This is a genomic window from Wolbachia endosymbiont (group B) of Lycaena phlaeas (genome assembly GCF_947251875.1).
Classification (GTDB): domain Bacteria; phylum Pseudomonadota; class Alphaproteobacteria; order Rickettsiales; family Anaplasmataceae; genus Wolbachia.
In genome coordinates this window covers 173,015-288,357 of sequence record NZ_OX366392.1, presented here as the reverse complement: position 1 = coordinate 288,357, position 115,343 = coordinate 173,015, and the positions used below count along the sequence as shown (strand labels likewise).

Here is a 115,343-nt window from a genome sequence, read left to right as displayed (position 1 = left end):
CTTCTACTTTGTTTATTTTATGAGCTTTACCCATAGTTGAATTTAAAAAAACGCTTTTAAAGTAAACTCCTTTCACAGAAGCAGGTTTATTGTCTCTAATTACTTTAAGAAAGGCTTTTAAATTTTCCAGCAAATCATCAATATCAAATTTAATACTTCCTAATTTACCATGAATAACCCCATTTTTATCCGTCCTGAATTTTATTTGACCAGACTTAATGGTTTTAGTAGCTTCCGCAATGTTAGAAGTCACAGTACCAAATTTAGGGTTAGGCATCAGCCCTTTAGCACCCAATACTTTTGCAATAGGAGTGATTTTTGCCATGAAATCAGGAGTAGTGATGCACCAATCAACATTCAACTTTCTACCTTTTTTTATCTCTTCAATTAAATCTTCTCCTCCTGTAATATCAGCACCAGCTTTTTCAGCTTCTAATAAATGTTTATCTTGAGCAAAAACAGCTACTTTAATATTCTTCCCGATACCTTTAGGCAAAACTACTGTACCACGCACCTGCTCTTCAGATTTACGTGAATCTACACCTAAATTGACTGCGATATCAACTGATTCATTAAATTTTGCTGAAGCAGACTCAACAACCTTCTCCAAACATTGCTTAGAATTATCATTATATGTACTCATTTACCTAACCTTCCACAACTTCTATACCCATAGATTTTGCAGTGCCTATAACCATCTTCACTGCTGAATCTTCATTATCCACTTTCATATCAACCATCTTACACTTTGCCACTTTAATGATAGCAGACATAGATAATTTAGCCACTAATTCTTTACCAGAATTACCAGAAGCTTTACTTAATTTAGCTTCCTGCTTAAGCAAATAAGCCACAGGCGGACCGCTGACAGTAAAATCATGAGAGCGATCATCCTTTATGGAAATTCTCACTGTTACTAAATCACCTACTTTATAACTAGCGTTAGCAGCGCTAGTAGCTTTATTAAAAGCTTCACAAAATTTAGGAACAGGTATACCACGCGGGCCAAGTACTGAAGCAATTTTCGGTCCTGGAACTGCTTTTCCAGCTTCCATAAGCAAGTTAATCTTAGCAACTACATTACTCATAATTAATCCTCTATTTTCTCTACTTGAGCCAAATCAAGCTCTATTATTGTTGGCTTACCTAAGATTGATACTTCAATATTAATAATTTTTTTCTCATCATTTACCATATCTACCTTACCAGTAAAATTTTGAAAAAGACCATCATTAATTTTTACTTTTTCACCTTTCTCATAACCATAACTCAACTTTTTCGTTTCTTGAGCATTGTAAAGCGCACTACACATTGAACGAATCTCATTATCCTCAATCACCTTTGGAACATTACCATTTTTCAAAAATCCATAAACCTTAAGAGATTTTGGTATATTATTAATAAAATTTAATACCTCATCGCATAAATTCATGTATAAAAAGACATAACCAGGAAAGGACTTCCTTCGTTTAGCATTTTTTTTAGATTTTAAATCCATCTCACTTAATTCTTCACAAGGAATAAAAACCCTATTAAAATAATTATTAATATTCAATCTCATAGAATTTTCTAATATATATTGGCGCACTTTCTCTTCATAATTAGAGGCAACTCTTAAAATGTACCACTTATATCTATTAAATTCCTTACGTTTTAAAATTACCTCATCATCTGAAATCATCTCAAAATGACCAGACTCATCACCACAAAACCCAGTCATTTGATTCAAAATATTTTTGCTTTCATCACACAGATGCATACATATATATACTTCACATAACTCTTTTATATCAGATTTTACATCACATACTGTCTGATAAGGAATAAACACCTCCTTAAAGTAAACAGTATTGGTTGCCAACTCGCATATATCCTTCTCATACCCGTAATCGACTTTAATGATATACCATTTATACTTATATTCCATAAATAATTCCAAATAAAGTCTTAATTACGTAAAGAGACATAAAATCTACGAAGCAAAAGAAAATCGAAAAGCATAATATAACAGTTATTACAATAAACAAAGATGACAATACCTGCTGTTTTTTTATCCAAGCAATTCTCCTTATTTCTTGCTTTATATCGCAAAAAAAAACATACAGGTTTTTTAACATTTCTACCATAATATTAATGCAGGAGCGATAGGAATTGAACCTACAACCTCTGGTTTTGGAGACCAGCGCTCTACCAATTGAGCTACACTCCTATAATTCAAAGTTTACTCTAAAATTTCCGAAACAACGCCAGAACCAACAGTTCTACCACCTTCTCTTATCGCAAAACGTAATCCTTTATCCATTGCTATTGGTACTTGCAACTCCACTTCTATACTTACATTGTCCCCTGGCATTACCATCTCCTTTCCATCTAGCAATTTTATGCTCCCAGTTACATCCGTTGTCCTTAAATAAAACTGTGGCTGATAATTTCCAAAAAATGGTGTATGCCTTCCTCCTTCTTCTTTCTTCAATATATACACCTCCGCATTAAATTTCTTATGCGGGGTTATTGTCCCTGGTTTTGCCAATACTTGCCCTCTCTCCACTTCTTCTCTCTTTGTTCCTCTTAGTAGTATTCCTACATTGAGTCCTGCACTTCCCTTATCTAGCAACTTCTTAAACATCTCAACACCAGTACATATCGTCTTTTGCGTCGCTTTCAGACCTATTATCTCTATCTCATCCCCTGTCTTTATCTCCCCCTTCTCTATTCTTCCTGTTACTACCGTCCCTCGGCCCGATATTGAAAATACATCTTCTATTGGCAACAAAAACGGCAAATCTATAGGCCTTGGAGGTACTGCCACATACTCATCTAACTTCTCCATCAATTTATCTATTGATTTCTTTCCATACTCACTACTATCATCCTCTAATGCTTTTAACGCAGACCCAACTATCATAGGCACTTCATCACCTGGAAATCCATACTTACTCAGCAACTCTCTCACTTCCATCTCTACCAAATCTATCATATCAGCATCAGCAACATCAGCTTTATTTATATATACCACGATATATCCAACACCCACCTGTTTTGCCAGCAATATATGCTCTCTCGTTTGTGGCATCGGCCCATCAACCCCTGACACTACCAATATCGCTGCATCCATCTGTGCTGCACCTACTATCATATTCTTTACATAATCAGCATGTCCAGGGCAATCAACGTGTGCATAGTGTCTCTTTTCTGTTTGATATTCAACATGCGCTGTTGCTATTGTTATCCCTCTCTTTCTTTCTTCTGGCGCTTTATCTATTTGATCATATGCTACAAAATTACCATAATGCTTTGTTATCGCCGCTGTTAACGTTGTCTTCCCATGATCCACATGTCCTATCGTTCCCACGTTTACATGCGGCTTTCCAAATGCTTCTACTATCGCTGTCATAATTACTAACCTTTAATTATACTTTAACTTTAACTCATCAACCACATATTGTGGCACTTGTTCATAACAAGAAAAATGCATACTATACTGAGCTCTTCCCTGAGATATAGAACGCAAAACATTTATATAACCAAACATATTTGCAAGAGGAACCGAAGCAGTAATTATTTTGCTATTATTACCTAAATCCAGCATATCAACAACACTGCCTCTTCTACTATTTATATCACCCATAACATCACCCATATATTCTTCAGGAGTAATGATTTCCACTTTCATTATAGGTTCTAGCATTTTTGGACCAGCTTTATTTGCCATTTCCTTAAAAGCACCCTTAGCAGCAAGTTCAAAAGCCAAAGGACTAGAATCAACATCATGAAAAGCACCATCAAGAAGAGTAGCCTTAAAATCAATCAATGGAAAGCCGGAAATTATACCACCTTCTTTTATCAACTCTAAGCCATTTTGCACTCCAGGTATATACTCTTTTGGAATAGCACCGCCTACAATTTTACTTTCAAACTGAAAGCCAAAACCAGGCTCAAGAGGTTCGAATTTTATTTTAACTTTAGCAAACTGACCAGCACCACCTGATTGTTTTTTATGAGTGTAATCAATTTCAACAGATTTAGTGATAGTTTCACGATATGCAACTTGAGGCGCACCAACGTTAGCTTCAACATTAAACTCGCGCTTCATTCTATCAATAATAATCTCAAGATGCAGCTCACCCATACCTTTCAATATAGTCTGCCCACTCTCTGCATTTACTGACATCCTTAAAGAAGGATCTTCTGCAACCAATCTATTCAAAGCAACACCTAATTTTTCCTGATCTGAGGTGGTTTTCGGTTCTATAGCAATTTCAATAACAGGATCAGGAAATTCCATACGCTCTAATAGTATAGGAAAATCAGATGAACATAAAGTATCACCAGTAATTGTTTTCTTTAATCCAACTAAGGCAACTATATCACCAACTTTAGCTTCGTTTATATCTTCTCTGTTATTTGCATGCATAAGCAACATTCTACCAATTCCTTCAGTCTCATTCTTTCCAGCATTTAACACAGCAGATTTAGATTTTAACTTACCGGAATAAATACGAATAAACGTCAAGCTACCTACAAATTTATCCGTCATCACTTTAAACGCAAGAGCAACGAATTTCTCTTTTTCTGAAGGTTTGATCTCAATTTTCTTTTCTGAATCTTTAGGATCAGTTCCAATAATTACATCAACATCAATAGGAGAGGGTAAAAAATCAACCACACCATCTAAAAGTGATTGCACGCCTTTGTTTTTAAAAGCTGACCCACATAATACAGGGACAAATTTTCCTTTAATGGTCCCGCTTCTCACACACTTTTTCAACAAATCAATTGGCAGATCGTTAGATTCAAAGTAAGTATTTATCGCCTCATCATCCATTTCAGCTGCAGCATCTAATAAAAGATTTCGATACTCTTGAGCCTTATCAAGCAAATCAGAAGGAATATCTTCATAAGAAAATTTAGCGCCCAATGTTTCTTCTTGCCATATAATAGCTTTCATAGAAATAAGATCGATTATGCCTTTAAAATCTTTCTCACTTCCTATTGGCAACTGAATAACTAAAGGTGATGCGCCAAGCTTCGTTTTTATCATATCGATACATCGATAAAAATTTGCCCCTATTCTATCCATTTTATTAACAAAGCAGATACGAGGAACGGTATATTTATCAGCTTGACGCCAAACCGTTTCAGACTGAGGCTCAACTCCAGCAACTCCATCAAATACAGCAACTGCACCATCCAAAACCCTCAAAGATCTCTCAACCTCAATAGTGAAATCAACATGACCAGGAGTATCTATTATATTAATCCTATGATCATTCCAAAAACATGTTGTTGCAGCAGAGGTAATTGTAATGCCACGCTCCTTCTCTTGCTCCATCCAATCCATAGAAGCCGCACCATCGTGCACTTCACCAATCCTATTTTGTTTACCAGTATAAAATAAAATACGCTCTGTTGTGGTGGTCTTGCCAGCATCTATATGAGCCATTATTCCTATATTTCTATACCTAGATATTAAAACTTCCATACCACAATCAATCAGCTAATATTAAAAACGAAGATGAGAAAATGCCTTATTAGCTTCAGCCATTTTATACTTTTCTTCACACATCTTAAATGCACCACCACATTTATTATAAGCATCTAATATTTCAGACTGCAAACAATAAACAGTAGTTCTACCACTCTTTTTGCGAGCAGCAGAAGTTGCTCTAGCAATCCACCTTAATGCCAAAGAAATTGCTCTATCTTGACGAATTTCAACAGGGACTTGATAAGTTGCACCACCAATACGCCGAGAGCGTACTTCTATAGAAGGGGTAACATTTTCTACTGCTGTTTCAAAAATTGATAAGGCATCTTTGCCTATTTTCTTTTCAGCTAAGGACAAAGCACTATAAGCAATCTTTTCTGCAATAGACTTTTTACCACATTTCATAATTATATTAATAAAACGCATAAGCAAGACACTACCATAACGAGAGTCAGGGCTTGTTCTTTTTTTTGCTTTATTACGACGTGCCATAAATTTTAACCAGATTTCTTTACACCATATTTCGAACGGGCTTTCTTTCGATTTTGCACACCACGTAGATCAAGAGCACCTCTTATTATGTGATAACGTACACCCGGCAAATCCTTAACTCGCCCACCACGTATTAAAACAACGGAATGCTCTTGTAAATTATGACCTTCGCCAGGTATATAAGCCGTCACTTCACCGTATCCACTAATCTTTACTCTAGCTACCTTACGTAGTGCTGAGTTAGGCTTTCTAGGAGTTGTAGTATATACCTTAGTGCAAACACCCCTTCTTTGAGGATTGCATTTTCCCAAAGCTGGCACCTTCTTCTTGCGAGTTAACCCTGATCTACCCTTACATATTAATTGATTTATCGTAGGCATATACTGTAAATTTAAAACTCTGAAAATAACTAAGTCTTAGTTATAAAATAATAAACCTCAATAGTCAATATAAAAATAAACATTACTACTCTAATAATCTCAGCCCAATTGCTTTGAAAGCTACTGATAATTATATGCTAAAGCGCATATTGGTTTTAATATTAAGAAATTATCACTTGCTGTGGTCGAATTAATATAGATATGGAACAAGTAATATACTGTGATGGCTATCAAAGAATATGCAGAAAATAATCCTTATAATAGAGCCAAGAGTTTCTAACATTAATGCAAAAATACTAACCGAATTACCAGTAAAGCCAGATGATTTTTACAATCCTACTCTTGACACTTAGATTTAATGCAGCTACCCTAAGTTCAAAATTCTATACTCAATTTTGCTGTTCTTGCATACAAGGAACACGTTTTTAGAATAATGAAAACAATCAGCGCTTTAATTAAAGAAGGGTCAAAGCTACTATCATCACATAGAATTGAATCACCACATTTGGATTGTGAAATCATCATGCAGTACGTACTTGGAGTAGAAAGATCATTCACAATCATGAATCACACCAATCAGGTACCAAGAAACAAAGAGCTTCTATTCTGGAAATTAACAAAAAAAAGAGCAGAAAGATATCCAATATCGCAAATAATAGGTAATCGTGAATTCTGGAGTAAAAATTTTATAGTTAACCAACATGTTCTAGATCCAAGACCAGATAGTGAGACAGTAATTTCAACAGTGTTAAAATATTACCAAAATAAGAAGCAAAAAATAAAAATTGCAGATTTTGGCACAGGCACAGGCTGTTTGTTGATCTCCATACTTAGTGAGTATGAATATGCTATTGGAGTTGGTTTTGAAAAAAGCCTGGAAGCATACAAAATTACCTGCCAGAACACAAAGAAACATAATCTTCTCAACAGAGCTAAAATATTTCCAAATTCGTGGACAGAATGTAGAGATTTATTTGATCTTATAATAAGCAATCCTCCATATATTAAAAGAAGTAAGTTAAAAAATCTGCAAGCTGAAGTGCAAAAAGAGCCAAGAATTGCTCTTGATGGTGGTATCGATGGATTGAGCTGTTACCTGAGTATTTTTCCAATATTGAAAAAGTGCCTTAAAAAAGATGGGTTTGCGATACTGGAAATAGGCGAAGATCAGAGCAATATTGACAAAATAATACCCTTATATGGACTGGCTTTTCAGGAATACGTATACGACTTGGCTGGAATGAAAAGATGCATTGTTGTAAAGCAAGATAAAGAACATGACTAGTAGAACGCTAGCTTTCTAAGAACCTGTTCATAATCTCAAGAAAGGCATAAAGTAAGAAATAGAGTGTATAAATTAGGATATATGAGGAGTGTATACCCAAGTGACATAAGTCGAGAGAAGTTTGAGATTATTTCACCAGATCTGGAGTCTTGTGGAAAAAACAAAACCAAGAAAACTTGATTTGTATGAATATATTTTGCGGAGTGTTGTACGCCCTAAAAAGTGGTTATCAGTGGAGGATGCTACCAAAAGAGTTTCCCAAAACGGCGCAATTGTTATGATTATTTCAAAAATGGAGTGAAAAAGTAAAAGGAAATAAAAAAAAGTATTTTGGAGTGCATGTTAAAAAAAATAGTTAGTGTGGTCCGACAAAACAATGTTTGGAAAGAAAAAATCAGCTTTTGCATAATTGACACTCAGAGTGTAAAGAACGCAGACACTGATGAAGAAAAAGGCTATGACGCTGGTAAAAAAATCTCAGGAATAAAACGCCATATCGCACGAGATATAGATGTTTGCTATTTATTCTTAAGCTTGGGAGTGTTAAATAGCATTTTACTTTTTTTAGTATGTAGAGATTTTCTAGGAATTATTCTATTGAATTCTATGATATTATTTTCTGTAGCATTGTTATACATACCATAAGAGTGAACTGACGAAATTTGTAAAGGAGTTTTATGGCTTAGCTACATGGTACTAACACTCAAGTAAATTTTCATCAATGACGCAATTTGCTATGTCTATATCTCACATAGCTTACAACTTGCTTTACTCCTTTTACTTTTCTTGCAATTGCTATTACAGCTTTTAATTCCGCCTTATTTTGAGCTATACCCATCAAATAAACGACTCTATCAACTGTATTAACGCTATAATTAATTGATTTAATATTTCTTTTTCCCAGAAGCCTCGTGCTTATCTCTGCTGTTATCATACCATCTACAGTAACATCTAGCATAGAAGTCATTTTAATTGGTGTGACTCTTATTTCATTTATCACTTCTTTAATCTCTTTTTGCTGCCAAGCTATTTTCTCTGCTGTGAGTTGCTTTTCATGATTATCAACATTTCCAATGAGTAATACTCTTCCTTCACTCACTTTAACTTTTATAGATGAGAACAGTCCGTGTTTTAAGAGTCCCTTATTGATTCTTATTACTATAGTTGTATCATCAATAATGTTTCCCAAGGATTTATCTTGCATTGTTATTGCTGTAGCCGCTGCAGTTGCTGTTACCACTATACCACTTACAAGAGTCGTACAGCCACTCTGTGTAATCAGAAAAATTGCGAGTAAGAAGCTTGCTATTAATCTCATTATTAATTTCCAGAGTTTAGAGCCTTAATTAAAGAATATTAATAAGCTTTTTTTATTGTGTAAATACTATAAATTGAATAAGCCTTGAATATTTCTAAGACAGTACTTATCTTAATAGTGTTAGTTAAAGTAATTTAGGCTTAGACTCATAGTGGAGTTAACCAGTATTATAAGTTCAGTCTGTGGTACTAAAATCTAATCTTTAAATTGCATAAGATGACAGAAGTGGTTATCTATAAGTTAATGAAGGGCTCTTGCGGATATGGCGAAATTGGTAGACGTGCCAGGTTTAGGTCCTGGTGAGCTTGCTCGTGGGGGTTCAAGTCCCTCTATCCGCACTTAAAGTCATGTAACTCAGGTTTTAAGAGAAAATTTATAATCACTAAGTACACTTTTGTTTGTATAAGAACCTGTTCTTAAGGATTGTATTTAACTTAAATTCTGGTAAAATGGCTTTATTAAAACATAAATAAAATATTGATAACAGGTTGTAATGTCTAGTAATATACCTCAAAATGCAGTCGAAGCAGATACATTAAGTAATATATATACCTATAAGGAACTTAGTGTAGATAAACTAAAGTATGAGTATGAAATCACAGTTAGTAGTGATTATATAGAACAAAAGATAAACTCTAGATTACAAGAAATAGCGAAGAATGCAAAATTTCCTGGATTTAGATCAGGAAAGATGCCTTACGATCTTGTTATTACAAATTATAAAAACGAAGCTTTGGAATATGTGATAAACGATACGATTGACTATTGCTCAAGTGATTTAATGAAAAAAATCGAAGTTAAGTCTCACATCCATCCTAAGGTTGATATTATGTCATTACCAAACCTTGATAAAAAGGATAAAAAAGGTGACTTTCTGTACAAATTATCTTTTGAATCGATGCCAAAAGTGCCAGTAATAGATCTTGATAAAATAAATTTGAAGAAAGTTAAGGCAAAAATCAAAGAGGGAGACATAAAAGAATTTATTGATTCTATAAAAACAAAATTTCCTAACTTTGTCTCTGTTGATGATGCTTCTTATCAAGCAAAAAACGAGGATAAACTGATAATTGACTTTGAAGGGCGAATTAGAAATAAGCTCTTTCAAGGTGGAAGTGGCAAAAATTTTACTGTTAATTTAGGATCTGGAACATTTATAAATGGTTTTGAAGATCAATTAATTGGCATGAAAAAAGGGGAAACAAAAAGCTTTAAGTTGAGATTTCCTGAAGATTACCAGGTAATTTCCCTTGCGGGACAGGAGGCTGCTTTTTCTGTTCGAGTTAATGACATTCAGATTGCCAAAGATTTGCAAAGTGATAATGAAATAGCTAGGAGAATTGGTTTTGAAGATCATTCTTCGCTAATAGATCATGTAAAAGAAGTAATTGATAATCAGTGTAAAGAAATGGAAGATCTCTTAATTAAGAAAGAGCTATTTGATTGTTTGGATGCTAGTTATAGTTTTGATTTGCCTATAGAAGTAGTAAAACAGGAACAGCAGAGAGTGGAAAGAGAGTTGAATGCTAAAGATGATTCGTGTAAAGAAGCTGAAAGACGCGTAAAGCTTGCAATGCTATTCATGGAGTTCAGTAAAGAACATGAAATATCATTAACTCAAAGTGATATTATGAATGTTATTGTAAATCAATATGTCAGTAAAGATGTATCATTTGACAGGGTATTTAAACATTTTAAATCAGATGGACAATTTCAGGAATTAGTTAGAGGGCAAGCGCTTGAGTATAAAGTGACGGATTATATGATAGAAAAAGCTAGTAAAGAAGAACAGATTGTTTCTGTGAAAGAATTAAAGGAATTATTTGATAATATTTGATAGGAAAAGGTATGACTCTTATACCAATTGTAGTTGAACAAACTAGTCGCGGTGAGCGGGCTTATGACATATATTCAAGGCTAGTAAAAGAAAGAATAATTTTCGTAACTGGCCCTATTGAAGACAACATGGCCAGCGTAATAGTAGCACAGCTTTTATTTTTAGAATCGGAAAATCCCGATAAAGACATTTGTATGTATATTAACTCACCAGGTGGTGTTGTAACTGCTGGTTTGTCGATCTACGATACAATGCAGTATATAAATCCAGACGTTTCAACTTTGTGTATAGGTCAAGCTGCATCTATGGGTTCTTTGTTGCTTACAGCTGGTGCGGAGGGTAAACGTTACTCGCTACCTCATTCAAGAATTATGATACATCAGCCATCTGGTGGTTATCATGGGCAAGCAACTGATATAGAAATACATGCTAATGAAATTTTGCGAGTTAAGAAAAAATTAAATCAAATTTATGAAAAACATACTGGAAATTCACTAAAAAAAATTGAAGAAATGATGGAAAGAGATAAATTCATGGATCCTGAAGAAGCAATGAAAACTGGCTTAATTGACAGAGTAATAGCTGAGCGTAAAGATATGAAGATTGAAAATATTAAAGTTAAACAAAAGGTAGTTTAATGGATAACAATAATGATTTACACTACTGTTCTTTTTGTAACAAGGCACAAAACGAAGTAGATAAATTGATTACTAACTCTTCAGATGGTTTAAAGGTGTTCATTTGTAATGAATGCATAGAGTTATCCCATAAAGCAATAAGTCAAAAGAAAGAGAGAGCTTTTAATTCAGATCATATATCTGATATGAAGCTATTACTAAAGAAACCTGAAGATATAAAAATTTTTCTTAGTAAGCATGTTGTAGGTCAGGAACATGCGCAACACGTTTTATCTGTGGCTATGTATAACCATTGTCAATCCATGGTGCAACTTCATTCTATAAGTGATATTGAAATTGAGAAGTCAAATATAATGCTTATTGGCCCTACTGGTTCTGGTAAGACTTTGCTAGCAAAAACACTTGCTAAAGTTTCAGATGTGCCATTTGCTATGGCCGATGCGACAACTTTGACTGAGGCAGGTTATGTAGGTGATGATGTAGAAAGCGTGTTGTCACGTCTATTACAAGCTGCAAATTATGATGTTGCAAAGGCACAGCATGGTATAGTGTTTATCGATGAAATAGACAAGATTACAAGAAAATCTGAAAGCACTTCAATAACCCGTGACGTTTCAGGTGAAGGGGTCCAGCAAGCTCTGCTTAAGATTATGGAGGGTACAGTTGCTTATGTTCCGCCACAAGGAGGGCGAAAACACCCGCAACAAGAGTTTATACAAGTAGATACTAGTAATATACTATTTATTTGTGGAGGAGCTTTTGAAGGCCTAAATAAAATTATTGAGGCAAGAAAAAAGGGAACATCAGTTGGCTTTGGAGCAGATATAAGTCAGTCTAAAGCACAAAAGAAAAAAAATGCTTTACGCGATGCTCAACCTGAGGACTTAATCAAATTCGGTTTGATACCCGAATTTGTAGGACGAGTTCCAATAACTGCTGTTCTAGATGAGCTGGATCACGAAGATTTAATACATGTGTTGACAGAGCCAAGAAATGCGCTAGTAAAACAATATAAAGCATTGCTTGCATTTAGTAAAGTAAACCTTGAGTTTTCAGATGAAGCAATATCAGCTATTGCTAAAAAAGCTATAAGCTATAAAACAGGTGCAAGGATGTTACGTGCTATCTTAGAGTCACTTTTGCTTGATGTTATGTATATATCCGGCAACGGAGGTTTTGAAGGTAGCACTATAACGGTTACTAAGAAAATGGTAGAATTAGGCAAAGTGACGATTAATCATAATAATAAGGGTAGTGTTATAACGGTTAATGATTAATTTGAGGCATATATTATGAGTATTGGACGTGCTGTAAACTTTAATTCTACTGTATTACCAGTATTACCTCTAAGAGATGTAGTAATTTTTCCAAATATAATGTTGCCTTTATTCGTAGGTAGAGAAAAATCTGTTCATGCACTAGAGTATGCAATAAGTAGCAGTAGTCACCAAAACGAGATTTTTCTCATAGCACAAAAAGATGGTTCTATTGATAATCCAGAGCCAGAGAATCTTTATGAAGTAGGTGTGTTAGCAAACATTATACAACCATTAATAAAACTGCCTGACAATGCAGTAAAAGTCATGATTCATGGGGTAAGAAGGGGAAGAGTTATAGAATATATTAGCTCTCACACTTTGTTAGAGGCCAGAGTAGCGTTAGATGGTCATTATGAGTATGGAGAAAATGAAGATAATATTGATTTAGAAGCTTTAAGGCGTTCTGTTATAGATGCATTTGACAATTGGTGTAAACTAAGCAAGAAAAGTCGGCCCGAGATTATTATTGACCCCATTGATCAAGTTAAAGAGGTTAATCAAATTGTAGATATGATAGCTTCGTACTTAAATATAAAGGTATCAGACAAGCAAAACATACTTGAAGTTTATAACCCAAAAGAGCGTTTAAAAAAAGTTTTTGCTCTTATTGAGAGAGAAATAAGTATTTTGAGTGCACAAAACCGCTTGTATAAGACAATTAAATCACAGGTTGAAAGTACTCAAAAAGTTTACTACCTTAATGAGCAATTAAAAGCTATACAGAAAGAATTAGGTGAGTTTGAAAATGGAGATGAAGGGAATATACTCAATGAATTTGAAAAAAAGATAAATGAAACAAAGCTTTCTGAGGAAGCAAAAGAGAAAGCCATAACTGACTTAAAGAGATATAAGAAAATGAATCCCATTTCTCCTGAAGCAACAGTTATATCTAGTTACTTGCATTGGTTGCTTGATTTGCCATGGGGAAAGTACAAAGATGCAAAAATTAACTTAAATGCGGCTAAAAAAATCTTAGATGAAAATCATTATGGCATAGAGAAAGTAAAAGATAGAATAATAGAATTTTTAGCAGTATTAAAGAGAGTAAAAGAGATAAAGGGTCCTATACTTTGCTTAGTTGGACCACCTGGTGTTGGTAAAACTTCTTTAGCTAAGTCTATGGCAAAAGCAGTAGGAAGAGATTTTGTTCGCATATCTCTTGGTGGTATACGTGATGAGTCTGAAATACGAGGACACAGGAAAACTTATATTGGCTCAATGCCTGGTAAAATCATTCAACACATGAAAAAAGCTAATTCATGCAACCCGCTTTTCCTGCTTGATGAAATAGATAAGATGGGTTCTGATTCGCGTGGTGATCCTGCATCTGCATTACTTGAGGTTTTGGATACTGAGCACAATAAACATTTTACAGATCATTACTTGGAAGTTGAGTTTGATCTTTCAAGTGTAATGTTTGTAGCCACAGCAAATAGCTTAAATTTACCGCATCCTTTGCGTGATAGGATGGAAATTATACAATTATCTGGGTATACCGAAGACGAGAAGATCAGTATTGCTACACATCACCTTATTCCAAAATTAAAAAAAGAGCATGGTTTGCATCAGAAGGAGTGGGAAATAACCAATGAAGCATTATACGAGTTGATACGTTTATATACACGTGAAAGCGGCGTGCGAAGCATGGAAAGGGAACTTGCAAAACTCATGAGAAAGGCAGTTAAAGCAATATTAACTGATAAAAATAAGAAAATATCCGTAGAGACTGGTAATTTACAAGATTATCTAGGGGTACGTAAGTATACCTTTGGCATTGCAGAAAATGAGAGTTTGGTAGGGATAGTAACTGGTCTTGCCTATACTGAAACAGGTGGTGATATTTTAATGATAGAGTCAGTCCTAATTCCGGGCAAGGGGGAAATAAAATACACAGGAAAGCTTGGAGAGGTTATGCAAGAGTCTATAAAAGCTGCGTATAGTTATGTGCGATCAAATTGTTTATTTTTCGGTATAAAACCCGAAAAATTTCAAAATAATGATATACATTTGCATGTACCTGAGGGTGCTGTGCCAAAAGATGGTCCCTCTGCTGGCAGTGCAGTATGTACATCTATTGTTTCTCTTATGACAAATATACCAGTTAACAAAAGTGTTGCTATGACAGGTGAAGTAACATTGCGTGGTAGAGTGTTGGCTATTGGGGGTTTGAGAGAAAAATTGCTTGCTGCGCTAAGAGGATCAATCAAAACTGTGATTATACCAAGTGAAAATGAGAAAGATATGCAAGAGATTCCTGCAAATATAAAAGAAGAAATCAATGTAATTTTTGCTGAGAATATTGATGAAGTTATAAAAGTTGCTTTGATGCACCCTATTACTTCAATTGATGATAATAACGAAATTAGTGTGTCTACCTCCATAGAAAATAAGGATAATACCTTCCCTTCATCAGAAACATTAAAGCACTAAATTGAAAAGGTTTATGCAATTTTCGTTTCTTTTTTTTAACCTCAAAGCTCTGATTTGAATATATAAATTACAAGTAACATATATGGCAATTTCATAAGTTCATTTTTCAAGCATATATTGCAATATCTCACTAGCAATTGCAACATCTTGGCGTGGAGTTTTACCATGTTCTATAAACACTGAGATTGCATAGCGCGGATCATGGTAGGGGCCATAAGCGATAAACAATTTATGACTTTCACCTTTAGAGTTTATCTCTGGTGTTCCGGTTTTGCCAGCAATTTGTATACTGCCTAGTCCTTTTCTATAGTTAGAATTCACCACGTCAAACATAGCTTTTCGAACCACACTAAGATGCTCATGATTCACATCAATATCAAGAAAGTCTTGCCCTGATTTACTCATCTCAATGTGGGGAATTACCTCCTTTCCTGTTGCAACCCTCGCTGCAAGAACTGCAAGCTGTAATGGCGTTGTAAGTAAATACCCTTGTCCTATAACTAAGTTAATGGTATCACCTAAATACCACTCTGAATATAGCTTGCGTGCACGCCAATCCACATCAGGCAACAATCCCGGAGCTTCTTCCTTAAACATTCCAATTAATGGTCCACTTCCTATACCAAATTTGCTAGCCATTTCTAGTAGAGAATCTACATTTATTTTTTTTCCTATATTATAAAAGTAAGTGTTGCATGAGAAGGCCATTGCCTCGTTTAAAGATACATATCCATGGACTTTGCTTTTTAGGCAACGAAATTTTCGTTCACCTATTTTCATATAGCCCCTACACGAGAACTTTTCTTCTGGTGTTATTATTCCATCTTTTAAACCCGCAAGCGCATCTATTATTTTAAATATTGAACCAGGTGGAATTTGATATGATAATGCACGGTTTACAAGCGGTAATGAAGGATTGTTTAAATTTTTCCAAGTTTCATTTGATAATCTGCTAGTGAAAAGATTATTATCGTAAGAAGGTGAATTATATAATGCTAAAATTTCTCCGTTATTTACATCAATTACCACTGTGGAACCTTGGTGATCTTTAAATATCTCTGCAATTTTCTTCTGTAAATCAACATCAATTGTCAGCTGTATATCTTGTCCATCTTGCTGCGGTATGCTAGATAACTCTCTCATGATACGCTTCTTAGAATTTATTTCCTGCTCAGATTTTCCGGTCTTGCCTTTTAATACATGATCATATGTATATTCAATTCCACTAACCCCTGCTTCATTTATGTCTTGCTGTTTTTTTGTATATCCGATTATATGAGAACATATCGAACCAAACGGGTAATAACGTTTATAAAGAGCAGTTATTTTTGTATCTGATGATTTTGTTGTATCAGGTTTAATTTCTGATAACATCTGCAAATCAACTTCCCTAGTAAAGGTTTTTTGCCCATCAAATAAAACAATATACGAAATTTTGTTTACTGCGAGTTCAACGCTATTCCTATCCAAAATCCTGCCTCGTTTAGGCACAATAGTAACAACTTTTATCCTATTATTATTGGATAGCACTTCATATTTTTGTCTATCTCGTACTTGTAAAGTATACAACCTATAACTAAAAATAGCAGAAATAGTAAGCTGAATACCACCTAATATGAATGCCCTGCGGTTGAAGACCTTGTTTTTTGTCCACATAGAATTCCTTTAGAACGCACTCATTCTCCTTTTATTGACACATTTCTAGCTTTCACTACATCACAAACCCTTTCTTCCCACTCACTTAAGGTAACAAGTTTGTAACCCGATTTTTTTAGTATTTCAATAATCTGAGATAAAGCTTCAACTGTATTTGATTTGTTATCGTGATCATGGAACAATATAATCGCTCCATTATGTACATTGCTTAAAACTCTTTCAACCAGAATTTCTGATTTATCGCCTTGCCAGTCCAGAGAATCAACTGTCCATAATATGGAATACATATTTAATCGATTAGTATTTTTGATCAAATTATCGTTATGACATCCATATGGTGGACGAAACCATTTTACATTCTGTTCTGTTGCATTTTTAATTGCCACATTTGTCTTTTCCAGTTCTTGCAATTGCTCCTCACTTGAAAGTGATGTCAACTTCCTATGCGACCAAGAATGATTACCTAATTCATGACCTGCTTTATGGATTTTGTTTACTATTTCAGATGTTTTTTTATTTATACGCTCACCAAGCACAAAAAATGTCGCTTTTGTTTCATTGCTCTCCAGAATATTAATAATATCTCCTGCTCTATTATAAGACGGTCCATCATCAAACGTAAGTGCAACGAACTTATCTTTGTTATTCAATAATTTCTTTATATTACTTAAATTTCTATATGATAGATCCAAATCACAACTGAGCCCACGATATGGTAAGTTAAAGTTACAATCACTACAGAAAACTGCGCTTGAATATAGCAAAAGAAAAGCGATTATTCTTATAAACATATATAATCAGCAAAGTGATAGAGTACTACACTTTTTTGCTAAATTAAACCACTTTTAGCAGCTACTGTTTACTTCGTTACTTTGTCAATATATTATATTAATAACTTTATATAATATAGTATGATTGCAAATATAAATACCGTTGCTCTTCAGGGAACCAGCACAGTAAATATTAATGCACAAATTCACATGGCAAATGGTATTCCAGCTTTTAATATTGTTGGACTGCCGGATAAAACTGTTGCAGAATCCAGAGAGCGTATCAGAGCAGCGTTAAATTCAATCAATCTTCTGTTACCTCCAAAAAGGATTACGGTTAATCTTTCCCCTGCGGATTTGCTTAAAGAAGGTAGTCATTATGACTTAGCTATTGCTGTTGGATTACTTGTTGTAATGAATGTGATACCAGTTGAAAAAGTTCAGTCTTATATAATCATGGGCGAGCTTGCACTAGACAGCAGAGTCATACCAATCTCAGGAGTACTTCCAACAGCAATCAATGCAAAACAGGTAAATAAAGGAGTAATTTGCCCAAGGGGAAATGGAGTAGAAGCTTCATGGGTAAAGAATGTTTCTATTCTGGCTATAGAGAAATTAACCGATATTATCAGACATTTTAAGGGTGAGCAGTTAATTCAGCCGGTAACTTTTAACTATAGCGCTGCGCCCAAAGAAAAAAATTCAGTTCCAGATATAAAGGATATTAAAGGTCAAGTTGTTGCAAAAAGAGCAGCTGAAATTGCAGCAGCAGGTGGACACAATATGCTTCTTGTTGGACCTCCTGGTACTGGAAAGTCAATGCTTGCTAAGCGATTTATAGGGCTATTACCCGATTTGACTGAACAAGAGATGATTGATGTTAATATTATCTCTAGCATAACAAAAGCCAGTAACGAAACATTTAAAGTAACTCGTCCCTTTCGTGAACCTCATCACTCATGTTCCATGCCAGCGATGATAGGAGGAGGAAAAAATGCAAAGCCTGGGGAAATTACCATGGCTCACAATGGTGTGTTATTTCTTGACGAGCTACCTGAATTTCCAAGGCTTGTGCTTGATTCTCTACGCCAACCACTTGAAGATAGAAAAGTCACTATCGCAAGGGCAAATGCTCACATTACTTATCCAGCTAATTTTCAACTTATAGCTGCAATGAATCCCTGCAGGTGCGGTTACTTAGGTGATGCAAGTAGATCGTGCAACAAAGCTCCAAAATGCGGCACAGATTATAGAAATAAAATATCAGGACCTTTGCTTGATAGAATAGACATATGCATTGAAATGCCAAACGTTAGTATACTCTCTCCTGAAATTTCTTCAGAAGGAGAAAGCACTGAAAATATTAGAAAAAGAGTGATAGCAGCGAGGAAAATTCAAGCTGAGCGTTATAGTAAATTGAATATTTATTGTAATGCAGAAGTAAGTGGTGAAGCATTAACTAAGCCAGACGAGGAAGGATTAGAATTACTAAAATACGTACTGAAAGAAAATTACATTTCCAATCGAGGCTACATACGCATATTAAGAGTTGCAAGAACCATTGCAGATCTTGCAAAAAGTGAGGAAATAAAAAGAGCACATATTGCAGAAGCACTAAATTACAGAATAAGAATGTATAAATAAGTTAATTTACTTGACAGGAAACTTTTTTTGCCATATACTACCCTTAGTGAAATTTTAATATTTTTGGAGTATAGTTATGGGAAAACTTGAAGCAATAAAAAATAAATATAGAGACGAAGGACTTTGGTCAGCAGCTAAAGAAGTGCCTGTGCAAGGTTGGGATCTCGTAAAAGAACATAAAGGCAAGACAATTGGTATTTCTTTAGCAGTTATAGCAGTAGCTTCACTTACAGCTGCTTATTTTTTAAGTCCAGCTTATGCAACTTTTGTTGGTACAGTTGGAACAAAGGCTGCAACACTTGTTAGTCCTGCTATTACTGCAATGTCTGCATTTGCAGTTGCTCATCCGCTCATTGCTAGTTTGGTAATTGTTGCTGCAGTAGCAGCTTTAATAACTGCACCTGTGCTTGCATATAAAAACAGTGGTAAATCAGAGAAAATTAAAGCCCTCAATGGCGACATCGACAAAATAGCAGCAAAAGTAAACGAAGAGAATAAAGAACCAGGTACTAAGATTAATGAACTTAAAGAAATGCTTTGCTTGGGGAAGGGCCTCTCTGTATAAATTATGCTTTCAACAAAAAGGACAGGCTTCTGTCCTTTTTTACTTACAAGTACTTTCTGTTTTTTTGCATCTTAAATAGTGTTGTTTGAAGGTCTGCAATTATTATACCTACTGATTAACAATGTTAAGAATAAGTAAATCTTGTTTACTGTTTGCGTATGTCAAAATGAAAAATGTTTGCATATTGTTAAAAAAGCAGTAACTTGTTATCAAGTGAATTCACTAATATTTGAGTAAAATTTAAATGTCAATCGACCTTAGTTTACCAGAGCTACCTGTATTACACCCAAGGATTACCGTTGTGGGAGTGGGTGGTGCTGGCGGAAATGCTGTAAACAACATGATCCAATCCAATTTACAAGGGGTAAATTTTGTCGTAGCAAATACCGATGCTCAAGCGTTAGAGAAGTCATTATGTGATAAAAAAATTCAGCTTGGTATTAACTTAACTAAGGGCCTTGGTGCTGGTGCTTTGCCTGATGTTGGTAAAGGTGCAGCAGAAGAATCAATTGATGAAATTATGGAGCATATAAAAGATAGTCATATGCTCTTTATCACAGCAGGGATGGGTGGTGGTACTGGAACAGGTGCTGCACCGGTAATTGCAAAGGCAGCCAGAGAAGCAAGAGCGGTAGTTAAAGATAAGGGAGCAAAAGAAAAAAAGATACTGACTGTTGGAGTTGTAACTAAGCCGTTCGGTTTTGAAGGTGTGCGACGTATGCGCATTGCAGAGCTTGGACTTGAAGAGTTGCAAAAATACGTAGATACACTTATTGTCATTCCCAATCAAAATTTATTTAGAATTGCTAACGAGAAAACTACATTTGCTGACGCATTTCAACTCGCCGATAATGTTCTGCATATTGGCATAAGAGGAGTAACTGATTTGATGATCATGCCAGGACTGATTAATCTTGATTTTGCTGATATAGAAACAGTAATGAGTGAGATGGGTAAAGCAATGATTGGTACTGGAGAGGCAGAAGGAGAAGATAGGGCAATTAGTGCTGCAGAGGCTGCGATATCTAATCCATTGCTTGACAATGTATCAATGAAAGGTGCGCAAGGAATATTGATTAATATTACTGGTGGTGGAGACATGACTCTATTTGAAGTTGATTCTGCAGCCAATAGAGTGCGTGAAGAAGTGGATGAAAATGCAAATATAATATTTGGTGCCACTTTTGATCAGGCGATGGAGGGAAGAGTTAGAGTTTCTGTTCTTGCAACTGGCATTGATAGCTGTAACGACAATTCATCTGTTAATCAAAACAAGATCCCAGCAGAGGAAAAAAATTTTAAATGGCCTTATAATCAAATTCCAATATTAGAAACAAAAGAATATGCTTCAACTGAGCAAACAAATGAAAGAGTTAAGTGGGGCAGCAATGTTTATGATATACCAGCTTATTTAAGAAGAAAAAAATAATGCAATTTTGGCTACTAAAGTCAGAACCAAGCGAATACTCCTGGCAAAAAATGGAAAAGGAGCAGGTGACGCAGTGGAATGGTGTATGCAATTATCAAGCTCAAAATTACATGAGAGCTATGAAATTAGGCGATCTTGCATTTTTTTATCATACAGGTAAAGAGAGAGTTATACTTGGAATAGTTGAAGTATTAAAGGAGTATTATCATGTTTATAATTCCAAATTTGGACTAGTGAATGTAAAATTTTTGAAACCTTTAAGTAACCAAGTGACGTTAAACAGTATAAAACAAAACCCACTTTTGAAAAATATGGTTATATTAAAACAATCACGTTTATCAGTTTCTCCAGTTTTAGAGACTGAGTGGAATGAAATAATAAGGATGAGTGATGTGTAATACCTGTTGCCAAACAATATTACCTCAGCACACAACATACAGCTGTATGAGTGTTTGTTTCGAAGTAGCCGATTTTTCATCAAACACAAAGCAGTGCTTGACACTGGAATCCAGCTGTAATGCAACCACATTAAAAATGTTGTGTTTTAATATAGCTTTTATATTCACTCACCTAATGTCTAATCAGAATTCCTGGATCCCAGACTGGGATGACATACTTCTAGTGTACAATATTCGTATAGTTGTGTGTATGATACGATGGTCTATAATTCTTCTTTTTTTGGTTCCAATGTCAAGTGATGGGATAATGTCCTTTCTGGTGCTTTATTCATGTTAGAAGTAAATATTCTTGATAAGAGGTGGCATAGTATTACGAAGGACCCACAGAGTTTTGTATTAAATATTATTAATGCTTCTCTAAAAGAATTAAAAATAGATCATTATAAACCAAATATATCAATAGCTCTCGCTGATGATAACTTGCTACATCAACTTAATCTTAAGTTTAGAGAAATAGATAAGCCAACTAATGTACTATCATTTCCATGCGAACAGTTATCTAGTGAATGTGATCTAGGAGACATAGCAATTGCAGTAGATACAATAGAAAGAGAGTCTCATGAGTACTGTATATCTATCCTCACTCACACTGCACACATGTTAGTTCATGGATTGCTGCATTTACTTGGCTATGATCATCAAAAAGAAGATGAAGAAATTATAATGAAAAGTTTAGAGAGCAAGATTTTAGCTTTGCTTGAATTTGAAAAGGAAAAGTATGGTAGATAATACCAAAATATGTTATTTACAAAAAAGGGGTTTTAGCTGTAAAAGGTAAGCAATATGGTTCAGTTTTCTTTACCAAAAAATTCTAAAGTTAATAAAAAGGGCAAGGTTTATCCTACTCCTACTGGAGCAAAAAATATTAGAAGATTTCAAATTTATCGTTGGTCTGCTGATGATGATAAAAATCCAAGAATAGACACATTTTTTATCGATATGGATAATTGTGGCCCTATGGTACTTGATGCATTAATAAAAATAAAGGATGAAATAGATTCAACCTTAACTTTTAGACGCTCTTGCAGAGAAGGAATATGCGGATCTTGTGCAATGAATATTGATGGTACCAACACTCTCGCATGCACTAAATCTATACATGATATAAAAGGTGAAGTAAAAATATATCCACTACCTCATATGTATATAGTAAAGGATCTAGTTCCAGATCTAAGCCAATTTTATGAGCAATACAAATCGATTAAACCTTGGTTACAAACAGATAAATCTGCCTTACAAAATAAAGAATACTTTCAATCTCCTGAAGATAGAAAAAAATTGGATGGTCTGTCTGATTGTATACTATGTGCTTGCTGTTCGACTGGTTGCCCAAGCTATTGGTGGAATGGTGATAAATTTTTAGGGCCAGCGGTATTACTGCAAGCTTATAGATGGATTGCTGACAGTCGTGATAATAAGAAAGAAGAAAGACTTGCTTCTTTAAACGACCCATTTAAGTTGTATCGTTGTCATACAATAATGAATTGTACAAAAACCTGCCCGAAAGGTCTTAACCCAGCAAAAGCGATAGCGAAAGTAAAACAGCTTATGGTAGAGAGAGGAGGAATTTGAGTGTTATTTCTGGCACTCTTCGTAAGAAAATAGTAGACCCTCTGAAGCATAGGGTATTGTTAATACTCTAAACGTTCTTCCGTTCATGAAATGTATTGTTTCACCATATGATTCCAGTAATCTTTTGAACAACTCATGTCTTTGATTATTAATAGTTTGAAAATCATTTTTTCCTAAAAGCTTTTTAGATTCAAATAGGTGAAGCATAATCTCGTGATAAGTTGGATAAGACTCCAAAAATTTTGGATCAAACTGAAAAGTTTTTATAAAAGCATTATTATAAAATTTTAGCTTTTGATTCTTACTATATATCGCTACAGCAATCGATAGCTTCTCAAGCAAACTTTCTTGTGCAGCTAAACAATTGCTTAGCTCAGTATGTAATTTTTTTTCATCACTAATATCTTTTCCATACATTACTATGCTATTAGAATTTTGCACTGGAACTTCAACAAAATTAAAAACCTTAGGTTCGTTCTTGTAAGTTATTACACACTCTCCTGGTTTTACGTTATAGGAGCCACTCGCAACAGTAAATTTTTTAGAGCTGCCTATATATTTATCATAAAATAAGTTATAAAACCTTACTTTTTTATTCTTATTGTGCTTCAGTATTGGAAATGGTAAAGAGTCAAAAATTTTTTTATAGTTCTCCAATTCTCGCATAAGCTTACTATTTTCTAACTCAAGTTCATTAGCTTTTATCTTATAATCGGAGATATTTCTTATCCACAACAACACACCAATCACATTATTAGAATAATCTATTATGCTTTTACCATAACATGTGCAATAAACCTCACTGTCTTTTGACTTTAAATCTAGAGTAAAAGATTTATTTATTTCCTTTGCCTCAGCAAAACTTTTAATTAAGCTTTCTGATTGCTCAAAAAAATTTACAAACTCATTAAATGAATAAAAAACAGTATTAAGCAAAATTAGTAAATTGGGAGAAAATTTTTCTATACGTTTTTTTGCGTCCCAAATATAAAATCCATCATTTACAGTATCTATTAAATTATTTATGATAACATTTTGATGTTGTAAGTCCTTAATTTTATTACTAATTTTTAATTTAGAATATGAGAAAAAGAAGAATACTAGAATTAGTAGTAAAACTATTTCATACAAAAAAAACATAGTATTCTAAAACAAATATAAAAATTTATAACCTCTCAGCAAAGAGATTGTACTGAAGAGGTATATAAGTGAAGATTGCCCAATACCCTAAAGCCTAATCTCTTATAAAGGTTTACAGAAGGTTTCATGCAATGTGCTACTATGTATTTGCATTCAAATTGCCTAGCTATCTTTATTCTTTCTAGAACCATTTGAGTTCCTATTCCACGACCCCTGTAAATTGGTAAAACTCCATCGCTATAAAAACCAGCTATGCTGTCTTGAATATAAAGACCGCATGTTCCAACAATTTCGTTATTTAGCATTACAAGAAAAAATCTTAACCTTGAGCTCTTATCATCATAATTCGATAATTGGCGAAAAAATGTGCTAACAATACTAATTCTGTGATAAAAAATTTTAGAAGTGTGTAAATCTAATTGCTCTAAGAGCTCACTACTATTTACAACATTGAACTTCAAATTTGGAACAGCATCATCAGGCAAAAAATAATCTTTTATATTGAGTAAAACTTTTTTTGGTGCGTTAACGTGTTTTATTTCGCATTTTTCTAAAATACCCCCTATTTTTATACGTGGACTTATTATCCATGTTGCTTCTATATTTCGTGCTTTGAGATAATCTAGAGTTCTGCATATGGAAAGCTCAGTACATTGATCTTCACAAAACACAAAATTAAATAACGATTCTCTGGTACCATTTACTGTAAATATAACATTATCAAATTCGTCATGTATTTCCCACTTGGACAAATTCGTTGCATAAAGTATATAATCCTTTAGGTTCTGAATAATTAAGCTTGAATAACAAATTTTTTTATTCTGCATAAATCAACAATAAACAATAAAAGGCTCCTATAAAAACAAAGGCTAAAATTGCAGCTACAACATCATCTAGCATAATACCTAAAGGACCTTTTGTATTTTTATCAATCAAATTTATAGGCCACACTTTTATTATATCAAAAAACCTAAAGGAGAAAAAGCACACCAACAATACAGAGCTATTCATTTCTTGTTCTAATAATATTGAAACTAGAAGTACTGTCAGCAACTGACCAACTACTTCATCAATTACTACCTCTTTTGGATCATGCGGAGCTTTGTAATGTTGTATATAATTGCCTGTAGACCATAATCCAACTAAGAATAAAAAAAAAATAATTGCTGTACCTAAAATTCTGTCATTGAGTAATATAGGAACAATTGGGTAAGCAGCCAAGCTGCCTATAGTACCTGGCATGTGTTTTACCGTGCCAGATAGCCACCATGTTGATATTAATTTATATAAAAATTTCACAATATACCGAAATATAAAACTAATTTACAAGAACAGAAATAGTATCTTCTATAGAAGTATTTTCATATAGCAATCTATAGATCGCTTCACATATGGGCATTTTTATCTTTAGCTTTTCTGCTAAATCAAATGCAGACTTAGCAGTGTTAAAACCTTCAATTACCGACTTACCTTCTAATAAAATCTGCTGAGCACTAGAACCATTACTATTAGCTACTTTAGATCCAAAAGATAGATTTCTTGAATTTAATGATGTGCATGTCACAACCAAATCGCCTAAGCATGCTGGTCCAAGTAGTGTATTTATATCTACATTGCCGTCACCAACTTTTGCTGAGTATAAAGCCTTAATTTCACTCATACTTTTCGTAATTAATGCTGCATGAGCATTAAACCCAAACCTACCTAGAACAACCCCACATGCTATAGCAAAAACATTCTTTAACGCTGCACAAACCTGTATTCCTATAACATCGCTACTAAGGTACAATTTAATATTTTCTTGCTGTAGCTCTGATACTAATTTTAAACCTAATACTTCATTTTGACATGCAAGAACCATCGAATATGGTAATTTTCTTGCAACTTCTATAGCAAAGCTAGGACCAGAAAAAACAGCAAGAGGATTATTAGGTAAAACTTCATTGACTACTTCACTAGGTAATTTTAATGTAGATTTTTCTATTCCCTTACAAGCCAAAATTATTGCTACATTTTTTTTTAGGTTACAATCATTCAATTGATGACATATCTCCCTTAGAGACTGAGTGGGAACAGCTAGAATTATTACTGAAGCATTCACTGCATCTTCAATAGCTAATTTTACTGATACATTATCAGAAATTGGACAATCAGGTAGCTTGTCACTTTCTCTTTTCTCTTTAATTGATTCAAATATGGCCTTATTGCGAGTCCACAAAATTACATTTTTCTTACCACTTAATGAAATCGCAATTGCTGTACCCCATGCGCCAGCACCTAAAACTGATATTACCACTCAATATTCCCGAAAGTATTACTTATAATTTAAAACTGTAGAATAAGTAAATTAAAAATATAACATAAAAGTATAAAATAGTTTAAATATCTATTAACCTAAGTATTCTTTTAATAAAAATAGCTTCTATTCAATATTTACTAAAAATAGTATTATTATAGTATATCTATTGTATTTTAGATCTATTTGTATAATTTTGGAACGACACATTAACTATTAATTAATAAGTGTAATTTCTATTATTCATTAATAAAAATTTGATTTGTTACTTTCCTTGGTTATATATATTACTAAAATTATAAATTATTTATGGGGTGTAAAATATGCGTATATTATTAATTGAAGATGATCAAGTAAGTGCAAGGACTGTAGTTAATGCCTTAACTTCTGATGGACATTTTTGCGACGTTGTTACTTCTGCACAAGATTATAACAATAATATGGTTTCCTCGGGTGGAGACTGTTACGATCTAGTTATTCTAGATATACACCTGCCTGGTGATATTGATGGATATGATATACTGTTAAGATTAAGAAGTGCAAAAATCAAAGTTCCTGTTTTAATACTTTCGTGTATCTCCGCTGCCAACCATAAAGCTAAAGGACTTGGGTATGGTGCCGACGATTACTTAACCAAGCCATTTCACAAGAGCGAATTATTAGCTCGAATTAAGGCCATAGTCCGACGTACTAAAGGCCATCCCGAATCAGTGATAAAGATTGGTAATATGAATATCAATTTTGATCACAGGATTGTTGAGGTAAAAGGCAAAACAGTTCACCTTACTAACAAAGAGTATTCCATGATAGAATTGCTGGCATTGCGTAAAGGAGCAGTGTTGACAAAAGAAATGTTTTTAAACCATCTTTACAATGGCTTGGACGAACCTTCAGACAACAAAATAGTTGATGTTTTTATGTGTAAATTACGTAAAAAACTTGAAAGTGCAAATGACGGAATAAGCCACATAGAAACCGTTTGGGGTAGAGGATATGTTCTAAAAGAGTATGTTGACGATGAAGAATACTCTAGTGTTAATATAAGCGAAAGCAGTAGTGACTATCAAGCAGAACAAGTCAAGGACAGCGCATGAAATGCTTTATTTACTTGTTGATTGAAGAAGCGAAAAGGTAGATTTAGTAAGATAAAAACTAATCCTAAAAGTGAGGTAACGTGGTCAGTCTTTTAGAACTTTACAAAGATTTGCAACAAAAGATAGAAAAGTTGGAAGCGGAGCTAAAAAGTTATAGGTAAGAAAGTAAGGCTTTAGAGATAGAGAATGACTAGTTAAAGGAAAAGCTCGGTTAAAATTCAAGCTTTGTTAAGTTCAAAAGGAATTCAACCACTATGGATTAAAATCCAAAGATTGAGAGAGAGCATAGAATGCTAACTTTCGACTTGAAAGTCACCAAATTTATCTTCTTTTTTAGAGTGATTTTCAATATAATTTTTTATCATTTCGTCAGTTACATTTCCGCTAGTCCTGACAAACTAGCCTACTGCCCACAACCCAATATCTCTTTTTTAGCTCTGGAAAGTTTTGCTGGATTTTTCTGGAACTTTTTCCTTTTATTAACTGCACTAACTTACTAATACTTAAGTATGGGGGTACAGAAACGTATACGTGTACATGACTTGACGCAACTCTACCTCTGATAATTTCTACTTGATTATTTGCACATACTTCTTGTACAACTTCTTTAGCTTTCTGTCCAATATCTCCAACTAGTACTGGATATCGATATTTTGTTATCCACACTATGTGATATATATACAGAGTGACTGCTTTTTCTATAATATTCCACATTCTTTCAGATTTTTCACCTTAAAATTATATTCTTAAAAGGATGGACTTCAAGTCCAGGGTTTTTCTCCCAAATTTGGGACAATAAAATAAAGAGATAAGCCAAGAAGTAAAAGGAATATAGGTGGTCAAATTGAGCGTACAGGGTATGTGAAATGTTTGATACATTTACATAGTATGGCTGACATTCATGCATTGCCTAGGTGAAATATAAGCCGAGTTCTGTTTATGTAGCTATTTATCTGGAGTAAATGTTACCATTTACTTCGTGCGATTTACCCGAGTAGATATGAGAAAAACATAAAATCTACTTCTATTTAATCTTGCTCCTAGTGTTGGTTACTTGACTACCAATGTTGCCATTGTTATGGTGTGCTCTTACCACACCTTTTCACCCTTACCTAATAATATTTAGGCGGTAATTTTCTGTAGCCCTATAACTGGAGTTACCTCCGGCGGGCGTTACCCGTCACTACCTTTTCTTGGAGCTCGGACTTTCCTCTGCTGTGTTTATCACACAACAGCAGCTACTTATTGCACCTAGGAATTATACTTTAACATAAAATCATAAAAGCAAAAGAAAATTTCCTAACAGTCTACATACTAAAAACATTCAGACAAATAGCTAAAGGTGATATTCCGGTACATCATCGCTATCCCAAGATAAGCTTTTTTCACTTTTAGACTCTAGCTCAGTCAGTCAAGATCCTGGTCCACCGCTTGAAGACGATGAGCTACTTCTTGACCGACTACTACTCTCCACCGATATACTGTTTAGCACTGTTTCAGATTGATCCATAGTTCGCATAGATATATGTCTCATTCTGTTATTAGCGATAAAAATTTCTTCATCGCTATTGCCACTTGAAGATGATCGCCTTCTATCATTGAAATTAGTTAGTTCTAACACAGGGGCAGAATTACGACCCTTAACATATTTGTATGTTATGAATCCTATAATTCCAGCAATACTTATTATCGCTCCAACCAAAGACCCACCTATCATTCCTGCCCTATTAGACTCTATAGCAAGCTGAGCGGGCTGTGGTGAAGGAGTAGTTTGAGGAAGTAAAGTTGTAGTGAACAAAGGAGTTGTTACCTTTGTTCCAGTATTTGATATAGCGGACACTGTTTGTATAGTTGCCTCTGAGTTTGTTGTTGGCACATTAGTTGGCATTGTAGTAATCATAGTCGCTTGTGAGGTCGCAATAGTTTCAGCTACTGTTGTTGATTCTGATGCCGTACATACTGTAATTGCTATTGAATGATGGAGAGACATACTCCATTATTTTAGCACGAAGTAACAAATTCAATGAATTAGTTCTTCAAGAATAATTTAAACTTTTACAGTAGGAGTAGTCTCATGAAACATTATAGCGGGTTAGATGTCTCACTCAAAGAAACTTTTATTAGTATCATTGATGAGAAAGGAAAAATTGTTAAAGAAGGGGTTGTTGCAAGTGAAAGCAGTGCAATAGCTGAGTTTCTGCTTGGTCAAAACAAAAAATACGAGTCCATAGGAATAGAAAGCGGGCAATTATCAATATCGATGTGCAAAGAGTTGAGGAATCTTGGATTACCAGTAACTTGTGTAGATGCAAGGCATATGGCAGCAGCATTATCTGCGAGAATCAATAAGAATGATAAAAATGATGCAAGAGGCATAGCACAAATGATGAGAGTTGGGCTATTTAAGGAGGTATTAGTAAAATCAGACGAAGCTTGTCAGGTTAAAATAATACTTGGAAGCAGAAGACAATTAATACGTTGCAGAGAGCAAATTGCGGGAACAATAAGGGGATTACTGAAAATATACGGGATAAAAGTTAATCAACGTCTTAGTTCTGCAAACTTTGCTTTAAAAGTGCAAGAAATGGTTAATAATCTAGATGAAATTAGCCAAACCTCAATTGAATCATTAGTACATAGTTTAGAAATAATAGAAGAATCAATAAGAAAACTTGATAAAATGCTCTCAGAACAAAGCAAAAAAGATGAGGATTGTAAATTATTAACTACTGTTCCAGGAGTTGGTATTATAGTAGCAATGACATATAAAGCTGCAATAGATGATCTGCATAGGTTTGAAACATCTTATACAGTTGGAGCCTATATGGGATTAAGTCCAAGACAGTACGCTTCTGGTGAGATTGATCGACACGGAAGTATATCAAAAATGGGACCAGTGGACTGTAGGAATATGTTATATGAAGCCGCGCAGGTCTTACTGGTAAAATGTAAAAGGACATTTAAATTAAGAAGCTGGGGATTGAAGCTTAAAAAGAAAAAGGGCATGAAAAAAGCAATTGTTGCAGTAGCAAGAAAATTAGCCGTGATTATGCATAAGATGCTAATCGATAGAAAAGAGTTTTGCTATCAATAAACACTAAAGAAGTATAAAACAATAATTTTACTGAAAGTAAAGATAGCAATGCCGATGGAAGGGATAAGCAAGAGGATAAGTTGAAGCATAGACTTCGTGGCGTACATGTTGCCGTCCACTTCCGCCTAACAAGTATAGTGCGGCTTGGCTACAATATGAATTAGCCATATTAGACCGCGGAGAGAACAATGGAAGCATGCTACTTTTAACTTATGTAAAATCATTAAGACTATAGAGGAAAAGAATGATACCTTAGTTTTTATAAGCTTAATGAATATGTGGATAAATACTTTAAGTTTGTGTGGACGTATTTATCCACATATTCATTGGCTACATAGTTTAAAAGAGATTAATTGGAAATTAGTGTTGATGTTTTTATTGCCAATAAAACCTCTTTTGATTGAATAAGATAATACAATAATAAATAAAAGGTTGTATTAGAGCTGAATTTTACATCAAAAAATATTTTTCATGATACAAAAAATTATTGTTGACTTTTATGCAATTAGAGAACTCATCTTAGTTGTTAATTCTGTTAAAGGCCTACTCATCGTAGTACTGCTTGCTGTAAAAGTTGACTCAACAGTCGCTGCTGTAGATTTTACAGTACTTGTCTCAGTTTCCGAAGGCACACTAGTTGACGTTGTAGCAACTGTGGTCGCTTGTGGAGTAGTAGTTGTTTTTGCTACTGTTGTTGGCCCCACTGTTACTGTACTTGTTTGAATTGTTGACTCTGTTGAAGGCCTACTCGTTGTAGAAGTAGGTGCAGTGGTAGTTGATGCTACTGTTGTTGACTCCACTGTTACTGTACTTGCCTGAGTTGTTGACTCTGTTGAAGATTTACTCATTGTGGAAGTTGGTACAATGATAGTTGATGCTTCTGTTGTTAATTTGGTAGTCTTTACAGTGTCGGTTTCTGTTGTGCTAGTAATTGCAGCAGTCGTCGTTTTCTTAGAAGTCACAACCGTCTCTGTAACAGTTATAGGAGCCACAGTACTGCTGGAAATAATACTAGGCATCAATTGGCCGTTAATGATATTAACAAAATCACTGAGAGCTTTGATACTGCTTGTCGGTATTATCGTTGCTTCAGAAGATTTTCCAGAGCTCTCTCTATTAAAAGTTATAATACTCTCTCCACTTACCGCAGTGACGATAAAACCTCCTTGACCATTGTCTTTAACATACAATTGTTCTATAGGATCTTCACATTCACAAACAGTAAAATTTGATTTTGGTCCTCTCTTAGCAAGCCTTGCTAAATGCAATTCTTGCGTATTAGAAGATTGTTTTTTCGCAAGAAAAGCAACTAAATCATCACCTTCAGTTCGTCTTACATACTGTAAAAAGTTTATTTTTCCTGGATTATAGATAGTAGATGATGCTTTATCTATTTGACAATTTTTCTTAAGCAAACATTCATCTTCTTTTCTATCTTTCAGCTTCTGAGCCACGTCAATCAAGTCGAATTTAAAGATATTTGTTCTTACTTCTGGCTTCCCAATAATCTCTTTGCTCATCTGTGCATAAAGCATCGTATTTTCATCTAGTACTAATTGCCCTGGATTATCAAATTTGAATAATTTTCTTTCTGTAAGACCGTTTTTTTCACGCAGAATCTTAAATTTTCCATTCGTGTCTGATTGTAAATACCAAGAAACTAAAGCTTGATCCTTTAAGTTATGAGCAATTACAACAATATTACCATGATCAACTTTTACTGCTTTTGGTTGAAAGTAACTATTGTCTTCATTTGCAAGATTATTTATATCAATGTTCTTGTATAATTTTACTTTTCCTACGTATTCAACTAAGGGAGCATTAGTTGAATGCTTGATTTCGTAAGTGTTGAATGTTAAGCCTTTGATGCACTTTCTTTCTTTGTTAGTTTCTTCTGTAGGAAAAATAACTCCAACTTTATCTACTTCAGCTGAATTTTCTATTAGTGTGGGAGATAATTGGCCCTTGAATTCATTTGCTACGTTGACACATGTATCACACTCGTATGTTTTCGATTGATATAATGGACTAATAAGTAACTTTACTCTACTGCTTCCATTGCCGTTATCTTGATAGCTGAGTCCATAAGTAACTCCATTTCCTTCAATCAACCCTACGTTTACTGGGTTAAAACCTATCGCTTCTTTAACTTTCAGTGTAGTTGTATTAACTCTAAATAATCTACTTAATATAGACATAATTATATTTAAAATTTTAATAAAACGCTATTATGATTATTTCTATATGTAACGTCAATAAAATTTTAACTAAAATTAAGAAATTAATACCTTTATAATCTGCAAAGCGAAATATGGAAAATGAGTAGCAGTAAAGAATTCACAAATTGAATGCGCCCACTCTACAGATATAATATTGTAGAGCTCAAAAAACCAACAATTGCAATTGTTAACTCTTCAAGTATAATTTGTTGAGATTTACACGAACTTTATTAGATGAAAGAGAAAGAAGAGCAGTTTAGTTTTACATCAGACAACCTCAGAAAAGCGAAAAAGTCTATAGAGATGTATCCTAAAGGTAGAGAAGGTAGTGCCGTCATGCCTTTACTATACCTGGTTCAAGAACAATGCGGATGGGTTCCTGAATCTGCCATGCGCTACGTTGCTGACATGCTTCATATTCCACATATTCGCGTGTATGAAGTGGCAAATTTTTATACCATGTATAATTTAAAACCAGTAGGTAAATATCTCATACAAATTTGTAGAACAACTCCTTGCTGGTTGTGCAATAGCGAAGAAGTGTTAAATACCTTTAAAAAGAAACTAGGAATCAATATCGGTGAAACTACTAAAGATAATCTATTTACTTTAAAGGAAGTTGAATGTCTTGGTGCATGCGTTAATGCCCCTGTGGTGCAGATCAATAATGACTTTTATGAAAACCTCACTCCTGAAAAAGTGGAAAATATCATAGCAGAACTTTCAAGTAAATAGATGGAAAAGTTCTCGTTTAGGATAACTAAGCAATCAGGTTCTGCAAGAGTTGGAACGATCAAAACTCCAAATGGAAGTATAGAAACACCAGCATTTATATTTTGTGCAACCAAAGCTGCTATTAAAGCTGCAGATATCGAGAGAATCAGAGAAGCAGGTACTCAGATAATACTTTCCAACACCTATCACCTAATGCTCCAACCGGGAGAGGATACTGTGGCAAAGCTTGGTGGCTTGCACAAGATGATGGGATGGAGTGGGCCAATGCTCACTGATTCTGGTGGATACCAGATATTTAGTTTAGGGCACGGGTCAGTTTCGGAAGAAATAAAGGGAATAAGACAGAAGCAAAAAACTCTGATCAAAATTAACGAGGATGGGGCAATTTTTCGTTCTTACATAAATGGTAAAACTTATTGTCTAACTCCTGAAAAGTCGATACAAATTCAACAAAAATTAGGTGCAGATTTAATCCTAGTTTTAGATGAATGTACTCCATTCCATGTCAGTAAAGAATACACAAGAAAATCAATGCTCATGAGCCATAGATGGGCTGAACGTTCTTTAAATAAGTTTGAAAAAAATAATGATGGCAAACAGGCGCTTTATGGAATTAGTCAAGGCGGAGTGTATCAAGATTTGCGTAGAGAAAGTTGTGATTTTATCAACGATTTGCCATTTTTTGGTCAAGCAATAGGTGGATCACTTGGTCAAAGTAAAGAGCAGATGTATGATGTAGTTTCCTTTACTATGGAACATTTAAAAAAAGATAGGCCTACTCATTTGCTTGGTATTGGTGGAATTGTAGACATTTTTCGTGGAGTAGAGCTTGGAGTTGATACATTTGATTGCGTGCATCCAACTCGCCTCGCAAGACATGGTGGCGCGCTTGTTAAAGTAAAAAACAGAGATTCTATTTCTTCAAAGCGTAAAGAGCATATTAATTTGCGAAATCAACGATTCGAACTAGATGATAACCCAATTGAAAATGACTGTTTGTGCTTTACTTGCAGAAAACATTCAAGAGCCTATATACACCATCTACTGAAAGCTAAAGAGTTGCTGGCTTATACACTCGTTACCATTCACAATGTTTTCTTCATGAATAAGTTGATGGAATCAATAAGACAAGCAATATTGAATGATAGGCTAGATCAGGAAAAAAATAATTGGATTAGTGAAATACCGCTGCATTGTGAACTATATACCTAGTTCATATTTTGTACATGTGCGTTGCATTTTTTAATCTTCTTTAAAAACTTGACAGTACCGTATATATACGGGTATACTAAAAATATAATTTTGTGAGGCATTTATAGTTAAAAATAAAGAAAAACATCAAATAGCGTTTTGCGTTTCAGCCTTTACACTCTTAGCTGGTTTATCATTAATCGCAACTGGAATTGCAGTGGGTACTGTACCTGCTATAGCTTCTTGTTTAGTGATAGGAGGAGTTTTAACTGCCTTGTCTATTGTGCAATCAGTAGAAAGCTATTTATTTTTACAAAACAGCGAAAAAACTTTCAATAAAATGATTAGTGGTATACGCGATGAACCAGAAAGCAAACTTTTTATAGAAAGGATTTTGCAACCATTCATTGAACTTTTTAGTGAGCATAAGCAACATAACTAAAGTACACTAAGCATAGAAACCACTTTATCGTAACTTGGCAGTGAATTAATTTCTCCAATCGCAGCTAAAGTAATTTTTTCATGCTGAGATAGCAATTCTTCTGCTGCTTTTTTTATATCGTAAATAGTAACAGCACTAATTTTTTCTATTAATTCGTTTTTACTGATGTATTTATTATAGTTACCGTAGTAGTGTCCTAATGTTTCAGCACGTGAGCTAACACTTTCGCGTGACATTAAAATTTGAGATTTTACTCGTTCTTTTACTCTATTTACTTCTTCTTCCTTTAAATCATCTGTAGACAATTTCTTTAGCTCTGTCGTTATGGATTTTAAAAGCTTATCTAGATTACTACTATCTGTACCAGCAAAAATCGAAAGCATTCCCGTATCAGCATAGCTAGAGTTGAATGAGTAAATGGAGTAAGCAAGACCCTGCTTTTCTCTTACTTCCTGAAACAGGCGTGATGACATGCCACTTCCCAGTATAGAATCAAGCACTTTAAATGTGTGATATTTATTATCATCACGAGAAACACTAGGTAGCCCAATTAACAAGTGCACCTGATCTAATTTACGATGCTCTCGATACTCACCACTGGTATAACCTGCATTCTCGCTTTTTTTCAGCTCTTTTGAATGAATCTTTGAGAGAAAGTCTTTGATTAATTGAACAACTTCCTCATGCTCAACATTTCCTGCAGCAGCAAATATCATATTTCCGCCAAAGTAATGCTCCTTTATGTAGTTATTCAGATCTTCTCGAGTAAAAGATTTGACAGTATCTTGCGTGCCCAGGATTGATCTACCAAATGGTTGATCTTTATAAGCTGCTTCAAAATACTTATCAAAAATGATATCGCTCGGTGAATCATTAGTTTGAAAAATCTCTTGTATTACAACACCCTTTTCGCGTTCCAATTCATCCTCTGGAAATGTAGAATTCATTAATATATCTATTAATATATCAATGCCAGTTTTTATATCTTTTTTAAGAACCTTTGCATAATAACTGGTGCTTTCTCTACCGGTGCAGGCATTGAAGGCTCCACCTATATCGTCAAAAGCTTTTGCAATTTCAAAAGCAGTTCTTGTCTTTGTTCCTTTGAAAGCCATGTGCTCTAGGAAATGAGATATTCCATTTTGACTTGCACTTTCAGCTCTACTGCCAACACCAACTCGTATATTTAAAGCTACGGAATCAACTTCATGCACTCTCTCAGTTATTATGCGCAGACCATTATCTAGTTTTGTTACTTGTGGTATATTCATCTTATATATTCTTCTTTAAATTCTCTTCTACAAAATCCCAATTGATCAAATGATCAAGAAAAACTTTTATGTAGTCAATTCTGCGATTTTGGCAATCCAAATAGTATGCATGCTCCCATACATCCATAGTAAGTAGTGGCACCTGGCCATAAATTAGCGGTAGATCCGCATTTGGAGTTTTAGTGATTTTGAGTTTTCCTTTTTCAAGCACTAACCACACCCATCCACTGCCAAATTGGCTTACTCCATAATTTGAAAATTCTTCACAAAATTTGTCAAAGCCACCAATATCATCTTGAATTTTTTTTGCTAGAAGACCATCATCTTTAGGCTCACCACCACCATTTTTTTTCATTGAATTCCAATAAAAAGTGTGATTCCAAACTTGTGCTGCATTATTAAAAATAGGAACTGTATTATTATTTCCATGAACTTTCGTTACTAATTCCTCAATTTCCATATGTTGATAATCTGTGTTTTCAACCAGTTCGTTGAGTTTATTTAAATATCCCTTATGGTGCTTATCATAATGAAAATCTAATGTCTTTACAGATATATAAGGCTCTAAAGCTGCTTTATCATATGGCAACTCAGGTAAAGTAAAACTCATGCTGACCTCTTTATTTTCGATGGTATGTTAATATGTGCTTTTGCGCAACACATAATTTGTAAGATGTTTATTGCAGTTATTCTAAAATGAACTATACTGACAAGGTAATTATTTTTTATTTTTAGAGGGGTAATATGTCAAGTTCATATAGTAATTTTAAGAAATATGTTAAATTCGGAGATGTTCCTACCAAAAGCGTTCGAGGTAACGAAGTTCCACAAAATAGTTTCTATAAGTCCGTTTATTATATTAATAGTGTTATTGAGCCAGTGAAAAATGTAGCTTTTGGTAGTTTGAGGTGTCATTCTCTGACTTATCTTACTACTTATACATTAGCTAATATAGCCCTACAACCTTTATATCTAGCATTGGCGTATCTATCATATTGGCCGGCAAAAGGGTTAGCGAAAGTAACAGATGGTTGTGATCTTAAGTACAGTACAAAATCGTTGATAGATTATTCATCCATGTTGTCAGGTAAGGCACGTGTCCATAGTAGTGCATTAGCTCAGTTTGTTAACACAGTTTTGAGTTATGTTGTTAGTGCTGTTATTTGGGCTGCTGCGCTCGTTGTTACGCCACTCGTTTGGACTATTGATAAAGTAGCAAGTAAGTTTAGTGATGCAAACGCTGAAGGTGTTGGTAGTCCTTCTTTGTCAAAATAGATAGCCTACCAAGTGCATGTGAAACCATTGTATCTGTGTGGCAAAATAAAGTAGACGAGATAAAGACACCTATAGAAGCAAGAGGATGTCATGCAAGTAGCTGACACTGGCATCCCGATACAATGTTGAACACTTTTTTTTGCCTTTCGAGAGTAAGTTCTTTCAATCGAAACACTATATGTACGTTATCATCGTCAATTTCAATGCGTTGAACTAACTTTCTTATTATATCAAGTTTAGTTTCATAGTCTGCTTGATTAAGCTCTCTCAGAGGAAAAACTTTCTACACTGTTTGTGATAAAATCTAATTCTCTCTGTAGACTCTTTTCATCGATAGCTTCTTCCCTTTGATCTCTGATTCCTTTAACTCCTTTTCCATGCTCTCAACTTCTAAGTCATACTTTTCCTTCGTTATATGACCCCTTGCATATACATAAGCTAATTTTTCTATACCTTGTTCTATTTTACTTGCACGCTTTTCAAGTTAATCCTTTGCTTGCGTACTTTCATGTTTTACGAGTCTGAGCTGATATTCCTTAGTCATTGCCTCTGGTTCTTTGAGTACCATCTTCATTTCTTTCCATACTGCTTCTTCTAGTATATCAACTCGTATTGATTTGCTGTTACACACCCTATTCCCACCAAAACGAATTGATTTTTTCTTTCAGTCCTCGGAAAAATCTTACTTAGCTTAGCTATAGATGTTTACAAAAGAAATTCAAGTGAGTGAAGAAAGAAAAATTATTTTTGCAATACCGTAGGTACGCTCCACAATTATATTGAAGTTTTTATTGCACTCAAAACCTTCATTTTTCCTCATTTCTAGAATTATTAACGCATCATCATTTAACCAGCCTGAGTGAGCTAACTCGTCTAAAGTTGAGTTAACCAGATTGATATTATAAGGTGGGTCCATAAAAACTATATCGCACTTTGAAATAGGTCTTGGTAATCCGTTAGCATTGCAACAAATTAACGTGATATCGTTCGTAATTCCAAAATCTTCTGCTGTTTTTTTAGGCAGTTGCAAATTGTAATAATCTGAATCTACCATGAATGCATGTTTAGCACCTCGAGAAAGTGCTTCAAATGAAAAAGAGCCACTTCCGCAGAATAAATCAAGTACATTTAGGTTATAAATAGGTTTTCTTGAAGAAAGTATACTAAATATTGCTTCTCGGACACTACTCATAGTGGGCCGTGCAGCTAAATTCTTGCCTGTAGTTATTTTTCTTCCACGATATTTACCCGCAATAACACGTAACATATAAAACAAGTTCGAAGTTAACTAATTATTTATAATACACATTTAATGTCAACATAGCTTCAGCAGTCTAATAGAAAGAAGGTTGCTTGTGGAGGAACGCAAGATCAATCGCTTTTCTTTGATTTATTCTCTATACTGATTGCACGACCAATCTCGTCTTGTAAATCATCATGGTTGTTTTTTTCATCATGACCCATCCCTTCAATTCTACTTTCTAACTCTAACTTAATTAAAGTATTGATTTTCTCTATACTATCGAGGAAATTGTGATACTCTTCATCACTATATTCCTCACCAGATGCTTTTTTTTCTATAAATAGATTTTTGAACCCTATTAGATCAGAACTCTGATCGGCATTCAACACAATATTTCTCTCTATAAAACTAAGATCTGATAGTAACAAACTAACCTCTAATAGATCTTCACTTTCAATGTTTGCAAGATTATCAAGATCGTCTAAAATAGAGAACATCTTAAGCTCCTTCTGTGCAATTTCTTTGTCTTCTTTGTCAAATTCTGACGATAGCCCTTTATCATCTATAAGTCTCTCATTCAGAGCTTTATTTAGCTTTGAAAGACTAACATCACCTTGCTTAGTGCTATCTAGTAACAAATCTACCCTCGCTCTGCGCGCATTTAAAACATCATTGTAATCGTTTAACTTGATATTACCATCTTCGTCTTGCTGAAGACCATAATAACTTAGCCCTTTGAAATTACGATTCTTCATCATTCTCTATGTTCTCATTCCTTTCATTATCTTGACGCTCTCTATCTTCTCCGGCACGTATAGCTTCTGTAGTGTTTTTTAGGGTTTCTGGTTCCGTACCTAATTTTCGATTTGATTGATTAGGCTTATTTTCTTTTGATGATTCATCTTCTTCTGGTTCTCTCTTGCGGCCAATAGTGTAGTCATGAAGCTTCTCAAGAAATTCCCGTCTATATGTTTTTGCTCTATAGAGTAGATTATGCTGGTAACCATCCTTTTCTCCTGTAGCAGGGTTAATTCCTATAGAGTCGAGACCATGTTCCCAAGTAAACTTCATAGCATCTTCTATTGTATAGCCCAAATGTGATCCTACATATCCTTTATAATATTCTAAATATTTATCAATTCTTCTATGTGCAATATCTTCTTTATCAATTCCAAACGCCCTGTAGATTTTTTCCTCAAGCTTATCAACATCATTTTTAGGTGATGTTGCAAATTTTGTTGCTTCAATAGTAGCACCTACAAGCTTACGTGGCACATTAATAGCATATTTCAGCACACCCCCAACTCCTGGTATTCTACCTAGCAAATTAGCTGTACCTCCAGCTAATCTGTCCGGTACATGAGTAGCCCAATTACCTAAAGACTCTAGCCCTCCACCAATTTTATCTTGCATCTGTTGTTTTAATCCCTGCATTAAACCAGTCACAGGTGATGCTTGATACATACTAGATATATTGTAAACACCAAACCCACCACCGGCAATGCTTGAGCCCATCTGTTGTACAAACTCCTTCAAAGAAAACATCAAAAACGAAAGCAAGAACAATACAAAGATCTCTCCTGCGTTGATTAAATAACCTCTCTGTATGTCTTGCACCCTTTGGTAATCACTATTTTCTTTATAATTTTTGCAATCCTCACAATCTTTACATTTCTGACAGTATTCACTGTTGGGATCCTTATATAAATCATGAAGTTTCAGTATTCTACAACCTTGTTTTTTTATCGCACTCCGCACTAAAGATCTTATTTCATTAATTATTTCCCTATAACTATTGCATTTATTTATATCTTGACAGTAGCGTTTTATTATTTCACTAACATCACCTATCCTTTTCTCTATATTGTTGATCAGTAATATAATGTCAGCCCTCTCTGATGCATGAGATAAACTATTTGTTAAGCGTACTAGATCTTTTGCACTACAGCCATTACTAACTATCATATCACTTTCCGCAATATAGTGGTCTGCTGGATTATCTTTAGTTCCAGGAATTGGATTAAAGAAAGGATAATCTATATAACGAAAACCTTTATTAATGTAATCTGGTGGAAGAGGGATATATCCAGCGCCACCAGTAAACTTTACTGTACCACCTATTCTGCTTAGTTTTTCTATACCTTCTATATTCTTATCTACGTTCAATGTAGAAGCCTCTCCAATAGCATAAGGTACAAAAATTTGCCCTGGAGTCCAGCTAAAGTATTCTTTATCAATTATACAAAAACCACCAAATACCCATTTTGGAGCACATAACTTTATTTCAAGCCATTTATTATAGCACACAGTAAAGCCTAACTGTTTATAAAAGGTATTCATTATCATCGCAGCAAGTAATGACAGCAGGGTAAATATCATAATTGATTGCAAACAGAAACTAATACAGAATTTTATCCAACCCTCAAATAGACTTTTCAGTGGTGAAAATAAAATAGAGATTAGGAATAGCGGCATTATAGCTACAAGAAAAGCTATACCCATAAAACCAGAAAGGAATATTATGTAAGCATACATACACAGCAGGAAATATAAGACAATCCCTATAAAAATTGCCGGTATCATAAGGAGACTTGCCCACATTTGATAATGTAAAAATGCTGCAAACTTTTTCCAAACAGAGTAAGCAAAAAACTTATTAAACATATCCTCCATGAAGCTAAACAATTTAGCTTCATTTCCTTGAGCAACGTTTGAATTACCTCCGGTGTTCATGTTGGGAGCAAAATTAGTAATTATGCTTATCAATTGTTCAAGACCTTTAACAAATAAAACAAGAAAATGATCATAGAAAAATCTAAAACTTCCAGGAGATATAAGCACTATTACTAGAGTGATTTTCATCATTCTGATGAGCATATCATGCTTAGTTTCTCTTATCATTCCAAAAAGATAAAGAAGCGATGAAATCACTATAAATAGAACAAGCAAGGAAAGAACAAAATTGTGAAAGCTCGTACTTTTTTCAGCTATATTTTCGAACATCGCCTGTGCAGCTGCAGGATCATTGCTATCAAAATGCTTTTTACAATTTTCGTTAATCAATAATACACATTTTAGATAGTTATAAATGTAATCAAAAAATCCAAAGTTACTTGGTTTCTGCACTCCGCTCAAAAATTCAAAAGAGTAGCCACCTGCATTATCTAGATAATATCTATCTAATATCTTTACATATATTTTCCATCCTTTTTCTAACCTCACCGTATTACAACTCCTGTCCTGTAATGTGGTGTTATCTCTGTCTAAAGTAAAAAGCCCACTTCCATCTTCCGCTACGGAATTGTAACCTAGATGTACAGTAGGAGACTCAGGGTTACGCATGGATTTTAAATTTTCGTTAGGACTAGAATCGCTAGGCCTTTTAAATAAAAGATAAGCACCATGGCCGTTAGTAAACCAACATGGAGCACCACGTGATACTGTATTTGCGCTATCATCTTCATTAATGCACTTGCACTTTACAGTGCAACTTTCTTTAGGCTTACTTGAAAATTTTTGTATGCTAGGTTTATAATCATTACAAACTAAGTGAAAGTCAGGCAGACTGTTGTCACCTTTCCCTCTTTCAAATTTGGTTGCATATTTTAACTGCTCCAAACTTTCCAAACTATAACTACTTTGAGATTTCTTCTTATTACTATTGCTCCAAGATGTCCATGCACCATTTACTCGTACTACTAAACTATCTCCATTGGTTTCAAGGCCGGTATCCTTCCACTTCACTACTTGATTAGGGTGAAAACCATAATTGATTTCTCCGGTTTCAGGATCAATAGGTTCTCCACTTTCACCTTCTGGAAAAAACGCATCATGACCGATTGGAAAATGAGCACCAATTGCAATGGGTTCAGGACCAAAATAATCAGCAGATATACATCTTGGAAAAGGCATATCATTCTTACTACAACCTGTAACCAGAACACAGATTACCAAAATTAATAACCTAAACCAACATTTGCCTAAGCGTGATTGCATACCTAAACTTTTTCCAATACAGAATAAATTTCTAAAACCTTACTTCAAATATCTTTTTAATTAGTTACTCCATATATCTCATCAATCTTCCTTGACTTGTCCTTTTGTTTTATCAGAATCCTTTTGCTTATCTGGCTGGCTTAGTGTTTCAGATTTGCTCATTTCTTTGCCAGAACTCCCTTTTTCATCTGCTTGCTTTGGTGTATCAGGCAATTTAGCTTCAATTTTGCTACGATCTTTACTCATTCCCTGCTTGATGTTATGTATCATATTTTGGGTTCTATCATCAAGGCCAACAGTTGACAGCATAGCTTGTGATGCGCTCCTAGAAATATGACTAACACTTTGAGCAACTCCATAACCAGAGCTGAACAACGCCTGCGCCATAGTTTCTGATATAGAAACAAAAGCTTCCATTGCACTAGCAATGATGAGATATATAAATGCCTGGATTAGATCTATAGGTAATGCTGCAAAGTGCCCACCAGCCCTTTCTCCAGTACTGAGCGCAACATCAACACTAGTACCAGGACTATACCCAAGAGGTAATATTGATTTCATAAGACACAGATCATACGATAAAAAATTTACACTAATTAAGCATTGATAGCATGCAGAAAAATTTGTGAGGTTGTATAGAACTGAATACATTAACTGGTTTAAAAGAGACAAGGATGAAAATAAAATGACTGGTTGCAATGAAACATGAGCCAGCGTTTTTATCCAATTATCAAATAATGTTTTAGTTTGTTGAAATAGAATAAATACGATAAATAAAGGTGCCAATGACAATAAAAATGCCACTAAAACAGTAGATATTACATACTTAAACGTAGCACTAATAATGCATCTTAAAAACACAAAAGTAGCATAAAGTATTGCCAAAAATGCAATAAAGCCAAAAGGTCCTGATAGCATTAAAGATAAAAATTTCAGCCATGTTTCTCCTGTAAATAATACTCCGGCTGTTAAATCTAAGAATGCAAATTTTTTACCTCCTTCTCCTATATAGCCAGAAAAACTATCAACTAAATAAATGCTACCCTCAACAAAAAGCCCAGACAAAGTTGTACCAAAGAATTCCCAACTTCTATCACTAAAAGCAAAAGCTATAAATGCTATTTTGAATATTCTTATAATAAAATCGAATTTACTTAATTGTATTGTTCCAAGCATATAGCCAACAACAGTAAATATAACGTATAGAATAAGCAAAGCTCTTATTCCTTGTAGAAGCCCCTTTCTATATCCTTCATATGGAATTTTAATTCCGTCTTCACTCCCGTCTGTTATGAAATCAAAAATCTTGTTTACAGTTGATGAAATAAAATCGTTTATTTTTCTTTTTAAAAATAAATTTACTGTGTATTTGTTATCTTCATAATATTTGCTATCTTTGTCCGTAATATCATCTTTCTCTACGTTTTCTACATTAATACCAAAATATATTTTCTTAGACTCTTCATTTACCAAATGACTTCCATCTATTATGTAATAGTCTACATTATCCTCTGTTATTTTATCCAACCTCTTTACTTTTTTGAAATCATTAGTCTTTCGAGCAGATGGATCCCTTGGCGGATTATCACCTAAGTACACATACAATTTTTTACCACCATCAAAGTTACATGATCTAGTTACTTCAACATGATATCCACCTCTATGAAGTTGGTAGTTGCCATTACTTGCTATAGCAAGCATCACACTACTACCAGGTGTTATACCTTTTATTTTATAATCATGATTTAATCTCAGAGAGTAATCTTCAAATTTATAATTAATCTGTGAACATACATTATCTCCTTTCGCACCTTTCTCATTTGGAAAACATTGAATACCTTTAGCAGTATCCTGATCATCAAAATCGCCAATTTTTGCAACAAGAGCTTCGGCCCAAGAAATATCTCCTCTGTCCTCTTTGAAGTTTAATTTAGAATTTGATATTAAATTAATGTCAATCTGCTTAGAATCCCTCTTATTTTCTTCAATCTTTTTTAGTTCATCCTCAATACGTTTAAGGTGAGAATACATGTCACATGTATTTCCTTTATCATACTTCTCATACCTTATAGAAGAGACGCAATTCTCCCCTATACCTTTTGCGTTGTAACATATATTCTGATAGTAACAATTAAGTTCATAAGAACTGTATTTGTTCAGCTCATTAAAATCACACCTTTTCCCATTACATAATTCATTCAGTCCTATTTTAGTTCGTCGTAGATCTAACAACGCACCATTTATCCATGAATTTTGAATATAATCCTTATTAAAATGTACCTTATTATCATATGGAGTGTAGCCATTGCCAACTAGCACTCTTCTTTTATTCATTTCTTCTTTATTCAGCGGCGGAAATTCTACTACAGTTCTTTTACCACTTTCTCCACAAAAGAACTTTCCTCCGTTTAGCATGTCTCTTATTGTAGCTCTATCTTTTTCATCCCCTTTTTCAGTTCTATAGCAATTATCATCAAAACTGATACCTTTTCCTTGTGGATTGTCATAATCAATCGTTATCTCTCTGGGAACTAAGCTAAAGCTTAACTTATCACCAGGATTTGCTTTAATTCCAGTATCTACATAACGTCTATTGCTATAGAATTCATTATTTCCAAAGCCTATATCCCCACATATTTCTCGTTCATCAAGACTAGCATTATCAGTTAACTTATTACTGTAATTTGGTATTAAATCATTAGCACAAAATACAGCGGGCACAAGTACTCTCTTTGGATTTTTCCCTTCTTTAAGAGGACAAAAATTTACTGACCCACCAAGAGTAAATTTGATTTTCTCATCCTTGCTAATTACTTGACCAGAATCAACCCAATGAATTTTAACTCCTTCGCCAGCTTCACGAACTGGAACATCTATACTGACACTAGTATTTCTGCTCTGCAGCCCAGGTTCAACACAATCCATTGTGCAGCCAGTAATTACAAGACATAGTATCAATAATAATGATTTTCTGCTCATCATTGATTTCCTGTGTTTGTCGGTATTTTAGGTGCTGATCTTTGAGCTGATTGTGGTATTTGAGGTCTTCGACTTGGTGTACCAGATTGCTGACCTGCTCTTCTTTGGATACTTTGTTCATCTAAACCTACTGTTCCCATTAAGCTTTGCTGATATTGCCTTCCTGGTTCGCTTGCCACATAAACACCAAACAACGAATCAGATATTGTTGAAGATGCCTCAACTAAAGCTTTCATAGCATGTCCCAAAATCACAAAAGCCATCATAGCGGTGATATTAGGTGCATGTTTGGAAGCATAACCATAAATAATACAAGGATTAAAAATCTTTAAGTTAAGATTAAGTATACATGTAGGACAGACCTCAAAATTAAAGACCGAATACACAATATAATCCATAACCTGGCTTATTAATGATATAAAAATTAAAAGCACTACCGGATGAATTGCAAATCTTGCTAAATTTTTGACCCAATTGTGAAACATCTGTCTAGTATATCCAAATAGAAGGCAAATAATAAAAAGAGGCGCCAAGGAAAGCAATAATGCAACTATTGCTATAGATGTGATAAAAGAAAATAAGGCGTTAAACATCGATAAGCTCACTGTTATCAAACCCCAAATCACCAAGCAAAACGATACAATACCCAAAGGACCGGAGAATATAAGAGATACTATTAGTAACACTGAGTGTGCTGATAAAAACCTATTGAGCGGTAAATCAAGAAATTCAAAAACATTTGATGTTGTACCTCTGAAATTTGCTATTTCTATTAACTGTTTTGGAGCATTAACAAAAATAGAAAATGCATTGTTATAAAAAAAACTCCAACTGTTATCGTTCAGCAATTGGGTAATAACTCCTATCTTTACACATATAATTAAAAATTCATATATAGAAGCATGAGACAATCCAAAAAAGTAATAAAGGGTGTATAAAACTATATATAATACTAATAACGACACTATTGTAGATCTGATGGTATTTGTTCTATTTGATGCTACAAAACTTTGATAAAGAGACTTCACAGGGCTAGTATCAGAGTGAATCGCGTTAGTGTCTTTGTAGCTAGAACCGAAAAATGCAGTTTTTACTTTTTCATCAAAAAAATTATATATCGCACTAAAAGTTCTTACAGGTGGCTCTTTAGTTGTAAGATTAATACTAAACTGACCCTCATTTTTCTTATAATCACAGCCATGATCTCTTATTCCGTAATATATAGTGCCACTCTTGTCTTTTAGCTTTTCTTTTAATCTTTCCATATACTCAGTATTATGAACTTCACTGATATCCACAGGTATATCCCCCAGAATTTCACCAGGATTGTGCTCAGGAAACTTATCAGAAACATGTATATATAAGTTGTTTTTTAGACTATGGTTCTTCGTTACTCTTATATTGAAACCACCCTTGCCCTTACCATCACCTAAACTAAAAGTTAACTCTGGTTTTGGATGGTTACGATCTATCTTATGATCACAGTTAATACATATACCGCCTCCTGGAATGTGTTCAAATTCCTCATTATCCATGTGAACACGTAATAGTGTAATGTCAGTTTTTACCCGTTTTTCCTTTAATACGTTATCAATAATTTCAGCAATAACAGATTCACCTCTAGAATTTAAAGTATTGAATATCTCACCTTCTATACTATTGTATTCAATATATACGCAACCTTTTTCTCCGCTGCCGAAAGAAAATTTACATATACGTCCACAGAGTAAATTTAAAATGCGCGTATCTATCTTACTTGCACTGCTCTCTGAAAGCTTGCTACAGTCTACATTTTCCCCTTGCTGTTTTATAGAGTCGATGACATTTCTAATTTCCTCTCTTTCACTTTGATCTAATTCTGAAGACCAGTACTCTTTTCCATTTAACCATTGTGCATTGCCTATTTCATATTTATTAGGACATATTTCACCTTGACACTTCTCTTGATTTAAAACATGTGAAAAATACTCCTTTTCCCCTTCACTGCAATTTTCGTCAATTTTTTTGCAGGTGACCATGCCATTATTGTTTTTACACATTTTACTTCCAACAACACTAAAGCTTATCGCATCGCCAGCTTTAAGCGCAAACGGTAATGTAACGTTTCTTACTCCAGGTTCAATTGCAAAATCTTTATATTGCGAACAAAAATTAACCTTATTAGGTACTATATTAATCTCTGTTACTTTTATTTTATCCGAAATATAGACTCCAGAATCAACCCATTTCTGCTCTGTTGACACTATATCCAATTTCTCACGCAAGCCTGATGAATCTTCTGGCTTAATACACCCGCACCCAGATAATAAAAAGAGTATCACAAAACTTATGCATAGCTTAACCAAATTTTGGTTGCTCAAATGTTCAAACATCTGTTACTCACCTGCGCTCACTCTCCACCTGATTTTATAGATTCACTAGAGGAAGATCCCGATCCCTTATTATCATCTCCACCTCCTCCAATAGCCCCTCTTGCCTTATTTACAGCCGCAGCAGCAACTTGACCAGCACCTCCAGCAGCAGCTTTGGCAGCAGATAAAGCTTTATTCACCATTTGTGCAGGAGTGCTACCTGAACCAAGTGCTGCTCTGTGATTACCAGCAAGCTCAGCAGCCATGCCGGGAAGAACGTTTAAAAAGTGGTAAAAGAGGAATAATACTAAACACAATTTTAATAATTCTCCGATTAGAGAGCTGCCAAACTCCATGTATCTAAAGTCGAATAGACCAAGTATGCTGCTCTTTTTAAAGCTATAATTTTGCATCATACATGCGAGAGTAGTTTCATTTTTATCACATTCCCCATCTTTCAATTTAAACCACTGTTTTTTCTTACTATATGAGATTTCTGCTTGTTTCTTTTCATATGACTTGTCTGGTTGTTCATTTTTATATGACTCGTCCAGTTTAAAATTTAAATTTTTAAAATAGATTTTATCACATGCTATGAACATAAAAGATAGAAATGCAAAGAGGATAACTGGGTATAAACTGTAGGTAATTAACTCTTTTAGCCAACCATCAAAATATCCTTTAGTATGTTGAAACAAAACCATAGGAATGAATAAAGGCGATAAGATGATAATTACACTAAGCGCAACTAAAGATAAGATAAATACATAGCACATCCATAAAATAACCATCATCATCAAAATGGCCATAAATATACAGACAAGAGCTACTAAAATTTGTCCACCAGCGAAAATAATACCAATCACCGAACCTGCAACTAACAAGACAGGAGCAGCGCCAAGCAAGACCGCTAACGTTGCAACACCTCCAGTACCAATTTTGCCACCAATTCCATCTAAAGGGGCACCTAAATAAAATAAAATTCTGCAATCAAGCCTATCCCAAGGTGCAAGATAACTGTAGGATACCTTCTGCCCTGCACGATCGTATTCATAATCTTTACCTGCCTCATAATTACATATATTTTTACTCTCAGATGAAGCTTTAAGCACTATTTCTGATAAGCCGTTCGAAAGTTTTGTTAATTCCCCGTAATAATGAGACATAGTGCTACCTGTCGTAAAGTAAATCACTAAAGCGAATTTAATGATCAACATGTACATTTCTTGCGGACTACGCACTCCACCAGACATAACTTTTATAGAGAACAATATCAAAGCTAAAATTAAGATAGCAGTAACAGTGTTCTTCAGTCTTTTTTGTGCTACAGACAAAAAACTACCCTTAGCATGTCCATTTTTGTCTGTAAGTAAGTTACCACTTGAATCAATACCTGCCACTAAATTATCTAACGACTCCTTAATACATTGCACTATCATAGAAGTTATAGGAATAGGAGATAATGACTTACTTCCCGCTTGATTGTAGCAAGCTTCAGAGACATACTGGCTAAAACAACTGGCATTATTATAACCTACAAAAATTTTTCCCTCTCCTTTCTTTTCCCTTATAATAGTTTTGTAATCTTTGTCCTTATTTTTAGAATCATTAAGATCTTCCTCATATTTACCTGTACCATCTTTATTTTTGAATATCATCACAGATTTTTCACACATAGGAGCAAGTGGGTCAGGTGGCAATTCTGTGCATCCCATATCAACCCCTTGCGGCCAAGGAGTCATTTTGATACCAAGCATTCTCACACTTGCCAGCTCCACACACAATCTGTCCATTTTTTTTACTGCCTTGAATGTTGACCCATGTATGGTTTCGCTTTGTCCTGCTTTAAGAACTTTACATTCCAGATCACCATCAACTTTTGGAGACCATGACCCACCTTCATATCCAGTGTCCTTCTCTCTAACATCAAAGTCTGCTTTTATTGATGTATCTAACCAAAACAATCTGCTAAATGTTAAAGGATTTCTATGGCATACTTCTATATATTCACTGTATTGCACACCGTTTTTTGGCCAGTAATAACCACCAGTATTTTGGTCAGGTATGGAGTTTAAAATGCCCTTCTCTATTTTTCTACCTACTTCTATTGATCCATTTGCCCCATCAAAACATTTAAAATATTCATCTTCCTTTTGATAATTCTTATTTGTGCAATCTGAATATTTTGAGTATTCTGATTTTGAGAATTCGAAATCTTTATACTTTCCATCATGATCACGTGCAACTGGGTGTTTAACAAAACTATGCTCACAAACAACAAGTCCTCCTATCGCCTTCCAAACCCCAACAATTGCAGCTATCATTCCAACGATAACAAGAGCAGTAAATAAACCAGCAGAAGAGACAATCAAAACAATACCAGTAAATATTGCACCAATAGCAATTGCTATCCCAGCAACTGCTGCAGCTGTTTCAAACGCCTTACAGTCAGGATTAGAAGCACGACTAAAGCTGCCAGTAGAATTAAATCTGCTAACAAATTCCGTTTTGTCAGTACCACTTACTGTATCTGCAAACACTGGATACGAGAGCAAAAAATCTATATTTAACAAAAATATCGCAACTAACAGTAATGACAGTTTAGTTTTAAACATTTTTCACCTTTTGATAAAACACAGGCAACCACATCTTTGGATCATCTCCGACTTCTTTCAGTATATCATATAACAATAGAACACTTTCCGCACGTCCAGATAACACGTTGACCACATCATCCAAATCTTTCAGATCTATTCTAGCTACTACAGCATTAACTCCCTGCTTTACTAAAAAGAATCTAGTACTTGGATCTGTGTGTTTGATCAGTATGTACTCACGTTCAGTTAACATAAAAACATCTCGATAGACACTAGTAGCTTTCAGATTTGGCAAAAAAATTTGTGTTGCTGTCTGCTGTACAAGCGTATCACTAATAGCACTTTTACTTGCATCTTCAACACTCTGAGTAGCAAAAACCACAAAAGCATTTAACTTTCTCAGCACTTTCAACCAGTCTTTTATCTTAGGTGCAAAAACTGGATTATCTATTAACGCCCATGCTTCATCAAGAACAATAATGGATGGAGTGCCATCAAGCGATATACTAATCCTATGAAACAAATAAATCAAGACCGGCCCAAGAGCAACAGGATCTTTTAGCAAGCTAGCCATTTCAAAGCCAAACACTCTTGCTTTTGAAAAATCTAGCAAATCTTCTTTATTGTCAAATATTGCAGAATGAGAGCCATCATCATGCCACATAGATATTGCTCCAGCTAGAGTATCAGGGCCCGCAAGTCCTAAAAATGGTACAAGATTTCTCAAAAATCTGTCTTCTTTTTTTAATTTAAAATTTCCCTCAATTGCATCATTAATTCTAGCAATATCTTCTGAAGTGAATTTATCGTTGTACACTAAAATTAAAGATTTTATCCATTCCATCAAAAATGTTTTATTATCAGGAGTATCGTCAAGTTGCAGAGGATTAAAATTTGTCTTAGTTCTTGGTTCTATTATAGTATAGATACCACCAAGTGCTCTTAAAAAAATTTCTGCACCGCGATCTTTATCAAAAAAGAATATTCTTGGAGAAAATTTCATTGCTTGAGCACATAAAAAATTCATTAAAACAGTTTTGCCAGCACCTGTTGGCCCAATTATCATAGTATGTCCAACATCCCTTATATGAAAGTTGAAGAAAAATGGAGTGCCAGATGTTGTATCAAAAACTGTAACAGCATCTCCCCAGTGGTTATTGAATTTTTTACCAGTAGGATAATTATGTTGAGATGCAAAACCGGCCAAATTAAGACTACTTATTGTACCTTTTCTTACTATATAATCAAAATTACCAGGAATTTGCGCCCAAAATGCTGGTTCTAAATTAACCCTCTCACGAACAGGATAAACACCACAATTAGAAAGCTCCGATTCAACCAATGATAAAGCATTGTCCAATGATTTAGGGCTTTTTTCTATACATAAGATAGTTAAATGGTGTTCACCAAACGCAATTTTACCACTCATTGCATCATCAAGCGCATGAGAAATTTCTGCTATTTGAGAAATAGCTTTATCTGCAGATTGTATCATACGATTTTGCTGTATCTGCATTTTCGCAATTGCCATTTGCCTATTTGTAAATTGAAAAGACTGCGTGATAATAAATTCATAAGGAAGTTGTAAAAAAGAATCAAGCATTCCTGCGGAAGTATTATTTCCATATTCTTTGATACTAACTATTCCAGCATATTTACTTTCATTATGAGTCACAACCTGTATCATCTTATGGCCAAAAAATAACCTATGAACTGGTAAGTATCTTGATATTTCAGTTTTTAGTGGAAAAAGCGTATTTGTAACAAAGCCACAATTTACAACTCTAGACAGAAACTCCATTATTTCACAAAACAGTCCGTTTGGAGTTTCTTTTACTCCAAGGACTTTAGGCGAATAATTCCTAAGGCTTGTTACTATACGATTTGTCGTTTCCTCTAAATCTTCATAGGTATCACGCATATCACTTTCCCAAGCATGTTTTGAAGTTACATGCCCAAATTTTTTCAGTAGATGTGATAAAAATTCTACTCCCTTTGTATCTGCCCTACGAATAATCGTAATGTATAAATCATTAATAAAAGATTGCCTAGTTGCGTGTTTTTCTCTCCATTTTAGATTTACATGGTTAGCAAAAAAATTTGGTAAACTCTGATTTGCAAATTCATCAGAAAAAATATTTTTCTTACGTCTGATGGTATGAAAGTACAAACTAAATGCTGGAGATGAAATGCTTCTTAGCATCTGATTTCTGATATTATTTTGTATCACCAAGTCTTCATCATCGGCCGTTTCAAACGCAAAGCCATTTAATTTTATAAATTTAACTAACCAATTCTGCTTTGTTATCAAGGTTGTACTATTCCAATAGCAAGAATAAGGTATAAATTCGGCAGCGTGAACCTCTCTACTTAGAATAGATTTATTCTTTGATTGAATAGCTCTAAATCTCAACATTGCATAACATCAAGTAATGTCATAAGAATTGGCTCCATGATAAAACCGATTTAAACATTTGGAACATTTTCCCAACTTTACCATAAATAACTCAATAAACAACGGTTCCTTTGCAGAAGCTATATAGCCAAGTCCATGTATACCTGGTAACATCAGGAGAATTACTCTAAGATCATTTGTATTAATGAAAATTAGCATGCAAATTAGAACGTTTAATATTGCAAACATATAACTCACACCAAAGAGCATTGCAGGTCTTGTAAGACCTTTAAATAATTGATTCGTTTGTATGCTGCCAGTAGACATATCTTTAACCTTCTAATAAGAGCTCTAACACTAATACTACATCATTAATTAAAAATCTATTGAAATGAATAGCACTTTAGGTAAGATAATTAATTTAAATTCAATGATTATAAGCTGGCCATTTCAAGAAGCAGAAAAAATACTACAAGAGTTCCCTAATAAAAAAGAGATAATATTTGAGACTGGTTATGGTCCCTCGGGTTTACCACATATTGGTACTTTTGGGGAAGTTTTTCGTACCACAGTTATTGCAAACGCTCTAAAAAAAATAGCTCCTAGTATAAAAACCAAAATCATTGCAGTTTCCGACGATATGGATGGTTTGCGAAAAATACCAGATAATGTACCAAATCAGGAAATGCTAAGAGAGAATCTGAACAAGCCATTAACCATGATACCTGACCCATTTGGCACTCATGAGAGTTATGGTCATCACATGAATTCGTTGTTGTGTAAATTTCTTGATTTGTTTGGATTTGAATACGAATTTAGGAGTGCAACAGAGTGTTATAAATCTGGCGTTTACGATGAAAAACTTTTACTCCTGCTGAAAAATTATGATAAAGTGATGGACGTAATGCTTCCATCATTTCGGGAAGAAAGGCAGCAGACTTACAGTCCATTCTTGCCGATATGCCCAAAAACTTCCCAAGTTTTACAAGTTCCAGTAATTGAAACAAATACAGATAAAGGAACAATCACGTATGAAGACCGAAACGGGGGAAAAATAGAAGTTCCAGTGACAAAAGGAAAATGTAAACTGCAATGGAAACCTGATTGGGGGATGAGGTGGGCTGCATTTGGAGTCAATTATGAAGCTCATGGAAAAGATTTAACACCATCTGCTGTGCTTTCAAGTCAAATATGTAAAATACTTGGAGAAAAGCCACCGCTTCTGTTTTGCTATGAGTTCTTTCTTGATAAAGAAGGAAAGAAGATATCAAAATCAAAAGGAAATGGTATTTCAATTGAGGAGTGGCTAACTTACGCGCCAACAGAGAGTTTAGCGCTATACATCTTTCAGAGTCCTAAAAAAGCTAAACGTTTATATTTTGATGTGATACCAAAATCAACTGATGAATATTTAGAGTTTGCTAAACGTTATAATGAAAGTAAAGAAAAGGATGTAAATAGCCCTGTATGGCACATCCACCAGGGTAAAGTTCCAAACGTAGAAACTTCAGGCATAAATTTTTCTTTACTTTTAAACCTGGCAGCAGCTTGTAATGCTGAAAATAAAGAGATTCTTTGGGGTTTTATATCAACTTATGCACCAAACGTTACACCAGAAAGCAACAAAATGCTAGATAGGCTTTCAGATTTTGCAGTTAGGTATTATTATGACTTTATCAAGCCAATAAAAGCATATAAAACCTCAAACGAAAAAGAGAAAGAAGCGTTGCTAGATTTAAAGAATAACCTACATTCCTTGCCTATTACCGCCACTGCTGAAGAGATTCAATCTCAGGTCTTTTCCATTGGAAAAAAGCACAATTACAGCAACTTACGTGATTGGTTTCAGTTGCTGTATGAAACGCTGCTTGGCCAAAAAACTGGTCCAAGAATGGGATCTTTTATAAAGCTTTATGGGATAGATAATACAATCTCTCTTATAGAAAGTGCTACTGAACGTACACTTTAGAGTTTACCTTCTTTCATTTGAGCCCTCTAGTTTTATTACTTGACAAACCTTCCCACTTTCCTTATTATACTAATAAAGGTATTTATCCTTGTTTTTGGGCTCAACGACAAAATTCAGGTGTTTATTGGCAAATTACATAAAATTATAGCAGCTTTTTTTATTTTTTCTACATTCAGCCAAATCGCGCTTGTTAGCACATTATCAATTTACATTATTAAAACTCGCTATACGGGGATTCTTTTGTCTTTTTTTATTTAGTAAATTTCTTAATATTTGTAGCTAAAGTAATTTTAGAGAGCCAGCGCGTGACCAACCTGGTCAGTTTTCTGAATCCCAGTACTGGAATAACAAGAAAGAGGGCGCTGGGATGACACCATTTGCTGTCTTCAAAATGAATGTTAATACACCTAGGATGTTTAAACCTTAATTCTGTTTTGGTGTTAAGCAAGGTATCTAGATACCTTGCTAAATAAAAAATTGGAAAAAAAGGAAGAAGAGACTTCTTCCTTAAATAGCGCAAAAACTTTTTACATTATTTATAACACCTTTTATTGGTGTCAGTAAGCGTGTCCAGGATTACAATCAGGCTTACTATCGTCCACTGCACTATTCTGACTAAGCTTTGATATTTCTTTTGCAATAGCGTCCTTTAACTCATCACAAGGCTTATACACTTCATACGTAATACCACCAGCAACAAGTCCTGTGAGTACAGCAGCAGCCACAGCTATCCCAGCCATAGCACCTACTGATAATGACACACCAAAAAAATATGCATAAGTAACTACTATAGCAGCTATACAAGATGCAATAATAAATATATGAGCACCCAAGTCTACTGCTTTCCCAATTGCTTTTTTAGTAAATATTTCTGCCAAATTTTTGTTACAACGACTTTTTACTAAAGGATTAGCACCGGCTTCTAATAGAGCTCTTACTATCTTGTGATGACCTTTATCAACAGCTATATACAAAGGAGTTTTTCCAGATCCATCTTGAAAATCAACATTTATACCTTTTACTTCTAATAGAGCTTTTACTACATTTTTTTGATTATATAGACATGCTACATTTAATAATGTTAATCCTTTTTTGTCATAATAATCATAAACACTAAATTTATAATTTATATCAAAACTTTCTTTCCTCCATTCTTCATAAGTAGATGAGTCTCTTTTTTCTATTCGCTCTTTTATTTTTTCAACTATGTTATTACCATTCAAATCATTTTCACGATTTACTGTACTTAATATCTTTTTCAACAATGCTAAACACATATAAAATTCTCCTATAATAATATACTTTAATTATCATATACTTAAGCAATAAAGTCAAGAGTTTAATTAATTATCATAAATATTTAAACAAGAAAAAGGGGCTTTTGTGCGAGCGTTATTAATCTTCAGTTTAATAGGATAAGATTCGTCAACATTTCTGTAAGTACCTGCTATACAGAATAGTTGCCACCAATAAAGCCTAAACTTACTAAATACATTTCTGTAGATTCAGATCTACTTGACTTTGGTTTGAAGTATCTTACTGTTTTAAACATTTTTTTTAGCTCATTGCAGAAATCTTTATCAGACTCTCCTTGAAAAATTTTTACTACAAATTTGCCATCATGATTCAAAAAATGCTTTGCAAAATTGAGCGCTGCTTCGCATAAAAGCATAATTCTGATATGATCTAACGATTTTAAACCGCAAGATTCTGGTGCCATATCAGATAAAATTACATCAAATTTGTGATCCTTGAATTTTTCTCTTAAAATTTCAAGTTCGCTGATAATATCACACTGTATACACTCTACTCCACTAATTGCGTTTATTGGTTTTATGTCAACAGCAATCACACTCGCTCCTTTCTTAGATGCAACTTGTGACCATCCACCAGGAAAAGCGCCAAGATCAATAATTTTTTGCCCTTGTTGGAGTAGTTTAAATTTATCGTCTATTTCTATTAACTTATATGCCGAGCGCGATCTATAACCGTCCTTATTGGTTTTTTGCACATACTGATCATTCAAATGGCGATGTAGCCATCTTGTTGAAGATAACTTTCTACCTCTAGCTGTTTTTACTCTGGTCTTTATACTAATAACCTACTTATTATTGATTATATCTTTGAGCTCTTTTTCAACTACTTCTTTTACCAATGCATGTAGATACTTATTCAGCCACTCTGAAAGCTGAGGTTTTAAAAGAGATACAACTAATTCTTCAACAGTAAGATCCGCTCTTTTTTGTTGTTTATGCCGTAGTTCGCTTTGCATCTTTTCAAGCAATGTTTTAATTTCCTCCATATTTTCTTTTAAAACTAAATGCTCGTTACTTTGTTCTTGATAGCTCACTTTGTTATTACTCATTTGGATATTATCATACAAATTTTTCTCTTCTGAGTTGTAACTATTAAATTGGTTATTCATTTTCTCACTTTGGCAATTATTCTCTTCTTCACTATTTTCTTTTTCTTCGATGTCTTCTGGATACTCCTCTTCAAGGCATAATACGTCATCATCTTCATCTATTATTTCTGCTCTATCACCACTTGGATTTTTACCCGATATAGCTTTTTTTATATCTTCTAGTATATCTTTTACAGATTGATTATCGCTCATACCATTAAATTTAAAGGTTTATACTATTTATCATAAAAAGCAAGTTGTAAACACTAATTACATAATTGCTTTTTGCCTGAATTAGATCGGAACGTGCTTTAAATAGTTCATCTTCAGTATCCAAAAGATCAATTGTGCTCTTTAAATTTAAGTTTACTTCTTGCGCAACTCCTTCCAATGCTAAAGCTGCTGCTTTTTCTGCTTCTTGACTTGCTTTAATAATAGCTTTTGCTGTCAGCACGTTATTCCAAGCATTTATAACTGCTTGTTCTATATTTTTTACTGCTTCGTAATAATCGTAAGTGGATTGTTTTGCATCCATTTTAGCTCTACTAACACCAAAAACATTAACTCCTCTTTTAAAGATCGGAATATCAAGAGTAAAGACAACATTCACATTTTCTAGTAACGTGTCCAATTTTATATTGTCCTTTCCAAAATTTTTACTTGCGCTTAGATTCAAAGAAGGAAGCCACTTGGAAGTTTCAGCGATCACTTCCATTCCGGCTGCTCTTTTTTGATAAACTGCTGCTTTTAGGGACAAGTTATTAGTTTTTGCTAATTGTAAACATTCATTTAATTCTGGTATAGAAGGTAGTTTACCATTAGTCTCGTGAAGATTATCAGCATCTTCACCAATTAAATGATAGTAAGCAATATTAGCGAGCTTTAATTCACCTTCAGCATCAACTCTTTTGGATATAGAAGATGAAAATTTTGCTTTTGCGAATAAAACCTCAGCATTAGTAACTTCTCCAAGAGAAAAGCGTTTTTTCATAGCTGACAAATGTTCTAAAGAAACACGTTCTTTATGTTCTCTCAGTTTTAATATTTCTGCCTTTTGTAAAACATTAACATATGCTTTCACAGCGCTGAGTGCAACTTCTTGCTTTGACTGCTGAAATCTAATTTTTGCTGCTTTAAGAAGATGACTTGATCGGCTAAATGTAGCAAAAGTGCCCCCACCGTCTATTATTCTTTGGCTTAATGTTAGACGCTTTCCAGAGTTTTGTCGATCGTTAATAATATTAAAATTACTATCGAAATTATATTGTAAATTAATGTCAGGTAAAAATCCAGCCAATCCAGAAGATTTCAGCTGTTTTTCAGCACTCTTATATTGGTAAAACTGAGACTTTATTTTTGAGCTGTTTTTGATAGCTTTGCTTATGGCTTCTTCCAAATCGATTGCATAGCAACCTATAGTACCAAAAGCAATTATAAGTATAATAATCAATCGAAACATTTTGCTTTCTAGCATGTTGTTTAAGTTATTAGCATAAATTACTTTAATAATCAATAACTAATGTTGTAACTAATGTTGTTGACACTATCAAGCAACTCAGTGTATCATAATCTACTGTTATGTATTGATATATGAAAACTTTTTTCTTAAAAGAGAAACAAGTCGATAAAAAATGGCTTGTTATAGATGCAGAAGGATTAGTAGTAGGAAGGCTTGCAGCGTTTGTAGCAGCGCTATTGCGTGGAAAGCATAAGCCTGAATACACACCTCATATGGATTGTGGAGATAATGTAATTATTGTTAATGCAGAAAAGGTACATTTTACCGGAAAGAAACTTAAAGATAAAATCTACTATAGGCATACAGGTTATTCTGGTGGTTTAAAGAAAACTACTCCAGATAATATTTTAAATGGTAAATTCCCTGAGCGTGTGATAAAAATGGCAGTAAAAAGAATGCTTGATGATGGTCCTATGGCACGTAGACGGTTTGAAAATTTGTATGTTTATTCTGGTTCAGAACATAAGCATCAAGGACAGCAACCTGAAAAAATAGATTTTGCCTCTTTAAATCGTAAAAATAAGAAATAATGGAGTAAAAAGTGAAAATAAATAATAATGATCAGCCAAAAAAGGCAATGGTTGACTCACTTGGTCGTTCATATGCCACAGGTCGAAGGAAAGAATCTGTAGCAAGAGTATGGATAAAGCCAGGAAGTGGAAAATTTAGTGTTAATAAAAAAGATGATTTAATTTCTTATTTTAAAAGAGAATCAGTGTGTCAAATGATTAAAGCGCCATTCATAGTAACTTCTATGTTAGATAGGTATGATGTGTTTGCAACTGTAAAAGGTGGAGGACTATCTGGCCAAGCAGGTGCCTTAGCTCATGGAATAAGCAGAGCTTTAAGTAGTATAAGTCAAGATCTACACTCTATATTACGTAAGGGTGGATTCCTAACTAGAGATTCACGTGTTGTTGAGCGTAAGAAATATGGTCAACATAAAGCTCGGAAAAAATGTCAGTTTTCTAAGAGATAATTGTTTCATAATGGTATTTTTTTGTAAATATTATACAAGTTCTTACAAGGTTTTATGACATTTTCTCTTTTTATGACGAATTTAGTTGACTATTGGTATTAGCATAATATGCTGTTTATGTAATTTTTCAATATTAAGGTAATTTATGAGTAAAGAAGATATAGTAAACCAACTGAGTCAAGAGTGCTCTAGTCAAGGTATAGATATAACAAAAGCTAGTTTGGGTAAGCTTCATGATATTTTTATGGAAACAATCAAGAACGATCTAAATCGTAAAGGTGAAATACGTTTGCATGGAATAGGGACATTCTCTACTGCTATAAGTAAGGAAAGACAATGCCGTAATCCTCAAAATGGTGAGATTATGACCGTTCCTGAAAAGAAAAGAGTAAGGTTTAAAGCAAGTCAAGCTCTTTCAAGTACTTTAAATACCAAAGAGAAAGTATAAGCTACTTAGATATTGTCATTTTCATCTTTTTAGTTACACTATGTAAGCCATGAAATATAGCCTCGCTGATTAAAGAATGGCCTATATTAAGAGCTGAGATGTGAGGTATTTCTTTTATTCTTTTAGCATGTTTATAATTTATGCCATGCCCTGCGTGGCATTCTACTCCTAGCTTATTAATGTATTCTGCAGAGTTAGTAATAAGTTTTAATTTTTCTTCTGATGGATTATCACAGTAATCCCCTGTGTGAATTTCTATTATGTCAGGCTTTCTTTCTAGCTTCTCAAGATATTTTAGTTGATTAATATTTGGATCGATAAACAGTGAGACTTTTATGTCAAAGCTATGCATTTCCTCTATTATACCAGAAAGTTTACTGTGCATATTCACGATATTCAGGCCACCTTCGGTTGTTAATTCTTCTCTTTTTTCTGGTACTATACAAATCGAATAGGGTTTTACTTCTTTTGCTATTTTGAGCATTTCTTCCGTAGCTGCGATTTCAAGATTTAACTCAGTGCTAATGTTTTGTTTTAGATTGAATACATCCTCATCTCTGATATGCCTTCTGTCTTCTCGTAAGTGTACGGTGATAAAATCTGCTCCAGCATCAATAGCTATTTTTGCTGCTTTTAATGGATCTGGATAAGAAGCTCCACGTGCGTTGCGAAGGGTTGCAACGTGATCAATATTAACGCCCAATTTCACAATTTACCTCAAAAATTATTTATAAATTATACATATTATTAGATCTTATGCATGTCATTGTTTAATGCCATAGCTGAAAGACGGAGCTAGCAGTTATACCAATTCTCATTGTTGGCAAGTCAAATAAGAAACATTCAAAATTGTTTGATTGTGGAAGTGGAAAGAGAAGTAATAAATTTGCATACACTTGCCCTTTTTTACAGTTAATCTAGTTTATAGAACTACTCGTGGTAATCCAAATAAGATTTTTTCTCATAATCAAGTTATAGTAAACGGGGAAAATTTTTCGCATCTAAAAAATTTTAGATTTAGGATTGAAATTAATAAGTGGAGTGATTATGTAATGCATGTATTAGTAAAAGGAGGTACAACATGAGTAATATAGTTCATTTAAATAAAAACAATAATCGTGATAATTTTAGTGTAAGAGGGTTACAAAGAGCCGTTGATGACATATTTGATAGCTTCTTTACAGGATGGAACCCAGAGCTTTCTAAAAGAGGCAGTAGCCTACTACCAGTTTGTGACCTTTATGAAACAAAGGAAAGCTATTGCCTATCATTAGAGTTACCAGGTATTCCTAAAGAAAGCATAGACATTAGTATATCTGGCGATAACTTAATAGTGAAGGGTGAAAAAACATGTGATAATGAATCAAAAGATAAGCAGTTTTACCACAAAGAAAGGTACTATGGTTCTTTCTATAGATCTATTCAACTTCCAACAAATGTAGAGCAAGATAAGGTATCTGCCAACTTTTTAGATGGGGTATTGCATGTAACCATACCTAAATCAGAGAAACACACCAAGAAAATTGATGTAAAGTAACCAGTAAGTAATAGCAGGCTTCTGACCTTGAGGCTTGCTATTTTAATATCTGTTCAGCAGAGTGGCAAAATAAGGTAAATGAGAAAAGACAACTAAATGAATGTCATGAAAGTAGCTGATGCTGGCTCCCTTATGAAGGTGTCATCTTAGCACCCAGACACTGATTTTTTAATTGAAAATGTTGTCTTGTTTGTGATAAATTTTGCTCGATGCCAGTGTCGAGCACTGGCATGACATTATAGAAGCTGGAATTACAGTACTTGAATGACAATATTTGCTGTGTAATTTACCTTAAAAAATGAATATTCCTACAACTACGTGTAAGCTACTTTCATGACACTCATTTAGTTGTCTTTTTTGCCACTTTACTGAACAGATATGTAAAATATTAACTTAGCAATACAAAAAATTATCTATAGATTAGACACACCATTAGATCTTATGCATAGTCATTTTTTAATTCCATAGCTGAGACGGAGCCTGCTCCCCTTATCATGAAACTGAAGTCTATATGGTACCACAGTATAATGATATAATAAAATATGAAAAAAATACCAATAAAAAAAAGGCAAAAAAAGCCCGTATTAACTTTAACAATTTAAAATGATTTAATGTGAAAACCATAGGCGCCAATTGTTTTTTTAACTTAAAAATAAAAGTCAAGTATCAGGAATTCTAGACATAAACCCTCCTATATGAATAAAGAGCTAGCAAAAATAAACTTATATATTTTTTGCTGAAATTTGATTATTTGGTGAAAAAACCTGCAGGTGAAGATAGATTTTGGATCCTAAAAAATCTTCATTCTCCACTATAATGAAGCTACTAGAGTCTGTCAAGCAATTTTTTATTTAAATTGCTTGCAATCTTTTTATACACTCATCTTTACCAAGAATTACCATGATATCGATGATTCCAGGCGCATCCATTATTCCAGTTATTGGAGCGCGTAATGAGTGGTATATATCGCTCATTTTTATATTATGTAATTTTGAAAATTCCTTAATCTGAGAAGATAAAAAATTCTTATTCCAATCTTCACTACCTACACTCGAAAGAAATGATGCAAGTAACTTAATTACATTGAGGTTAGATTTGACAATTTGCTGAGCTTCTTCACTAAAATCAACTTGAATATAAAATTTTGCTAAGTCCAATAATTCGGTCAAATAGTTTGCTCTTTTTTTCAGCTCTGTCAGTCCCTGCAGTAAATAGCTCTTTTTTTTGTCAGTTAGAGTATTTTCTCTAAGCATTAGAGTCAGAATATCTTCATTGCTCATATTACTAATATAGTGGTTATTCAAATGCTCCAGTTTTTTGAAATCGAGCCGTGCAGGTGAGCGACCGATGCTTTCTAAATTAAACCACTCTATTGCTTGCTCATCGCTAATAATCTCATCGTTGCCATGACTCCAGCCAAGTCTTAGCAAGTAATTACGCATTGCCTGTGGCAATATTCCCATCTTTTCATAATCGCAAACACTTGTTGCACCATGCCTTTTAGATAACTTATTCCCGTCTTCTCCATGAATAAGCGGTACGTGTGCAAAGCGTGGGACATCAAAATCAAGAGCTTGGTATATTAGTAATTGCTTGAAGGTATTAGTGAGATGATCAGAGCCACGTATAATATCGGTTATTCCAGCATCATGGTCATCAACCACTACAGCAAAAATATATGTTGGAGTATTGTCAGAGCGCAAGATTACTATGTCATCAAGCTGATCGCTACTTATTGTAACTTGGCCGTATATTTTATCGTCAACAACAATATCTTCTGAGTCTGGCACTTTGAAGCGAACAACAGGCTCTGCATTTGATGTTGAATGAGTACACTTATGCTTATATATTTTTCCTTCTTCCCTTGCTCTTATTTTCTTCTCCGCAACTTCATTCTCGGGGCAGTAACAATGATACGCCCTACCCTTTTCAACTAAAAGATTTGCAACTTCAATATGTCTATCTATTCTTTTTGATTGATATACTATTTCTCCATCATAGCTTATTCCAAGCCATTTTAACCCATCTATTATTGCATCAATTGCTTCCTGTGTTGAACGTTTTCTGTCGGTATCCTCAATCCTTAGTAAAAACTGGCCACCATGACGCTGCGCATAGAGCCAATTAAACAAAGCTGTGCGAGCTCCTCCAATATGTAAAAATCCTGTTGGTGATGGAGCGAATCTAGTGACTATACCTGGCATATTTGTCTATTGTGATAACGTAACCGATGATAACTAAAATTTGTACTTGCAACAACGTGGAACTATAGTAAATTTGAAAGATCAATTTACATTTATTTTTAACAAACTGCATTGTATAATTTAATATTAGTGAATGCAGTGAGGTGTATATATGGATAATTTATTTGAAATTGCAAGAAAAGGGGATGTGGATAAATTTGTCGATTCTTGCAAGGAAAGAGTTGCTTGTGTAGCTAAGCATAGAATTGATGAAAATGGAAACCCATTTCATATAGCAGCAAGTAAAGGGTTTCTATTATCTGCGTTACAGAAGATCATAAAGGATTTAGAAGAAAGTACCAGGGTTGAGGTTGAAAAAGCAAAAGACTGGGAAGAAGTAAAAAGATTAGAAAAGGAACTTAAGAATAATAAGAAATATATTAAGGAAGCACTCCTCGATAAAAGCTATATTAAGGATAATAAGGCAGTATCACCTCTTTACTTCTTGGATCCTTCAGAGCAGAAGGAAGTTAAGCAAATTGCAGATATAAAATGTGGCTTTATATGTAATAAGAAGTTTCATATATGCTTATATATAGTAGGAGCTATAGTGTGTGCTACCGCTATGTGTGTATCTTTGTATCTTCTATTTTCGGTTTCTCAGTCTCTTGCGTTGGCTTCAATAGCGACAATAGCTTCTGGAGGGTCTTCATATCTATTATTTAAGGCATGTAACTAGGTATATGGCCTCTATAACGAAAGTACTATAGTGACAGATCCTAATGTTATGCAACTTTTAGAGGGTGGTTTAGCCCCAGTGTGAAGTATTTGCAGGTAGTAATATAGAAATTTACTTTCTTAACTTAAGAAAGTATACTTATAAGATGATAAGAAAGAAGTATAGTAAGATTTTAGTAGCGAACAGAGGGGAGATTGCCTGCAGAATAATCAAAACTGCGCACAAGATGGGCATATCTTGTGTGTCTGTGTACTCAGATGCAGATGCAAATTCTGTGCATGTAAAGCAAGCAGATGAGTCAAGGCACATTGGCCCTTCGCCTGCTTATCTTAGTTACTTAAATATCGAAAAAATATGCGAAGTAGCAGTTGAAACAGGTGCCGAGGCGGTTCATCCTGGCTATGGGTTTTTAGCAGAAAATCCAGATTTTCCCCGTGCTCTGGAAAAACATAACATAGATTTCATTGGTCCAAGTGCAGAAACAATAGAAGTTACAGCCAATAAAATAACGGCAAAAGAAGAGGCAAGAAAAGCTGGAGTAAATGTAGTGCCAGGATATATGGGTAAGATCGAAGATGCTGCCCACGCAGCCATCGTTGCTGAAGAGATTGGTTTTCCCGTTATGCTCAAAGCTGCATCAGGTGGTGGTGGCAAAGGAATGCGAATTGTATATTCCAAAAAAGAAATTGAACTAGCATTTACATCAGCAACAAATGAAGCAGAGAAAAGTTTTAAAGATGGCAGTATTTTTATAGAGAAATATATAGAGCTGCCAAGACACATTGAAATACAAATCATAGCAGATAAATACGGCAATATAGTGTGTCTTGGGGAGAGAGAGTGCTCGGTACAGAGGAATAACCAGAAAATAATAGAAGAAACACCAAGCCCATTTATTAGTGAAGAAGTAAGACAAAAAATGTATGCTCAATGTGTTTCTTTGGCAAAGCAAGTTGATTATTTTTCAGCAGGTACTGTCGAGTTTGTTGTAGATAAGAACCAAAACTTCTATTTTCTTGAGGTAAATACGAGATTACAAGTTGAGCATCCAGTAACAGAATTTGTCACTGGAATAGATATAGTGGAAGAGATGATCAGAATTTCTTGCGGAGAAAAATTAAGATTTGGTCAGAATGATATTAAACTTATTGGCTCTGCAATAGAAAGCAGAATTTGCGCTGAAGATCCATCAAAGAGATTTTTTCCTTCCAGCGGAAGAATCAAATATTACGACAAACCAGATGATGTAAGAATAGATGATGGAGTAGCTAGCGGTTCAGAAATCAGCATGTTCTACGACTCAATGATTGCAAAAATTATAACCTATGGAAAAGATAGAATAGAAGCAATCAGCAGAATGCAAAAAGCATTGTCTGAATGTTATATAGAAGGAGTAACAAATAATATAGAATTTCTAGAATCCATTTTCCATCATCCAAACTTTATTGCAGCAAAACTCCACACAAGATTCATTCCAGACCATTATCCTAGTGGGTTTCAAGGCGATTTTATCACAGAGGAATATATTAAAATATTTATTTTTGCTGCACTGTATGTTCACTTAGAAAATGAGGGAAAGTATTACAGTAAGTCAACAGACGAAGCATTCATAGTGAAAATAGATGACAATGAGTACTCCGTAAATGCAAAGTATCAAGATAACACATTAACAACAGTATATAACCACAATAAATACTCCGTGGTGGGTAAATGGAAATCAAGTTACAGATTACTATATATCACAATTAATGATGATACCAATATAGCACTTAAAATAGAAAGACAAGGTAGCAAATACTTTATAAGACACGCAGGTATGAAAGCTAAATGTTGTGTATTGAAACCTCATGTAGCTGAACTAAGCAAATTAATGCTAAACAACAAAACAGAAGGGATTTCAGTAGACGCTGTAAAATCTCCAATATCCGGTTTATTGGTTAAATTACACGTCAATGCTGGAGATCAGGTAGAGGTAGGACAACCTCTCTTTGTTGTGGAGGCAATGAAAATGGAAAATATAATATGTGCTGAATCAGAAATGGTGATAAAAAATATCCCTGTTAAAGAAGGAAAAAATATACATGCTGGTGATTTGGTATTAGATCTGATTTCTTAAATAACGCAAGCAGTATAAACCTGATCCAAATAAGATAAATGAAAACATTTGATGGGCTATAGCAATAGCCATTGGTATATGCAGCAACAAAGTGACTATTCCTAGAATTACCTGAATGATGACGGAGAATAGCATAACATATAATGGTTTTATACTGGCATTTTTTATTGTGAGTATTGCTGTCAGAACTAATATCAGCAATGCCAATGCCCGGTGTATGAATTGCACTGTTACTCTATTTTCAAAGATATTTAGCCAAGCAGGCTGTAAGTAAAATAAATCTTCCGGAACAATTTGTCCATCCATTAGTGGAAAGGTATTATAAATTAAACCAGCATTTAGCCCTGCAACAAATGCACCGAAGATTATTTGTACTGTCACTAGGATTAAAATTATCCATATGTAACATGTAATGTTGCTATTAATTTTAATTATCTGTTTTGGTTTGATTTGGTAATCAAAAAATTGATATGACAATAATGCAAAGATAACCAACGCAAGCAGTAAGTGAAGTGCGAGCTTATAGTGACTAACATGAGGATTAGATACCAAACCGCTTTTAACCATATACCAACCGGCAAAAGCTTGTAAAATTCCAAATAATAGTGCTGTAGATAACCTTATTACTGCATTTTTAGGTATTCTTTTTTTTAGTGTAAAGTATATAAATGGTAAGATAAAAACTAAACCTGTCAGCCTTGCAATTAACCTGTGCACATATTCTATTAAGTATATGGTGCGAAACTCTTCCATACTCATACCATAATTAAATGCTTTATATTCAGGTGTAGCTTCATATTTTGATTTTTCTTTTAGCCAGTCTTGTTCACTCAGCGGTGGCAATGTTCCGGTAATTGGTTTCCATTCCGTGATTGACAATCCTGCTTTTGAAAGTCTGGTAAATCCACCAATTCCCACCATGCAAATCACCATGAGAGAGCAGAGAAAAAGCCAAATAGCTACAGGTTTTGCTTCCATAATCCATGCTGAGTTTTATTCCATTGCTGAGGGTGAATAACAAATTCCCACAAAGCGAGAAAAGCTGCAACGCTATGTAGTAGACTATAGACGGGAAAAAATATTGATACTATATAAAAATAAAAAGGCATTTTTTGTTGTCTGATAGCTATTATCAAAAAAATCAAGTTAATACCGTATACTATTATAAAATAATATAAGAATAATTCATTCAAAATTTGAGTCAGCACCAATGAAAGTAACAAAAAAGGAGTCGTGAAAAATATAAAAGCTGAGGAACCAACAAAAAGGTTTAATAGCAAAACTCCCTTAAGCCCAGTGTGCTTAAAAAGTAATTTTATATTTTTTAAATGAACGATATAAGTTTGCATATAACCTTTAATCCAGCGTGCTCTTTGTTTGATCCAAGCAAACACAGTAGTTGGTGATTCTTCCAATGTTTCTGAATCAATAATCCTGGTTTTATATCCCATTTGCGCAAGTCTCAAACCAAGGTCAGCGTCTTCAGTGACATTGTAAGCATCCCAAAAAAGCACTTTCTTTAAAATTTCCACTGAAAAATGGTTACTGCTACCACCCAAAGGTATTGGCATGTTCATTTTTTGAAATCCAGGCAAAAAATATTGAAACCAGTTCATATACTCAAGAGAAAAGAATTTTGTAAGAAAATTGCAACCAAAGTTATAGTAATTTAATTTCGCCTGTACACAAGCCAACTTTTCGTCGCCCTTATTAAATTCAATTAGTGCTTTTTTTAACTGCAACGGATCTGGCTTGTCATCTGCATCATATATTACCACATACTTTCCTCTAGCAAAGCTCATAGCATAATTGCATGACTTAGCTTTTGTTCTAGGCAGAGAATGAGGCACTTTTATTACTTCAAAATACTGTGGTAAAGTGCATTTTTCTATAGCTGCCAACATTTCTTGATCATCGCTCTCTATCACAAGCTTTACATCTAATTTTGATTTTGGATAATCCAAACTTTCAATGCTCTTAATCAATTGCTTTATAACCGCATTCTCTTTAAAAGCAGGCAATAAAATAGTATATATAGGTTCATTCATCTTATCATAATCTGCTTTTTGGTTAGAAATTTTACGCAAGCCAAAAATTTTAGTTACAAATTTGAATAAAGAACTAGAACATCCGATTATAAATATCAACACCAAAGCAAAATATGCATATTTTTTTGTCAGTGTTAAAGTCGAAATCATAACAAAGAAAGAGGAAAAAAAGATTGAACTCAGCCTAATGCTTTTAGCTGAAAAATTAGGATTCTTATAATATAGGTAGTTACTTGCGAATTCTGAAATACCAAAGTGTGAGTTAAGAAGATTTAAAATCTGTTTGCTATCTACTTTTATCAATACATATTCAATACCGTAATGAGATTCGACCCAAAGGTTGATATCTTGGCTTATGTCTTCAACCATAAAAAAAGTAGTATCATTTAATTTTTGCCAAGGAATTATATTAAACCTATAGTAGAAAAGTTTCTCTTGTTCTTTGCATAAACTAGAATCAAATTTAATTTTTTCTACATTATCAGTTTGAAGTACAGGCATTAAACTTAATGCAACTTTTTGCTCAAGTCACGTGAAAACGAAGATATAACCTCACTACTACGCTTATCATCTTTACGTTCATGCATTATTTTTTTTACAGCATCAGCAGCTATACTCGCTGTGTTAGCTTGTAAATCCCCAAGAGCTTTTTCAACTTGGTCAGTAACTTTCTTCAAATTAGAATGGGCATTTTCATCTAACGTTTGATCGAGTTGCTGTCTATTATGCTTAATAATACTATTAGCCTTATCAAGTGCTTCATTCATCATTTTGTTAACTTCTGCATCTAATTTTTTGTATTTTTCAGAAGATTTTTTGTAATACTCCAATATATCTTTTCTGAATTTTTCAGTTTCTTCACTTGAAAACTTGCTTTTGTTACGTTTATTGTTAAGCGCGTTTTTTATTACCTTCCTTAGCAATTTATATGAGAGGATAAAACCTACTAAAAAAGCAAGGCTTATAACTAGTAATGTAGACATAAAAACCCTAAAATTCTTTTGACACCAAGTCAGCAACAAATTCCTCTTCAATCTCAGAATTAGTTAACTTAGTATAGTAAATCAAAGCAATACTAGTAGCCATTTGTTTTAATTCACTAATATACTTAGATTTAAATTGTACTACCTTTTCTTCAACAAGTTTAATCATCTTCTTGTCTTCCTCTTCCAATATATCCTTAACATTCGCTCTCATTTCTTCTACTTGAGCAAATGCATCATCTATGATTTTTTTCGCCCGTACTCTAGCTTGATTTAAAGCTGCATTATACTTGGCAATTTGCTCTTCTGTAAGTCTTAAAAGGTGAATAGAACTATTAAATGAATCTAACACTTCTTTACTTCTAGTGCTTATTATTTCATCTAACTTCGGTAAAAACAAACAACTGACTACAAAAAAAAGTGAAGAGAAAAAAATTAAAAACCAAAAAATTTGAGAAGAGAAAGTTGAAACATCAAGCTGTGGCATCTGTTAAGCAGCAAATATTAATAACATTGCAAGTACAAACGCAAGCAACCCCATGATTTCAACCATGGCAGCACCAATATAAACGTAACTTTTCATTTTACCTTCTGACTCAGGATTTCTCGCAATCCCATTTAACATAGCAGAGAAGATATTAGCTATACCTAAACCAGCACCGAGCATTCCAAATACAGCCAAACCAATTGCTATAAATTTTAAAGCCACTAAATCCATATATTACCTTTAACTATTTCTTTATAATATAATTGTAAAATATTCTGCAAGGAAGTCAATTACTTTACTGCATCTGACAAATATACACATGTTAATATAGTAAATATATAAGCTTGCAAAACTGCAACAAATACTTCAAATCCTATTAGTGCAATTATAAACAAAAAAGGTGCAGGTGTAAAAAATATGTTCATATTTATGACGAATCCTGCTATCACTTTGATGATTGTATGACCCGCAATCATATTTGCTGCAAGCCTTATTGATAAACTAATCGGTCTTACTAAATAAGCAAATAATTTAATAATGATGATTATAGGTGCAAGCCACGAAGGAGTTCCTTTTGGTAGCAATATGCGTAAAAATTCTACTCCTCTTTCTTTAAACCCAACAATCGTTATATAAGTAAAAACCACCATTGATAAAGCGAAGGTAACTATCACATGACTTGTAACTGTGAAACTATAAGGAAGAACACCAACTAAATTACACGATAAAATGAAAATAAATACTGTAAATATCAAAGGAATGTGCTCCAAACCTTTGCTTCCAGTGTTACTTTCTATTATTGAAACAACAAAATCATATACATATTCAACTGCAGCTTGCAAATATCCTGGTATTACTGCACCTTTTCTTATTCCAAGGAGCAAAAACAGTACCATTAATATCACCGAGATCATCATAAAAAGAGATGAGTTGGTAAAGTTTATGTCATACCCAAATAATTTTGGTAGTTCTATTATTGTATATACTTTAAATTGTTCTAGCGGATTTAACGCCATTTTGACCCTGTATACTTAAACTGCAGCAGTAAATAAAGTATAAATTTTATAGAATAAAGTCAAGAATTAATATAAGGAGCTCTGTATTATTATAGCATTAATATATTAACAAAATATACAATTAAAATGCAAATTATAGTCAGCTACCAATCTTATTCTAAATTCTTGACTTAACATCTTATTTTAACTATAATTTAATTTTAATATGAGGCAATTATGAACGAAATAGATTTTACTAATCCACCTTTAAATTTAGAACAGGAATGTGGTAACGGGTACATCAAGTTTACAGATTATTCTTCTAACTCAGACACTGGTCTTTTCCACATGGCAGGTGAAATGCTAAATGAAAGCCATGATGTTATAGGAAATTTCACTGGTGATGCTTACATTTATAATTTCCATATAGATGATCACAATATGAACATTCAACTCTGCATGGAAATGGACTGCAAAGGTGATATAAAGAAAATTCTTTCTTTGTAGAAAAAGTAGGCTTCTCCTTCGTTTTTTACAATTAGAGAAGCTACTCACTACAACAAGCTTTAAAATCATTATATTTTACATTACAATAACTTTTTTATTTTCTGTTAAATAAATGAAGTTCACATTATCTTGGTTATTAGAGTACTTAGAAACCAATGCTAGTTTAGAGGAAATTATTGATAAATTAACTCACATAGGGTTGGAAGTAGAGAATGTGATCGACAATTCCAGATTGGCCGGGTTTGTTGTTGCAGAAGTATCAGAAGTCGCACCTCATCCAAATGCTGATAAATTAAAATTATGTAGAGTAAATGATGGAAGTAAAGTTCTGCAGATAGTCTGCGGAGCAAAAAATGTTAAAGAAGGCATGAAGACTGTACTTGCATCTCTTGGTAGCACATTGCCAGAAAGCAACTTTACAATTAAGCCTACAAAAATAAGAGGAGTGCTAAGTGAAGGGATGCTCTGCTCTGCCTCTGAGCTTTCGCTGACTCAAGATGAAAGTGAAGGAATAATCGAGCTTTCTGATGATTATAAAACAGGAGATAAATTTTTCAATTGCGATCCTGTAATTGACATAAACATCACTCCAAACCGTGGAGATTGCTTAGGTGTTTATGGAATAGCACGTGATCTAGCAGCAACTGGAATTGGAACGTTAAAGACTTTAATCATTCCACAACTTACCGCTTCTATGAACTCACTAATAAACGTCAAAGTCATCGATGGGGAGAGTTTTATTAGTGGAGTATATATCACTAATGTAAAAAATAAAGAGAGTCCAAAATGGCTAAAAGATAAATTGGAATCGATAGGAATGCGCTCCATTTCTGCAATAGTTGATATTACTAATTACATTATGATATCTTTCGGGCGCCCGATGCACGCGTATGATGCAAAAAAAATAGAAGGAGAGCTCATAGTACGCAAAGCAAATGACGAAGAAAAATTTATTGGTTTAAATGATAAAGAGTACTTATTAAACAAAGACATAAGCGTTATTTCTGATGATAAAAATGTTCATGGAATTGCTGGAATTATGGGCAGCAAGTATAGCGAATGTACACTTGAAACTACTGATATCTTTTTAGAGTCTGCTTGGTTTGACCCCATCTCCATCACTAAATCTTCAAGGCAGCTAGGCATCTCCACAGACTCAAGTTACAGATTTGCACGTTCAATTGACCCTGAATTTACCCTTGATGGACTCAATCTTGCAGCCAAAATGATTTTGGATTTATGTGGCGGAGAAGTGTCAAGCATAGTGTCTGCTGGCAATTTGAATAAGGCTTATACCAAGATAAATTTTGATTATCAGAATGCAAACAAACTTGGAAGTGTATCTGCATCACCTAATGAGGTATTCGATATTTTAACAAAGCTAGGGTTTAGTATCGATAAAAAAACCGAAGGTAATTGGAATATACAAGTACCAAGCTGGAGACCGGACGTAACCATACCTGCTGACTTAGTTGAAGAGGTAGTAAGAATATACGGCTATGATAAAATAAAGGAAGAGCAACTAGCAGAAGACGTTACAGTAGAAGAAGAGACACAAGATGATTTGCGCATTTTAATGACAAGCAGAGGGTTTCATGAAGTGATAACTTGGTCTTTTATGAGTGAATCAACAGCTGAAAAGTTTGGTTACTTGAATAAGTTATTCATTATCGATAATCCATTTAATAATAACTTCAATATAATGAGGCCAAGTGTCATACCAAATTTGTTGCAAGTCACTGCAGATAATATTGCTCACGGGATATCTGATCTCGCAATTTTTGAAATTGGACCAATTTATAATGGTGAGGCTCAGTCTAAGTACGTTTTAAGTGGAATTAGATCAGGAAATAATTCGCCGAAAAACCACTATAACACTGATAGGAAAATAGATATTTTTGACGCAAAGGCTGACCTCATAACAGCTTTGGAACTTTTTAATGTCAATTGTGATAATTTAGCAATAGAGAGAGCAGAAAAAGAATATTATCACCCAGGAAAATCAGGCTCCTTATCTTTTAGAAGTAAAATAGTTGGTTATTTTGGAGAATTGCATCCGAGTATATTGGATTTTTTTAACATCAAACAAAAAATTGTAGGCTTTGAGTTGATATTAGAAAATATCGAAAATTTACCTATAAGTAGAAAAAAATTTATCGATTATAAATATCAAAGTGTAAAACGCGACTTTGCATTTATTGTAAATAAAGATGTAGCAGCAGGCAGTATAATCAATATGGTGAAAAAAAGCTCAGAGCTCATCACAGAAGTTTTGATATTTGATGTATATCATGGAAACAATATAGAATCGAATAAGATGTCTATAGCATTTTCAGTTACTTTCTGCTCTCCAACTCACACTTTAACTGAAGAGGAAATCCAAAAAGAATCAAATATGATAGTCAACTTAGTGTGTGAAAATACTGAAGGAACTTTGAGAGCTCATCATTAAGCCGTAATCGCCGTTTCCTGATTTTGCTGTGTCACGTTTACTTCATCCAATTTATTTCCTATCTTGAATTCAATATCCTTGAAAAACCTATCCCACATTCCATGCAAATGCTCTTCTACTTTAGGCCATACATCATTTTTAAATGTCGTTCCATCATCAGAAAATAAATTACCCAAAAAAACTCCTACTTCCTCATAACTTGATTGAAAATGTTGAAGAAATGTTTCTACTTCCTTATGAGTATCATGTGCCACACTCAACGCTTTTCCTTCTGTGCTCTTATCCCCACGCATTGCAACGGCAAGACCTGTTTGAATATATCCCAAGCCTGTCCTAATAGCTTTTATAGGCTGCAGCCATGAACTCTTATCACTTTTTGGTACATTATTTACTATATTTTCCACCAACCTATTTATTAAAGGAGACAATAAATCTTGACAAAAATGTTTGATATTGTCTTTTGTCTTAATCACAGGACTTTTTATGCACTTTTCTGCAAAATAGTACTCAAGTTCTGCTCTCTCTAATAATTTCTTAATTGCTTCTTCGTTAAAAGTTTCATGCTCGAACGCCTTCAGTAAATCATCTTCTATTATTGCAAATTTTATTTTTTCACGAGATTCTAGTTCTTCTCTGTAATCATTTGTTGTTTTTTCACTTATCAATAATCCTTCTCTCTCTAATTCTAACTGTTTTAATGTTTTTAGAATTTCTTGGTTATTTCGCAAGCATAACTCTATTAACTCCATACTTGAAGATTTCTCTTCTTTACTATTTTTCTCAACATCCAAATCCTCATTCTTCTTTCCTATTATTTCCTTCAGTCTTGTAGGTTGCGTAAAATATTCTCCAATTTCTTTTCGATAAGAAACAATCTTGTTTACTAGACGTTTTTCATCTTCTCCATTGAATAGCCTGTCCTTATTATCTTCTACATTCTTTATACTTTCCCCTTGCTTTTCAAATAACTCTTGAATTCTACATCTTGTTATTTCTAAATACATCTTCTCTACAAAGTCATTCACTTTACCCGAAATCCTTATTTCATTTAATTCACATTGCTTTATTTTTTTATCTGACTTATTCGGTAGAGTTTGAATAGTCCTTATTCTCGATTCTATTAGCATTTCCTCAACTTTTTGACCATCATATTCAAATTTAAAAAAATCTTCTAATTTCCTTTTTAAAGCACCATCTTTTAAGTTACCGTTTTTCCTATTTTTATGCATCTCTTTTAATTTTTCACCATCATATCTTTTCTGTCCTATTTCTCTTAAATCCTTAATCTCTCTTTTAGTGTTATCTAGAGCTTTCTTCGTTTCTTGAGGATATATATCCTTATAAACATCAATGATTGTACTCTTAGCTATTTTCCCTTCTTCTTTAAGTCGTTCCCACTCTGCTTTAAATACAGGAAGTGCATCATCACTTATATCTCTTGTTATCCCACCTACTTTTCCCAATGCTTCTAATCGATCATCTTCATCAGCTAAATCAAGTGCCTCTTTATTTTTCAGTTTTTTTATATCTCCTATTATCATCTCTTTCTCATTTGGTAATTCCTTACCTTGACTTTCTAATTTCTGTTTCACTAAAGTATTTTTTAGCTCATCCTCCAGTGAAAAATCTTCTCCCCGTCTATTTTGCTGAAACTTAATTGCTTGTATGAAGGCAACTTGATAAGCATTTTCTATCAAATGAGTTGTCAATTGATGGCCTATACTATCTACAACTTTCAGCCTGAATTCGTTCAACAATTCCTTCAGTTTATCATGTGTAATATCTTTCTTTTCTAGCTTCATCAGCTTTTCCATAGTTCTTGCGCATTCTTGAATCGAAGTTGCAAGCACATTCTTGATTTCACTATGTAAGGGCTTAAGACCATTTTTTAAATTGATGTTAGTTGACAATTTCAGTACGATATTGCGCTCTGAATCCCGCGTTACACTAAACCACTGATTATTTTCATTATCGCATAAATCTCTAAGTAATTGTTTAAATTGCGGTGGAAACTTTATTTCCATATCATATTCAATGCTTGGCTCAGGAACTTCTGTTTCATGAAAAGATACCTCAATATTGTGGTGCTTATTAGAATACTGCCCCGTACTTATTTTAAGAACAGTAACTAAAGAATGGACTAACTCTCTATTTAAAAGATAAAAAGTAGCCAAAGCAACTGTTGCAGGAATAACTAAGGCTGTTAGCACAGCCACATTAACAAAAATTGCTATTGCAGCAAGAACGCCATATGCCAGTCTTTTTGGTACACTTGCCTCACTCTTTTGTGTCTTATCTTCACCTACATCAGCTTGTGTCTTGCTGTCTGCTTTAAATCTACTATATATGACTAACCCCATTGCAGTAAAAGCAATATAAGGAAGCATTAAAACTGACAGAGCTAAATTTAATACTTTCTTCTCTGGGCAAGCTCTGTTTATCTCTTTCAATATTTTGCTTGACATATTATACCAAGAGGTAAAAAAGTCAGAGTTGTAATCTTTATAATGAAATATACTGAGTGGAATATCAAAAGTAGCAGCCTTGCTATCAAAGAATTCTTCCACTTCCTCTAAATCAGAAATAAATTCTCTCTCTTCTGAAGTAACAACACCTAAATCATTCCCTTCTTCTACATTAGAAACATCTTCCATAGCATCAAAAAACTCTTCTTCCTCTTCCAAAGCAACATTGGAAATAGATTGTACTTTATCTAAATCATCATTATTGTTATTTAAATCAACAATTTCTTTACAATCATCTGCAACAATCTGATTCATACTACAAACCTACCTAAAGCAGTCTCAGTATATCATAAATATTACTAACTTTGCAACTTTATTAACTTAATACCAACTATCAAATCTTGATATTCTTTAGAATAGAAATCGGCCTCGATCTCTTTATTAGTATCCAAAGATAAGGCAAGGGTCTGTTCTTTTATATATTTATTCCATGTAGTTATTGCTTCCTTAATTTTCTCATCTTCTGCTTTAATTATTACTCTGATTCTATCTGATATATGGAAATCAGCTTGTTTTCTAGTTTCTTGAATAAGCCTCACAACATCTCTTGCGAGTCCTTCTAGAATTAGTTCATCATTGAGCTCAGTACTCAGAACAACAATCCCTTTATTGTTATCAAATACAGAAGAATATTCACTATTTGCTTTTAATAATAGTTCATACTCACCTTTTTCTATAGTATAGCTCTCTGTTTCATCTCCCAGAAATATTTGCTCATTCTCAATTTGTCTCCACTTTTCTTCTTTGACATATTGAACTAGTTTCTTGATTTTATCTGCAACCTTCTTACCAAGTAGCGGAAAATTTAGTTTTAGCTCTAGTGACGCAACTTCTTTCAAATCACTTACTATTTCTAGTTCTTTTACATTCACCTCATCTCTTATTATCTCTTGATATTCATTTTTAAGGAAATCGCAGGAAGACCTATGATAAATGGTCATACTGCCAAGTGGCTGCCTGATGCGCATGTTAAACGTATTTCTGATGGATAATGCAGAGTTACATATCTCTCTTACCAAATCCATCTTGGCAATGAGTTCACTGTCATATCTATCTGATTGTGGAAAATCAGCCAAATGAACAGATGTTTCTTTGTACTCAAGCCCTTGCCATATAGTCTCTGTTATGAGTGGCAACAAAGGAGCTGCAGCCCGTAGTATGTAATAAAAAACTGTGTATAGAACATTATAAGCATCAGTTTTGTCTTGATCTAAATCATTTTTCCAAAAACGCTCACGACTACGACGAATATACCAATTATTTAACACTTCAAAGAAATTCATCAGGGTTTTACAAGCCTCTTGGGAATTATAGTTGTTCATAGAAGCTTGTATACTTTCCACAGCTTCAAAACATTTGGAAATCATGTAGCGATCAATGGTACTCTGATAATCTTTACAAACCTCAGCTCTAATTCCATCTGCATTTGCATACATGGTAAAAAAGTGATAACTATTCCAAATAGGTTTTATTACGTCCTTCAGAATATCTCGTATCGATTTTCCTTCTTTGTCGAGTAGTAAATTACCACCGCAAACAATGGAACCAGATAGCATAAGAAAACGCAGCGCATCAGAACCACATTTGTCAAAAACCTCCATTGGATCTGCATAATTATTTAAACGCTTGGATAATTTCTGACCTTTCACGTCAAGAACCACACCGTGGCATATGCAATTCTTAAATGGCTCACTATCAAATAAAGCAGTGGAAAGCACAAAAAGCGTATAGAACCATCCTCTTGTTTGTGCTATATATTCAGTGATAAAATCCGCAGGGAAATTTTTCTCGAACCATTCTTTATTTTCAAACGGATAGTGAACTTGCGCGAACGGCATCGAGCCAGACTCAAACCAACAATCAAACACATCAGGCACACGACGCATAACTGATTTTCCTGTTGGATCATCAGGATTTGGTCTTATCAAAGTATCGATAAATGGTCTGTGCAAGTCATCTATTTTAACATTAAAATCTCGCTCTAGTTCTGCTATTGAGCCATACACATCCACTCTTGGATATTTTGCATCATCTGATTTCCACACAGGAATTGGCGTACCCCAAAATCGATTGCGTGAAATAGACCAGTCGTGCGCTCCTTCAAGCCATTTTCCAAATTGACCATCTCTAATATGATTCGGCATCCAATTAACTCTCTTATTTAGCTCTGTCATTCTTCCCTTAAACTTTGTCACAGCAACATACCAAGAAGGCATAGTGCGGTAGATTAAAGGAGTGTCAGTTCTCCAGCAGTGTGGATAATTGTGAATATATTGCTCAGTTTTAAACCAGCTCCCCTGCCTTTTTAATTTCTTGATTACTGTATCATTGGCATCAAAAACATGAACTCCTGCCAAATCTGAAACTTCAGTAGTAAATTTTCCAGCGTTATCAACTGGACAAACAGCTCGAATATCATGGCTTTGGCAAAGGTAAAAATCTTCTTCACCAAATCCAGGAGCAGTGTGCACAACACCAGTACCATCTTCTCCTGTAACATAATCAGCAATGAAAACACGGAACGCATTCTTTGTATCTTTAAAGTAATCAAACAGTGGTTTATAGGAAAGACCTGCAAGATCACTCGCTTTAAGTTTTGTATTACAGTTTTCATATTGAATATTGCTTTGTTCACAGTGGCTGACAAATTTCTCTAAATAACTTTCAGCAAAGATGCAGACTTCACCATTTACTAACACCATACAATACTCAATATCCTCCCCTACTGCCAGTGCAAGATTGCTCGGCAACGTCCAAGGCGTTGTAGTCCAAGCAAGTAATCTACATTTTTGTTTAAATTGCTTTGGATTTTCTAAAAGTTCAAAAGCAACAGTTACAGCTTTGCTAATTTTTTCTCTATATGCATTATCAAGCCTTGTTTCAAAATTAGAGAGTGGAGTTTCACACGCCCAGCTATAGGGAACAACGCGTATTGATTCATACACCAGACCTTTATCATAAAGCTGCTTAAATGCCCACATGACCGACTCCATGAATGACTTATCCATAGTCTTATAGTCATTGTGAAAATCTACCCATCTTGCTTGTCTATTTACATACTTCTCCCATTCTGATGAAAATTTCATCACAGAAGTACGGCAATTATTATTAAATTTTTCAATGCCAAATTTCTCTATCTCAGTTCTACCAGATATTCTAAGTTCCTTTTCCGCGCCCATCTCAGCCGGTAGCCCATGGCAATCCCAACCAAATCTGCGTTCAACCCTTTTTTGCAGCATAGTTTGATATCTTGCAAATGCATCTTTTATAAAACCAGTAAGCAAGTGTCCGTAATGCGGAAGTCCATTTGCAAACGGAGGCCCATCATAAAATACAAAACAATGATCCTTGGAACGTTTCTCGACTGACTGCTCAAAAATTTTATTTTCCTGCCAAAATTTTATGATTTCCTTTTCTAGCAATGAAAAATCAGGACTGCTGCTTGTATCAGGATAATACTTCATATTCATTTTAACTGGATAAAATCAAAGAATATAGAGCTTTCTGGAAAATTACAAATTCAAAAACTCTGTTTCTATAAACATTGATAGGTATTGACATTATTATACAGCATATTAATAAATCAGACTTATTTACTTAAGTTAAAGATGAATAAAGACAATAACAGTTGGCCTTATCAGAAATTTCACGATGCTAACAAAAATAATAGTAAAAGCAGCGTTATTTGGAGATCGCTTTCTTATGAATATAATAATTCTGGAAAGGTTGAAAAAGTACACTATCAGTGGGAAAAGAAAAAAATCCCGCAAATCTATTATATCAAGTCTCATATGATTGCGTAACAGAGAGTTGTAGTCCCTTAAGGATTAAATCTAGATAGCTTATAAACTTATAAAAACACACAAAGTGCTTCTACATGAGACCATGGGAGCACTTTTCTCTAATTAGGCAGCGCATCCCAACAAACTATTTTGCCGAGCTTCCAATATCCTTACATTTACTATTTTATCTTTGTATTTATCGTCAGGATCATCAACGCATACTGATTGCATGTATGGGCTTTTACCAATAATTTGATTTTGGTGTTTACCTTTTTTATCACTGAATAGAACAGGAATAGTTTTTCCTATCATACTCTGATTAAATTCAAGTTGTTGCTTGCTAATTAATTCCTGTAAACGAAGAAGACGCTCTGTTTTAACCTCTTCTGGTACTTGATCTTTTCTTTCCGCCCCTGGCGTTCCTGGCCTTGGGCTATATTTAAAACTATAAGCCTGAGCGTACTTTACTTTTTCTACTAACTTCATAGTTTCCTCAAAATCTTTTTCAGTTTCTCCAGGAAACCCAACAATAAAATCAGAAGAAAATTCGATTTCAGGTTTCAATTTGCGCAATCTGTCTATTATTCCCAAATATTCCTCTGCCGTGTGTTTTCTATTCATTGCATGCAATATTTTATTCGAACCTGACTGCACAGGTAGGTGAACAAACGGCATGAGTTTTGATTCCTCCGCATGTACCAAGTAGAGAGATTCGTGCATATCTCTTGGATGAGAAGTTGTGTAGCGGATTCTTTCTAGCTTTTCAATTTTAGCAATGTGACTAATTAATTTTCCTAAATCCCACACCTCTCCTTCGCACTCTCCATGATAAGCATTAACATTTTGACCGAGCAAATTGATTTCCCTTGCCCCATTTGCAACTAACTTCAATGTTTCACGGAATATTTCATTTACTGGTCGTGAATACTCAGCCCCGCGTGTATATGGTACCACACAAAACGTACAAAATTTATCACAACCTTCTTGTATGGCAAGAAACGCAGAAGACCCCTGGCTATTGCCATAGCATTCATCTGGCAATTTATCAAACTTCGCAACTTCTGGAAAATCAGTATTTATTACATGACCTTTACTTCTGCTTGCTTTGACTATCAGCTCCGGTAAAACAGCGATACTCTGCGGACCAACAACAATATCAACAAAAGGAGCCCTTCTGAACACTTCTTCTCCCTCTGCTTGCGCTACACATCCAGCCACCACTATGGTCATTTCCTTATTTTTTTGTGATGAATGGATTCTTCCAAGCTCTGAGTAAAGCTTTTCTGCTGCCTTTTCTCTAATATGACAAGTATTTAATATCACCAAATCAGCTTGTTCTACATCACTAACAACGTTGAACCCTAAAGGCTTAACTATATTCTCCATTAAAATGGAGTCATAAACGTTCATCTGACAGCCGTAAGTTTTAATATATAGGCCTTTCATATTTAAAATTCTTCACACAAATTCTAGCAAATTATACGAAAAACTGAATTCTAGTACAACAGCCAATAAAGATTGCTTGACAAACCTTCTCGCTTTCCTTACTCTAACAGTAGAGGTATTTTAAGAGCTCAAAAATCTATCTTCGTCTGCAGACTTTTCAGTCAATTTTTCAAAAAAAAACGTAGTGTATCTTCTTCAGCACGTGTTCAAATTCTGTTGTATATGCGCTGCATTTTCTTTCTAATCTTTCAGGAGGATTTTATGTCCAGAATTCCAGATACTTAACCTTTATTCTTAAGCTAAAAACCGATTGGTACCTATGGTTTTTATAAAGAAAGTGCAAAAAATACTTTAAAGAATATGAAATAAAGGTAGAAAAGGTTTGAGTAACCAAAAACTGTTTCCAGGCATAAATTTGTTATGTATACCAAAAAGTAATTACACTAATATAATATTCACACTCATATTCTAATATAGATATAATACTAATTAAAGAGCATGTTATGCAAGAAGAAGTATCAGATTTTACAGATGCTCTTTGTCAAAATAAATGTGATTCCTTTCGAGTGACACTCTCCTATATCTTTCTTTAGGTTATACAGAAGTCTAACACAATTATAGAACAAACGTAAAAGTTCTGGTAAAGTAGTTTTATTTACAAAAAATATGCTACTTGATATTGAAAAACGCAGCATAACAAATGCACTGTGGAAGTTACAAGAAGCAGATCAAAGGGAGATTTTTACTCTTATACAGAGATTTGAGTTGCCAGAAATATTAGCAAGAATATTAGTTGCTCGTGGTGTTAACATAGAAAATGCACATGACTTCTTACACCCACTAATCAGATCGCTATTACCAGATCCCTTTCACCTCCTTGATATGGATAAAGCTGTTTCTCACATAGTAAAAGCAATAAACAATAATGAGAATATTGCAATATTTGGTGATTACGATGTTGATGGTGCAACGTCATCAGCATTGATTAATAGGTACCTAAGAGCGATTGGGACACACTCTATAATCTATATTCCAGATCGTGTTGATGAGGGCTATGGATTGAACACAGATGCTTTATTACAACTTAAAAAGAATGGTATTGATTTATGTATTTCTGTTGATTGCGGTACGCTTGCATATCAACCAATAGAAGATGCAAAAGTCTTTGGACTTGATATTATAGTTGTCGACCATCACCTTGGAACAGAAAAATTACCAAGTGCTGTAGCAGTTGTTAATCCCAACCGCCTTGATGAGAGCTCTCCTTATAATAACTTAGCAGCAGTTGGAGTGTCATTTCTGCTAATTGTTGCTCTTAACAGAATCCTACGTGAGCAAGGATTTTTTACCAACAAAAAAGAACCAGATTTATTTGATCTACTGGATTTGGTTGCTCTTGGAACTGTTTGCGATGTTATGCAGATTACAGGCCTAAATAGGGCTTTTGTTTTACAAGGATTAAAAGTTATGTCAGCAAGAAAAAATGTTGGCTTACGTGTTTTGTTTGACGCTTTGGGAATCCTTGAAAAACCAAGTGTTTCACGATTAGGGTTTAGTATTGGGCCATGTATAAATGCCGGAGGAAGAATTGGAGAAGCATCGCTCGGTGCAAGGTTGCTTTCCACCGATGATGATGATGATGCACATTCAATCGCGCTAAAACTAATAGATTTGAATAATGCAAGAAAAATGCTAGAAAATGAGGCTATTTTGGAAGCCACAACACAAGCGGAAAATTTTGCCCACTTAGGTGTAAATTTTATAATGGTAAGTGGTAATTGGCACCAGGGAATAATTGGTATCATTGCATCAAGACTAAAGGAGCAATTTCACTTACCAACGATAGTAATATCTTTAAATAATGGAATAGGAAAAGCAAGCTGCAGATCAATTTCTGGGGTAGATATTGGTGCTGCGGTTCTTTCTGCAAAATTTACCAACCTAATCATTGAAGGTGGTGGTCACAGTATGGCAGCAGGATTTTCGATTAAGGAAGATAAAATAAGTGATCTACATGATTTCTTTACTGAAAGATTTGCAAACTCTACAAATGACAAAATCATAAAAGCTGATGGTATAGTAACAGCTAAAGCAATAAACTTATCCCTTTGGAATCAACTGCAGCGCTTAGAGCCATTTGGAGCTGGCAATCCTGAACCGAGATTCATCATTCAAGGAGCAAAGATAAGAAAGCCGGAAGTTATAGGAGTTGACCATATAAAATGTTTTATTGCTGACGATAATGTTATGGTCAAAGCTATTGCGTTTCGCTGTGCAAATACTGAGCTTGGCTCTGCTATTATGCAGGGTAATGTTAAAGCCATTTTGGGTAAAATCTCTATGAATTACTGGAATGGCAATGAATTTGTGCAGTTTTTAATAGAGGATGTATTGACCATTAGTTGAGTTACTATTTTACAATAATTACCTATCAATCTCACCAAAGACTATGTCGAGTGAACCGATAATTGCTGCAATGTCAGCAAGCATGTGTCCTTTTGCCATGAAATCTAAGGCCTGTAAATGCGCAAAGCCAGGTGCTCTTATTCGACATCTATAAGGTCTATTGGTACCATCTGAAACTATATATACTCCAAACTCGCCTTTTGGTGCTTCAACAGCCACATAAGCCTCACCTTCTGGCACATGATATCCTTCTGAATAAAGCTTAAAATGATGAATCATAGCCTCCATGGATTCTTTCATTTCTGCTCTTGGCGGTGGAGAAATTTTTCTATCTTCAGTTTTTATTGGCCCTTCAGGCATTTTCTCTATGCATTGCTTCACCAAGCTAACAGACTGCCTAATCTCTGCCATTCTTACTAAATAACGATCATAACAGTCACCATTTTGGCCGATAGGTATATCAAAATCTAACTGATCATATATCTCATATGGCTGGCTTTTTCGCAAGTCCCAAGCAAGTCCAGCAGCACGGAGCATTGGTCCACTAAAGCCCCAATCAAGCGCCTGTTTTATTGATATTTCACTAATTCCTACAGTGCGTTGCTTCCATATCCTATTTTCCGTTAAAAGTTCATCAACATCATCTATATACTTTGGAAATTGCTCTATAAATTTTGCAATATCTTCAATCAAACCTTCTGGGATATCTGCTGCAAGTCCACCTGGCCTTATATAAGCTGCGTGAAATCTTGCACCTGAGGCCCTTTCATAGAACTCGAGTATTTTTTCTCTCTCTTCAAAGAGCCATAAAAGAGGAGTCATCGCCCCAACATCAAGTGCTTGAGAAGAGATATTTAGTAAATGATTTAGTATTCTTGTCAGCTCACAAAACAAAACACGCAAATATTTTGCTCTAATTGGAATTTCACATTGCAACAATTTCTCTACACACAACGAATATGCATGCTCTTGTGACATTGGCGACACATAATCAAGGCGGTCAAAATAAGGCAGAGCTTGAAGATATGTTTTATGTTCTATCAATTTTTCAGTGCCACGGTGCAAAAGCCCAATATGGGGGTCTGCTCTCTCGATCACTTCACCATCCATCTCTAAAACAAGTCGTAGCACCCCATGTGCAGCTGGGTGCTGAGGACCAAAATTTAGCATCATTGTCTTTAGATCAGGCATGCTTTGGTAGCTTAAGGTATTGGAATTGTATAGGGTAAAATGTGCTTAAAGTCAATAGGCTTCTTGTACAAGCTATAACTCATCGTTACAATAGAAAAACTCTCAAAAACTTCACCACTTCTTCATGATCTGATAGACAATGTTTATGTGTCACATACAATTATTGCACTTATGTTGATCAAGGCAGCGAAATTATGTATAGATAATTTTGATTGAGAAATAGTTTTTCTACTATATAAATTCTACTTTAGAGTAATCAAAATTAATGAAAGACAATAAATATAGTTTAGGTTTAAGGATCATTCATTGGTTAATGTCTGCTTTTATTATTGGCATGCTTTGTTCTGGACTATACATGAAAAATTTGCCGATTAGCAGTGAAATTAAATTCAGCATATACGCTGTTCATAAGGCTTGTGGTATCACCGTTCTTGGATTAATTATAGTACGTATATTTTTTCGCGTCTTTACTTATGTTCCGCCATTACCAGCCAATTTTTCTCGATTTGTAATCAATGCGAGCAAAACGATACACTTTGGTTTATATGCTTTGATGGTGCTAATGCCACTATCTGGTTATGTCATGTCTTCTGCTTCTAGCAAAGAGATCAAATATTTTTTTCATATCCCTTTATTAATTAACCATAATGCAGATCTAGCTAGTGCAGCTAATCAGTTACACTCGATACTTGCATATTTTATGATACTCTTTATAGCCTTGCATATAATTGGTGCTTTAAAACACACATTTATAGATAAACAAAACATTTTTAAACGTATGATATAGGTTATATGTTAAGTAGCCTCTGGAAAAAAGGAACAAATTTTCTCGGTAGTGAGTTTGCCATAATGGGTGGCGCTATGAGCTGGGTTTCAGAGAGAAATTTAGTTTCAGCAATCTCAAATGCCGGTGGTTTTGGTGTAATTGCATGTGGTGCAATGTTTCCAGACTTACTGAAAAAAGAAATCATAGAGACACAGAAATTAACTAACAAACCATTTGGTGTAAATCTAATTACTATGCACCCAAAGTTGAGTGAGTTGATAGATGTGTGCATTGAAACGAAAGTAAGCCATATAGTGCTTGCAGGTGGACTACCAACGAAGCCTAATATAGAAAAAATCAAGAGTGCGGGCATTGAAGTTATGTGTTTTGCACCAGCATTAAGCCTCGCGAAAAGGTTAGTAAAAATGGGAGTAGATGCGTTAATAATAGAAGGTATGGAAGCAGGAGGACATATCGGTCCTGTTAGCACTTCTGTTCTCGCACAAGAGATATTACCTCATTTTAAAAATGAGAAAACACCGGTGTTTGTTGCAGGTGGAATAGGAAGAGGCGAAATGATAGTGAACTACCTAGAAATGGGAGCAAGTGGCTGTCAAATAGGTACATTATTTGTCTGCACGAATGAGTCAATCGCTCACAAAAATTTTAAAGAAGTATTCATCAAATCAGCTGCGCGTAATGCTGTATCTTCTGTGCAGATTAGTGCTGATTTCCCTGTAATTCCAGTAAGGGCTATAGTTAACAAAGCAAGTGACGATTTTATGGAGCATCAAAGAGACATTATTGATAAATATCAAAATGGAGAAATCTCAAAAGAAAATGGGCAGCTTGAAATAGAAAAGTTCTGGGCTGGAGCCTTAAGAAGGGCAGTAATTGATGGAGATGTTGAAACAGGATCTTTAATGGCCGGTCAAAGTGTTGGCATGGTTGATAGAGAAAAGCCTGTAAAAGAAGTGATAGATATGTTAGTTCAACAGGCAAGCAATTATGTTGAAATGTAAAATCAGTAATCAGCAAAAAAAATAGTTAGCAAATTGCTATAATTATCCGCAATAAGGCATAACTGCCCAGTTTTAATCTAAAATTAACGCTAAAGAGGTATTCATACATTTTATTTATATGAGAGGAATGTTATGTTTGATTCATCATATGAGAAAAGAGTGCTATTTGATAGCGCAGTAGGAAACAATACTTACTCATCTACTAGCGATCCTATCAGAAGTTCACAAATCTCAGATAAGAGAAAGGAGAAAACAGGGAATTCTTCAGCATCAAAAACGAAAGAGTTGCACGAAATTATACACAAAAAGGTCACAAAAAAAAGACATAATCATGAAAATCTAAAAAAGGGAGATGGAACTATCGCAAAATGCATAGAGTTGTTCAACAAAGGAGCTGATCCGAACATATTAATTAAATTAGAAAAATTACTGAGAGAGCAAGAAAAATATTATAATTATTACACCAAGAAATTTCTTCCAGCATTGGAAAAAGAAGTGATAGAGTCAGAGGAATTAATGAAACCTTCAGTACTTAACAATGAAGAAAAATCATCACAAAGATCACCAACAATAAGAGGAAAAATATTAGAAATAATTTTAGAGATTACAGGGATTACTAATAAAAGTAGTGACAAAGATCATTCTAGTAGCACTATTCAAAATCAGAAAAGTCTTAGAAGTAATCAAGCAAATAGACAAAATAATACTATGGAACTATTTAACAAAAAAAGTCTTTCTGGTGAAGTTGAAATTCCCAAAAATTCAGGTATTAATCCTCTGGAAAAGGATTCTTTAGCTAAGGGTGTAAGTGGAAAAGGAACCCCTGGAAAATACAATACCTTGAGAAATTCAGGTTATTATGGTGCTTCAGCACATCCTACATCAAAACAATCGCAAGCAAGAAAGGAGATCGCACAATCACAATTGAATAGTCAATCTGATCTTTCGATTGATAGTAAAGATTTAAAAAATGAAAAGCCTAATATAACTGTGAATGCTGTAGAAGTGCCAAGCGGTGCAAATACTTCTAAACTCAGTAGTAGCAGTGACTTAGATAGTGGAATAAATTCATCTAGCTTGGCATCAAGTAGCAGAAGGAACAGCTTAACTTCAGTAACAAGCATTTCATCTGAGGAAAGTGTACACTTAAAATTAAACCCTGCTGAGAAAGATAATAGTTTGCAACTAGAAGATGAAGGAAAAACAAAATTAGCACATCCGAACAAAACAAGGCCCAAAGGCCCAAGCGGAAGAATATCCCCTTCTAAACATTATAAGAAGACTGAAGAAGGGCCTCATTGTGTGATCTCAGTGACAGGCAGTAAGGTAAAAGATACAATGCAATCCAATAATTATGAAAATAATAGTAAAAACAAAAATCTTCACGTCGCACTTGTAACAAGTTCTGCTCTCTTAGCAATAGGGTGCATTGTTGCAGGAGCAATGACATCAGGATTAGTAGGAGCAGGACTGTTTGTGGTGGCTGCGGTGTTTGCTACAGCAGCTGCTGCTGAATTGTGTTCAAACTTTCTGTCAAGTAAATTGACATCCATTAGTGTGAGTCCTCTTGTTGATAATAAAGAGCTAACACGGTGATAAAAGTTAAATATGAGTTACTTATGGTGAGCAAGTGAATTCGGTTCTTGCCTATTGATGTAAAAATTGTTACATTTGAGGAGTATCTTAAAGGTATTTAGCTGATGCGTATTCAATTGGGTAGAGTTTTTGCTATTGTAGCCCTGTTAAGTTTTATCTTCATGTCATGTTCTAGCAAAGCAAGTGATGAATTGAAAAATATACCAGGAACGTTGAAAGAACTTATTTCTTCATTTTCAGTTAAAGATACTGTAGAAAATATGAATCCTTCGACAATTATAGGGTTATGTATAGCTACAGTGATACTTGCAGTAGTGTTCAGAGGCCTAATTTTTTTCATGATAATATTTGGCGTACTGATCATGATGTTTGGAAGCACAGAAAAGGCAACAGATTACCTGAAAGAAAAATTCAACTTTGCAAAGGACATACAGTTACAATCCAATAACAAAAAAGAAGATAAGGATTAAGTAAGATAGATGATTCTTTATTATCTTTTTATTGAATACGCATGATATTGTATGCAACCAAAAGTACCAGCCACTAGATCTAATTCTGAAAAAAAGAACAATTTAGCGTTACTAGAAAGTATTAATTTAGATTTTATCCCTTATGCTTGCCACTACGATGAAGAAACTATACTAACAAAACAGGGGGAATTATTAAAAATAATCAAATTAGAAGACTATTCTTCAGTTGATAACTATGGTGATCTTAGAACTGAAATTAGAAAAAGTATATCAAAAAATATCAAGAGTTTATATTTTACCGTTTGGATTCACACTGTCCGTAAGCGCAATAAACTGAGCTTACAGTGGAATAAAACTTCAGACTTTTCCGATCAGCTACACTCAACGTGGTTTAATAAACTAGTTGATAGTAAACTACAGTATATAAATGAGTTATACATTGTGGTGTTACTTAGTGATTTTGGCAAACATATTAATAATGCATTTTTTTTTGGCAGGATAAAGAATAGGCACAAGTTATTTTTACAAAAAAATCATCAAGAATTACAAAAAATAACTGACCTGATTCAAAAAGATTTAGAACCTTTTGGAGCTAAAAAACTGGGCCTTAGGTCTAGTGAAGGCAAAATATATTCTCAAATGATGGAATTTCTCCATTACATTATTACATTAACGCACAAAGATTATCCAATATGTGAAAGGGATCTATCGCAGCATGTTAAAAATTTAAAAGTAGCTTTTGGTTTCAATAAATTTCAAACATCGTTTGAAGGTCAACAGAAGTTTGGTTCTATTTTTTGCATAAAGGAATATCGAGAAATCCCCTTAGAAAATATAGATAGGTGTTTGCAACTTGACTCTGAGCTTATCATCACAGAAATAATAATATTTACTAGTAATAATAAAGCAGTAAAAGAATTCAAAAAACAAATTAATATACTGCAAATCAGTGAGGACAATACCTTACTTCAAAACTCAGGAATAAATGAAATAATAGAGCTTGAAAAAATTTCTGCTATGGATTTTTGTCAACAGAAAATTATTGTTACAATCTTTGCAGATGATAAGAATAGGTTAGCTAAAAATATCAGTGATTTATCCTCTGTAATGTCGTTAATCGGGTTGATGATGTTTAGGACTGATCTGCACATGGAAAATCATTTTTGGGCACAGCTTCCTGGAAACTTTGCTTTTGTTACACAACCAAAAAATATATTAGAAAAATATGCTTGCAGCTTTGCTATGTTGCATGATTTTACATCAGGTACGTTAAAAGGAGGAAGATGGAAAGAAGCAGTAACAGTTTTTTTTTCAAAAAAAGGCAGTCCTTACTTTTTTAACTTTCATGGAAAGAAAAATAATGGTCATACCACAATACTTGGAGCTCCAAATTCAGGTAGAACCTCACTGATCAATTTCTTACTTTCGGAATCAAGAAAATTTAACCCTAGGATTGTTATATTGGATAATACTGGAAAATCAATAATATTTACTAAAGCAGTAAGCGGCCAATATTACATAATTGATCCAAAATATAAAGATAAAAGTCTAAAATTTAACCCACTGAACATTGAAGATAGTGCTTCTAATCGCAATATGCTTGTTGAATTGATCAAAAGGATGGTTGCAGATGCAAGTTTGGTAGACGTAGAAGAAAAGACAAAAAAAATTGTAGATTCTATATTTGCTATACCAAGAGAATCGCGATCTATTTCTCAAATTTCTGAAGTGCTTTTACTTCTTGGAGGCAAAATAAGTAAATGGTGTGGTGAAGGTGAATTTGCTTACTTATTCCAAGATGGTGATGAGTCAGACATTGACTGGGGAACAAAAACTATATCCCTCAATACTGCAAATCTCACTAAGCAAAAAGAATGTATGTCCGTGATACTTTACTATTTCTTATACTCTTTCGAAGCAAAATGTGATGGCTCACCTGCAATACTTGTTTTGGATGAAGCATGGGAGATAAGTAATATTTTTCCTACAGAGGGAGAGTTTGACGACTGGATGCAAAGAATGACAAAGTTAAATGTTGTAGTAATTCTAAGTACTGAAAACTTAAACCTAGCATTTGCTAGCAAGTTTACTCAATATTTAGATAAGCATGTCGATACGAGAATCCTGATGCCGAACATCAATGCAAACAGATTATACATGAAGGCATTTTCTCTGTCGAAAGAGGAACTGAATGTCATTTTGCAAACACCAACACAGGAAGGTTTATTTTTGATAAAGCAATACAAAGGTTTAGTAACTTTAAATCTAGATTTGAAGAATATGAAAGAAATACATGTACTTTCAGCTAATAAAGAGACTATAAAGTATATGTATGAAGCAATAAAGGAAAAAGGCGAAAAAGTGAGTAAGTGGTTACCGGCGTTCTATGAAAAATGTAAAGCTTAATTTTTTATTGATATTCTCCTTGATATTTTGTCTTTCTTATCAAGGATATGCTGATTGTCCAACATTTGTAAAAAGTAATACTGAAATTGAAGCTACAGGAAGTAAAGCAGGAAAAGGTATTGCGAATTTTTTTAAAGGCAAGTGGAGCGATTTAGATTTTGACGAAAAATTATTGCAATTTATTAAAGTTACAGCAGTAAATAATCAGGAACCAGAAGGTTACTTCGATCCAAAGATTAAGGTCTGCGATTACGAAGGGAACGACAACTGTTATATATTATCCAGTGGAACATTCTGCCGCCAGATATATGGAACGCAGAGTACAGGAGCTGGAGTTTCTGCAGCAGCTTTTATAGATTGGGAAGGAGATAAAACAAAAGCTGGAGGAGAAATTGCCCAAGGTCTTGGATGGGAATGGGCAGATGGTGTTACTGATGAAGAAAAAGTAAAATTTGCTAATTCTCCTAAGATATGTGCTTGTAGTCAAAAAGGGGCTTGTATGTCAGGAATTTCTTCATGGGGCTCTAGAGTATTTTCTGGGGAAAATATTTTTCGTCCTGGAGAGATGGAAAAAGTTTGTGATACATGCTATCAAACAAAAGTAAAGTGTGCCCCTGTGCAACTTGCACCTGGCCCCCCTCCATTTTGTGAACAACTTGCAATGTCACCTCCACAAGTTAGAATTGTTCCTATAACAAATGAAGAAAATGATTATTTCCATCCAAGAGTTGGAGTCATTATTGGTGAGCTGAAGGAAAGAAGAGAGCTACCTTTTCCACGCGTTATTTCAAGTAATAAAAACATTCAAAGTGCTACATACTCTATTCCAGATAAAGATACCCACCATCACTTTAAAACTTATAGAAAAAAAGGTCAGCTCTGCACTGAATATTATGGTACTGAGAGAGAAGAGTCCAAAAGAAAATTACAATTTCCTGCTCGCTGCTTCCCAGCGCCACCTGCTCCAAAGATTGAAGAAGTGAGCATACCAAAGCCTAATGAGGGTAAAGGCGAAAATACGCTAAAAGTAAAAATGAAGATGAGTGAGAACGTTTGTACTTATGACGCACGTGGAACTCACAGTAATGGCATCTGTACTTTTTATGTTAATAAAAATTCTCCTACATATGTTGGCCATCTACCTTTAAAAGTAGTAAAGCCAGCAATAGTGGCAAAAACAACTGATAGCAGTAACAGTAAAAGCGACATCGATAGCGTAATAGAAGGTATATTAAAAAATAATTCGCAATTTGAAGTTCTAGAAAAATATGGATATGTTCCCGATATTGAAACAGAATGTAAAGAGCTTCAGAATGGTAAGTGCAAACTAGATGGCTCAGGATATCCAAAAGTAGAAATAAAATATAAAGAAAATCCTAAAAGTAAAATGCTATGCCTTTCTGGTTGGCAGCCAGAACCGGAGGAATTCGTTCTTGAAAAAGGAAGTGAGCTAATATCACTGAAGTCAATGAGAGCAAGCTATGCTAAACACAATACTGTTTACTCGAAAGAATCAAATCAATCTTATTATTTTCCTTGCAAAAAAGGGGGAATTATTGAATTAGTTGATGTTTTAGCAAAGCCACAAGATGCACTGAATGAAATAATATTTAATAAAAAAGGATATATTTCCATTCCTGCTGAAAATAAGTCTAGAGATAACTGCATGGCAAAAGAGGATAAAGAGGTAGATACAAAACAAAATTGTGACAAATGCAAAATAGTATATGAGTTAACAGATGGAAAGTATGAAGAAAAAAACTGTAATCACGGTGATGATGGTTGCCTCTGCTTTGATGGAGTATGTAGTCGCTCAACACAGTATGTAGATAAGAATGATAAACTATTTTACTTAAGATATGAGGAAGTGGATTGCAAGGATAAGGATGGTAAAACAGTAAAAAACGAGAAAGGTGAAATACAAAAGTGCACACAATTAAAAAATCAACCGATTAAAGCAAATAGAACAGAAGTTTTTTATGCTGATAAATTGTGTAGGTTCGATTTAGAGGGTTTAAAAAAGAGATTACGTGAAATAATAATAGCACAATTGAAACATAAGAAGCAGATTATTGAAAACAGGGATCAAAAACTTTATGAGCTTGGAGATGGCTCTACAGATGATCTGTCAATGTATGATTACGTTGAAATAGAAGCATGGGGAGGTGGTGAAGCTGGTCATATAGATGGTAAAGCTCAGTCTACTGTAAGTAGACTAGGAATGCCAGGTGATTACATTAAAGCTAAACTGAGAGTCAACCCTAGTTATCCATATATTAAAGTAAAAGTAACAGAAGGAGGTGGTGGAAAAGAAAATGATAAATCTAACAAGGATGGGGGACCAACTTTAATAAAAATGTGCAGAGACTCTTCAGAAACAATTTGTAAAGATTTAATTACTGTTGCAGGCGGAGGTACATACAGAACCTATGGGGGAAAGAATTACAAAGATACAATAATTCATGAACAAAGTTTAAAATTAAAAGAAGAAATTAAGAAAGGGGACAAGCTAAACTCTAGTAAAGATAATAAAATAGCATATATAGAAAATGGTGAGATTGGGTATAAAGATGTAACAAAATGTAGTAAAAACTACGTGAATAAAACATATGGTGCTGGTGGTTGTATCAACGAAAGCAGCAAAAGTTATAGCAAGGGCGCTCCTGGTTATGTGAAAATTAAACCTATATTTGAGGAAATTAATGAAAAAAGAGTAAAAAAAATAGATGATGCTATTGAAAAAATGATACAAAATCCAGATGACATCACAGGTATTGATGATTCCTTAATAAATAAACTTGATAAAAAGATTATTGATACAATTAAAGAAGAAATTAGAAAAGAATTGTTAGGTCTATAGTCAAAGAACCCTGATGGTTGCAAATGGGGTAAAGTCGAATTTACATCACTGAGACAGATGCATGTCAAACCAGTGTTTCTTTTCTTGTATCTCAGTTCCCATAATGTCATCCCAGTGCGTGACACCCATTTCTTTCTAGTGCTTCCTTCCTTGTCATCACAGCTTCCATAATGTCATTCGAGTAGCTGACACTGGAATCCATGTAAATTTAACTGGACACCAATGTCACAAACTAGTTTTCTCATCTATCTTATTTTGCTACTCTGCTGAACAGATACGTCAATTTCATCTACTGATGAGCTAGGTCTGCTGTCCTTTATATGTTGTACCAAAAGCTCCATAATTTTTTTTTGCTCATAAAATTGCTGAAATGAATATATTCCATTCGAGCCAACTAACACGAAGAATCCTCCTTGTACATTTGGAGGATTATCATGCCAGCTAATTTTTCTTACGTATTCAGCAGCTTGTAAGGAAGTATCTCCTGAAAGGTTTTTAATATTAGGATCAGCACCTTTTTCTAGCAGTAATCTTGCCATTTTTTCATTACCTTTCATAGCTGCTATATGTAGAGGTGTATTGCCAAGCTGATTGCCAATATTGACATCCACCCCTTCTACACTAAGTAATAATTGAGCTACCTCGTCATGGCCATTATCAATAGCTACACACAAAGGATTCATACTGGTATCACAGCCATTGACTTTAGCACCATTATCAAGAAGCAACTTAACTACTGCTGCATGCCCATTCTGAGCAGCTAGATACAAGGGTGTGACATTATTTTTTTTATCTACTATGTTAACATCAGCATTTTTTGTGCTAATTAATAGTTCAACTATTTCAGTATGTCCGTTCTGAGAGGCTAAGTACAGAGCTGTTATACCAAATTCATTGTCTTTAGCATCAATCTCAATTTCTTGAGTATTAAGTAACACCTTTACAACTTCTACAAGTCCATTTTGAGCAGCAATATGTAAAGGTGTCTTACCATCAGTACAGTCTTTTATATTGGGATCAGCTCCCGCTTTAATTAACTCCTCTACTATAGCTTTGCTTTTAGCTACAACAGCAAAGTGTAAAACTGTACTGCCTTTAGTAGTTCTTGCATGAATATTAGCTTCTTTACTGATTAGTAACTTTACTACGTCTAAATGTCCTGAATAAACAGCAAAATGCAAGGCTGTAAATCCTTTTTTATCCTTGATATTGATATCAGTTTTTACATTAAGTAATAACCTAACTTCATTTATGTTACCATTATAAGCGGCTTGATGTAATAGAATATTTTCAACCGGGAGCGATTGAGTGCTGAACATATTTACCTCTATATAATAGTATGCCTAGTGGTATTACATCAAAACAAGGAACATTCAAGAAAAATTTTTGCATCTGGCAATCTATTTTCTCTATTCTGATATATACAAACTCTTTAAACCCACCTTGTAATCAGGATAAACTAGAGAGACACCAAGATCTTTTTTAATTTTAGTATTGCTTACTTTTTTTGACCCTAAATAAAAACCCCGTGCGTAATTTGGTACGGAAGAAATCTCAACTGGCTCTGGAGGGCTAATATTGAGAAGCTCGGCTGCATACGTGACCACTTCAGATTGCGTAGCAGGTAAATCATCTGCACAATTGTATATCTCATAAGGCTTTATATTTTGCATGGAAGAAAATAAAATATTCGATATATCTTCAACATGAACACGAGAAAAAATTTTTTTCACATTTCTTGCTTTGCCAAGCTGCAGGTCAATTAGCGCATTTCTACCAGGACCATATATCCCAGCCAAACGAAAAATATGTACAGGCAATTTGCTACTTAGCCACTTCTTTTCAGACTCAAGGCGCTTTTCTCCTCTAATTTCTATAGGCTTTGTTTCAGATTCCTCATTCACCCAATTACCACAGTGGTCACCATAAACATTAGTTGCAGACAGATAACCAAGCCATTTAATATTCTCCAGACAATGACCGTATCTCTCCATAACATCATCGCCGTCTGGAGGAATAGAAACTAAAACATGCGTTACGCTTTTAAGCAGATCTTGATCAACCTTTTCATAATCAAAAAGTTGTATATCTTTATTTCTTGATGTACCGTTAACTTTCCAGCCTAAATTTAGCAATTTTTTCGATAGAAATTTGGCTACATATCCGTAACCAAAGCAAAACAAGTGCATGGAAATTAATTTCCAAAATTCTTCTTGATAAACTCAACCCCTAACCTTATTCCTTCTTCATTAATAATATGGCCTAATCCATGAATTGGGTATCCTTGAGCGTTTACTCCATTTTCTTTCAGAGCTTTAACCGCTAAATCAAGGGAAGAAAAAGGTACCACATCATCAGCTTCACCATGAATAACACATATGCTGGGTTTTGATTTGATCTCCGGTGCAATTTTTGAAGGTGAAAGAAACCTACCAGAATATGCAACAACCGATGCACAAGACTGAAGCCGGGTAAGAGCCACATGTATTGCAAGCATTGCCCCTTGAGAAAATCCAACTAAAGAAAGCTGAGTATCTTTTAAATTAAGCTCCTTTAATTTTGTATCAATAAAATGATTTACAATTGATGCAGCATTTTTCACCCCATTATATAGTGCTTCTTCACTACGATCCTCTAAACTAAACCACTGATAACCATCACCTATTTCCCTCTCAAACGGAGCATTCGGTACCACAAAACATGAATCAGGCAAAAACTTGCTCATAACTTTAGCAAGATGCACGAAATTATCGCCACTTGAGCCCCAACCATGAAAAAAAATAATCAAATTTTTCTTATTTCCATTTGGGCAAATTTCTTGGCTTTTAAGTTCAATCATCTCTTCATCCCTTTATGTTTATATTTAACTCTATGGTAATACTAAATTTGAGGAACAAGACCTCACTACTGCTATAGCTCTTTGATATGAATAAATACTACTTAGCTTCAACTTTCTCTATCAATTTCTTGACCAAGCCTCTCAATCTTCTGCTGGAATCATCAAGCTCTTGAATTTGTGAAGCATCTTTTCCCATGAGCTCTTTGTGATTACTCTTTATGTAATCATACATTTCCTTCATCTGAGCAATCATCTTGTTGATATCCATACCACCCATATCAGGTATCATGCTAGGCATATTTCCTTCTAGCATACCACCAGCCATAAGTTGCTGAGACATTTGCATGAATGGCTTTAAGGTCTGTTGAAGCAAATTAGGGTCGCTTGCCAATTTTTCTATTTGCTCTTTGCAAGTATCCATGTACTGCTTCATAAATTCATCATCTTGCACTTTATCTGTCATAATTACACCTATTTGAAACTAATATTATATATTGTTTTTAATTAAAAACAATACAAGAACAACTATATTAATACTTGATTAAATGACAAATTAACTATTTTAAAGGTTCACATACTCTCTTTAACCATTCCTTATCTTTTATGCCATTTTCTATATTTTTATAAACAAATTGGTGATAGCTATTTATCCATTTAACTTCATCTTCAGTAAGCATTTGTATATCTATTAGCTTTTTATCATAAGGAACAGAGGTCAATTGTTTAAAGCTTAAAAAGACGTTTTCTCGCCTTTCAATATACATCAGATTCTCAATTCTTATTCCATACTTTCCTGGAATATAATAACCAGGCTCGTTAGAAAGTATCATGCCTGGAATGAGTTCCACTTTATTTCCTCTTGATATTGCTTGCGGTCCTTCGTGTACCGAAAGGTAACTTCCTACTCCATGTCCTGTACCGTGCATGTAATCCATTCCAAATTTCCATAAATGTATACGCGCTAATATGTCCAATTCTCCACCAGTAGTGCCAGAAGGAAAGACCGCACTTGCTATCGCAATGTGAGCTTTTAATACTATTGTGTAGTGAGCTCGTTGCTCATTGGTTGGACTACCAATTGCTATAGTTCTTGTAACATCGGTTGTGCCATCAAGGTACTGACCACCAGAGTCAATTAAATACAGCCCATCTTCTTGAATGACTTTATTTGTCTTATTGCTTGCACGGTAATGAATGATTGCTCCATTCTCGTTGAATGCTGAAATTGTTGGAAAACTCGGTTGCTTAAACAAATTCTGCTCTTTTCTGTATTCTAAAACTTTTTCTTCAGCTTCAAGCTCAGTAATTTCACTGTCAATATTGTTTTCAAGCCAATATAGAAAATTTATAACTGCTACTCCATCTTTGATGTGCGCACTTATAGCTCCAGTTATTTCAGTTTGATTTTTTACTGCTTTGTGAATCAAACAAGGATCCTCCTTCTCAATTATCTGCTTATTTTCTATTAGACCTCTTTCATTACTTATTGTCATCCCAGTGCTTGACACTGGGATCCATGCTTTTTTATTTCTGGTCAAGCACTGGAATGACACCGAAGCTGATTTTTCATTTAAATAATGGTTATACAAGGGATCTATTGCATTCATAATGCTCATTGGAGTCGTGCTTGGATCTATCACCACCAAATTTAACTTATGTAGTGAATTTTCTAGCTCACTAATATCAAAAACATTTATATGGTTATCAAAATTTGCTTCTATAGTTGAATGTTCTTTATCTTGAATAAATAAATCAACATTGGCATTTTTATACAATATAGCACGACCCAATATACAAGGAGTATATTCAGAACTTTCATTTCTTAAATTTAATAACCACGAAATTGAATTTGGATCAGTCAGAAGCACTGCTTCAGCCTCTATGTTTTTAGCTACTCTTTCACATTTATCCTTACCACTCTCACCAGATACATGTGAGACTATTGTTTGTGCTTTATGACTACTATCTTTTTTAATTAAGTATGGTACTAGTTTACAAATGCCTTCATATTTTCTTATGTCCTTCATAGTAAAATATTGCGGATAGTAACCCAGTGAGGTAGTCAATGTTAAGTTTGCTTTTACCCATTTGTGTGGATCCTCTTCTTGTATATTATATACTCGAAAACTGCCCTGATCGAGCTGACTGCGAGCTTGTGTGATATAGCGTCCATCTGTAAAAAATGGGCACTTATTACTCTTTGTAACGATAAGTAGCCCACTTGTTCCCGTGAAGCCACATAACTCTGCTAACTCTTTTGAATATTCATTTAAATACTCGTCTTTAGTATTCAACATAAATGTATCAACATTTATTTCGTGCATAAAAGAGCGAAATTCTTCGATTTTTGACATGTTACGCAGAATTAGCAGCTATTTTCGTTTTCTTATTCCTAAGGTACACTAATATGCTAACTATCGCTGCTGGAGTGATACCTTGTATTTGCTTCGCAATACCAATTGTTGCTGGCTTTATTGACTGCAACTTTTCTATCACTTCAGTTGACAAGCCTTTAATCTGTGAGTAGTTGAAATTAGTTGGAATTTGAGTATTAACTTCCTCTTGTAGAAACTTCATATCTGCTTCTTGTCTTACTAAATAAGGCTTGTATTTTGCTTCAATTGCAACTGCTTCATATATTTCATTCTTGGCTATGCTATCAGTTATAGTGTTATTCCAGCACATGACGCTGGAATCTACATTTTTTTCAGTGTCAACTGCATCCATTCCATCATCATTCAAGTACTGGATCCCAGTGTCAGCTACTTGGATGACAGGAAGAGGTGCTTTGGCGTTATGCAAGTAGCTGACACTGGAACCCATGTTTAACTCTGGCCATATTTCTCGTAATTTATTCCAGTCAATATTTGGATAACCGAGCAAATCTAATGCTGTTTTTCTTATTCCATCATAAGATATTTTAATGCCATAGGACCTGAGCTGCTCAGGAGTAATTGTTAGGCTCTCTAATTTCTCCTCAAGTTGCTTAATGGATTTAAGTTTACCCTGCAAAACAGAGTATCTCTCATGCGACACAAGAGAGATGTCATAACCTTTTTGTGTCAATCTTCTATCTGCATTATCTGACCTGATTGCCAGTCTATATTCTGCACGCGAGGTAAATAATCTGTAAGGCTCGGTAATTCCCTTAGTGACCAAGTCGTCTATCATTACACCGATATATGAGTCTGTACGATGAAGAACAAAACTTTTTTGAGATAAAGAGAGTGCTGCATTGATTCCGGCAATAATTCCCTGCCCAGCTGCTTCTTCATATCCAGTGGTACCATTAATTTGACCAGCAAAGTATAGTCCTTTAACTTTCTTAGTTTCGAGAGTATGAAATAGCTCTCGTGGATCGATATAATCGTATTCAACTGCATATCCAGGTCTTAATATTTCTGCATTTTCAAGCCCTTTTATACTCTTTATCATTTCATACTGCACTTCGATGGGCAATGAATTTGAAATTCCATTTGGATATATAGTGTTATCATCAATCCCTTCTGGTTCTAGAAATATTTGGTGATTATTTTTTTCTGCAAATTTTTTAACTTTAGTTTCAATTGATGGGCAGTATCTTGGTGCAATAACGTTATCTAAATATGAAGAAGCTGATCTGTGAAGATTCTCTCGAATTACTCTGTGTGTATGTTCATTAGTATGAGTAATAAAACATGAAACCTGAGGCTGGTTAATTTTCTCTGTAAGATAAGAAAATGGTGTAGGTGGATTGTCACCCACTTGTTCTTGTAATACCGACCAGTTTATAGTGCCACGATCAAGCCTCGGTGGAGTTCCGGTACGTAACCTGCCCAGTTTAAAATCATACTTCTTTAGCGTGTTTGCAAGCTCTATTGCAGGTTTATCTCCTATTCTTCCAGAAGGAGTTGTTTGCTCTCCTATATGAATCACACCACGTAAAAAAGTCCCTGTAGTCAAAACAACTCTGCTTGTCAGTATACGTTCACCTGAGTCTGTTATTACAGCTTTTATATAAGATTCTCCATTGCTATCACTTTCGATAAGAAAATCGTCAACTGACTCTTCTTTTACTGTCAAGTTGTTATAATTTAGAATAATTTCCTGTATTGCTTTTTTGTATAATTTTCGGTCTGCTTGTGCACGTGGGCCCCATACTGCTGCGCCTCTGCTGCCATTTAAAACGACCGAGTGTATGCTTGCTCGGTCGATAGCTCTCCCCATTATTCCATCAAGGGCGTCTACTTCTCTAACTACAACACCCTTTGCAACTCCTCCAATTGCTGGATTACAAGACATCTCTCCTATAGTTGAAATTTTGTGAGTTATAAGTAGCGTGCTTGCACCAAGACGTGCTGCAGCTGTAGCTGCTTCACACCCGGCATGACCGCCACCTACTACCACTACGTCGTACTTATGCATCTTCTTGAGTAATTCCTAATCTATAATATTCCAACTATCAGTGATTGATGTCAAATTTTACAGATTCCAGTGTTACAAACTAACTTAGCTCAAATTATCGTCTCTTTTACAGAAGAAACTTTTTCAACTGTAGGAGAGGTAATACGCTCATCCACTTCTTCTTCCTGAGATATTCTAACAAATGTAGAATCTGTAATCGAAGTTGCACTTGCTGCAAATGTAATTGCTGCTTCATCTGCACAATGCACTAAAGATGTGGCTACATAAACCCCCATAATTGTTGCTATTAGCCCTGTTATTGCACTTACTAAGATAATCACTGTTACTACTGGGTTAGGAAGAACAGCAATCACACTTGCATTAAGCACTGCCCCAATCATAGTACTTATAGGTATAGCCATACCCAAAAAAATTGCTATTTTTCCATGATCTTCCTCAATAGGATCTCTTTTGCAAAACTTATATAGCAAACATCCTACGTGCAAAACCGCAATCAATGCTAGAGCCATAGAACCAGCAATTGCACCTATGGCTAAAGGTGATGAAGTGTCAAAACTCAACCACCAAGCTAATATTCCTAGTGCTGACACTATACTATAAGCTAACAAACAAATATACATACAATCCCTCTCACTAATTAATAGGCATCATTTTTACTCTAAATTGCAAACTTCCCCTCCACCATCTAAATACTAGAGCAACAAGGAATGCTAACGGCCGTGCAAAAATATCTAATGTTTATATTTATGTAAAGTGAAAATTTTGAGTGGGGCGAGCGACCAGGATTGAACTGGCGACATTCAGTACCACAAACTGACGCTCTACCAACTGAGCTACGCCCGCCAAGATATAAAATTTTTAACATACGAGCACAAATAGTCAATTAATTATTTAAGTTACCTCCTTTTGCAGAGGGTTTTAAATATTTTCATTCATGCTTTTATCATTATACTCAATCGTATTGACACCATGATATGTTTAAAAGTATTTTCACATTTAGTTTTTTTACAGCTATTTCAAGAATCTCAGGGCTAATAAGAGATGTATTGATTGCTACGGTTATTGGTGCAACCTCTCTTGCAGATATATTCTTTTCCTCGTTTCGCTTTGCTAATTTATTTCGATCGTTTTTTGCAGAGGGGGCATTTACTACCTCATTCATACCATTATACTCTGCAGAGTCATATGATAATAAAAAGGCATTTAATTTCGCAAGTAGTGTAATATCCATTACGTTTATTATTCTAGTAATTTTTTGCCTTATCACACAAACCTTCTTCCCTTACATGATCAAAATCTTCACTCCTGGATTTGACCAAAATAAATTTACCTTTACTGTAACTTTGTCGAAAATTATGATGCCCTACATAATCTTCGTGTCAATCGCATCACTTATTGGTGGAATGTTGCAAGTAAAACAGCATTTTGCTTCAACAGCTATTTCACCAATCATTTTGAACCTCTGTTTAATCATCAGTTTGTTTTTACCTTACATTGAAACACCGGCTCATAACCTTTCTATAGCCGTCCTGATTGGAGGGATTTTGCAGCTACTTTTAATAATATTTAGTGCATACAAATTAAAGGCTTTCTTTTCTTTTAGTTTAGAATTAAGTAACGAAGTGAAGTTGTTTTTCAAGCGTGTAATACCTGCAATTATCAACAATTGTGTAATACAAATAAGTGTATGGATTGACACAATCATGGCGAGTTTTATACCAAATGCAGTTTCTTATATATATTATGCCGATAGACTAAATCAACTACCGCAAGGAGTAATTGGCACTGCAATTGGTACAGTACTTCTTCCTATGATTTCAAAACGAATAAATGATACTGAGAATATAGTCAAAATACAGAACAAGGCCCTTAATATAGGGTTAATATTAATTATGCCAATAACTGCTGCTTTTATCATTATTCCTGACATGATTTTACTTACGCTTTTTTCTTACGGCCGATTTGATTATTATGCAGTGCAGCAAACTGTTCCTACATTAGTAGCATTTTCTCTTTCTTTACCCGCATTTATTATAAATAAAGTATTGCTACCCACATTCTTTGCTAGGGGAAAGCTAAAAATACCAACTATGTTCTCATTAACGTGCCTTGGAATTAACGTAATACTAAATCTCCTATTAATGAACAAATACCAACATATAGGAATTGCTATTGCTACTTCCATTTCCACTTGGATAAATTCTATTTTATTGATTAATTATTTAACAATAAATAAGATGTATAAGCTTAGCCAAGCATTATTACTAAATATTGTAAAAATTCTCACTGCAACATTGGTTATGTCAATAGTTCTTTATCTCTCTAATTACTTATCAGCAGGGTTGTTTTTCGATAGAGGGCTAGCTCGTATTGTTTATTTAGTAACTTTAATAGCTTTGAGTGTTATTATTTATTCTAGCACTCTTTACCTGATTTTTAGAGGAAATTTGAATAATTTGAAATATGTGTAAATTACACCCTTTGTATTGCTATATGTCATTTCAGCTACTATTCCAATATCCACTTCTTTCATCCCATAACCTATTCCTGTCATCCCAGTGTCAAGCACTGGGATCCAGAAATTTTGTTGATTATATAATCTGGAAAACCTTATTTAAGTCACACTGGATCACAGTGTCACACACACAACTGTATAAGTGTTGTGGTTTGAGAGCAATTTCCACTGGGAACCCAGTGCTCATCAGACCAGCTTCTCATGTAAAAATGCTGTGCTTTAACATAAGAATAGCTACTTTTTTGCTAATTAACTTAATGTCTAATCAAATTTCCTGGATCCCAAACTGGGATGACAAGAAGAGAAGGGATGCTGGAATGAGAGGTCTATTATGAAACTTTCTTTATACGCCATATTATCAATCTCGTTGCTATTAATTCTCATGCACGTTGCTGCAACTTTTAAGGATTGGAGTGGCTACAGAGAATATATCGTAAAAGAGTTAGAGAAGACGTATGATGCTAAAGTACATGTTGGAGGAAAAATTGAAGTTTCGCTCATTACTCCAAAACTTACTATTCACAATGTATATGTACAATACAACAAAAACAAGGAGCAAAAATTATCAGATTTAATTAGTGCAAAAAAAATTGAAATAAGGCCATCGTTGTTTTCATTTTCATTGCAACCAAAGTCAATCTCATTTTTGGGCATGAAAAGCAACAAAGAAAATTTACTTAATATTATAAATACGAAAGCCAATGATAATATAGTTGATATATTAATAAAGGACAGCCAAATAAGTTTTAACGCCGATACTATTAATATCAAGGAAGTTGCTATAAAAAAAAATAAGCAGTTTTTTGGTGAAGTACAGATTGGTGACAACAATTACGATTTTTCTGGAAAGGTTAATGTCACAAAAAATAATGTACACATTAGTGTTGATTCAAATTTTGCAAATTTGCTATTTAAAGGTAATAGAAATCAAGAAGAGCTCAAGGGCAATTTAGTATTGACGATTAATAATAATTCTGATTCTATGAGCGGCTTGGCAAAAATCATTAATCTTAGCTTCCTTTCTTATGTGATTCCCAGCGAAAATATTGAGATATCATCCAATATCAATCTCAATGAAAGCGAGTTTACGGCAACTGATTTAAAAATTGAGTCCAAAAGCATGCAAGGCACTGGTATAATACAAAATGATAGAAAAAGTGATCATACTAATATCAATATTAGTTTTAGTAAAGTCGACCTAAAAAACGGCTCACACAAAACAACAGATATGAAGGGTCTTTTAGAATCTTTTAGAGAGGTTGTGCCAAAGAACCTGAGCTTGGATTTTAATATGGAAGCTTCAAATATTCAATATCAAAACAGGATATTGGACAAATTTCATGCTACGCTAAAATTTGCTAATGGCGAAATAAACGTTGATACTCTTCTTCAGTTTCCTGGAACCAATAATATATCTCGCTTATCAGGAAAAGTTTCAAACAATGGCAACTTGTCTGAATTTAATGGTGATATATTGATAAAGGGTGAGTCGTTCATTTCACATATTTTACCTTCTATCAAGATGCAAGAAAGAGAGAAAAGTCAATTTACAGCAAGTTCTAAACTATATTTAGCACCTAGAATATTATCTCTTTCAGATATCAGATTGCTAAATAACAAAGAATCTTGGCAAGGATCAATTAAGGTAAATCACACAAAAAAACACAATATGATCGATAGTAAATTTAGCATACATAACATTAATATAGATAAATATGATTATTCATTATTCAGCAAAGTGCAATGGCTGAAAAATATTAAATATGATGTAAATATAAGAACTAGTGTTAAAGATTCTATATTCAATGGTACAAAAATTGAAGATTTGGATTTTTCATTAAAAATACAAGAGAACAAGCTAGTTGCAGATAAAATAAAGTTATTCGGAGAAAATTTCGACATTACCGGTAGTGTAAAAATATTAGTGGATCAAAAATACACTAAGCCTTTATTAGACGTAAACCTTACAGGTAATAAATTTAATGGAAATATCTTTAAATTACCAAAACTATTAGAGGTAAAAAGAAACTCAAGAAATGAAATAAATCAAATTCAATGGTCAACAAAGCAGCTTAATTTTTTAGATGAGAAAGGAGATTTTGATGCAAACGTGCAAATCAAAACTACAGAATTTAAAATTGGGCAAAACGTCTTAAAAGATTTTAACTTGGATACAGTGATAAGAAACAGCACTATCACTATCAAAAAGATAAGTTACATACTAGAACATGGACAAATGTTTTTTCAGGGTTATCTAAAAGCAGGCTCAATTCACATAAAATTTTCTATTGCAAATTTGGACACCAAGGAAGTTATAGGAGTTAATAACATAAATGGCAAGATAAGCTTAAGTGGTGAAATCAAAACTCAAGGGACAAGCTTTGATGATTGGGCTAGTAACTTATCAGGAAATGTAAACTTTCAAGCACAGAAAATAGAGTTTACAAATGTGGATTTTAATTCATTCATCACTAAGTTGTTAAGCAGTAAGAATAAACCTGAAATTTCCAAGCTTGCTTACGTTGATATATATAATGGCAGTACGCTTTTTGAAAATATTAATGGAAAAGTAAGTATTAACAGTGGTGTATGTTCAACTAGTTCACAGTTTAGTATCGATCAAGCATCAGGTTCTATCTCTTCTAATTTAATCTTATCTAAGTTCTCCTTAACTTCTATATTCAGACTCTTTTTCATACTACCAAATCATAATAGTCCTCTTTATATCGAGGCACACTTAGATGGCCCTATTTGGTGCCCTAAGATGAGTTTTGATGTAGACCAAATTTACAACACCTTAGTTAGCAAGAAAAATAGTTAACTCATTTAGCTACATGATTTAGGGTATCCGTTCAGCAGGGTGGCAAAATAAGATAGACAAAAACGTAGCAACAAATGGTCAGTGCCTGACACTGGCTTTTTCACAAAAAACGTTGTAGAGCGCTTTCGTCAAACTGGATCCCAGTGTCAGCTACTTTCATGACAAGAAAAAAAGGACTGATTTCACATGAATCTGAACAGATACGATTTAGGAGATAGTAAACTTCATCTACCCTCTAATAATAAGACTTACTAGTTACTTGTAACTCTTCAATGCTTATATCGATGCAGCTTGTACTTGGAGTCTCCATATCTCCAAGCAATAACTTTGTTATCTCTGTGTGGCCTTTGAGAACAGATAAATGTAAAACAGTCTTGCTAGAATTATCTGCTATATTAATATTTGCTCCGTTTTTAAGCAATAATTTTACCACATTCTCATGGCCTCCCTGAACAGCTAAATATAAAGGAGTAGCACCGAAATGATTTCTTACATCAATATCTGCTCCGTTTTTAAGCAATAATTCCACCTCCTCTTTACAATTTATGGAAGCAGCATAATGTAAAGGAGTAAAACCATAATTATCCAATGCATTAACATTTGCTCCGTTTTTAAGCAATAATTTCACTTGCTCTAAGCGATTTCCGCAAGCAGCATAATGTAAAGGGACAAGACCTTCATTATCTGTTGGATTAGTATCTTGTTTGGCTCTCAACGATAATTCCATATGAGGAAGAGTCAATCGAGAATTACTTACTGAATTTTCTTGTTCTTGATACATAAAATACCTCTAATTTCTTACAGCTTAGTATAAATATCTATACTATATAAACATCAATTCAACTTATCACCACCGGGTAACGGTTGCAAGCCAAAAGCTTCTCTTTTTTCATTGAGCGTCATGAAGCTTGCGTTTTGCACGTATTTCCACATCTTTTGTCTTTTCTCCATTAGAATTTCTATCGCGTCTTTATCATATGACAAACATAAATCTTTGCCAAACTTGGGCACTAGCCAAGAATTCAGGTGACAGATAATATTTTCTAGCGTTGGTAAAATCGTCTGTTCCCAAAGGGAAAGACGTGCTTCAACTAAATTACTGTAAGTGTTATCACCCGGTATGCCAAGCAACTGCGGCGGAACGCCAAAAGCTAGCGCAATATCACGAGCTGAGCTATGTTTTGACTCAATAAAATCCATATCCCTCGGTGATAAGCTCATTTCCTTCCACTCTAAACCTCCTTCAAGTAATATCGGTCTTCCAGCGTTGACAGGACCTGAGTAATGATCATTTATCTGCGCTTTTAAGCGTTGGTACTGCTCTTGACTTAAGTTTCCAACGCTTCCATCCTTTTCTGATTTCACAACTATTGCACCACTTGGTCTTGCTCCATTTTGCAGCATTGCCTGATTCCAAGCACCAGCCTGATTATGCTGATCTATACTATATGCAGCTGCCTCAATTGGTGAAAGTCCATACCAATCATTCAAAGGGTTAAAGGTTTTAAGATGCAGTACTGTTGAACGCCCAGTCAATTTATCAACTTTAAAGTCATAACTGTTGTTATTTACGGTATAACGATAGGCATAAGGAACGTTACTTCTCCCCGGAACAATTTCAACTCTATCAGGGCGCAGAAGATAAAGCTCTGTTGGTTTGTTCTGCGCCTCAATCATCAATACATAAGAATTGCCATTAACTAACCGATAAGTTACAATCCCCTCAATAAATTCTGATTTTGATGTCATTGGATTAGGAGAATAAAGTAACTTCAGTAACGGATGTGCTTTTAGTTGTGATTTTCCCTGGTCAGTAAGCTGGCAGAGAATAAAAGGTACCGAAGATGCAGCACTTGCGATCATATTAATTGCTCGAAAGGCAATAACATTTTTTATGTAACCTTCCTCAGCAAAACTTACATAATCACGCCTACTCCAACTTGGTTCCATCATTAGTTGCAAAGCAGAGTATTCACTGCTTTTCTTTCTTTGAAAAATGTTAAAATTCATATGTGCCTCCTGAAAAATTAAATTTGTTAAAAGATTAAAATTATAGTTGAATTATATCAATTGGTGTTACAAGAATGATATCATCTGAGTAGCTGACACTAGTTCGTTTGCGATAGTGCCATTCAAGTAGCCCATATTTGTCATCCAAGTAGCTTGACACTAGGATCCATCTTTTTATACAATTTAGTCAAATACGTTCCTTTTAGCGTAAAGCAACTATGCTCACCAGTTCAGTGTGCTATCTACAATTAAATTTCTGGATTCCAGTGTCAAGCGCTGGAATGACACTGATAGACCTAAAGAAATAGAACATGACAGAATGGCTAATCTCTAACCAATTTACTGATTATAACCATGCTATAAAATTCATGGAAGCAAAAATTCAACAAATTTACAATAATTTGTCTGATGAGCTAGTATGGCTGCTCCAGCACCCTCCACTTTACACAGCAGGAATCGGTGCAACAGATGATGACATTATTGAAAAATTATTTCCTATATATAAAACAGGTAGGGGTGGTAAATATACATATCACGGACCAGGGCAGCGCATTATATATTTAATGCTAAATCTTAAAAAAAGAAACAAATGTGACATAAAACTATATATCAGAGACCTAAGTAATTGGATCATAAATGTTTTAAAACACTTTAATATACTTGGGGAATTTAAGGAAGATAGAATAGGCATTTGGGTGAACAACAACGGAGTAGAAGAAAAAATAGCAGCTTTTGGCATTCGCTTGAGAAAATGGGTAACTTATCACGGCATAGCGCTTAATGTCTCTCCAAACCTTTCCCACTATGAGGGTATTATTCCTTGTGGACTAAAAGATTACGGCGTTACATCAATGGAAAAACTAGGAGTAAAAGTTTCTCTTTGCGAATTAGATGATATATTAAAGCAAGAGTTTCATAAGATATTTTAATGTATTCCTTTATTCTTTATTTTCTATGCCTTTTACTCACTAATCCTGCAAATCAAGTTGATATTATTGCTCCTTCTTCGAAGGGAAAAGAATCGGATCTGCCCACTATAAAAGAATCCGTAAAAACTTTGGGTTTTAATCCTCACATTTCGGAGAAAATATACAGTAATGACAACCCATTTTATTCTAACTCTGATGAGTTTAGAGCGAATGATTTGGTTAATGCGCTCACTGATGATAGCAAAATAATTTGGTGTATCAGAGGAGGAGAAGGGGCTTCTCGGCTAATTCCCTATCTAGAAAAGTTACCCAATGATAAAAAAGAAAGAATTGCTCAAAACAAAAAAATTCTTATAGGCTATAGTGATATCACTGCTTTACATATTTATCTGCAAGTTAAATATGACTGGCAAACTCTTCACGGTACCATGTTGGAAATGATAGTAAATAACTCTGTTGCTGAAACCTCTGTTGAAAAATTAAAAGAGTTAATTCTTAAGCAACGCAACTCTATCAGATTTGATAACCTAAAAATGATCGACAATGGCATTAGACTAAAAAATGGCAAATTAGAGTCTAAAATCATCGGTGGTAATATGACTTTGGTTGAAAATAGCATAGGAACTGCTTGGCAAATAAACGCAAAAAACAAAATTCTATTTTTAGAAGACATAAAAGTTTATCCATATTCAATTGAGCGAAGTCTAGATCACCTAAAACAAGCTCATATTTTTGATGGAGTAGATGCAGTAATATTCGGTGACTTTGTTAACTGTTATAATGATAATCTTGTTGAAATTGTAAAAGAAAGGTTTGCAAAAAGTGTTAACTTTCCAGTATTTACAATAAAAGGGGTAGGACATGGACATAGAAATGACCCTTTACCTCTCAACACTCACACTATCATCAGCATGCAAGACGAGAAAGAGTTTATGGATGTGCAACAGTTATACAAGTAGCTTTATCTCACACTCCTTTCATTCCAGCACCTTCGTTGTCATCCTAGTATCCCCCCTTGTCATCCCAGTTCCTAGACACTGGGATCCAGATCAAGTACGGCTATTATCCAAATAACCCTTCGTTGTTATTCAAGCAGCCCCTTCATTGTCATCCCAGTACTGGGATCCAGGAACCTGCGTCACGCGCTCTAATATGAAGAAATGCTAGTAACTCTCTGCTGTTCATTTATTGAGTTGACAATTGGTTTTTCTGCTCCATCAACTTTAGTACTAGGCTTTAGTAATTCATATGTAGCACAACCAACTACCAGTGCTGCTGCTGTAACTGCAACCACTGCTATAACGATAGGTATCAACTGAGCTGTAATTGTTCCAGTTGTAAAAAGTGCCACTGCTATAGCAGTGCCTAATAATGTATTCACTCCACCAGCAATCATTGCCTTATTACGTGCTTTCACAAAAGAACCTCCTCTTGCGTCTAATAGAGCTTTTACTACGTCTTGATTCTTAGCATAACCTTCAGCATAATCTAAAGGAGTCTTTCCATATCGATCTACTGCGTTAACATTTGCTCCTTTTTCTAGTAAAAGGTTTACTATATCTACGTGACCATTCCCAGCAGCGAAATGTAAAGGAGTCCACCCTTCAATACCTACTGCATTAACATTTGCTTCTGCTTTGAGTAAAACCTCTACTACACTTGCGTGACCATTCCTAGCAGCGAAATGCAAAGGAGTCTTTCCATATCGATCTACTGCGTTAACATTTGCTCCTTTTTCTAGTAAAAGGTTTACTATATCTACGTGACCATTCCCAGCAGCTAAATGTAAAGGAGTCCTCCTTTCACTATTTACTGCATTAACATGTGCTCCTTTTTCGAGTAAAACCTCTACTATATTTGCTCGACCATGAAGAGCAGCGACATGTAAAGGAGTCCACCCTTCAATATCTACTGCATTAACATTTGCTTCTTCTTGGATTAAAACCTCTACTGTCTTTTTGTGACCATTCCCAGCAGCGAAATGCAAAGGAGTCGCATCACGCCAACCTTTCTCATCAACATTTGCTCCTTTTTCGAGTAAAACCTTTACTATATTTGCTCGACCATGAAAAGCAGCGACATTTAAAGGAGTCCACCCTTCAATATCTACTGCGTTAACATTTGCTCCTTCTTGGATTAAAACCTCTACTGTCTTTTTGTGACCATTCCCAGCAGCGAAATGCAAAGGAGTCGCATCACGCCAACCTTTCTCATCAACATTTGCTCCTTTTTCTCGTAAAACATTTACTATATTTGTGTAACCATTCTTAGCAGCTATCGTTAATAACGTACACTCACAGAAGAAGAGAGAAAATACATAATTTACATCAAATTTACCTTCCTCCCAATTTTTATATAGACCTTGATCCCGTTCCTCTAGTTCTGTTTTTATTTTCTCAATTATATTATTGAGATTTAAATCTTTCTCAGCCTCAATCGTCTTTAGTACTTTTTCCAGTGACTCATATCCTCCTGTCATAATTCTACCTTCAATATTAAACAATATGTTTAATTATTACATAATTATGATGAAAAGTCAACTCAAATAAGCTAATAACCGGGATTGTGAATAGTAAATTAGATTCAAATAGCCTCTTTGGTGTCATCCGAGTAGCTTGACACTGGAATCTAACTAAGTTGGTAAACACGAAAGCGCTTTTTTTGACGGAATTGCACAAAAAAACTGGATGCCAGTGGGCTTTGTTGCACCACTCAAGGAAAGAACAGGCAGTTACTGATGGAATTTGTTATAAAATAGATATTTAGCCGACAAAGGAAAAATATGCCAATAAGAATGAAAGTCAGTAACTGCAATGAATATAACAAATTTCTTCAAGAAAGGGGAAATGTTTTTCATTATATCAACGATGCCATTGAAAATTGGTACGAAAATAGTCCAAAAGTAGCAGGTGGCAACAATGTCTACAGCGACAAAGTAGTGATTCTAATTCACATAATAACCTATCTATTCAGGATTGGTCTTAGGCAAACAGTGGGATTTATAGAGAAATATCTTGAGCAAATAGGGAAAATTTTGCAAATTATCAGCTATTCGCAGGCTTCAAGAAGGTTTAAAAAGCTTAATATCAAAATCAACGACTGCAGAGTTGATAAGAACGATATGGAGGATATTGAAATTGCTATAGATAGTACAGGTATCAGCATCTACAATAATATTCCAGGCCATAGTAAGGCAAATGGTACAGATAGAAAGTATCGCCGCTATGAGCAAACAAGATGTAATGCTAGAGATAGGTAGTAAAAAAGTTATAGCTGCAAAATACAGTAGTGGAGTTTATTCCGACCACTATGGAGCCTTTGATCTTATTGAAAGAGTGGATACCAAGTATAACATAAGCACGATATATGCAGATAGATCGAAAGAAGTTATACAAACTGTGCGATGAGCTTGACATAAAGACAAGGATTCCTCCGCAAAATAATGCAGTAGAGCATCCAAAGTTGGATTATATGAATGAGAGAAATTCTACAATCAAGCTCATAAAGTCATATGATGAAGATGGTATGAAGAGGTGGAAAAAAGAGATAAATTATTGGAAGAGATCTTATATAGAAAGTTTTTTCTCGCGACTGAAGCAAATATTTGGATTTAGTTTTAGGAATAAATCTGAGATTAATCGTGAGAAGGAACTGCTACTCAAGTGTTATTTGCTTAACAAATTTACTGAAATAGGCATGGCTAAGTTTGATATAGCTTCATGAATTTATTATACATTACCCACTATCCGAAGAGCTGTGCAACAAAGCCATGCCAGTGTCAGCTACTTGCATGACATCATCTTTTTTATCAGGTGCATATGAAACCAGTGCTTTCTTGTCATCCCAGTACTCCTTATTCTTGTCATTCGAGTAACTCCTTCAGTGTCATCCAAGTAGCTGACACTGGGATCCAGAACAGGTAATAAGAAGCACTGAAATGACATCTCTATAGAACTCCTAACCAATCAAAAATATTAAGAAATTTACCAAGCAAAAAAAGGCAAAAGAATCCCCCAGTAGTGAGTTTTAACCCTATAATAATGTAAATCGGCATTGTAATAATGTGCTAACGCTTATTTAAAGCGCGTTTTGGCTGAATGTAGAAAAAATAAAAAAGACATGCAGCCGCTATAATTTTATGTAATCTGCCAATATATACCTGAGTTTTTTACTGAATTTTTGTTGTTAAATCTGCAGAGATTAAAAACAAGGATAAATACTCTTATTGTCATGATAAGAAGACTGATGAGGTTTGTCAAGTTGACTCTATTGCATATCCTTATAAGTAAATTAATGTTATCCTTAACTATTGCTAATCTAAAATTTTTTATGTTCATACACTTACGTGTTCATAGCGTTTATTCTCTGCTTGAGAGTTCGGTTAAAATTG

General features: G+C 34.4%; 93 protein-coding genes, 3 tRNA genes, 1 other RNA gene and 3 pseudogenes (2 of these 100 running past the window's edge). 42 read left to right on the top strand and 58 right to left on the bottom strand.

What is annotated here, in order from left to right; genetic code table 11:
- From rplA to rpsL, 9 genes are all read right to left on the bottom strand, one after another.
- Window positions 1-643, bottom strand: partial view of a 50S ribosomal protein L1 gene (rplA, locus tag OPR37_RS01335; protein WP_007301988.1) — the 5' portion only. The gene continues 11 nt to the left of window position 1, outside the view; 643 of the gene's 654 nt are visible here — the first part of the coding sequence; it begins with the start codon at window positions 641-643; its stop codon lies beyond the left edge, outside the window.
- A 4-nt stretch (window positions 644-647) separates the two neighbouring features.
- Window positions 648-1,088, bottom strand: a complete 441-nt coding sequence (locus tag OPR37_RS01330) for a 50S ribosomal protein L11 (RefSeq protein ID WP_007301989.1) — start codon at window positions 1,086-1,088, stop codon at window positions 648-650.
- Window positions 1,089-1,090: 2 nt separating this feature from the next.
- On the bottom strand, window positions 1,091-1,927 hold the full coding sequence (gene nusG / locus OPR37_RS01325) for a transcription termination/antitermination protein NusG (RefSeq protein ID WP_010406831.1): 837 nt from the start codon (window positions 1,925-1,927) through the stop codon (window positions 1,091-1,093).
- Window positions 1,917-2,117 (bottom strand): preprotein translocase subunit SecE, encoded by a 201-nt coding sequence (gene secE, locus OPR37_RS01320; RefSeq protein ID WP_007301991.1) that lies wholly within the window; start codon window positions 2,115-2,117, stop codon window positions 1,917-1,919. The genes nusG and secE overlap by 11 nt, the downstream gene beginning before the upstream one ends.
- Window positions 2,118-2,136: 19 nt before the next feature.
- Window positions 2,137-2,209: transfer RNA gene (locus OPR37_RS01315), tRNA-Trp, on the bottom strand.
- A gap of 12 nt (window positions 2,210-2,221) precedes the next feature.
- On the bottom strand, window positions 2,222-3,394 hold the full coding sequence (gene tuf, locus OPR37_RS01310) for an elongation factor Tu (RefSeq protein WP_007301992.1): 1,173 nt from the start codon (window positions 3,392-3,394) through the stop codon (window positions 2,222-2,224).
- 12 nt (window positions 3,395-3,406) lie between these two features.
- Window positions 3,407-5,482: an elongation factor G gene (fusA, locus tag OPR37_RS01305; RefSeq protein ID WP_006014698.1), complete on the bottom strand. Its 2,076-nt coding sequence runs from the start codon at window positions 5,480-5,482 to the stop codon at window positions 3,407-3,409.
- Window positions 5,483-5,503: 21 nt separating this feature from the next.
- Window positions 5,504-5,980, bottom strand: a complete 477-nt coding sequence (gene rpsG, locus OPR37_RS01300) for a 30S ribosomal protein S7 (protein WP_006014699.1) — start codon at window positions 5,978-5,980, stop codon at window positions 5,504-5,506.
- A 5-nt stretch (window positions 5,981-5,985) separates the two neighbouring features.
- Window positions 5,986-6,360 carry a 30S ribosomal protein S12 gene (rpsL, locus tag OPR37_RS01295; protein ID WP_010406837.1) on the bottom strand — a complete coding sequence of 125 codons (375 nt, stop codon included), beginning with the start codon at window positions 6,358-6,360 and terminating at the stop codon, window positions 5,986-5,988.
- A 433-nt stretch (window positions 6,361-6,793) separates the two neighbouring features.
- On the opposite strand from rpsL, the gene prmC reads away from it, so the two are divergent.
- Window positions 6,794-7,645, top strand: coding sequence for a peptide chain release factor N(5)-glutamine methyltransferase (gene prmC, locus OPR37_RS01290; protein WP_019236648.1), 852 nt, complete (start codon window positions 6,794-6,796; stop codon window positions 7,643-7,645).
- Between the two features lie 81 nt (window positions 7,646-7,726).
- Window positions 7,727-8,152 (top strand): annotated as a pseudogene (locus OPR37_RS01285) (transposase); the annotation flags it as partial.
- A 211-nt stretch (window positions 8,153-8,363) separates the two neighbouring features.
- Here OPR37_RS01285 and OPR37_RS01280 read toward each other — a convergent pair.
- A complete protein-coding gene (locus OPR37_RS01280) occupies window positions 8,364-8,963 on the bottom strand; it encodes a BON domain-containing protein (protein ID WP_019236651.1) in 600 nt (199 codons plus the stop codon).
- Window positions 8,964-9,219: 256 nt separating this feature from the next.
- Here OPR37_RS01280 and OPR37_RS01275 point away from each other — a divergent pair.
- The 5 genes from OPR37_RS01275 to lon all read left to right on the top strand — a co-directional run bounded on the left by OPR37_RS01275 (window position 9,220) and on the right by lon (window position 15,187).
- Window positions 9,220-9,301 (top strand) — tRNA-Leu (locus tag OPR37_RS01275).
- Between the two features lie 155 nt (window positions 9,302-9,456).
- Complete coding sequence (gene tig / locus OPR37_RS01270) at window positions 9,457-10,800, top strand: trigger factor (RefSeq protein WP_007301998.1); 1,344 nt, start codon at window positions 9,457-9,459, stop codon at window positions 10,798-10,800.
- Window positions 10,801-10,811: 11 nt separating this feature from the next.
- On the top strand, window positions 10,812-11,438 hold the full coding sequence (clpP, locus tag OPR37_RS01265; protein ID WP_007301999.1) for an ATP-dependent Clp endopeptidase proteolytic subunit ClpP: 627 nt from the start codon (window positions 10,812-10,814) through the stop codon (window positions 11,436-11,438).
- A complete protein-coding gene (clpX, locus tag OPR37_RS01260) occupies window positions 11,438-12,715 on the top strand; it encodes an ATP-dependent Clp protease ATP-binding subunit ClpX (protein ID WP_007302000.1) in 1,278 nt (425 codons plus the stop codon). Before clpP ends, clpX begins: the two co-directional genes overlap by 1 nt.
- Before the next feature lie 15 nt (window positions 12,716-12,730).
- Window positions 12,731-15,187: an endopeptidase La gene (gene lon / locus OPR37_RS01255; RefSeq protein WP_149168627.1), complete on the top strand. Its 2,457-nt coding sequence runs from the start codon at window positions 12,731-12,733 to the stop codon at window positions 15,185-15,187.
- A gap of 99 nt (window positions 15,188-15,286) precedes the next feature.
- Here lon and OPR37_RS01250 read toward each other — a convergent pair whose 3' ends face one another.
- Together OPR37_RS01250 and OPR37_RS01245 are read right to left on the bottom strand one after the other, a co-directional pair.
- Window positions 15,287-16,843 (bottom strand): penicillin-binding transpeptidase domain-containing protein, encoded by a 1,557-nt coding sequence (locus tag OPR37_RS01250; protein WP_149168628.1) that lies wholly within the window; start codon window positions 16,841-16,843, stop codon window positions 15,287-15,289.
- Between the two features lie 20 nt (window positions 16,844-16,863).
- On the bottom strand, window positions 16,864-17,634 hold the full coding sequence (locus OPR37_RS01245; RefSeq protein ID WP_149168629.1) for a polysaccharide deacetylase family protein: 771 nt from the start codon (window positions 17,632-17,634) through the stop codon (window positions 16,864-16,866).
- 120 nt (window positions 17,635-17,754) lie between these two features.
- Here OPR37_RS01245 and OPR37_RS01240 point away from each other — a divergent pair, with 120 nt between their 5' ends.
- The 6 genes from OPR37_RS01240 (at window position 17,755) to OPR37_RS01215 (ending at window position 23,281) form a co-directional block, all read left to right on the top strand.
- A complete protein-coding gene (locus tag OPR37_RS01240; protein WP_264684951.1) occupies window positions 17,755-19,257 on the top strand; it encodes a YifB family Mg chelatase-like AAA ATPase in 1,503 nt (500 codons plus the stop codon).
- A 76-nt stretch (window positions 19,258-19,333) separates the two neighbouring features.
- On the top strand, window positions 19,334-19,822 hold the full coding sequence (locus OPR37_RS01235; RefSeq protein ID WP_264684950.1) for a hypothetical protein: 489 nt from the start codon (window positions 19,334-19,336) through the stop codon (window positions 19,820-19,822).
- Window positions 19,823-20,066: 244 nt separating this feature from the next.
- Complete coding sequence (gene ftsZ / locus OPR37_RS01230) at window positions 20,067-21,251, top strand: cell division protein FtsZ (RefSeq protein WP_012481860.1); 1,185 nt, start codon at window positions 20,067-20,069, stop codon at window positions 21,249-21,251.
- Window positions 21,251-21,649 (top strand): EVE domain-containing protein, encoded by a 399-nt coding sequence (locus tag OPR37_RS01225; protein WP_252153914.1) that lies wholly within the window; start codon window positions 21,251-21,253, stop codon window positions 21,647-21,649. The genes ftsZ and OPR37_RS01225 overlap by 1 nt, the downstream gene beginning before the upstream one ends.
- A 330-nt stretch (window positions 21,650-21,979) precedes the next feature.
- On the top strand, window positions 21,980-22,438 hold the full coding sequence (gene ybeY, locus OPR37_RS01220; RefSeq protein WP_015587883.1) for an rRNA maturation RNase YbeY: 459 nt from the start codon (window positions 21,980-21,982) through the stop codon (window positions 22,436-22,438).
- 54 nt (window positions 22,439-22,492) lie between these two features.
- The gene (locus OPR37_RS01215) at window positions 22,493-23,281 is read left to right on the top strand and encodes a succinate dehydrogenase iron-sulfur subunit (RefSeq protein ID WP_213863994.1); all 789 of its coding nucleotides are present in this window, start codon (window positions 22,493-22,495) and stop codon (window positions 23,279-23,281) included.
- A 3-nt stretch (window positions 23,282-23,284) separates the two neighbouring features.
- Here the strand turns inward: OPR37_RS01215 and OPR37_RS01210 are convergent, their stop codons facing one another.
- Genes OPR37_RS01210 through OPR37_RS01195 form a run of 4 tightly spaced genes read right to left on the bottom strand, consistent with a single transcriptional unit; the run spans window position 23,285 to window position 26,717 of the window.
- Window positions 23,285-24,421, bottom strand: coding sequence for a hypothetical protein (locus tag OPR37_RS01210; RefSeq protein WP_213863993.1), 1,137 nt, complete (start codon window positions 24,419-24,421; stop codon window positions 23,285-23,287).
- A 35-nt stretch (window positions 24,422-24,456) separates the two neighbouring features.
- Window positions 24,457-25,248, bottom strand: a complete 792-nt coding sequence (locus OPR37_RS01205) for a GNAT family N-acetyltransferase (protein WP_007302011.1) — start codon at window positions 25,246-25,248, stop codon at window positions 24,457-24,459.
- Entirely contained in the window at window positions 25,238-25,720 is a 483-nt protein-coding gene (locus tag OPR37_RS01200) for a phosphatidylglycerophosphatase A family protein (protein ID WP_012481861.1), read from the bottom strand. Before OPR37_RS01200 ends, OPR37_RS01205 begins: the two co-directional genes overlap by 11 nt.
- 19 nt (window positions 25,721-25,739) lie before the next feature.
- Window positions 25,740-26,717 carry an NAD(P)H-dependent glycerol-3-phosphate dehydrogenase gene (locus tag OPR37_RS01195; protein ID WP_264684949.1) on the bottom strand — a complete coding sequence of 326 codons (978 nt, stop codon included), beginning with the start codon at window positions 26,715-26,717 and terminating at the stop codon, window positions 25,740-25,742.
- A 323-nt stretch (window positions 26,718-27,040) separates the two neighbouring features.
- Between OPR37_RS01195 and OPR37_RS01190 the strand changes: the two genes are divergently transcribed.
- Window positions 27,041-27,811: a response regulator transcription factor gene (locus tag OPR37_RS01190; RefSeq protein WP_007302014.1), complete on the top strand. Its 771-nt coding sequence runs from the start codon at window positions 27,041-27,043 to the stop codon at window positions 27,809-27,811.
- Window positions 27,812-28,104: 293 nt separating this feature from the next.
- Here the strand turns inward: OPR37_RS01190 and tnpA are convergent.
- From tnpA to OPR37_RS01175, 3 genes and pseudogenes are all read right to left on the bottom strand, one after another.
- Window positions 28,105-28,523 (bottom strand): annotated as a pseudogene (gene tnpA, locus OPR37_RS01185) (IS200/IS605 family transposase).
- 194 nt (window positions 28,524-28,717) lie between these two features.
- Window positions 28,718-29,066, bottom strand: an RNA gene (gene rnpB, locus OPR37_RS01180) — RNase P RNA component class A.
- Between the two features lie 156 nt (window positions 29,067-29,222).
- On the bottom strand, window positions 29,223-29,801 hold the full coding sequence (locus OPR37_RS01175) for a hypothetical protein (protein ID WP_265016862.1): 579 nt from the start codon (window positions 29,799-29,801) through the stop codon (window positions 29,223-29,225).
- An 84-nt stretch (window positions 29,802-29,885) separates the two neighbouring features.
- Here OPR37_RS01175 and OPR37_RS01170 point away from each other — a divergent pair, with 84 nt between their 5' ends.
- Window positions 29,886-30,905: an IS110 family RNA-guided transposase gene (locus OPR37_RS01170; protein WP_214303242.1), complete on the top strand. Its 1,020-nt coding sequence runs from the start codon at window positions 29,886-29,888 to the stop codon at window positions 30,903-30,905.
- A gap of 497 nt (window positions 30,906-31,402) precedes the next feature.
- On the opposite strand, the gene OPR37_RS01165 is transcribed toward OPR37_RS01170, so the two are convergent.
- Window positions 31,403-33,103 (bottom strand): hypothetical protein, encoded by a 1,701-nt coding sequence (locus tag OPR37_RS01165; protein WP_264711246.1) that lies wholly within the window; start codon window positions 33,101-33,103, stop codon window positions 31,403-31,405.
- Window positions 33,104-33,358: 255 nt separating this feature from the next.
- Here OPR37_RS01165 and nuoE point away from each other — a divergent pair, with 255 nt between their 5' ends.
- From nuoE to OPR37_RS01150, 3 genes are all read left to right on the top strand, one after another.
- A complete protein-coding gene (gene nuoE, locus OPR37_RS01160; RefSeq protein WP_007302017.1) occupies window positions 33,359-33,859 on the top strand; it encodes an NADH-quinone oxidoreductase subunit NuoE in 501 nt (166 codons plus the stop codon).
- A complete protein-coding gene (tgt, locus tag OPR37_RS01155) occupies window positions 33,860-35,071 on the top strand; it encodes a tRNA guanosine(34) transglycosylase Tgt (RefSeq protein WP_007302018.1) in 1,212 nt (403 codons plus the stop codon).
- 103 nt (window positions 35,072-35,174) lie between these two features.
- Window positions 35,175-35,492, top strand: coding sequence for a WD_0736 family protein (locus tag OPR37_RS01150; RefSeq protein ID WP_052264788.1), 318 nt, complete (start codon window positions 35,175-35,177; stop codon window positions 35,490-35,492).
- On the opposite strand, the gene OPR37_RS01145 is transcribed toward OPR37_RS01150, so the two are convergent.
- Window positions 35,489-36,763 carry a M16 family metallopeptidase gene (locus OPR37_RS01145; RefSeq protein WP_264684948.1) on the bottom strand — a complete coding sequence of 425 codons (1,275 nt, stop codon included), beginning with the start codon at window positions 36,761-36,763 and terminating at the stop codon, window positions 35,489-35,491. The two genes, OPR37_RS01150 and OPR37_RS01145, sit on opposite strands and share 4 nt — an antisense overlap.
- 1 nt (window position 36,764) lies before the next feature.
- On the bottom strand, window positions 36,765-37,373 hold the full coding sequence (locus OPR37_RS01140; RefSeq protein WP_010402419.1) for a superoxide dismutase: 609 nt from the start codon (window positions 37,371-37,373) through the stop codon (window positions 36,765-36,767).
- Between the two features lie 134 nt (window positions 37,374-37,507).
- On the opposite strand from OPR37_RS01140, the gene OPR37_RS01135 reads away from it, so the two are divergent.
- Entirely contained in the window at window positions 37,508-38,038 is a 531-nt protein-coding gene (locus tag OPR37_RS01135) for a hypothetical protein (protein WP_052264790.1), read from the top strand.
- A gap of 484 nt (window positions 38,039-38,522) precedes the next feature.
- Here the strand turns inward: OPR37_RS01135 and OPR37_RS01130 are convergent, their stop codons facing one another.
- From OPR37_RS01130 to OPR37_RS01090, 9 genes are all read right to left on the bottom strand, one after another.
- On the bottom strand, window positions 38,523-38,669 hold the full coding sequence (locus tag OPR37_RS01130; RefSeq protein WP_164819305.1) for a hypothetical protein: 147 nt from the start codon (window positions 38,667-38,669) through the stop codon (window positions 38,523-38,525).
- A gap of 87 nt (window positions 38,670-38,756) precedes the next feature.
- Complete coding sequence (gene rsmD / locus OPR37_RS01125) at window positions 38,757-39,305, bottom strand: 16S rRNA (guanine(966)-N(2))-methyltransferase RsmD (protein WP_019236665.1); 549 nt, start codon at window positions 39,303-39,305, stop codon at window positions 38,757-38,759.
- A gap of 104 nt (window positions 39,306-39,409) precedes the next feature.
- Entirely contained in the window at window positions 39,410-40,039 is a 630-nt protein-coding gene (locus OPR37_RS01120; protein ID WP_012481862.1) for a WD_0853 family protein, read from the bottom strand.
- A complete protein-coding gene (locus OPR37_RS01115; RefSeq protein WP_214303239.1) occupies window positions 40,023-43,277 on the bottom strand; it encodes a TrbL/VirB6 family protein in 3,255 nt (1,084 codons plus the stop codon). Before OPR37_RS01115 ends, OPR37_RS01120 begins: the two co-directional genes overlap by 17 nt.
- A gap of 81 nt (window positions 43,278-43,358) precedes the next feature.
- Complete coding sequence (locus tag OPR37_RS01110) at window positions 43,359-46,259, bottom strand: TrbL/VirB6 family protein (protein ID WP_264684947.1); 2,901 nt, start codon at window positions 46,257-46,259, stop codon at window positions 43,359-43,361.
- Window positions 46,256-48,628, bottom strand: a complete 2,373-nt coding sequence (locus OPR37_RS01105; protein ID WP_052264801.1) for a TrbL/VirB6 family protein — start codon at window positions 48,626-48,628, stop codon at window positions 46,256-46,258. The genes OPR37_RS01110 and OPR37_RS01105 overlap by 4 nt, the downstream gene beginning before the upstream one ends.
- A gap of 17 nt (window positions 48,629-48,645) precedes the next feature.
- Window positions 48,646-51,222, bottom strand: coding sequence for a TrbL/VirB6 family protein (locus OPR37_RS01100; protein WP_264684946.1), 2,577 nt, complete (start codon window positions 51,220-51,222; stop codon window positions 48,646-48,648).
- Window positions 51,215-53,620, bottom strand: a complete 2,406-nt coding sequence (locus OPR37_RS01095; protein WP_007302030.1) for a VirB4 family type IV secretion/conjugal transfer ATPase — start codon at window positions 53,618-53,620, stop codon at window positions 51,215-51,217. The genes OPR37_RS01100 and OPR37_RS01095 overlap by 8 nt, the downstream gene beginning before the upstream one ends.
- Before the next feature lie 9 nt (window positions 53,621-53,629).
- Window positions 53,630-53,926: a type IV secretion system protein VirB3 gene (locus tag OPR37_RS01090; protein ID WP_006015054.1), complete on the bottom strand. Its 297-nt coding sequence runs from the start codon at window positions 53,924-53,926 to the stop codon at window positions 53,630-53,632.
- A gap of 64 nt (window positions 53,927-53,990) precedes the next feature.
- Here OPR37_RS01090 and OPR37_RS01085 point away from each other — a divergent pair, with 64 nt between their 5' ends.
- Window positions 53,991-55,568: a lysine--tRNA ligase gene (locus OPR37_RS01085; RefSeq protein WP_264684945.1), complete on the top strand. Its 1,578-nt coding sequence runs from the start codon at window positions 53,991-53,993 to the stop codon at window positions 55,566-55,568.
- Between the two features lie 557 nt (window positions 55,569-56,125).
- Here the strand turns inward: OPR37_RS01085 and OPR37_RS01080 are convergent.
- The 4 genes from OPR37_RS01080 to OPR37_RS01065 form a co-directional block, all read right to left on the bottom strand.
- On the bottom strand, window positions 56,126-56,845 hold the full coding sequence (locus tag OPR37_RS01080; RefSeq protein WP_264684944.1) for an ankyrin repeat domain-containing protein: 720 nt from the start codon (window positions 56,843-56,845) through the stop codon (window positions 56,126-56,128).
- A gap of 170 nt (window positions 56,846-57,015) precedes the next feature.
- Complete coding sequence (locus tag OPR37_RS01075; RefSeq protein ID WP_007302033.1) at window positions 57,016-57,594, bottom strand: RlmE family RNA methyltransferase; 579 nt, start codon at window positions 57,592-57,594, stop codon at window positions 57,016-57,018.
- A gap of 75 nt (window positions 57,595-57,669) precedes the next feature.
- Window positions 57,670-58,185, bottom strand: a complete 516-nt coding sequence (locus OPR37_RS01070; RefSeq protein WP_007302034.1) for a PopZ family protein — start codon at window positions 58,183-58,185, stop codon at window positions 57,670-57,672.
- Window positions 58,186-58,195: 10 nt separating this feature from the next.
- Window positions 58,196-59,446 (bottom strand): TolC family protein, encoded by a 1,251-nt coding sequence (locus OPR37_RS01065; RefSeq protein WP_019236672.1) that lies wholly within the window; start codon window positions 59,444-59,446, stop codon window positions 58,196-58,198.
- A gap of 116 nt (window positions 59,447-59,562) precedes the next feature.
- On the opposite strand from OPR37_RS01065, the gene rplM reads away from it, so the two are divergent.
- The 3 genes from rplM to OPR37_RS01050 all read left to right on the top strand — a co-directional run bounded on the left by rplM (window position 59,563) and on the right by OPR37_RS01050 (window position 60,918).
- Window positions 59,563-60,021, top strand: coding sequence for a 50S ribosomal protein L13 (gene rplM / locus OPR37_RS01060; protein ID WP_006014941.1), 459 nt, complete (start codon window positions 59,563-59,565; stop codon window positions 60,019-60,021).
- 47 nt (window positions 60,022-60,068) lie between these two features.
- The gene (rpsI, locus tag OPR37_RS01055) at window positions 60,069-60,470 is read left to right on the top strand and encodes a 30S ribosomal protein S9 (RefSeq protein WP_406848667.1); all 402 of its coding nucleotides are present in this window, start codon (window positions 60,069-60,071) and stop codon (window positions 60,468-60,470) included.
- A 145-nt stretch (window positions 60,471-60,615) separates the two neighbouring features.
- Window positions 60,616-60,918 carry an HU family DNA-binding protein gene (locus tag OPR37_RS01050; protein WP_019236673.1) on the top strand — a complete coding sequence of 101 codons (303 nt, stop codon included), beginning with the start codon at window positions 60,616-60,618 and terminating at the stop codon, window positions 60,916-60,918.
- Window position 60,919: 1 nt separating this feature from the next.
- On the opposite strand, the gene OPR37_RS01045 is transcribed toward OPR37_RS01050, so the two are convergent.
- Entirely contained in the window at window positions 60,920-61,627 is a 708-nt protein-coding gene (locus OPR37_RS01045; RefSeq protein WP_019236674.1) for a pyridoxine 5'-phosphate synthase, read from the bottom strand.
- A gap of 372 nt (window positions 61,628-61,999) precedes the next feature.
- Between OPR37_RS01045 and OPR37_RS01040 the strand changes: the two genes are divergently transcribed.
- On the top strand, window positions 62,000-62,455 hold the full coding sequence (locus tag OPR37_RS01040) for an Hsp20/alpha crystallin family protein (RefSeq protein ID WP_019236675.1): 456 nt from the start codon (window positions 62,000-62,002) through the stop codon (window positions 62,453-62,455).
- An 851-nt stretch (window positions 62,456-63,306) separates the two neighbouring features.
- Here OPR37_RS01040 and gltX read toward each other — a convergent pair.
- Complete coding sequence (gltX, locus tag OPR37_RS01035) at window positions 63,307-64,659, bottom strand: glutamate--tRNA ligase (protein ID WP_213863981.1); 1,353 nt, start codon at window positions 64,657-64,659, stop codon at window positions 63,307-63,309.
- Window positions 64,660-64,810: 151 nt separating this feature from the next.
- Here gltX and OPR37_RS01030 point away from each other — a divergent pair, with 151 nt between their 5' ends.
- Entirely contained in the window at window positions 64,811-65,377 is a 567-nt protein-coding gene (locus OPR37_RS01030) for an ankyrin repeat domain-containing protein (RefSeq protein ID WP_265016859.1), read from the top strand.
- Between the two features lie 145 nt (window positions 65,378-65,522).
- Window positions 65,523-67,493 (top strand): acetyl-CoA carboxylase biotin carboxylase subunit, encoded by a 1,971-nt coding sequence (locus tag OPR37_RS01025; protein ID WP_012481866.1) that lies wholly within the window; start codon window positions 65,523-65,525, stop codon window positions 67,491-67,493.
- Here OPR37_RS01025 and OPR37_RS01020 read toward each other — a convergent pair.
- The 6 genes from OPR37_RS01020 to OPR37_RS00995 are packed head-to-tail and all read right to left on the bottom strand — an operon-like array spanning window position 67,476 to window position 72,027.
- Complete coding sequence (locus OPR37_RS01020) at window positions 67,476-68,471, bottom strand: COX15/CtaA family protein (RefSeq protein WP_012481867.1); 996 nt, start codon at window positions 68,469-68,471, stop codon at window positions 67,476-67,478. The two genes, OPR37_RS01025 and OPR37_RS01020, sit on opposite strands and share 18 nt — an antisense overlap.
- The gene (locus OPR37_RS01015; protein WP_052264898.1) at window positions 68,453-70,042 is read right to left on the bottom strand and encodes a glycosyltransferase family 2 protein; all 1,590 of its coding nucleotides are present in this window, start codon (window positions 70,040-70,042) and stop codon (window positions 68,453-68,455) included. The genes OPR37_RS01020 and OPR37_RS01015 overlap by 19 nt, the downstream gene beginning before the upstream one ends.
- 5 nt (window positions 70,043-70,047) lie before the next feature.
- Window positions 70,048-70,524, bottom strand: coding sequence for a F0F1 ATP synthase subunit B family protein (locus OPR37_RS01010; protein ID WP_019236676.1), 477 nt, complete (start codon window positions 70,522-70,524; stop codon window positions 70,048-70,050).
- Window positions 70,525-70,531: 7 nt separating this feature from the next.
- Complete coding sequence (locus OPR37_RS01005; protein ID WP_007302046.1) at window positions 70,532-71,011, bottom strand: F0F1 ATP synthase subunit B family protein; 480 nt, start codon at window positions 71,009-71,011, stop codon at window positions 70,532-70,534.
- Between the two features lie 3 nt (window positions 71,012-71,014).
- Window positions 71,015-71,242 (bottom strand): F0F1 ATP synthase subunit C, encoded by a 228-nt coding sequence (locus OPR37_RS01000; RefSeq protein WP_006014985.1) that lies wholly within the window; start codon window positions 71,240-71,242, stop codon window positions 71,015-71,017.
- Between the two features lie 59 nt (window positions 71,243-71,301).
- A complete protein-coding gene (locus tag OPR37_RS00995) occupies window positions 71,302-72,027 on the bottom strand; it encodes a F0F1 ATP synthase subunit A (protein WP_007302047.1) in 726 nt (241 codons plus the stop codon).
- Between the two features lie 216 nt (window positions 72,028-72,243).
- Between OPR37_RS00995 and OPR37_RS00990 the strand changes: the two genes are divergently transcribed.
- The gene (locus OPR37_RS00990) at window positions 72,244-72,513 is read left to right on the top strand and encodes a hypothetical protein (protein ID WP_010402566.1); all 270 of its coding nucleotides are present in this window, start codon (window positions 72,244-72,246) and stop codon (window positions 72,511-72,513) included.
- Between the two features lie 112 nt (window positions 72,514-72,625).
- Window positions 72,626-74,965 carry a phenylalanine--tRNA ligase subunit beta gene (gene pheT, locus OPR37_RS00985; protein ID WP_264684942.1) on the top strand — a complete coding sequence of 780 codons (2,340 nt, stop codon included), beginning with the start codon at window positions 72,626-72,628 and terminating at the stop codon, window positions 74,963-74,965.
- Here pheT and OPR37_RS00980 read toward each other — a convergent pair.
- Together OPR37_RS00980 and ileS are read right to left on the bottom strand one after the other, a co-directional pair.
- Entirely contained in the window at window positions 74,962-77,745 is a 2,784-nt protein-coding gene (locus OPR37_RS00980; protein WP_264684941.1) for a hypothetical protein, read from the bottom strand. The two genes, pheT and OPR37_RS00980, sit on opposite strands and share 4 nt — an antisense overlap.
- 44 nt (window positions 77,746-77,789) lie before the next feature.
- Window positions 77,790-80,960 (bottom strand): isoleucine--tRNA ligase, encoded by a 3,171-nt coding sequence (ileS, locus tag OPR37_RS00975; RefSeq protein ID WP_264684940.1) that lies wholly within the window; start codon window positions 80,958-80,960, stop codon window positions 77,790-77,792.
- 138 nt (window positions 80,961-81,098) lie between these two features.
- On the opposite strand from ileS, the gene OPR37_RS00970 reads away from it, so the two are divergent.
- Window positions 81,099-81,293 carry a hypothetical protein gene (locus OPR37_RS00970; RefSeq protein ID WP_017532153.1) on the top strand — a complete coding sequence of 65 codons (195 nt, stop codon included), beginning with the start codon at window positions 81,099-81,101 and terminating at the stop codon, window positions 81,291-81,293.
- Window positions 81,294-81,395: 102 nt separating this feature from the next.
- Here OPR37_RS00970 and miaB read toward each other — a convergent pair whose 3' ends face one another.
- On the bottom strand, window positions 81,396-82,718 hold the full coding sequence (gene miaB, locus OPR37_RS00965) for a tRNA (N6-isopentenyl adenosine(37)-C2)-methylthiotransferase MiaB (RefSeq protein WP_264684939.1): 1,323 nt from the start codon (window positions 82,716-82,718) through the stop codon (window positions 81,396-81,398).
- 666 nt (window positions 82,719-83,384) lie between these two features.
- Between miaB and recJ the strand changes: the two genes are divergently transcribed.
- Window positions 83,385-85,124: a single-stranded-DNA-specific exonuclease RecJ gene (recJ, locus tag OPR37_RS00960; RefSeq protein WP_264684938.1), complete on the top strand. Its 1,740-nt coding sequence runs from the start codon at window positions 83,385-83,387 to the stop codon at window positions 85,122-85,124.
- Between the two features lie 18 nt (window positions 85,125-85,142).
- Here the strand turns inward: recJ and OPR37_RS00955 are convergent, their stop codons facing one another.
- A complete protein-coding gene (locus OPR37_RS00955; RefSeq protein ID WP_007302054.1) occupies window positions 85,143-86,315 on the bottom strand; it encodes an NADH-quinone oxidoreductase subunit D in 1,173 nt (390 codons plus the stop codon).
- Window positions 86,316-86,580: 265 nt separating this feature from the next.
- On the opposite strand from OPR37_RS00955, the gene OPR37_RS00950 reads away from it, so the two are divergent.
- The 6 genes from OPR37_RS00950 to OPR37_RS00925 all read left to right on the top strand — a co-directional run bounded on the left by OPR37_RS00950 (window position 86,581) and on the right by OPR37_RS00925 (window position 95,435).
- Complete coding sequence (locus OPR37_RS00950) at window positions 86,581-87,102, top strand: cytochrome b (RefSeq protein WP_007302055.1); 522 nt, start codon at window positions 86,581-86,583, stop codon at window positions 87,100-87,102.
- Between the two features lie 5 nt (window positions 87,103-87,107).
- Complete coding sequence (locus OPR37_RS00945; RefSeq protein ID WP_007302056.1) at window positions 87,108-88,103, top strand: NAD(P)H-dependent flavin oxidoreductase; 996 nt, start codon at window positions 87,108-87,110, stop codon at window positions 88,101-88,103.
- Window positions 88,104-88,235: 132 nt separating this feature from the next.
- Window positions 88,236-89,699: a hypothetical protein gene (locus tag OPR37_RS00940; protein ID WP_007302057.1), complete on the top strand. Its 1,464-nt coding sequence runs from the start codon at window positions 88,236-88,238 to the stop codon at window positions 89,697-89,699.
- A gap of 104 nt (window positions 89,700-89,803) precedes the next feature.
- On the top strand, window positions 89,804-90,169 hold the full coding sequence (locus OPR37_RS00935; protein WP_007302058.1) for a hypothetical protein: 366 nt from the start codon (window positions 89,804-89,806) through the stop codon (window positions 90,167-90,169).
- Between the two features lie 51 nt (window positions 90,170-90,220).
- Window positions 90,221-92,575 (top strand): VirB4 family type IV secretion/conjugal transfer ATPase, encoded by a 2,355-nt coding sequence (locus OPR37_RS00930; RefSeq protein WP_007302059.1) that lies wholly within the window; start codon window positions 90,221-90,223, stop codon window positions 92,573-92,575.
- Window positions 92,556-95,435 carry a hypothetical protein gene (locus OPR37_RS00925; protein ID WP_264684936.1) on the top strand — a complete coding sequence of 960 codons (2,880 nt, stop codon included), beginning with the start codon at window positions 92,556-92,558 and terminating at the stop codon, window positions 95,433-95,435. The genes OPR37_RS00930 and OPR37_RS00925 overlap by 20 nt, the downstream gene beginning before the upstream one ends.
- 245 nt (window positions 95,436-95,680) lie before the next feature.
- Here the strand turns inward: OPR37_RS00925 and OPR37_RS00920 are convergent, their stop codons facing one another.
- From OPR37_RS00920 to OPR37_RS00885, 8 genes are all read right to left on the bottom strand, one after another.
- The gene (locus OPR37_RS00920; protein ID WP_007302061.1) at window positions 95,681-96,754 is read right to left on the bottom strand and encodes an ankyrin repeat domain-containing protein; all 1,074 of its coding nucleotides are present in this window, start codon (window positions 96,752-96,754) and stop codon (window positions 95,681-95,683) included.
- 90 nt (window positions 96,755-96,844) lie between these two features.
- Window positions 96,845-97,624, bottom strand: coding sequence for an SDR family oxidoreductase (locus OPR37_RS00915; protein WP_213863966.1), 780 nt, complete (start codon window positions 97,622-97,624; stop codon window positions 96,845-96,847).
- A 5-nt stretch (window positions 97,625-97,629) separates the two neighbouring features.
- Window positions 97,630-98,274: an alpha/beta hydrolase gene (locus OPR37_RS00910; RefSeq protein WP_052264810.1), complete on the bottom strand. Its 645-nt coding sequence runs from the start codon at window positions 98,272-98,274 to the stop codon at window positions 97,630-97,632.
- A gap of 97 nt (window positions 98,275-98,371) precedes the next feature.
- Window positions 98,372-98,737, bottom strand: a complete 366-nt coding sequence (locus tag OPR37_RS00905) for a hypothetical protein (RefSeq protein WP_264684935.1) — start codon at window positions 98,735-98,737, stop codon at window positions 98,372-98,374.
- A 94-nt stretch (window positions 98,738-98,831) separates the two neighbouring features.
- Window positions 98,832-100,628 carry an aminopeptidase P family protein gene (locus tag OPR37_RS00900; RefSeq protein ID WP_264684934.1) on the bottom strand — a complete coding sequence of 599 codons (1,797 nt, stop codon included), beginning with the start codon at window positions 100,626-100,628 and terminating at the stop codon, window positions 98,832-98,834.
- A 1-nt stretch (window position 100,629) separates the two neighbouring features.
- Complete coding sequence (mnmG, locus tag OPR37_RS00895; protein ID WP_007302065.1) at window positions 100,630-102,678, bottom strand: tRNA uridine-5-carboxymethylaminomethyl(34) synthesis enzyme MnmG; 2,049 nt, start codon at window positions 102,676-102,678, stop codon at window positions 100,630-100,632.
- An 89-nt stretch (window positions 102,679-102,767) separates the two neighbouring features.
- Window positions 102,768-103,298 carry a hypothetical protein gene (locus tag OPR37_RS00890; protein WP_007302066.1) on the bottom strand — a complete coding sequence of 177 codons (531 nt, stop codon included), beginning with the start codon at window positions 103,296-103,298 and terminating at the stop codon, window positions 102,768-102,770.
- 147 nt (window positions 103,299-103,445) lie between these two features.
- Window positions 103,446-103,521 (bottom strand) — tRNA-His (locus OPR37_RS00885).
- A gap of 131 nt (window positions 103,522-103,652) precedes the next feature.
- Here OPR37_RS00885 and murJ point away from each other — a divergent pair.
- Together murJ and OPR37_RS00875 are read left to right on the top strand one after the other, a co-directional pair.
- A complete protein-coding gene (gene murJ / locus OPR37_RS00880) occupies window positions 103,653-105,149 on the top strand; it encodes a murein biosynthesis integral membrane protein MurJ (protein WP_026097235.1) in 1,497 nt (498 codons plus the stop codon).
- A 375-nt stretch (window positions 105,150-105,524) separates the two neighbouring features.
- Window positions 105,525-108,014 carry an AsmA family protein gene (locus OPR37_RS00875; RefSeq protein WP_007302069.1) on the top strand — a complete coding sequence of 830 codons (2,490 nt, stop codon included), beginning with the start codon at window positions 105,525-105,527 and terminating at the stop codon, window positions 108,012-108,014.
- A 235-nt stretch (window positions 108,015-108,249) separates the two neighbouring features.
- Here the strand turns inward: OPR37_RS00875 and OPR37_RS00870 are convergent, their stop codons facing one another.
- Both OPR37_RS00870 and OPR37_RS00865 read right to left on the bottom strand, forming a co-directional pair.
- Window positions 108,250-108,795, bottom strand: a complete 546-nt coding sequence (locus OPR37_RS00870; protein ID WP_007302070.1) for an ankyrin repeat domain-containing protein — start codon at window positions 108,793-108,795, stop codon at window positions 108,250-108,252.
- Between the two features lie 53 nt (window positions 108,796-108,848).
- The gene (locus OPR37_RS00865; protein ID WP_264684933.1) at window positions 108,849-110,024 is read right to left on the bottom strand and encodes a phage portal protein; all 1,176 of its coding nucleotides are present in this window, start codon (window positions 110,022-110,024) and stop codon (window positions 108,849-108,851) included.
- Between the two features lie 311 nt (window positions 110,025-110,335).
- On the opposite strand from OPR37_RS00865, the gene lipB reads away from it, so the two are divergent.
- Both lipB and OPR37_RS00855 read left to right on the top strand, forming a co-directional pair.
- Window positions 110,336-110,953 (top strand): lipoyl(octanoyl) transferase LipB, encoded by a 618-nt coding sequence (lipB, locus tag OPR37_RS00860; RefSeq protein ID WP_052264792.1) that lies wholly within the window; start codon window positions 110,336-110,338, stop codon window positions 110,951-110,953.
- A complete protein-coding gene (locus OPR37_RS00855) occupies window positions 110,953-111,912 on the top strand; it encodes an LD-carboxypeptidase (protein ID WP_052264793.1) in 960 nt (319 codons plus the stop codon). The genes lipB and OPR37_RS00855 overlap by 1 nt, the downstream gene beginning before the upstream one ends.
- A 188-nt stretch (window positions 111,913-112,100) precedes the next feature.
- On the opposite strand, the gene OPR37_RS00850 is transcribed toward OPR37_RS00855, so the two are convergent.
- Window positions 112,101-113,432, bottom strand: a complete 1,332-nt coding sequence (locus OPR37_RS00850; protein WP_264684932.1) for an ankyrin repeat domain-containing protein — start codon at window positions 113,430-113,432, stop codon at window positions 112,101-112,103.
- 303 nt (window positions 113,433-113,735) lie between these two features.
- Here OPR37_RS00850 and OPR37_RS06255 point away from each other — a divergent pair.
- Together OPR37_RS06255 and dnaE are read left to right on the top strand one after the other, a co-directional pair.
- Window positions 113,736-114,676: pseudogene (locus OPR37_RS06255) on the top strand (IS5 family transposase).
- A gap of 606 nt (window positions 114,677-115,282) precedes the next feature.
- Window positions 115,283-115,343, top strand: the start of a protein-coding gene (dnaE, locus tag OPR37_RS00830) for a DNA polymerase III subunit alpha (RefSeq protein ID WP_264684931.1). 3,260 nt of this gene lie beyond the right edge of the window; only the first 61 of its 3,321 coding nucleotides appear in the window; the start codon lies at window positions 115,283-115,285; its stop codon lies beyond the right edge, outside the window.

Coding starts and splice junctions, on each gene's coding strand:
- OPR37_RS01005 (WP_007302046.1), bottom strand. CDS start 71,011: ATGCCACAGCTTGATGTTTCAACTTTCTCTTCTCAAATTTTTTGGTTT.
- OPR37_RS00875 (WP_007302069.1), top strand. CDS start 105,525: ATGAAACTTTCTTTATACGCCATATTATCAATCTCGTTGCTATTAATT.
- OPR37_RS00910 (WP_052264810.1), bottom strand. CDS start 98,274: ATGATTGAACTTAAAAGCCAAGAAATTTGCCCAAATGGAAATAAGAAA.
- OPR37_RS00920 (WP_007302061.1), bottom strand. CDS start 96,754: ATGTTCAGCACTCAATCGCTCCCGGTTGAAAATATTCTATTACATCAA.
- clpP (WP_007301999.1), top strand. CDS start 10,812: ATGACTCTTATACCAATTGTAGTTGAACAAACTAGTCGCGGTGAGCGG.
- OPR37_RS00995 (WP_007302047.1), bottom strand. CDS start 72,027: ATGGCGTTAAATCCGCTAGAACAATTTAAAGTATATACAATAATAGAA.
- OPR37_RS01090 (WP_006015054.1), bottom strand. CDS start 53,926: ATGTCTACTGGCAGCATACAAACGAATCAATTATTTAAAGGTCTTACA.
- tig (WP_007301998.1), top strand. CDS start 9,457: ATGTCTAGTAATATACCTCAAAATGCAGTCGAAGCAGATACATTAAGT.
- OPR37_RS00890 (WP_007302066.1), bottom strand. CDS start 103,298: ATGTATATTTGTTTGTTAGCTTATAGTATAGTGTCAGCACTAGGAATA.
- OPR37_RS01040 (WP_019236675.1), top strand. CDS start 62,000: ATGAGTAATATAGTTCATTTAAATAAAAACAATAATCGTGATAATTTT.
- OPR37_RS01145 (WP_264684948.1), bottom strand. CDS start 36,763: ATGAATATACCACAAGTAACAAAACTAGATAATGGTCTGCGCATAATA.
- OPR37_RS00905 (WP_264684935.1), bottom strand. CDS start 98,737: ATGACAGATAAAGTGCAAGATGATGAATTTATGAAGCAGTACATGGAT.
- OPR37_RS01100 (WP_264684946.1), bottom strand. CDS start 51,222: ATGTTTAAAACTAAACTGTCATTACTGTTAGTTGCGATATTTTTGTTA.
- OPR37_RS00915 (WP_213863966.1), bottom strand. CDS start 97,624: ATGCACTTGTTTTGCTTTGGTTACGGATATGTAGCCAAATTTCTATCG.
- OPR37_RS00870 (WP_007302070.1), bottom strand. CDS start 108,795: ATGTATCAAGAACAAGAAAATTCAGTAAGTAATTCTCGATTGACTCTT.
- rpsL (WP_010406837.1), bottom strand. CDS start 6,360: ATGCCTACGATAAATCAATTAATATGTAAGGGTAGATCAGGGTTAACT.
- ybeY (WP_015587883.1), top strand. CDS start 21,980: ATGTTAGAAGTAAATATTCTTGATAAGAGGTGGCATAGTATTACGAAG.
- rsmD (WP_019236665.1), bottom strand. CDS start 39,305: ATGTTACGTGTTATTGCGGGTAAATATCGTGGAAGAAAAATAACTACA.
- OPR37_RS01235 (WP_264684950.1), top strand. CDS start 19,334: ATGGGAAAACTTGAAGCAATAAAAAATAAATATAGAGACGAAGGACTT.
- OPR37_RS01115 (WP_214303239.1), bottom strand. CDS start 43,277: ATGCAATCACGCTTAGGCAAATGTTGGTTTAGGTTATTAATTTTGGTA.
- OPR37_RS00935 (WP_007302058.1), top strand. CDS start 89,804: ATGCGTATTCAATTGGGTAGAGTTTTTGCTATTGTAGCCCTGTTAAGT.
- mnmG (WP_007302065.1), bottom strand. CDS start 102,678: ATGCATAAGTACGACGTAGTGGTAGTAGGTGGCGGTCATGCCGGGTGT.
- OPR37_RS01135 (WP_052264790.1), top strand. CDS start 37,508: ATGTCAAGTTCATATAGTAATTTTAAGAAATATGTTAAATTCGGAGAT.
- nusG (WP_010406831.1), bottom strand. CDS start 1,927: ATGGAATATAAGTATAAATGGTATATCATTAAAGTCGATTACGGGTAT.
- OPR37_RS01080 (WP_264684944.1), bottom strand. CDS start 56,845: ATGTGTTTAGCATTGTTGAAAAAGATATTAAGTACAGTAAATCGTGAA.
- OPR37_RS00925 (WP_264684936.1), top strand. CDS start 92,556: ATGAAAAATGTAAAGCTTAATTTTTTATTGATATTCTCCTTGATATTT.
- OPR37_RS00850 (WP_264684932.1), bottom strand. CDS start 113,432: ATGACAGGAGGATATGAGTCACTGGAAAAAGTACTAAAGACGATTGAG.
- OPR37_RS01205 (WP_007302011.1), bottom strand. CDS start 25,248: ATGCAGAATAAAAAAATTTGTTATTCAAGCTTAATTATTCAGAACCTA.
- OPR37_RS01280 (WP_019236651.1), bottom strand. CDS start 8,963: ATGAGATTAATAGCAAGCTTCTTACTCGCAATTTTTCTGATTACACAG.
- OPR37_RS01095 (WP_007302030.1), bottom strand. CDS start 53,620: ATGTTGAGATTTAGAGCTATTCAATCAAAGAATAAATCTATTCTAAGT.
- OPR37_RS01085 (WP_264684945.1), top strand. CDS start 53,991: ATGAATAGCACTTTAGGTAAGATAATTAATTTAAATTCAATGATTATA.
- prmC (WP_019236648.1), top strand. CDS start 6,794: ATGAAAACAATCAGCGCTTTAATTAAAGAAGGGTCAAAGCTACTATCA.
- OPR37_RS01330 (WP_007301989.1), bottom strand. CDS start 1,088: ATGAGTAATGTAGTTGCTAAGATTAACTTGCTTATGGAAGCTGGAAAA.
- OPR37_RS00955 (WP_007302054.1), bottom strand. CDS start 86,315: ATGCCTGATCTAAAGACAATGATGCTAAATTTTGGTCCTCAGCACCCA.
- OPR37_RS01245 (WP_149168629.1), bottom strand. CDS start 17,634: ATGTTTATAAGAATAATCGCTTTTCTTTTGCTATATTCAAGCGCAGTT.
- OPR37_RS01190 (WP_007302014.1), top strand. CDS start 27,041: ATGCGTATATTATTAATTGAAGATGATCAAGTAAGTGCAAGGACTGTA.
- pheT (WP_264684942.1), top strand. CDS start 72,626: ATGAAGTTCACATTATCTTGGTTATTAGAGTACTTAGAAACCAATGCT.
- tuf (WP_007301992.1), bottom strand. CDS start 3,394: ATGACAGCGATAGTAGAAGCATTTGGAAAGCCGCATGTAAACGTGGGA.
- OPR37_RS01105 (WP_052264801.1), bottom strand. CDS start 48,628: ATGTTTGAACATTTGAGCAACCAAAATTTGGTTAAGCTATGCATAAGT.
- OPR37_RS01010 (WP_019236676.1), bottom strand. CDS start 70,524: ATGTCTACATTACTAGTTATAAGCCTTGCTTTTTTAGTAGGTTTTATC.
- rpsI (WP_406848667.1), top strand. CDS start 60,069: ATGGTTGACTCACTTGGTCGTTCATATGCCACAGGTCGAAGGAAAGAA.
- OPR37_RS00900 (WP_264684934.1), bottom strand. CDS start 100,628: ATGTCAAAAATCGAAGAATTTCGCTCTTTTATGCACGAAATAAATGTT.
- recJ (WP_264684938.1), top strand. CDS start 83,385: ATGCTACTTGATATTGAAAAACGCAGCATAACAAATGCACTGTGGAAG.
- nuoE (WP_007302017.1), top strand. CDS start 33,359: ATGAAAGAGAAAGAAGAGCAGTTTAGTTTTACATCAGACAACCTCAGA.
- OPR37_RS01210 (WP_213863993.1), bottom strand. CDS start 24,421: ATGTTTTTTTTGTATGAAATAGTTTTACTACTAATTCTAGTATTCTTC.
- OPR37_RS01240 (WP_264684951.1), top strand. CDS start 17,755: ATGATTGCAAATATAAATACCGTTGCTCTTCAGGGAACCAGCACAGTA.
- OPR37_RS01140 (WP_010402419.1), bottom strand. CDS start 37,373: ATGAGTTTTACTTTACCTGAGTTGCCATATGATAAAGCAGCTTTAGAG.
- OPR37_RS01020 (WP_012481867.1), bottom strand. CDS start 68,471: ATGGAAGCAAAACCTGTAGCTATTTGGCTTTTTCTCTGCTCTCTCATG.
- murJ (WP_026097235.1), top strand. CDS start 103,653: ATGTTTAAAAGTATTTTCACATTTAGTTTTTTTACAGCTATTTCAAGA.
- OPR37_RS00950 (WP_007302055.1), top strand. CDS start 86,581: ATGAAAGACAATAAATATAGTTTAGGTTTAAGGATCATTCATTGGTTA.
- OPR37_RS00970 (WP_017532153.1), top strand. CDS start 81,099: ATGAATAAAGACAATAACAGTTGGCCTTATCAGAAATTTCACGATGCT.
- OPR37_RS01050 (WP_019236673.1), top strand. CDS start 60,616: ATGAGTAAAGAAGATATAGTAAACCAACTGAGTCAAGAGTGCTCTAGT.
- OPR37_RS00990 (WP_010402566.1), top strand. CDS start 72,244: ATGAACGAAATAGATTTTACTAATCCACCTTTAAATTTAGAACAGGAA.
- OPR37_RS01065 (WP_019236672.1), bottom strand. CDS start 59,446: ATGCTAGAAAGCAAAATGTTTCGATTGATTATTATACTTATAATTGCT.
- lon (WP_149168627.1), top strand. CDS start 12,731: ATGAGTATTGGACGTGCTGTAAACTTTAATTCTACTGTATTACCAGTA.
- OPR37_RS01215 (WP_213863994.1), top strand. CDS start 22,493: ATGGTTCAGTTTTCTTTACCAAAAAATTCTAAAGTTAATAAAAAGGGC.
- gltX (WP_213863981.1), bottom strand. CDS start 64,659: ATGCCAGGTATAGTCACTAGATTCGCTCCATCACCAACAGGATTTTTA.
- OPR37_RS01120 (WP_012481862.1), bottom strand. CDS start 40,039: ATGATGAAGAATCGTAATTTCAAAGGGCTAAGTTATTATGGTCTTCAG.
- OPR37_RS00865 (WP_264684933.1), bottom strand. CDS start 110,024: ATGAATTTTAACATTTTTCAAAGAAAGAAAAGCAGTGAATACTCTGCT.
- fusA (WP_006014698.1), bottom strand. CDS start 5,482: ATGGAAGTTTTAATATCTAGGTATAGAAATATAGGAATAATGGCTCAT.
- clpX (WP_007302000.1), top strand. CDS start 11,438: ATGGATAACAATAATGATTTACACTACTGTTCTTTTTGTAACAAGGCA.
- OPR37_RS01175 (WP_265016862.1), bottom strand. CDS start 29,801: ATGTCTCTCCATCATTCAATAGCAATTACAGTATGTACGGCATCAGAA.
- OPR37_RS00980 (WP_264684941.1), bottom strand. CDS start 77,745: ATGAATCAGATTGTTGCAGATGATTGTAAAGAAATTGTTGATTTAAAT.
- OPR37_RS01025 (WP_012481866.1), top strand. CDS start 65,523: ATGATAAGAAAGAAGTATAGTAAGATTTTAGTAGCGAACAGAGGGGAG.
- tgt (WP_007302018.1), top strand. CDS start 33,860: ATGGAAAAGTTCTCGTTTAGGATAACTAAGCAATCAGGTTCTGCAAGA.
- ileS (WP_264684940.1), bottom strand. CDS start 80,960: ATGAATATGAAGTATTATCCTGATACAAGCAGCAGTCCTGATTTTTCA.
- OPR37_RS01250 (WP_149168628.1), bottom strand. CDS start 16,843: ATGTGGACAAAAAACAAGGTCTTCAACCGCAGGGCATTCATATTAGGT.
- OPR37_RS00855 (WP_052264793.1), top strand. CDS start 110,953: ATGTATTCCTTTATTCTTTATTTTCTATGCCTTTTACTCACTAATCCT.
- OPR37_RS01225 (WP_252153914.1), top strand. CDS start 21,251: ATGCAATTTTGGCTACTAAAGTCAGAACCAAGCGAATACTCCTGGCAA.
- OPR37_RS01015 (WP_052264898.1), bottom strand. CDS start 70,042: ATGCCTGTACTTCAAACTGATAATGTAGAAAAAATTAAATTTGATTCT.
- rplM (WP_006014941.1), top strand. CDS start 59,563: ATGAAAACTTTTTTCTTAAAAGAGAAACAAGTCGATAAAAAATGGCTT.
- OPR37_RS01070 (WP_007302034.1), bottom strand. CDS start 58,185: ATGAGCGATAATCAATCTGTAAAAGATATACTAGAAGATATAAAAAAA.
- OPR37_RS01110 (WP_264684947.1), bottom strand. CDS start 46,259: ATGATGAGCAGAAAATCATTATTATTGATACTATGTCTTGTAATTACT.
- OPR37_RS01000 (WP_006014985.1), bottom strand. CDS start 71,242: ATGGATTTAGTGGCTTTAAAATTTATAGCAATTGGTTTGGCTGTATTT.
- secE (WP_007301991.1), bottom strand. CDS start 2,117: ATGTTAAAAAACCTGTATGTTTTTTTTTGCGATATAAAGCAAGAAATA.
- lipB (WP_052264792.1), top strand. CDS start 110,336: ATGACAGAATGGCTAATCTCTAACCAATTTACTGATTATAACCATGCT.
- OPR37_RS01170 (WP_214303242.1), top strand. CDS start 29,886: ATGAAACATTATAGCGGGTTAGATGTCTCACTCAAAGAAACTTTTATT.
- rpsG (WP_006014699.1), bottom strand. CDS start 5,980: ATGGCACGTCGTAATAAAGCAAAAAAAAGAACAAGCCCTGACTCTCGT.
- OPR37_RS00930 (WP_007302059.1), top strand. CDS start 90,221: ATGCAACCAAAAGTACCAGCCACTAGATCTAATTCTGAAAAAAAGAAC.
- miaB (WP_264684939.1), bottom strand. CDS start 82,718: ATGAAAGGCCTATATATTAAAACTTACGGCTGTCAGATGAACGTTTAT.
- OPR37_RS01165 (WP_264711246.1), bottom strand. CDS start 33,103: ATGTCTATATTAAGTAGATTATTTAGAGTTAATACAACTACACTGAAA.
- OPR37_RS00940 (WP_007302057.1), top strand. CDS start 88,236: ATGTTTGATTCATCATATGAGAAAAGAGTGCTATTTGATAGCGCAGTA.
- ftsZ (WP_012481860.1), top strand. CDS start 20,067: ATGTCAATCGACCTTAGTTTACCAGAGCTACCTGTATTACACCCAAGG.
- OPR37_RS01030 (WP_265016859.1), top strand. CDS start 64,811: ATGGATAATTTATTTGAAATTGCAAGAAAAGGGGATGTGGATAAATTT.
- OPR37_RS00945 (WP_007302056.1), top strand. CDS start 87,108: ATGTTAAGTAGCCTCTGGAAAAAAGGAACAAATTTTCTCGGTAGTGAG.